This window comes from Pseudomonas sp. 21LCFQ02 (genome assembly GCF_024129895.2).
In the GTDB taxonomy this organism is placed as follows: domain Bacteria; phylum Pseudomonadota; class Gammaproteobacteria; order Pseudomonadales; family Pseudomonadaceae; genus Aquipseudomonas.
Map to the genome: position 1 here is coordinate 1,661,412 of NZ_CM178749.1, position 115,343 is coordinate 1,776,754.

Here is a 115,343-nt window from a genome sequence, read left to right on the forward strand (position 1 = left end):
GCGGCGCTGCGGCGTTTGAGTCAGCTACCTGCGGCTGACCGGTCACCGAACGCACCAGCCTGCCAATGGTCAGGCCCTGCAACAGGATCGACAGCAGCACCACGATGTAGGTGATGCTCAGCACGATGTCGCGTTCCGGCCCGAGCGGCAGCGCCAGTGCCAAGGCCACCGACACACCGCCACGCAGCCCGCCCCAGGTCAGGATGCGGATCGTGCCTTGCGGCACCTTGCGCCAGCGGCGCAGCAGCAAAATCGCCGGCGCCACGGTGATAAAGCGCGACAGCACAATAGCCACGGCCAACAGGCCGGCGGCCGCCAGGTGCAGCCAGGAGAACGGCAACAACAGCAGCTCCATGCCGATCAGCGCGAACAGCAGGGCATTGAGCATGTCGTCGAGCAACTCCCAGAAACCGTCCATATAGCGGCGGGTCATGTCGTTCATCGCCAGATTACGGCCCAGATTGCCGATGATCAGGCCGGCCACCACCATGGCAATCGGCGCCGATACGTGCAGTTCCGAAGCCAGCGCCGAACCGCCGATGACCAGTGCCAGGGTCAGCATTACCTCGATCTGGTACTGCTCGATGCTCTTGATCATCAGATACACCGCATAGCCAATCAAGCCGCCGTACAGCACCCCACCGATGGCCTCGTGGGCAAACAGGATGGCGGTCTCGGTCACGCTCGGGGTCTCGCCCAGTTGCGCGATGCCCAACAGCACGGTGAACACCACCACAGCGGTGCCGTCGTTGAACAGGCTTTCACCGACGATGGTGGTTTTCAGGGGTTTGGAGGCATTGGCGGTCCGTAGCACGCCGAGCACCGCGATCGGGTCGGTGGGCGAGATCAGCGCGCCGAACAACAGGCAATACAGGAAGCTGACGTGCCAGCCGAACATCGCGAAAATCCACCACGCCAGGCTGCCAATCACAAAGGTGGCGATCAGCACGCCGAAGGTCGCCAGCAGACCGATGGGCCAGCGATAACTCTTCAGGTCTGCGAGGTTGACGTGCAAGGCGCCGGCGAACAGCAGAAACGACAGCATCCAGTTCATCAGCAGATCGCCAAAGTCGATCTGGCCGATCAACTGTTCCACGCGCTCTTCAAGGCCGGGAAAGCCCAACAGGCTCAGGCCTTGTAGCAGCAGGGAAAAGATCAGTGCCGTGACCATCACACCAATGGTGGGTGGCAGGCCGATGAAGCGGTAATTCACGTAAGTGAGCAGGGTGGTCAGGCAGATAAACGCAGCAGCAAGTTCAAGCATCCGTAGTTCCGTATTGGCAGATCCATATTCATTTCGTATCGAGGGTCTAGCGGCCCCGGCAAGTGTCGGCGCGAAGGCGATTGACCACCGAGAAGGGCTAATAGTGCACGGTTTGAGAAATTTTTTGCCACATTAGCTGCCTTGACTGTTGGCCTGTCTGTCATGCTGGGGGCTCTCTGAGCAAGGAGTAAAGCGCGTGTTGGCGACAGCTCTGGTACTGGTGGCGGCCGTGCTGCACGCGGTGTGGAACACCCTCGTCAAGTTCAGTGCCGAGCGCTTGCTGGTGATCGCCAGCATGGACGGCGTGGCACTGCTGTGTGCATTACTGGCGGTCAGTTTCGTCAGCCCGCCGCCGGTGCAGGTCTGGCCCTGGCTGGTGGCTTCGGCGCTGTTCGAACTGCTGTATCGCGCGTTGCTGATCAAGGCTTACCGGGTGGGTGACCTGGGACTGGTGTATCCGCTGATGCGCGGACTCTCACCGCTGGTGGTGCTGGCCCTGACGCTGATCTCTGGTGGTGAGCAACTGAGTGTCCAGCAGATCATTGGCATTTTGCTGATTCCGTGCGGGATGGTCTGCCTGCTCTGGCAAGGTGGCGGCGGGGAGCGCTTGCCCTGGAGCCTGCTGCCGGTGGTCGGGCTGATTGGCCTGTGCATCGGCAGCTACACCTGGATCGACGGCCAGGCCCTCAAGCTGGGCGTGCCGGCGCTGGATTATCTGGTGTGGCTGACGCTGGTCAGTGCCTGGCCGTTTCCGGTGCTGGCAGCCTGTTACAAATATCAGGGGCTAATGACGTTCTGGCGCGAACAGTGGGCACTCGGGCTGAGTGTCGGGCTTTGCGTGTTGCTGAGCTACGCCCTGGTGTTGTGGGCCATGCAACTGGGGTCGGTGGCGGAGGCGGCGGCCTTGCGCGAGGTCAGCGTATTGCTGGTGGTGTTGATGGGCATGCGTTACCTGAAAGAACCTTTTGGCCGGCCCCGGCTCTTAGCATGTGGTCTGGTGTTGCTCGGCATGCTGGTAATGAAGTTCAAATAAGGAATCAACTTATGACAGTCGCTTTTTGGTGTGTGTTGATCGCGATTCTCCTGCCGCTGATCTGCTCGGTTATTGCCAAGGCCAGCAGCGGCAAGTTTCGATCGGGTCATAACCGTGACCCCAGGGATTTTCTGGATCGGCTGGAAGGCTTGCCACGGCGTGCCCATGCCGCGCAACTGAACGGCTTCGAAGTGCTGCCGGGCTTTGCCGCCGCAGTGATCATTGCCCACATCGCCGGCAATGCACAGCTGGTGACCATCGATGTGCTGGCGGTGCTGTTCATCACCAGCCGCTTGCTGTTCATCATTTTCTATCTGGCCGACCTGGCGGTGCTGCGCTCGATCTCTTTCCTGGTTGGCCTGGGGCTGATCATCGGCCTGTTCGTCGCCTCGGCGGTGCCAGCGGCCTGACCGGCGGAGGCGGTGATCTGGCCCCTCTCGCGAAGAGGCCAGTAAGCTCACAGCATCTGCTGCGACTGTGCCTCCGTCTTCGTCGGCAAGCCAACTCTCATCAAACAAATTACAAATCGCTGATTTACAAGGCCCTCCCGTAGGAGCAGCTTTAGCTGCGAAGCCTTTCGCAGCTAAAGCTGCTCCTACGGGGTTGCGTGTTGGCTACGCGACAGCGCGGCGCCGAGGCGGCGGGCGATCTCCCACCGAATTTGTGTCGTGCCTAAGAAGCAGGTACGGCGCCGACTCGGTGGGAGTCGGCTCAGCCGACGAATGCGGTGGTTCATTAAGTAAACAGTGTCGGCTTCAGCCGCGAATGGACTGATATCGCCGTCTCTCAGTTCTGAGTCTGGACCTTGTCCAGTTCAGCCTGGGCATCGACCAGTTCTTTGCGTGACTCGGCCAGTTTGTCTTTGCGTTTGTTGATGCGCTCCGGGTCGCCCTTGGCCATGGCTTTGTTCAGGTCGGTCTGGCGGCGGCTGACTTCGCGCTTGGCATCCAGCACCTTCTGTTCATGCTGCTTGAGCAAAGCGGTTTCGCTGCAGTTGGCGTTGACTTCGCTCAGCGCCTTTTCCAGCCCGGCCTGCTCACGTTTGTTGCCGTCAGCCTTGGCTTGCTGAATCTTGCCGTTGATTTCCTGGCTCTTGAGCAGGCAGCCCGAAGCCGGTGGTGCCTGTTCCGCGGCCAGTACCGCTGGCGACCCCAGCGCGCACGCCAGCGCCAGGATCAATGGGGAAAACAGCTTCATGTGAACTCCTTGTGCAAGCCGGGCGCAGATAACAACCCGGCATCAAAATCCCGCAACACCCAAGGCGCTCAACTGACTGCGCAGCGCCTGAACCTGCGGGTCGAGAAAAAATGCCTGTAACTGTGCAGCACGTCCCGGTCCGATCCCGGCTTCGGCCTGCCATTGCTCCAGGCTACGCGCCGCCAGGGTCTGCCAGTCATCGGCCAGGCGGGCGTTACCGGTGGGCGGCAGGCCCAGTGCCTTGAGCCAGAGGCGGAACGGTTTGTCCCGGGCGCTCTGCAGATTGGCAAACAGTGTAGCGCCGCTACGCTCACCCAGGCCGGGCATCTTAACAAGCTCGGTGGCCTCAAGGGTCATCCAGTCGAGCAAACCGTCGAGTCGCCCGGCATTGAGCAGTTTGTCCCAGGTACCCGGTCCGACTCCCGGCAAGTCCAGCCCCTGCTTGCCAGACAGCCACACCAGCCGCGCTTTGAACTGGCTTTCGCAACCGGGCGTGAGTTGCCAGCAACTGAGCGAGTGATAAGCCTGTGGGTCTGGCACATGCAGCGGCACGCGTTCGCTGTTGCGCAGCAGTACACCGTCGAAGCGCGGGATGGTCAGCCCGGCCAGGCTTAACGCCACCTGATCACCGGGGCGGACATCCAGCTTCTGCCAGCGTTGCAGCGAACCGACACTGACCGAACTTATGGTGCGGTCATCAAGGCGAATCGGCACCAGCTCCAGCATCGGCGTGATCCGCCCGCTGCGGCCGATGTTGAAGGTCACCTTGCGCACCTCGGCCAGCGCTTGCGCGTAGGGGTATTTCCACGCTGTTATCCAGTACGGCGCCTTGGCCTGCCAGCGCTCGGCCGGCGGGCGACTGCCCTGGCGCAGGACCACGCCGTCGGTGGCGAAGGGCAGCGGGTTGCGATACCAGAATTCGCGCCAGGCGCGGGCTTGTTCAATGCCTGCCAGCGGCTGGCTGTAATGGGCCATGTCGCTGAAGCCCAAGGCGGCCAGCTCATCCATGCGCGGCTGCAGTTGTTGCGGGCCGGTGGGCCAGTCCCAGACGAACAGGCCGATTTGCGCTGCCTGCTCGTCACTCAGATCATGCCGGGCCAAGGCACCGGCCACCTGGCTGCGGGCATTGAGGCTGCCGTCGGTGGCCTGCACATGGCCGTTCAGACGCCAGTACAACTCGCCTTGCAGCAGCAGGTCGCGTGGTTCGGGCAACTGACCGGGAATGGCTGCGATACGCCGCGCCTGGGTGGTCCAGTCCTGGCCTTGCTGGCCGTCGCCACGACTGATGGCCTGCACCAGACGTCCTTGCTCATAAACCAGCGTGACCGCCACGCCATCGACCTTGGGTTGAATCCACACGTCCTCGCGCCCGGCCAGCCAGCGGGCCACAGCCTTGTCATCAGCCAGCTTGCCCAGCCCGGTATGCGGCACCGGATGCAGCACCCGGCCGCGTGCGGTGAGTAACGGGTCGTCGGCGGCGCCGGCAGGCAGGTTGAAGCAACTGCGCAGTGTGGACAGACGTTGCCGGGCCTGGTCGTACAGCTCATCGGCAATCAGTGATACGCCTTGGCGATGGTAGCTGTCGTCCCACTGCAAGATCTGCTCCTGCAAGGCATGTACTTGCTGACGGGCCTTGGCCGGCTCCCAGTCCGGGCATTGCGCGGCCTGCAAGGTCGCACTGCCTGACAACAGCACAGCGGCAACCAGTAAACGAATTGTTGGCAACATCGAAGCCTCCTTGCTTGATAACGGTGCCCGACAGGCTAGCCAGACATCGCCATAGTCAGTGGCGCAGAGGGTCACAGGGTTTTGCCAGGCTTGAGCGGATGTATCGCGGCGGTACAGTCAACCCGGATAAAAGCCCTTGGCTGTGCCTTGAGCGGGCAGGGTGTGCATGCCAGATTGCAACTCGCTGCCCTGTCTTGCGGAGAATCCCCCATGGAGCTGTCCACCCTTGCCCTGTTCATCCCGGCCTGTTTCGCCCTGAACATGGCGCCCGGCCCCAACAACCTGTTGTCGGTCAGCAACGCCAGCCGCTACGGCTTCGCCCGCGCCTGCAGCGGCGGAGCAGGGCGCCTGCTGGCCTTCGCCATCATGATTGCCCTGGCGGCCGTCGGCCTGGCCGCTGTGCTGCACACCTCCGAATGGCTGTTCCACGCCATCAAAATCATCGGCGCAGGCTACCTGTTCTGGCTGGCCTTCCAGCTCTGGCGCGCCACCCCGCAAGCCGAAGGCATGGCCGCCGCCGACTCTCCGGGCATCGCCCGGCTGGCGCGTCAGGAGTTTCTGGTCGCCATCGGCAACCCCAAAGCGATCTTGCTGTTTACCGCATTCCTGCCGCAGTTCGTTGACCAGTCCCGCGACGTGACCGCGCAATTTGCCGTGCTGGGCGCGTTGTTTCTGCTGCTCGAATGCGTGGCGATTGCCCTGTACGCCTGGATGGGCGTGCATGCGCGTCGGCTGTTTGCCAGGCCGTCGAGCAAGCAGATGTTCAATCGGGTGTGTTCGGGGTTGTTGGCCAGTGCGGCGACGGCGTTATTGGTGGCGCGGCGGGGGTGAGGTTGTGGAGCAATTGCGTAGGGCGAACTGGCCAGATCCATCACGCTCTTGGCGCTACACAGCGCTCAGCCTTAGGTTTTGTACGAAAAGTCGGTACGGGTAAAATTGCCGCCATGATTGGCTGGAGGCCCGCATGGCAAAGCGTTACGAACTCTCCGACGCATCGTGGGAATTGATCAAGGATCTGGTTTCTCCAGAGCAGAAAATGGGTCGCCCACGCAGTGATGATCGTCTGGTACTCCACGCAATCCTGTGGATCCTCTGCTCGGGCGCTGCCTGGCGTGATCTGCCGGAACGCTTTGGGCCTTGGTCAACGGTGTATCAGCGTTTTCGTGACTGGCGCGACGACGGTACGTTCGACCGGATACTGGAGCGCTTGCACATCCGATTAAACCGGGAGGGACTGATTGATCTGGACACTTGGATGATCGATTCCACTGCGATACGCGCAACCCGAGCCCCTTCAGGCACCGGGAAAAAAGGGGGCCTGAAGAACCGCTAGACCATGCTCTGGGACGTAGTCGAGGCGGCCTTACTACCAAGATTCACATGATCTGTGACGCCAATGGTGTTCCATTACGCTTCATTCTTTCGCCGGGGCAAACCAGCGATATCGCTCATGCCCAGCCGTTGCTGGATCAGGTGCGAATTCCCGGTAAGCCGGGGCGTCCACGCAAACGCAGTCGCTGGTTACTGGCTGACAAAGGCTATGACGCGCAACACCTGCGCCATTACTGCGACCGCTATCGAATACAGCCGGTGATCCCGCTGCGTGCCATGCCACGCAAGCCTCGGCCTGGCCTGCCCCGACTCTTGATCGTCCAAAGTATCGGCAGCGGAACATCATTGAGCGGATGTTTGGCTGGCTGAAAGAGAACCGCAGAATAGGCACTCGCTACGACAAGCTGGCGAGAAGCTTTTCAGCCATGGTCACGCTGGCCTGCAGCCTGCGTTGCATGCGTCAGTACTTTTCGTACAAAACCTAGTGTGGTGTTTCACAAGTACCAATGAAAATATGGTCTATGCTCATTTGAAACCCACTCGTGAGAGCTGAGCATTTATATGGGCCGACCAGCGACTGTCATTGTCTTGTCTGAAGCCGAAAAAGCCGAGCTTCTACGCCGCGTTAAACAGCGTAAGGGCGCGCAGGATGCCTGCGTTCGTGCCGAAATTATCCTGGCATGCGCAGAGGGCGAATCTGGAAATGCCATTGCCCAGCGCCTCAACGTCAGCAAGGACGTAGTCTCGCGGTGGCGGACGCGCTTTTCAAAATGGGGGCTGATTGGCCTGAATGATGAGCATCGTTCGGGCCGTCCGCGCACAATCAGTGATGAACAAGTGCAGAAGGTGGTTGATCAGGTTCTGAAGAGCAAACCCGAAGACGCCAGCCATTGGAGTACCCGGCAAATGAGTCGGGAAACAGGAATATCTCCGGCTAGCGTGATGCGTATCTGGCATGCCTTCGGGATCAAACCTCACCTGGAGAAAACCTTCAAGCTTTCTACCGATCCGCTTTTCGTCGACAAAGTGCAGGACATCGTGGGCCTTTATTTGAACCCGCCTGAGAGAGCACTGGTGTTATGTGTTGATGAGAAAAGCCAGATCCAGGCGTTGAACCGCACACAACCAGGGCTGCCTTTAGCGCTTGGAAATCCTGCGACACGCACGCACGATTACAAGCGCCATGGGACGACTTCTCTGTTTGCGGCTCTGGATGTAGCAACGGGCGAAGTCATTGGTCGGTTAAAGCGCCAACATCGCAGTGTCGAATTTCTATCGTTTCTCAAAGAGGTAGATGCCTCGGTACCGAGCGATGTGCCGATCCATCTGATTATGGACAACTACGCAACGCACAAGACCGACAAGGTCAAAGCGTGGCTGGCCGCACGTCCTCGTTACAGCATCCATTTCACCCCCACGTCTGCCTCATGGATGAATCTGGTGGAGCGTTTCTTCTCAACACTGAGCGAGAAATGGATCAAGCGCCAGGCTCATGTCAGCGTGAAGGATTTAGAGGCCTCAATCGAGTACTACCTGGAAACCTACAACCAGAATCCGAAGCCATTTCGCTGGCACAAAAAAGCGAACGAGATCCTGGGTTCCGTAGCGCGTGCAGCAAAAGCATTGGGTAAGTAGTTTTTCGCCCTACTTGTGAAACACCATACTAGCACCAGCTAATCAAGCAAGAATGATGAGAAATAAAACGAAAACTTTTTATCCTCAAGATCACTCAGGTGATAACGCATTCTATCGAAGCCAGAATCCAGCTTATGAACATTCATGTGCATCAGCTGAGTTAATCCGCCACCAAAATCACGGGCCGTAAATTGACTAATATCAATGAACTTGATACTCACTACAACAGTCCCGGCCTGTTCAGAGGCCGAAATCGATAAAGATAAATCATAAGCCATCTCATCAGCATTCAACTGAATACTAATTGCATACGGGCAGTTATGAGCAACAAGCAATTCATTTAACTCTGGAAGGCTAATCATTATTGGTCCTCGTCTCTTTCCTATTGGAGCCATAGCCTGGACCATATTCATCCATTATTCGGCGTAGTCATTTTCCAGCCTTCTTGGCAACCTCTGCTGTATGCGATCCATAAACCCCACCTGCCCAACGATGGGTTGACGGTTTACTGTGGCATTTCTGGCGAGCAGTTCCACGGTAGCAGAGCTTCGTAGTCTGCTACTGACGAGGCGTGCGGCAGCCGCTCGAGTACGTGGCGCAGCCACGTATAGGGCTCTTGGCCGCTTACCTTGGCGGTCTCGACCAGGCTGTAGATCTTCGCGCTGGCACCGGCGCCGTTGACGGTGTCGCTGAACAGCCAGGCCTTGCGCCCGATGACAAACGGCTTGATCGCTCTTTCGGCCGCGTTGTTGTCGATGGGCAAGTAACCCGCTTCGACGTAGCGTTCCAGCCGACTCCAGTTATTCGTAAGCGCTCCATGAACACCACATTCAAAGCGGCCAGATGATCTTGGATGCTGTGCTCCCGATTCCCTCCGGAGCCAGCACCTCATGATGCGTCCCGACGCCAAAGTCGAAAAAGTTTATCTCTACCCCAAGCCGGTGGACTTCCGAAAATCCATCGACGGCCTCGCTGCGCTGGTCGAGCTGGATATAAAAGTGGCGGTATTCGATCCTGTGCTTTTCGTCTTTCTCAACAATTCCCGCAATCGAGTGAAGATCTTGTATTGGGAGCGCAACGGCTTCTGCCTTTGGCTCAAGCGTCTGGAGTCAGAGCGTTTCAAAACATCGCCCGACGCCACGGACGATGCGATTATCCTCAGCGTCCAGGAACTGAATTGGCTGCTCGACGGTTTGATCTGTGGCGCAACCGTCCCCATCAAGTTTTGACGCCGCGCTACGTGGCGTGACCCGGTATAATCCGGGCCATGATTTCTCTGCCCGATGACCTTCCTGATGACCCTGTCTTGCTCAAGCAACTGCTGCTTGAGGCACTCAATCGCCAGGAGGAATCGGCCCAGGCTTATCAGACCCACATCGTCGATCTGAAAGAACAGATCAAGCTATTGCGCGACCGTTTGTTTGGACGCAAGTCCGAGCAAACCGCTGAACCCAATACGCCGCAACTGGCCTTGTTCAATGAGCCTGAAAGCGAACCAATGCCGCTGGTTGGCGACGCCGATGAAGAAGTTGTAGAACCGACACCACGCCGTGGCAAACGCAAGCCGTTGTCGGCCGATCTGCCGCGTATCGAAGTCATCCACGAACTGCCCGAACACGAACTGAGCTGTGCTTGCGGTTGCCGTAAACACGCCATCGGCGAAGAGACCAGCGAGCAACTGGACATCGTGCCGATGCAGATTCGGGTCATCAAACATATCCGTAAAATCTACGGTTGCCGAGGCTGCGAAGCAGCCCCGGTTACGGCTGACAAGCCTGCGCAACTGATCGAAAAGAGCATGGCCAGCCCGAGCGTATTGGCCATGCTACTCACCACCAAGTATGTTGACGGTTTACCACTGCATCGGTTTGAAACGGTACTCAGTCGACACGGTATCGATATCCCTCGGCAAACGCTGGCTCGCTGGATCATCCAGTGCAGCGAACACTTCCAGCCGCTGCTTAATTTGATGCGTGACCGGCTGCTGGAAAGTCCAGTGATCCACTGCGATGAAACCCGCGTCCAGGTGTTGAAAGAGCCGGATCGAGACCCGACCAGCCAATCCTGGATGTGGGTGCAAGCCAGTGGCCCGCCGGATCGAAAAGTTGTGCTGTTTGATTACACGTCCAGCCGTGCGCAGGAAGTGCCGTTGCGCTTGCTGGAGAGTTACCGTGGCTATGTCATGACCGACGATTACGCGGGCTATAACGCCCTGGCGTTGCAGCCGGGTGTGGAACGTCTTGCGTGCATGGCCCATGCACGACGCAAGTTCGTGGACGCGCAGAAAGTGCAGCCCAAGGGTAAAACCGGACGGGCTGATATCGCGCTGACGATGATCAACAAACTGTACGGCATCGAGCGCGAGCTCAAGGACGTCAGCGATGAACAGCGGTTTATCGGTCGTCAGGAAAAGAGCCTGCCGATCCTGGCGCAACTGAAAAGCTGGCTGGATAAAACCCAGTCGCAGGTGACGGCACAAAGTGCACTGGGTAAGGCGGTGCATTACCTAGTGAATAACTGGAGCCGGCTGGAGCGCTACGTCGAAGCGGGTTACTTGCCCATCGACAACAATGCGGCCGAAAGAGCGATCAAGCCGTTTGTCATCGGGCGCAAGGCCTGGCTGTTCAGCGACACCGTCAACGGCGCCGGTGCCAGCGCGAAGATCTACAGCCTGGTCGAGACCGCCAAGGTCAACGGCCAAGAGCCTTATACGTGGCTGCGCCACGTACTCGAGCGGCTGCCGCACGCCTCGTCAGTAGCAGACTACGAAGCTCTGCTACCGTGGAACTGCTCGCCAGAAATGCCACAGTAAACCGTTAACCCATCGTTGGGCAGGTGGGGTTAATGGATCGCATACGGTAATGGCGTCGGTGAACGGTTTGCCGCCTTATATATTTGGCTGTACGCAGCCGAAGATTAGGGTAAGCGCGCCCCAACCCCCCCCCATTCTGTAAAAGGTGAGGTTTGGGACGCGCTTAAGATTTTCAAATTAAGTTCAAGGTTTGCTACAGATCAACGCTGCCAGCTCCTCTTTCAACCACTGCGCATGCTCATGAATAACATGCTCATAGTTCGAGTCAGAATGGTATTTATGCTCTGGCAAAGTCATCTTACCAGGAATCATCGACAGTGGAGCATCAGCAGGCCACTCCCAGATTGACCAAAACTCAGAAAGGTTTATTAATCCATACAGCGGTTCCGTGTCTAGGTTTGCTAGCAGTTTTTCCAATGCAGCCGCTCGCCATATTCTGCTGGCCCGCTGCATATCCACATTTTGAAAATCACATATTTTCTGCAACTGCGGGCACAGCTCAGATAAAGATAGATCACTATCGTTAGCTAAGCTAACAATCACGTCGAGCAAGGGGCTATCCCCAGCTACCTGTTCAAGTTCAGCGTTCGCATAATTTTCTACATAAGAAGTTGGCAGTTTTCCTAAAAGGCCAGGAATACCATAGACGCCCTGAAGCAAAACACCCCAGTCAGTCAAGGCATGTCTGGCAATTCGTTCAAAGACTTCTTGAATCATGGTTTCACCGGTATGCCGTTAACAGTTCCATTTGGTACAAACATTCTGTGCGTTACACCGCCCAACTTCGGGTCTACAATCCATTCAAATCTGCCCGCTACACCATTGTAGCTTCCTGATGCTTGGTAAAGCGATGCGCCGTTTTTGAGAGGGAATTTAGTCGCGCTGTTTGCATAGTTATCAACAATGTCCGGAAAACCGTGTGCTACCGGAGTCGATGGGAACTCCTGAGTGGCATAAGGACCCTTATAAGGTCCGTCGTACCCCTCTGGCTTCGAGTGAACAGGTATTGGCTCTCCATCAGTCCCAACAACTTGTTTATTTGGAAGTTGATCTACTTTATGTCCGCTACCTTCACCTTTCGTACCATTTCCAATACGCGCTTCGTCTAGAACATCATTGAATAGCGGCGCTCCTCCTTCTGCACCTTCGCCCCGGGCTTCACCCCGCGCAGCCGGATCACAAGGCCCTGTGTTATGCACCCAAGTCTTCAGATCACCAACATAGAACGTATGCCCCACATCGACCGTCAGGTTATACGTCGTCCCCACCGGCGCGTAAAGCTCCAGCGACTCGACCTCGGACGAGGTGTTTTCGGTCGCGCCATCAGCCAATGATTGCAGGCGATCGCCAAGCTTGAGGTCGATGACCGGTACAAAGTCTTTCTGTGCCGGGACGTAAAACGGGTGGCCCGGTGTGACCAGCAATGTTTCCCGTGTTGTTTTACCGTTCAGGTCTGACCCTTTGAGTGTCAGGCGGTAGATCGGCTGGTCGTTACGAACATGAGTGGCGGTGATTGTGGCAGCGAAGGGTTTGCCGCCTTTTTCCGGTTTACTCCAGACGATATCGCCGATCTTGAGGGTTTCGATGGCTCGGTCGCCGTCAGGTGTCGAGACTTTGGTGCCTGCGGCGAAGCAGCAGGGACCTATCTCAGGGGCTGCGTTTGCAAGCCTCTCCGGTTGTTTTGGCGGAGGGCTGTTTTCCACAAACGGCACATCCGGATCCCTGCCTGGCTTCCCGGCCTGAGCGAAGTTCTCGGTGACCTTCTCCAGCTTCACCGTGGCGGCAAGCTGTTCAAGCTTTTTGCCAGAGATGAGAATTCCCATTTCCGAAAGTGTTGCGGACTTGGTGGCTGCGCCGCCACCGCCGGTGGACACGGTACTGATGACGACGGCAGTGACCTCGCCCATCATCTTGCCCAGCATCTCGGCATTTTCGTCGCCACCGTGCTCAAGGGCCTGGTCGATTTTTTCGAGTTTCTCCCTAAGTTGGGCGTGGATGTGTTGTTTCAGCCGATCCCTGACTTCCGGGGAGTCGACAAACGCGATCACGGCGTCGATATGCGCTTGCGGATCGCGCAGCATGCTCACGGCACTGTTGAGGGTGTCGACCCCTATACCGGCCATGCCATCCTTGAAGCCCTTGGCGATTCCTACACCGGTCAGTACATCCTGATCGAGTGAGGTTTTCTCCCATTTCAGGAATACAGCTACTTTCTCCTGGGGCGTTTTAGCCTCGTTGTATTCCTTCTTGTATTGGATGACCTGTTGGGTCGCCAGCCAGTTGTTGTCCACGTTGGCGATGGCAGCGTTGGTGCTGGTAGCCGCTGCGGACGGATCAGTCATGGCCGCGATACCGGTGACCAGACTGGCGATCACATTGCGTTTGGCTTCGCGTGAGGCGTTGGACTCATCGGCACTGGTTTCGGAGAAGAAGGTTGTCAGGAAGCTGGAAGCCGCACCGCCCATCGCGCCTGCCGAGCAGCTTTGCCGGCTGGCGGCAGCGCCTGCACAGCCCAGCATGGCGTGCCAGGCGGCGTGTTCGGGACTGCCTTCTTTCAACCCCTTTTCGACCATCTTGCCGATGGCAGAAGAGCCTTCCTGCTGCACGTAGTTGACCAGCATGTTCTGCGCGAACTGGCTGGTGCCGCCCGTTACGTTCGCGGAGGCCCCAGCAGTGAGCGCAACAGTGATCTGCCGATAAGTGCCGCCAGAGCCCCAGTCATTGTCGATTTGCCGAGCCTGTTCTTTCAGGCTGTTGTAATTGGCGATGTGGGTCTCTCGCTCCTTGTCGGAGAGGGTGGGGTTTTTCAGTGCCTCCAGTTCCTCGTCGGCCTGCTTGTTCTTGGCGTCGACTTCCCTTGCCCGCTCCTCCAGATAGATGCCGGTGTTTTGTATGAAGGTGCTGGTGATCGCGAAGTTGTTCTGAATTTCTTCAGCATCGAAGATCGGCTTGAGCTTGTTGCTGCCATCGTGTTCGCTGGACACATCGGTATTGATATCCGCGATGGTTGCGGCGGCGGTTTGCCCGGTTAGTGCTTGTTGGCCCGCCTCATTGGTGATGGTGACGTTGGCCCCGCTGATGCCACTGCGGGTGGTGCTGCGGGCATCACCGCTGGCAACCAGCGCTATCGGTGCGTTGGCGCTGATGCCCTTGACATCCGCCGGCTTCTGACCGGGGGCGCCGGCTTCTATGGTGTTGTCAGGCTTGCGCGCGGTCTGATTACCCGCTCCGCCACTCAGGCCGATGCTGCTGGCGTCGTAATCAGCCTTGTTTTTGATATCGGTGGAGGTCAGGGTACCGGTGCTTAGAGTGTTGAGTCCGCGCTCTACAGCTCGATCACTGCTAGTGATGGCGCCACCGGTGAGGCCGGTGTTGCCCTTGACCTCAATCTGGAAGCCACCATCGCCCGCTTTGATACCTGACTGTTCGCTGACGCTGGCGTAGTCACTCTGCATTTTCTGCTGATTGAACGAGCCGCTTCCGCTTACGCCATAACAAAACGGTGGAATACAAATGCTGATCCCGACGCTGGCATCGGTCTGTTTGGATTTGTATTTGCTGGTGTCCTGCAGGCTCTCGATATTCAGGTCACGGCCTACGTTGGCCTGAACCTGATTGGCCGTTACGACCGCGCCTTTGAGGTTGGTGTCGTGGCCACTGCCGGTGCCGGTGGTGTTGAGCAGGGCGCCGCCGCTGGCCTCGTCAGCCAGCTGGAACAGGCCGTTCTGGCCGCTCGGCAGGCTGAAGCCGGGCAGGGTGGTGGGGTTGATCTGCTGCTGGGCCAGGTCTGGCGACTATGAGTCTCATTTCTGAGACATCACACTAGCCCGCTTACTCCTACAAGCTCAGCGCTTTGTCCATCAATTGAATACTCAGCAACAGCAATATTCCTACCGCTACCAATATTTAGCTTCGAGCGTACTTGCACCGCCCGTTCAGATAATCTTGCTAATCAATTGGCGGCGGCAGCCTGTTTTGTACGCGCCTCCTTTACCGGGTTGGTATATGGCGTGCCAGCCTCAGCATTCGGAGAGAAAGTCGAGGTGTATGGCGCCTTTCCTGTGCCCGTTCCTTTTGCCCTTATTCAACTATTCAATGCTGGTAAAGACAGCACTTCATCGTACTGTGGCCAGTCTTCCCTCGCGCGTTTGAGCACACCTTGCATAAACTCGTCCAACTCAGGGACTGGTTGCTCGGGCGGCAATTGGTCAAAGGGCGCGGCCAGCAGCGGATGATCAATCTCCTGCGGATTGGCTAAACCTTCCCACTGGCGCAGGCGCAGGATATAGATAATTTCCACCGGAACGCGCTCCAAGTGCCAGTCCTGATTGAAGTCGTAGGAATTCTTCTGGCTCTCTTTGCCGGTTTGCCAAGTGTGGCGGTCACACGCGGCCAACAGGCAGGGCATCAGGTCGTCGGGGCTGGGAGTGCGCCACATGGCCAACAAGGCTTCGTAGATGGGTTCGTCGTAAGCATAAGCAGGCCATTGATGCGAGACATCGCCCATCCAATCGGCAAACACACGCAGCATAAAGGCTTGGGCGCGGCGGTTTTGCTCTTCGTACTCAATCACTAATTGATGCCCACGGTTGAGAGCCGCATGGGTGAGATAGCCCTGATGGATGACGGCGTCCTTCCAGCCTAGGATCGCCATGGCGGCCATCATATTGCTGGCGGTTTGGATGCTGTAGTTTTGGCGGCGTCGATCATTGCCTGCCGCTTTGGCAATAATGTCGAACTGGCCCGCCCAGAAGAACAACTGCCAGATTCCTACTTGGTAATAGCGCAGCCAATGGGCCAATTCCAGAAGCCATTACGGATTATCTGGTGCGGTTGCCAATACCTTGTGGGCTCGTGTGACGGCCATCCATTCGTAGCTACTACGCGTAACGTTGTCACTATTCGGTACAGGCATTGATGGCTTCGCAAATGCATCGCCGCGTTCAACATATTCACGAATGCCATTCAACTCGTATTTATCTGAGACGTGTGGCCCCTTGGCTATGCGCCCCAGCACGCTTTTGTAGGAAGGCCATCTCGGGTTCACGCCCGAGCGTTCGCACTGAATTACTTCTTGGTCCATGGTTCCACCTTAAATTCTGCTACACCTGTTTTATTGGGGGCGGGAACACCGACTTTGACTGTTACCCCTTGAACCTTGGTTTTTGCCGAATCTAACGCCGCTTGCAAAGCATCGCGTAAAGCAGGATCAGAGTCGGCAATTGATCTGTTAGCCAGCCCCCCTCCAACCGCGTCCTTGGGTCCCCATGCGGCGTACCGGCCTTACTCACGCCATTCACCGAAGACTTCGCATCCGTCACCACCACGGTAATCGTATCGCCATTGATCGCCACCGTGCAGCCATCGCAGCCGTGGTTGCTACTGTTTTGCGAAGGTTTGAAATTGAGGCCGGTTTTCTCGTTAAGGGTTTGCAGGGCCAGTTGCTCGCCCAACACTCCATCATTTACAAGTGCAGATAGGGTGCAAAAACACCGGCGCAAGGCCGGTGTTAGATAAACAATCCTGTTGATTAGGATTGGTAATCATCAAACTCCCAGGCAAATATCTTTCCCAGATTTATCACGATAGTTTCCCAGCTATCCCCCTCGCAGCGACTTACATACTCATGAATCAATCCATTAATAGTCGAAAAATTATATTCTCGAACAATTAATAGACCTCTCCCCCAACGAGGCTCCCACATTGTCTCTTCTAACCACTTTGGAGTGCAGATGAAAAGCTCAAAATCATCTGCCCCTTGCGTACTATCAAGCCCAATTCGAATGCGAAGACTTAAAGAAAAGTTGTCTACGTTCTCAGGGATGTAGGTCTCGACATCAAAAAAATCATTAGAAATACTTTTTATAACAGCACGCATCATTCCTCCTAGTCAGCCACATTCAGATGGCCGTTACTTACTTTTACGCGCTGACCTGTTACCGGGTTGATGTTGTAAGTTTCAAAATTGGCCTGTACGCCTGTCGTTGCAAAAGATGAATCTTTGGGTGTTGGCGGCCTATATACACGAGTGCCGTCTGCGCTAATCAAACCAAGTCCGTCACTTGTTTTTGTCGCGCCATCTCCAACCCAGGTTTTACCCAACTGATTAGCTTCGGAAGATGTACCTTGACCTATAGAGAAGTTCGGATTTTTCGTTCCACTGCCGTTCACAGTCGCAGCTAATCTTGAGTCCTGAGCCGCAATAGTGCTCAGGTTTTCTTGTATCAGTTGATCCTTCAGCTTTGGATACAAGGCCGCATTTCAAAATGGTCCCTCCAGAGTTGTACTCCGTTTTTTTTATCCATGGAATATCTAGCTTGTCGATTTCCGCTGATAGGTTTTTTCTCAGTTCATCTATCATCTAGATATTCCGGGGTGTGGGTCACATTCACGCCATGGTTGCTCATAAAGGACTTGAACTGCTGACGAAGCTCTGGCTGGCCCACTGTCAGTTGCCGTAGCTTTTGCACCATCAACTATTTTCTTGCGTCAATATTTCTATAAATCTATCAAATGCCTTAGAAACAGCCCGCCCCTCTTCTGGAGAGAGCAAAATATTCATAACCTGCTCATCAATAGTACAGTCATATATATCAATGCTCACCCAACCTCTAGACCAGAACTCAACAGTCCCTAGCTTGTTAAAACCTTCCAGCTCTATCCTTTCAAGGTCACCAAAATTTCCATCAGTAAATGATGAGTACTCTAGAGAAAATCCATTCAAAAGTGGTTTTACGTTTTCATCAAACCAGGAGCTATTCATAAGATCTCTCACTTCTTGTCTAGAATCTCAATGTTCTTAATCGCCGGAAGATGCTCGCCGCCCTGCTTGTTAAGCAAGAATTGCTGAGATTTACTTGCGTCAGGGCCAATCATTTTAAACCAGCCATCTTTTCCGCCTTGCAGCAAGCTGTTAGCTGGAACATCAAACTCAACATAGACAGAGCCTTTGGATGCAGCCCCCTTAAAGTCGGCGATGCCATTAGTCGAAATAAAGGTTTGTCCTCCACCTCCTTGCACCGCTTTATTCGTGCTTTGCATCTGCGCCAGTTCATCAGGAGACATCCACCTTCCTACACGAGTCATGCTGACATCGTTGATCGTCTTGGTTTCGCCAAGTCTTAACGGAGAACTGACTGGCGCTTTTGCACCTCGGGCATTACTCCAATAAGCATACGCCTTTTCAACACCCCTGGCCTCTACGGTCGCCACAGTGCCCGTATTTCGAACCCCAGCATTCACGGCTCCCAGCGGCGCGGTGAGTACGCCGCCGACAATACCCTGGCCCTCTACAAGTGTTTGTTGTAGCTCTGCCTTGGCGGTAAACGCTCGGTCAATGAGGGTGAGTTTGTACTCACAGGCTTCTGGCGGGCAGTCCCAATCCCCTAGCGCTGCAAGGCCACCATGGATTTCACCCAATAGCGCCTTGGCCCTTGCTGGCCCAACAGTGGCAAGCGCATCTGCGAGGTTGTCCTGGCTAAGCTGGTCATACTTGATATCGCCAAAGGTGCCTTTCCAGGTGTTCTGGTAGCACTCTGGAGTGCTGCAGGCTTTCATATCCCCGACGAAATCTTCCATTTCGTAGTGATTGAGAAAGTTGTACTGAGTGGCGTTCTTGGTAATCCATGCACCCGTCTCTACAGCCTTTTCGTCGCCACCCACGCCAGCGACAGTCATCACTCCTACCAGTTGTGATGCAGCAGTGAGTAGCAGATCCCACTGCTCGGGAGCCATCTCAATAATCTTTCGCCGCAGTTGTGTAGCAACCGCTTCGTTGGCTCCCGCAGCAATCGCGCCGGTCATGAAGTCGCTGCCCGATGCTTCTGCCAGCGTGCCGCCAATAAAGGCATGCCAGGCAATTTTTCCAGGGCTACCGTCTTCGAGGTTGAGGCCTCCTACAGCATCAAAGCTGGTGGCTGCGATGGTGTTCAGTACGGAGTTGGTCAGGGCATCACTGAAACTTCCCTCCATACCTGCTGCCTTGCTAAGTGCTACATAGGTACCGCTTTGTAAGGTCTGGCTGGCGGCGAACCTTCCAATGTTCTCCATGCTTGAAAGGTCTATGCTGACCTTATTGGTCACCGGGTTGGTTTTAGTGCCTGTGATGCCGTCATACACGCCAGCAGTCAATGAGGCTGTCAAACCGTTTACTGCGTAACCCTTCATCGCGTCCGATGAGGTCACATCTTTAAAGACGGTGCCCAGATTTCCTCGGTTGTTGATAGCGCTGACTGTTGCTGTTGTGGCAGCGCTGGTGGCTATGGCCGAACCTCCAGCAGCCACTGCTGTGCCTGCACCACCCAATGCCCCCATCGCGGCCGGCCCAACGACTACCGCCATCACGATCGCAATCACCAGTTGAGAGCCGGCCCCCAACCCCGAATGGCTGTACTTGAACGAGTCGTGCAGTTCCTTCACCTGCCGCCAGTCCACATCGCCCCGGCGTTCGGCGTCCTTGAGCCAGGCCAGTTGCGGGTCGGCCTTGACCATGGCGTCGATGGCCTGGCTGACGGTTTCCTGATCGACTTGTTTCACATCGATCTGCAAGCCGTTCACGGCGCGGATCGCCAGTTCGCCCTGGGCGATCATCTGGGTCTGGCGCAGGGTTTCGTCGGTGCGGCCCTTGCCCTTCATCGAGTTCCAGGCCAGGTCGCTCTTGCTCTTTTCGTGGCTCTCCTGATGCAGGTCCTTGACGCCTTCGAAGGTGATGGCGCCGCCGCTTTCGAGGGTCAGGTTGCGGCCGCTGTTGAGCTGTGCGGCCTGATAACGTTGATCGCCGCCGCTGGTCAGCAGCAGGTCGCCGCCGGTGGTGATTTGCGTGCCGACATGGCGGATATCGGTGACTTCGTCACGCTGGGTCTGCTTCGCGCCGAAGCTGCCCTTTTTCTTCATGTCGTACAGCGAGTAGTCGCGGTTCTTTTCCGCCAGCAGATTCAGGTTATTCCCTGCATACAGATACGCCGCATCCCCGGCCTTGACCTGGCTGGCACTCACGGTCAGGTCTTGTTTGGCACTCAGCGCGACGTTGCCCTTGGCGGTCAGTGTGCTGGCGACCTGTTGGGTGTGCTCCTGCTGGTCGGTGACCTTTTTGGTTTTGCTGTAGTACTGGCTTTCGTTAGCGGCTGAAGTGATGTTGAGGTTGTTGCCAGCATTCATCACCAGGTTGCCCTGGGCTTCGACCTGGCTGGCGATGACGTTGATGTCGTTGCTGGCCTGTACGCCGATGTTCTGCCCGGCGCTGACGCTGGCGGGCAGTTGGGTGACGCTGGAGCGGGTGTGGTTGGCGCCGTTGATGCGGCCTTCCTGGGTTTGCGCTGCGACGATGTTCACATCCTGCCCGGCCTCCAGGCGCACGCCGCCCTGTGCCTGCATCACCCCGCCGATGTTGTTGACGTTCTTGCCGGCCTTGGCCTGCAGGTCGCCGGCCGATTCGATGCGGGCCGGGTTGTCGGCGAAGTCTTCGCGCCACACAGAGGCGCCCATGGCGCTCTGATGACGGGTGACGCTGCGTTCGTTGCTGACGCTGCCGTCTTTGGCCAGCAGGCTGACGTCGTGGCCGCTGATCACGCCGCCGGCGTGGTTGATCAGGTTGTTATCGGCCTCCAGAGCCAGGCGTTGTTCGGTCTGGATCAGGCCGCTGTTGAGCAGGGTGTTGCCTGCCTTGGCGCTGAGGTTGTTGCGGCTGAGCAGGGTGCCGACGTTGTTGAGGTTGTTGCCGGCGATCAGTTGCAGGTCGTTGCCCTGGATCAGCGCGCCGTTGGCGGCCAGGCGGTTGTCGGCCTGGGCCAGGTACAGCACGGGCACCAGCACGCGCTGGCCTTGTACCTGCTGTTCTTCCATCCAGACGATGTCGTGGGTGAGGGCCGCGACCTGTTCGCCGGTCAGCGACACGCCAACGCTGAGCTTGAGCGCGTCGCGGCTGGCCAGGGCGTTGTCCATCAGGTATTTGAAGGTGGCTTCGTCGCTGGTCAGGCCGGCCAGGTAGCGCTGGCCGGTGCGCGAGACCACGGCTTGCTGGACCAGCCGCTGCTCGTAGTAGCCATCGCCGAGGCGTTTCCACTGGGTGTCAGGGTTGTAGCCGAGGTTGTCGAGCAGGTAGCTGGAGCTGAGGAACTGACGCATGTCGGTCAGTGCCGGGTTGGTCTCGATCAGGTACGGGTGGCTACCGGCGCCGGTGGTGTTGAGCAGGGCGCCGCCGCTGGCCTCGTCAGCCAGCTGGAACAGGCCGTTCTGGCCGCTGGGCAGGCTGAAGCCGGGCAGGGTGGTGGGGTTGATCTGCTGCTGGGCCAGGTCCGGCGACAGCTGGCTGTCGAGACGGATGGCGGTGGCGTGGGCGGTGCCCGGCGCCTCGGTGTTGGTCCGTTCGCCGCCACTGACGTAGGTGAAGCCGCGCTGCACGGCGCGGTTGTCGAAGTTGTTGCCAGTCTCGATGGACACGTTGCCGCCGGCCTGGATCAGCGCCGCAAAGCTCTGCTGGTCAGGTGTCTGGCGGTTGATGGTGCGCAGCTCGGTGACTTCCCGTTCAGTGCTGGCGATGAAGTTGCTCATCGCCGCTTCAAGGCCGCCCAGATCGTTGGCGTTGTAACGCGCACCGCCCTGTGAATAGCGCTGGGTAAAGTCGTCAGCCAGGGCATACCAGCCGCCCGGGCTGCGGGTGCGCTCGGAGATGAAGGTGCGGCTGGTGTGGGTGGTGCTGGGCACTACGCCGATGTTGCTGAAGTTGTTGCTGAAGTTGGCGGTCAGCGCACCGCTGCTGGCCAGGGTGCTGCTGCTGTTGAGGAACTCCGTACCGCGCAGGGTGATATCGCCGCCGGCAGTGATGCTGGAGGCCTCGCTGAAGGCTGTGACTTCAAGCTTTTCCAGTTGCTGGATATTCCAGACGTGGTGTTCCTTGCCGCCGCTGCAGTCCAGGTTGCCGGTGCCGGCGGTGGTGCAGGCGATTTCGTTGATTTGCGCGCTGTAGATCCCGGCGTCGTTGACGGTCAGTAGGTCGCGGATGTTCTGGATCGAGCGGGCGGCCAGCAGCATGTCGCCGTCGCTGGTCAGGGTGCCGGAGCGGTTGATGATGCTGTTGGCGTTGGCGCCTGCGGCATCGGCGCTGATCTGCAGGTCGCCCAGGCTGTAGAGGTGGCCGCGCTGGTTGGTGAAATCGTTGACCAGCAGGCGCATGTCGCCAGCGCTGGTGATGATGCCCCGGTTGAGCACGCTCGGCGCGCTGAGCTCCAGCGTGCCGAGGCTGGTCAGCCGGCCGGCCCCCGTGTAGCTGCCGCTCAGGGAGAGGGTCAGGTCGCCGTCGGCACCGATCAGGCCGTTGTTGGTCCAGTTCTGGCCCCGCCCGGTAAAGCGCTTGGCAGCAATCAGCCGGCCGCCTTCAGTCTGGGTCAGGGTGGCGATGTCCAGGTCCAGATTGGCGGCCTGCACGTTGCTGCTGTTGGTCCAGCGCTCGCCGCTCAGGCTCAGGGTGCCGTTGCTCGACACGCGACCACCGGCGTCTTGCAACAGAGGCAGCCCCAGGCCCAGGCGGCCGCTACCGGCGTGGGCGATGACGCCCTCGTTATTGGTCAGCCGGCCGAGGCTGAAGTCCATGTGCTGATTGGCGCTTTGCAAGCGACCGCGGCTGTTGTCCAGCGTGCCGCTGATGTTCAGTTCGGTGGTGCCGGTGCTGCCCAGTGCGCCGATCTGGCCTTGGCTGTTGTCCAGGCGGGCGGCGCCCAGCGTCAGGCTGGCGCTGCTTTCGATCACGCCGTAGCTGTTGAGCAGGGCGCCGGTCAGGCCGAAGTCCAACTGGTTGCCAGCGATTTCGCCGTTGCGGTTGTCCAGACCGCTGCCGCGCAGTTGCAGCCGTCCTTTGCTGAACAGGGTGCCGTTCTGGTTATCGATGTTTTTCGCGTCGATCGACAGGCTGTTGGCGGTGATCACGCCCTTGTTGCGGTTATCCACCTGGGCGGCCATCAGGCTCAGCAAGCCCTGGCTGCTGAGCCGGCCATTGCGGTTGTCGATCTGCGCGTTGCCGCTGATCAGCAGGTCGCCGCCGCTGACCACCTTGGCGTTGCTGTTGGTCAGTTGCTGGAGCAGTTCCAGATTCACACCGCCGCTACCGACCAGGGTGCCGTTGCTGTTGTCGAAACGGCCGGTCTTGACGGTCAGGGTTTCGCGGGCAGACACCATGCCGCCGAGGTTGTCGAGGTTCTGCACGTGCAGGTTCAGTGCGCCGCCGCTGGTGACCTGGCCGTCGCTGCGGTTGGTCAGCCGGTCGTTCTGCACCGTCACCGACTTGATGGCGCTCAGGGTGCCATTGCCGTTGTCCAGGGCGCCGCCCTTGACGGTCAGGCTGTTGTCGCTGAGCAGCTTGCCGTCCTGGTTATCCAGTTGCCCGGCGCTGACGTTCAGGCTGTCCTGGCTAAGCAGCTGACCTTTGCGGTTGTCGAGGCGCGCATCGACGTTGGCGGTCAGGTCGCGGCTGGCGGTGACGCTGCCCTGGTTGGTCATGTTGCGTGCGGCCACCCGCACATCGCCGGTCTTGTTGCGGCTGTTGTCGGCGTTGACCCCGGCTTCGACCCGGCCACTGTTGTTCAACTGGTCAGCCTGCAGGCTCACGACCTGCCCGGCGGCGATGCTCTTGCGGTTGGTCAGGGTCTTGTCGGCATTGAGCTGTACTTGCCCCTCGGCATACATCGGCGCGCTGACGTCGATGTCGCGAGCCTTGGCGACGATGTTGCCGCTGGCGGCAGACTGGGCCATGGTCAACTGGCCGTTGGCGTCGATCTGGATATCGCCACCACTGGCGGCCAGGTCCCCGGCCAGCTTCACGCCGACCCCGGCTTCGGTGCCGACCAGTTTTACGGCACCGGCATACATGCCGCCCAGCGCCGAGCTGTCGATGGCCAGTTCCGGTTTGCTGCTGCCGTCATCGGCCAATGGCGTGGCCGCCAGCGTTTGTGCGTCGACGTCGTTGCGCCCGGTGATCACGTTGAGTTTGTTGGCGTGCAGTTGGGCGTTGATTCTGGCGCTGCGGGTGATGATGTCGAACTGCTCGACATTGCTGGCATTCAGGCCCGCACCTTCGATCGCCACGCTGCCGCCCTGCACATTGAAGCGCTGCAACTGGCCGTTGGCGTCGAGTACGGGTTTGCCGGTGCTCAGCGTGGCTTGCGGGGTGTTGATGAAGCCGCAGCCATTGCAGGTGATGCCGTGCGGGTTGGCGACGATGACCTTGGCTGCCTGCCCGGCGACTTCGGTGTAGCCCTTGAGCTGGCTGGGGTTGGCGCCGGTTACTTCGTTGAGAATGACCCCGGCGGCCTGGCCCTGCAGGTTTGGGTTGCCCTGGATGATGCCGCCCAGTTGGGTGGCCTGGGCGGTGTCGGTGGCGTTGTTGAGAATCAGCCCCTGGGCATCGACGTTGTACTGCTGGTACTGGTTGTGCGACAGGCCGCTGGCGTTGGGCGCGGCAATGTTGACCACCGGCACGCCGTTGCCGGCCTGACCGACCTGGGTGTTGGGGTTGCTGGCGACCACGCCTTGGGCCTGGACCAGGATCGGTTGCCAGAACAGGGCATTGGCCAGCACCAGCGCCAGGGCGCGTTGCAGGGCGCTGTGACGACGCTCGGTGTTTTGCTGGGCAATAGAAGGCTTGTCCGCCAGGCGGGCCGGAGCATTGACATCCATGTGGATACCTCGTTGAAGCGTCGTCGTTTAAAGGAAAAAATCGATCCGGAAATACACCGGGCTTTCGCGCTCAATCACCGAGGGGCGTTCCAGCGAGTGGGCGAAAGTCACCGAGGTCGCCACGTTGCGGCCGCGGGCAAAGAGCTCGAACGAGTGGCCGGACAACCGCCCGTGCTGCGCGCCGTTGTAGCGGTCATTGCTGATCACGCCCTGGTCGTAGCCGATGGCCGCGCCATATTCACTGAACGCCGGGCGCAGCCAGTCGAGGCCGACCGGGCGGGTCAGGCGCAGCTCGTTGCGCCAGTAGCCGCCGCTGTCGCCTGACAGGTATTGGTCCTTGAAACCGCGCACCGAAGACACCCCGCCCAGGCTCAAACGCTGCGGGCTGTAAAGTGCATCCTCGCTGTGTTGGCCGGTGGCCAGGCTGCTGAAGGTCAGCCGCTCGCCCCACAGCTGGAAGGGGTACAGGTAACTGACGGTGCCGGTGTACTTGCGGTAGCGGGCGGTGGGGATGCCGGGGCCTGGACGATTGCCGTTCGGGTCATGGTTACCTTGTGCATCCAGAGCGCCGATGCCCTGTTGCATGCCCAGGTCGATGTTGACGAACGAGCCGCCGACCCGCCGGCCATGGGTGATGCCGAACTGGGCCTCGGTGATGCGGTTGCTGCTGGTGCCGAGCTTTTCATCGTTGATGTAGTTGTTGGTGCGCAGGTGCGACAGGCCGGTATTGATCGAGGTCTTGCTCAGCGCATCGCGGTGGATCACCCGCTCGGCGCGCAACTGGTGGCTCTGGCTGTCGCCGCTTTGCTTGAAGTCGAAGGTGCTGGCTTGCCCCAGCGCCCGGTAGTCACTCTCGCTGTAGTAGTAACTGAAGTTCCACCAGCCCCATGGCACCTCGTAGCCCATCAGGAAGTTTTTCGAGGTCTTGCGATGGTCGCTCAGCGCGTCATGGCCGCCGCGCAGGCGCAACTGGTCGGCCAGCCCCAACGGGCTGTCCCATTCCAGGCCGGTGCTCCACTGTTGTTCACCGGTGCTGCGCTGGCCGTCGTTATGCCGCGACAGGCTGGCGCGCCAGGGTTTGTCCGGCGTGTTGTCGACCAGCACGTTGCTGCCGCCAATGGCCTGGCCGGGCGTCAGGCGGGTCTGCACCCACCGCGAGGGCAGGCGGTTGAACTGGTCGACCATCTGCTCGATGTCGCGCAGGTTAAGCACCTCGCCGGGCTTGCCGGGGAAAGTCATGGCCAGTTCACGCTCGGAGACTTTGCCCGGCCCCTCGCTGCCGAGTTTTTCAAGCTTGCCCTCGACCACCAGCACGTGCAGTACGCCCTGAGAGAGATCCTGTTGCGGCAGGTAGGCGCGGGTGGTGACCATGCCCTTGTTCAGGTAGTGGTCGGTGATGGCCTTGAGCACTTCGTTGAGCTGCGGCACGCCCAGGCATTTGCCGACCCAGGGGCTGACCAGTTTTTTGCGCTCGGCTTCGGACAGTGACTCTGCGCCCTTTAGCTCGATGCGCTGGATATCGAAGCAACGTTGTTCGGTCGCGGCCGATGGCGCGCTCGGCTCGGCCTGTTGGCCGGGCAGGGTCTTGAGTTCTTCGAGGCGACGGCGCTGTTCTTCCAGCAGGCGGTCCTGGCGGTCGCGAATCAGGTCCTGCTCGCCGGGTGTCGGCAGTGCCGCAGCGTGGGCGTAATTGGGAGGCGAGGCCAAACACCAAGGTGCACGAGGCCATCCATGTCCGGGAGAAGACTGGCATAAGCGTTCCATCGTTGATGCCGGGGTCTGGTCTGGGCGACCCCGAGGGAAGGGCGGTACGCCCTGAGGATGTCGATCAGTGTTACGAATGTTTCATGGTGTGTATCGACGCCCATACGGACAGGCTACAACTCAGAAAACTCCCACAGGTGCGCCGATTTTGTGACGCAGATCACTCGATTTTTTTCAGGCGCCGGTTTTATGACAGGCACGAAAAAGCCCCGGACACCGAGGGTGCCGGGGCTTTGGCTAATACCGGTCGGTATTACAGGCCGGCAGCGGCGCGCAGGGCGGCGGCGCGGTCGGTTTTTTCCCAGGTGAAGGCGGTGAAGGTGTCTTCGCCGACCGTCATTTCGAACGGGTTGCGACCGAAGTGGCCGTAGGCTGCGGTCTGCTTGTACATCGGGTGCAGCAGGTCGAGCATGGTGGTGATCGCGTATGGACGCAGGTCGAAGTGCTCGCGCACCAGCTGGATGATCTTGTCGTCCGACAGCTTGCCGGTGCCGAAGGTGTTCAGCGAGATCGAGGTTGGCTGGGCCACGCCGATGGCGTAGGAAACCTGGATTTCGCAGCGGTCGGCCAGACCCGCAGCCACGATGTTCTTGGCCACGTAACGACCGGCGTAGGCCGCCGAGCGGTCAACCTTCGATGGGTCCTTGCCGGAGAATGCGCCGCCGCCGTGACGGGCCATGCCGCCGTAGCTGTCGACGATGATCTTGCGGCCGGTCAGGCCGCAGTCGCCCACCGGGCCACCGATGATGAAGTTGCCGGTCGGGTTGATATGGAACTGGGTGTCTTTGTGCAGCAGGTGCGCCGGGATGGCGTGCTTGACGATCAGCTCCATCACGCCTTCACGCAGGTCTTTGTACGACACTTCCGGGTTGTGCTGGGTCGACAGTACGATAGCGTCGACGCCGACCACTTTGCCGTCTTCGTAGCGGCAGGTGACCTGTGATTTGGCGTCCGGACGCAGCCATGGCAGCAGGCCGGATTTACGCGCTTCGGCCTGGCGCTGGACCAGTTGGTGGGAGAAGGTGATCGGTGCTGGCATCAGCACGTCGGTTTCGTTGCTGGCGTAGCCGAACATCAGGCCCTGATCGCCCGCACCCTGGTCTTCAGGCTTGCTGCGGTCAACGCCCTGGGCGATGTCCACCGACTGCTTGCCGATGATGTTCATCACGCCGCAGGTAGCGCCGTCGAAGCCGACGTCGGAGCTGTTGTAGCCGATGTCGAGAATCACGTTACGGACGATGTCTTCCAGGTCGACCCAGGCCGAGGTGGTGACTTCGCCGGCGATGATTGCCACGCCGGTCTTGACCAGGGTTTCGACCGCGACACGGGCGAATTTGTCTTCCGCGATGATGGCATCCAGAACCGCATCGGAAATCTGGTCGGCGATCTTGTCCGGATGTCCTTCGGAGACGGACTCGGAGGTGAAAATTGAGTATTCGCTCATGTCTACGGGTTTCCTGAAGTAAATCGAGGGTAAGTGTCACCAGCCGGCCGCTGAAATTGGCGTACCTGGATCTGGAAACCATTGCGTAAGCCCACGTAGAGGCTCTGTTCGGGGACTAGCCCGGCAGCGACGGCCCAGCGGGCCAGGTCATCCTGTTCAAAGCCCAGCCAGAGATCGCCACAGGCCTCCCTGGCCCAGCTCTGGTCGTGGCTGCATAAATCCGTCACCAGCAGGCTACCGCCGGGTTGCAAGTGCTCTGCCAGTTGCCCAAGAGCATCGGCAGGCGCTGCGAAATGATGAAGCACCATGTTCAGAACGACGCAATCGACCTGTACTTTAGCGTCGTTCAGTGCATCGGCCAGGCGCAATTCCACGTTGTCCAGGCCCTGGCGCTCACACAGTTTGCGGGCCAGTTCGAGCATGGCCGGGCTGTTGTCCATGGCCGTGACATGGGCAAAACGCTGGGCCAGGTCGGGCAGAAAACTGCCATCACCGGGGCCGACCTCAAGCACCTTGGCCTGCGGCGCGAACACCAGTTTGTCGAGCAACGCCAGCAGGCTGTCGCGGTACTGCGCAAGGCCTGCGATCAGGTCTTGCTGGGCATTGAACTTGTCGGCAACCCGGGCAAAAAAGTCCTGGCTGGCTGCGGCGCGCTGCTGGTGCACCGCGTCGATTCGCGCCTTGACCTCGACCGGCAACGCCAGGGCATCGACTTCATCGAGCAGCGCCGCATGCAGGCGCCCGCCGGTCAGCCCGCTATGGGGCAGGGCGCGGCGGTAGAAAATGGCGTTGCCTTCGCGGCGCGTGGCAACCAGACCGGCCTGGGCCAGCACCTTGAGGTGGTGGCTCATGCCGGACTGACCGGTGGCGAAGATCTGCGCCAGTTCCAGCACCCCGAACGAGTCGTTGGCCAGGGCACGCAGCACATTAAGCCGCAACGGGTCGCCGCCAGCCTTGCACAAGGCAGACAGTTCGTCGCAATCATCATGGCGTACTGCTGGCGCGGGTAGATTCATAGGTTCGCAGTCTAGTCACGCTCTGAATAAGCTGCAAGATCAATATCAAAAAGTTTTGATATTGCCCGCGATGTCAGTAAACAGGCGTCGTCAACCCGCCGCTGCGGTCTATCCTTGAGCCGGTTAAAGGCCAATAAAGCCTGCATGGCAGGAAAAAAGCGCTCAGGTGACTATCTTTCATTGCCCCCAGCCAGAGGCTGAGGGAAAATGGACGCCTTTTTCTGCTCCCAATTCTTTACTTCCCAGGAGATCAGCGATGCCTAGCCGTCGTGAGCGTGCCAATGCCATTCGTGCCCTGAGCATGGATGCCGTGCAAAAAGCCAACAGCGGCCACCCAGGTGCCCCCATGGGTATGGCGGATATCGCCGAAGTCCTTTGGCGCGATTATCTGAAGCACAACCCGGCCAACCCGTCGTTCGCCGACCGCGACCGCTTCGTGCTGTCCAACGGCCATGGTTCGATGCTGATCTACTCGCTGCTGCACCTGACCGGCTACGACCTGTCCATCGACGACCTGAAGAACTTCCGCCAACTGCACAGCCGCACCCCGGGTCACCCCGAGTATGGCTACACCCCTGGCGTCGAAACCACCACTGGCCCGCTGGGTCAGGGTTTCGCCAACGCAGTGGGCTTCGCAATCGCGGAAAAAACCCTGGCGGCGCAGTTCAACCGCCCAGGTCATGAAATCGTCAACCACAACACCTATGTGTTCATGGGCGACGGCTGCATGATGGAAGGCATTTCCCACGAAGTCGCTTCCCTGGCCGGCACCCTGGGCCTGGGCAAGCTGATCGCCTTCTATGACGACAACGGCATCTCCATCGACGGTGAAGTCGAAGGCTGGTTCACCGATGACACGCCAAAGCGCTTCGAGTCCTACAACTGGCAGGTGATCCGCAATGTCGACGGCCATGACGCCGACGAGATCAAAACCGCCATCGACACCGCGCGCAAGAGCCCGCTGCCGACCCTGATCTGCTGCAAGACCACTATCGGCTTCGGTTCGCCGAACAAGGCCGGCAAGGAAGAATCCCACGGCGCGCCACTGGGCGCCGACGAGATCGCCCTGACCCGCGCTGCGCTGAAGTGGAACCACGGTCCGTTCGAAGTGCCGGCCGACATCTACAGCGAGTGGAACGCCAAGGAAAAAGGCCTGGCCGCCGAGGCCGAGTGGGACCAGCGCTTTGCTGCTTACTCCGCTGCCTTCCCTGAGCTGGCCAACGAGTTCGTACGCCGGGTCAGCGGTCAACTGCCAGCCGACTTCGCCGAAAAATCCGCAGCGTACGTGGCTGAAGTCAACGCCAAGGGCGAAACCATCGCCAGCCGTAAAGCCAGCCAGAACGCGCTGGGCGCTTTCGGTCCGCTGCTGCCTGAGTTCCTTGGCGGTTCGGCTGACCTGGCCGGTTCCAACCTGACCATCTGGAAAGGCTGCAAGAGCATCAGCGGTGAAGACGCCAACGGCAACTACCTGCACTACGGTGTGCGTGAGTTCGGCCAGGCGGCCATCATGAACGGTATCGCCCTGCATGGCGGCTTCGTGCCTTACGGCGCGACCTTCCTGATCTTCATGGAATATGCTCGTAACGCCGTGCGCATGGCGGCGCTGATGAAGAAGCGGGTCATTCATGTCTTCACCCACGACTCCATCGGCCTGGGCGAAGACGGCCCGACTCACCAGCCGGTCGAGCAACTGACCAGCCTGCGTACCACGCCAAACCTCGACACCTGGCGCCCGGCCGATGCCGTGGAATCGGCAGTGGCCTGGAAGTACGCCATCGAGCGCAACGACGGCCCATCGGCGCTGGTGTTCTCGCGCCAGAACCTGCCACACCAGAGCCGTGATGCCGAGCAACTGGCCAATATCGCCCGTGGCGGTTATGTGCTGCGCGACAGCGTTGGCGAACCCGAGCTGATCCTGATCGCCACCGGTTCCGAAGTCGGTCTGGCCGTGCAGGCGTTTGATGCGCTGAGCGCCAAAGGTCGCAAGGTGCGTGTGGTCTCGCTGCCAAGCACCAACGTGTTCGATGCCCAGGACGCGGCTTACAAGCAGTCGGTACTGCCGGTTCAGGTCGGCGCGCGAATCGCTATCGAAGCTGCCCATGCAGACTTCTGGTACAAGTACGTCGGCCTGGAAGGCCGTGTGATCGGTATGACCACCTTCGGTGAGTCGGCCCCGGCCGCAGCGTTGTTCGAAGAGTTCGGCTTCACCCTGGAGAACATCCTGGGCACCGCCGAAGAACTGCTCGAAGACTGATAGCCCTGCAATGTGGGAGCGAGCGGGCGGCGATCCGTCTTGCTCACGAATCCGGCTTGCCAGGCGGCAAACATGTATCGCCTGGCCCGGCCCTTTCGCGACCAAGGTCGTTCCTACCGAAATGTGAGCCACCATGCCTCAACCCCGTGTGTACAAGGTTGCCCTGAACGGCTATGGCCGTATCGGTCGCTGCGTTTTGCGTGCGCTCTGCGAGCGTGGCGCCAGCGCCGGGTTCGAGGTGGTGGCGATCAACGATCTGGCCGACATGGCCAGTCTCGAATACCTGACCCGCTTCGACTCTACCCATGGCCGCTTTCCCGGCCATGTGCGGGTCGAGGGGGACTATCTGCATATCGATGATCACCGCATCCGCGTGTTGCGCAGCCCGACGCCCGAAGGCATCGACTGGGCCAGCCTGGGCGCGGACCTGGTGCTCGAATGCTCGGGTGTCTACAACACTCGCGAAGATGGCCAGCGCTTTCTGGCGGCCGGTGCGCCGTCGGTGCTGTTCTCGCAGCCGATGGCCAGTGAGGCCGACGTCGATGCCACGATTGTCTATGGCATCAATCAGCAGACGCTTACGGGCCGCGAGTTGCTGGTCTCGGCGGCATCGTGTACCACCAACTGCAGCGTGCCTTTGCTGCGCCTGCTCGATCAAGCGCTGGGGCTGGAATACATCACCATCACCACCATCCATTCGGCGATGAACGACCAGCCGGTGATCGACGCCTATCACCACGAGGATTTGCGTCGTACGCGCTCGGCATTTCAGTCGATCATTCCGGTGTCGACGGGCCTTGCGCGAGGCATTGAACGCCTGCTTCCGGAACTTGCGGGCCGAATTCAGGCCAAAGCAGTTCGCGTACCGACGGTCAATGTCTCGTGCCTGGACATCACCTTGCAGGTGGCACGCGACACCGATGCCGCCGAAATCAATCGCATCCTGCGCGAGGCTGCCAGCAGCGGCCCGCTCAAAGGCTTGCTGGCGTATACCGAATTGCCGCATGCCAGCTGCGATTTCAATCATGACCCCCATTCGGCGATTGTCGATGCGAGTCAGACCCGCGTGTCCGGCCCCCGGCTGGTCAACCTGCTGGCCTGGTTCGATAACGAATGGGGCTTTGCCAACCGTATGCTCGACGTCGCAGGTCATTTGCTGCGCGTTGCAGACCCACAACAGTAAAGACAGGAACGCCTCATGACCGTGCTGAAGATGACCGACCTTGACCTGCAAGGTAAGCGTGTACTGATTCGCGAAGACCTCAACGTGCCGATCAAGGACGGTGCCGTCAGCAGCGACGCACGCATTCTGGCGTCCTTGCCGACCATTCGTCTGGCGCTGGAAAAAGGCGCAGCGGTCATGGTTTGCTCGCACCTGGGCCGTCCGGTCGAAGGTGAGTTCTCGGCTGAAAACAGCCTCAAGCCGGTGGCCGACTACCTGAGCAAGGCGCTGGGCCGCGAAGTTGCGCTGGTGGCCGACTACCTCGACGGTGTTGAAGTCAAAGCCGGTGACGTGGTGCTGTTCGAAAACGTGCGCTTCAACAAGGGCGAGAAAAAGAACGCTGACGAGCTGGCGCAGAAATACGCCGCGCTGTGCGATGTGTTCGTAATGGACGCGTTCGGTACTGCGCACCGCGCCGAGGGCTCGACCCACGGCGTGGCCAAGTTCGCCAAGGTTGCGGCGGCGGGCCCGTTGCTGGCGGCCGAGCTGGAAGCACTGGGCAAGGCGCTGGGTGCGCCGGCCAAGCCGATGGCTGCCATTGTCGCTGGCTCCAAGGTGTCGACCAAGCTCGACGTGCTCAACAGCCTGAGCGGTATCTGCGACCAGTTGATCGTCGGTGGCGGCATCGCTAACACCTTCCTCGCGGCGGCCGGTCATAAGGTCGGCAAGTCGCTGTACGAGCCGGACCTGCTCGATACCGCCCGTGCCATCGCCGCCAAGGTCAGCGTCCCGCTGCCGGTCGACGTGGTCGTCGCCAAGGCCTTTGCCGAAGACGCAGAAGCCACTGTCAAGCTGATCGCTGACGTTGCCGATGACGACATGATTCTGGACATCGGCCCGCAAACAGCCGAGCAGTTCGCCCAATTGTTGAAATCTTCCCGGACTATCCTGTGGAACGGCCCGGTGGGCGTGTTCGAGTTCGACCAGTTCGGCAATGGCACCAAAGTGCTGGCCAAGGCGATTGCCGAGAGCCCGGCGTTTTCCATCGCAGGCGGCGGTGACACGCTGGCGGCGATCGACAAATACGCAGTGGGCGAGCAGATTTCCTATATTTCCACCGGCGGTGGCGCGTTCCTGGAGTTCGTCGAAGGCAAAGTCTTGCCTGCGGTCGAAGTGCTGGAGCAGCGCGCCAAGGCGCAATAAGCCGAGCGGCTTGAGGATGTGGCAAATGGTCAGGGCGATGCCGGTGTTGCTGATCGTGGGGGTGCTGGCCGGGTGTGCCGGCAGCCCTGCGGCTGAGGATGCCAGGGAAGAGCAGCAAGCGGCGTTGCAGTTGAGCTGCTATCAGACTGCCTGGCAGGCCGAGACCATCCAGGTCGTCTACAAACGTGGCGGCCAGGAGGTGTGGGACCGGTATGACCCCACGCCGCAGGTCGGCAACGTCGCCTGTCGCTGATTGAGCAAGGCGCTTTCTGGCAACATCCCTGCGATATGGCGGTCATTTACAGGGTGGATCTTTCCAGAAAGGAGTTTCGCCATGAAGATCGTCGCTGTGATGCTGCTCAGTTGCATGATGCTTGCCGGTTGTAGCGGTTCCGGTAGCCGTTCCAAGGCTTGTGAAGTCTTCAGCCCGGCCTCGGTGGTAGTGCCTACCACCGAAAACAGCCAGCGGGTCGAAGCCCAGGCTACGGGCGAACCGGCTGACGATGGTAAACACGAACAACACTGCCCTTGACCTTATACGCGCCAGGGCAGTCCAGGAGAATTGATGAAAGGCCTGATTGCCCTTGCGGCGCTGGCGGTATTGAGCGGTTGCTCCAGCTTCAAGTCTGCCGCACCGGCAGACCCGTGGACCCGTTGGGTCTGTGACAGCAAGGCCGAGGTCACCTGGCGCTACGCTGACGCTGCCCGCAAGGCGGTGGATGTGCGCCTGAACCAGAGCGAGCAGGTGTTTCATCTGCAGGCCGAGCCCGGTGCCGCCGGTGAACTGTTTGGCAACGGCGTACTGTCGTTTGCCAGAAACGGTGATGAAGGCCTGGTGTACTGGTCTGCCACCAACGATTTGATCGGTCGCGGCTGCAAGGCCCGATGAGCGGTAGATAGCCCGCAGCCGATGTACCACGCGCAGTTGGGCACCTCTAAAAACGTAGGCGAGGCAGCCAGCGCAAGGCGAAAACCGGCGAGAAAGCGCAGTTTACGAGTTGTAAATGAGCATTTTGAGCCGGTTTTCAACGCAGCGATGGCAACGCAGGTAGTTTTTAGAGCTGTCCAGATTGCGCATTACTTGAACAGCAGCCGCCACTGGGGCAGGCTTGCACGATTAACGACCCGACCGGGAGAGAAACAGACAATGGCACTTATCAGCATGCGCCAGATGTTGGACCACGCCGCCGAATTCGGCTATGGCGTCCCAGCTTTCAACGTAAACAACCTGGAACAGATGCGCGCCATTATGGAAGCGGCCGACAAGACCGACTCCCCAGTGATCGTTCAGGCCTCGGCCGGTGCCCGCAAATACGCCGGTGCCCCGTTCCTGCGTCACCTGATCCTCGCGGCGATCGAAGAATTCCCGCACATCCCGGTGGTCATGCACCAGGACCACGGCACCAGCCCTGACATCTGCCAGCGCTCGATCCAGCTGGGCTTCAGCTCAGTGATGATGGACGGCTCGCTGATGGAAGACGGCAAGACGCCGGCCAGCTATGACTACAACGTTGAAGTGACCCGTCGCGTCGTCGCCTTCGCCCACGCCTGCGGCGTGTCGGTAGAGGGTGAGCTGGGCGTGCTGGGCTCGCTGGAAACCGGCATGGCCGGCGAAGAAGACGGCGTTGGCGCTGAAGGCGTGCTGGACCACAGCCAGATGCTGACCGACCCGGAAGAAGCGGCTGACTTCGTCAAGCGCACCAACGTCGACGCCCTGGCCATTGCCATCGGCACCAGCCACGGCGCCTACAAGTTCACCAAGCCGCCTACCGGCGACATCCTGGCCATCGAGCAGATCAAGGCTATCCACAAGCGCATCCCCAACACCCACCTGGTGATGCACGGTTCGTCGTCTGTTCCGCAAGAATGGCTGAAAATCATCAACGAGTACGGCGGCGACATCAAAGAGACCTACGGCGTACCGGTTGAAGAAATCGTCGAAGGCATCAAGCACGGCGTACGCAAGGTCAACATCGACACCGACCTGCGTCTGGCCTCCACCGGTGCCATCCGCGAATTCATGGCCAAGAACCCGGCCGAATTCGACCCACGCAAATACCTGGCCAAGACCGTTGTGGCCATGCGTGATGTCTGTATCGCCCGTTACGAAGCGTTCGGCACTGCCGGCAACGCCTCGAAGATCAAGCCGGTCTCCCTGGACCGCATGTTCGAGCGCTACGCCAAAGGCGAGCTGGACGCCCGGATCAACTGAGTGTTGATTCGCTGAACAAAAAACCCGCAGCGATGCGGGTTTTTTTGTGGTCGGTCAGTAGGAATAATACCTATCACTCAAGACCGGCTTAGTCCTGTGGGAGGCAGCTCTGCTGGCGAATACAGAGGTACATCTACAACAGATGTGCCGGTTTTACTGGCCCTTTCGGGGTGGTCCGGCATCCCGGCTAGCCTCCTCCCACCGGGACCGAGTTGAGCCGGATAATCGCTTGACTGATCGGCATTACCCCTACAGGTGGTGGGTGATCCGTCAGGCCTTCTTCAACAGCGCCGCACAGGCTGTTTTGTAAGCCTCGTGCTGGTATTTGTTGAGGCTGCCCGGCAGTTCAATGGCGTGTTTCTTGTGCTGAGCGGTGATGGTCTGCGGTGACAGCAGGGTCACTTCGCAGTCGGTCAGCAACTGCAATACCGTCTCGATCTTGAAGGTGGTCGGGCCACCGGCAAATTCGCCCTTTTTGCTGCGTTTCTTGATGGCGATATGGCTGATGCCGTTTTCCCGTACGAAAGCGGCAATCCGGGTAGCGAAGTCTTTGACGTTGAGCGACTCGTCGTCATCTTCCAGCGCCAGCTTGCGTGTCGCCAATGGCAGGTGGCTGAGGGTCGCGTTCTGACCGGTGGCCAGGGCGAAGATGGCTTCGCTGCCCTTGATTTCTACACCGCAAATGATCATGAAATTCCCTGTGCCCTGCATGACAAATACACAGGGTAGCGCATTGGTCACCTCTAACAACCACCCAGATTGCCAGCACTCACGTTTTCAGACGCAGCCGTTGGCCGGATTATTCCTGCACCAGTGACTCGATGTATTCCGAACGTTCGTCGCTCATCCGCGCAATACAGTCATTTTCGCTGATTTTGTACGCCTTGCTGCCCGCCGCCGACGGGAACACTTCCACGGCGCAATCGGCATCACGCAGTTTCTCCCAGGCCTGCTGGGCGCTTCTGAGCTTGTTGGTGAAGTCGTTGTACTGGGTTTTGTTGGCGACAAATTGCGACTGCACCCGGTTGAGCAGGTTTTGGAAGTTTTCCTTGAGCAGCTCCTCGGCAGTGGTGCGGCTGTAAATGGAGCATTCCAGGGTCTGGTTGTCGCTGTCGACCCCGTCGCACGGGGTCGAATCGGAATCTTGTGCAGCATAGGCGTTACCGGCTATGGCGGCTGTCAGGGCCAGCCCCAGGAAAAATGTTTTCATCGATTCACTCCGAGCCATTAATGCTCAGGATTCTGGCTCAAGCGCATGACAAAGAACAGGTTTGGCTGGCGCCTCTGCGCAGATGAGGGACGCTTTGTCGCAGCTTGACGCTTTCGGCAATTCCCCTGTCGTTTTTACATCCGGCTCCCCTGAGCCTCAGGCATATGCTGGCCCCATAACGCGCCGACAACCGATTCGGTGCGCAAGAGTCTTATAAAGGGGACCGCCTGATGAGCCCAGCAGAACTTCACGCCGACAGCATCGTTATCGACGGTCTGATCATCGCCAAGTGGAATCGCGAGCTGTTTGAAGACATGCGCAAAGGCGGTTTGACCATGGCCAACTGTACCGTGTCGGTGTGGGAAGGCTTCCAGGCGACTGTCAACAGCATCACCTCCAGCATGAAACTGATGCGCGAAAACAGCGATCTGGTCATGCCGGTCAACACCACCGCCGACATCTACAAGGCCAAAGAGCTGGGCAAAACCGGCATCCTGTTCGGCTTTCAGAACGCCCATGCCTATGAAGACCAGATCGGCTATGTCGAGATCTTCAAAAAGCTCGGGGTTGGCATCGTGCAGATGTGCTACAACACCCAGAACCTGGTGGGCACCGGTTGTTATGAGCGCGACGGCGGTCTGTCGGGCTTCGGTCGCGAGATCGTTGCCGAGATGAACCGTGTCGGCGTCATGTGCGACCTGTCCCACGTAGGCTCCAAGACCAGCGAGGAAGTCATCCTCGAATCCAAGAAGCCGGTCTGCTATTCCCACTGCCTGCCTTCAGGCCTGAAAGAGCACCCGCGCAACAAGTCCGATGAAGAACTCAAATTCATCGCCGATCACGGCGGTTTCGTGGGCGTCACCATGTTTGCGCCGTTCCTGGCCAAAGGCATCGACTCGACCATCGACGATTACGCCGAAGCCATCGAATACACCATGAACATCGTTGGCGAAGACGCCATCGGCATCGGCACCGACTTCACCCAGGGCCATGGCAAGGAATTCTTCGAATACCTGACCCATGACAAGGGCTACGCCCGTCGCCTGACCAACTTCGGCAAGATCATCAACCCGCTGGGCATCCGCACCGTGGGCGAGTTCCCGAACCTGACCGAGACGCTGCTCAAGCGCGGCCATTCCGAGCAGGTGGTACGCAAGATCATGGGCGAGAACTGGGTGCGCGTCCTCAAGGATGTCTGGGGCGAGTAACGCCGCTAGCCACACCCCGCTCAATTCCGGCAAGCCTGAAGGCTTGCCCAATCACAAGAATTTTTCTGGAGTTAAGTTTCCATGGCCAAAATCGCCCCGCAATTGCCAATCGAAGTCGACAGCGAAACCGGCGTCTGGACGTCCGACGCCCTGCCGATGCTGTACGTACCTCGTCATTTCTTCGTCAACAACCACATCGGCATCGAAGAAGTGCTGGGCGCCGAAGCTTATGCCGAAGTGCTCTACAAGGCCGGCTACAAGTCTGCCTGGCACTGGTGCGAGAAAGAAGCCGAGTGCCATGGTCTGGAAGGCGTTGCGGTCTACGAGCACTACATGAAGCGTCTGTCGCAGCGTGGCTGGGGCCTGTTCAAGATTCAGGACATCGACCTGGACAAAGGCACCGCCAGTATCACGCTTGAGCACTCGGCGTTCGTGTATGTGTACGGCAAGGTCGGTCGCAAGGTCGACTACATGTTCACCGGCTGGTTCGCTGGCGCCATGGATCAGATCCTGGCTGCCCGTGGCAGCTCGATCCGCACCGTGGCCGAGCAGGTCTACGGAGGCTCCGAAGAGGGCCACGATGACGGTCTGTTTGTCGTCAAACCACTTTAAATAGCGCCGTCAGAAAACAGCGCGAGTGAAGCTCTGGCAAGGCGTGGCCGGCAAGTCTGGCTACGCAACAAGCGACCGAGCGCAGCAGCCTGTTTTCGCCTTGAGGAGTTTTGGAAATGGCTTTTGAAGCGATGTTCCAGCCGATTCAGATCGGCAAACTGACCATCCGTAACCGTGTTCTGAGTACTGCACACGCAGAGGTGTATGCCACCGACGGCGGTATGACCACTGAGCGTTACGTGAAGTATTACGAAGAGAAAGCCAAGGGCGGTATCGGCCTGGCGATCTGTGGCGGTTCGTCTGTGGTGGCTATTGATAGCCCGCAGAGCTGGTGGAAGTCGGTCAACCTGGCGACTGACCGGATCATTCCGCATTTCCAGAACCTCGCTGACGCCATGCACAAGCATGGCGCCAAGATCATGATCCAGATTACCCACATGGGTCGTCGTTCCCGTTGGGACGGTGATCACTGGCCGACCCTGATGTCTCCGTCGGGTATCCGCGAGCCGGTGCACCGTGCGACCTGCAAGACCATCGAGCCGGAAGAAATCTGGCGGATCATCGGTAACTACGCCCAGGCTGCGCGCCGAGCCAAAGAAGGCGGCCTCGATGGCGTCGAACTGTCGGCGGTGCACCAGCACATGATCGACCAGTTCTGGAGCCCGCGGGTCAACAAGCGTACTGACGAGTGGGGCGGCAGCTTCGAAAACCGCATGCGCTTCGGCATGGAAGTGCTTAAAGCCGTACGTGCCGAAGTCGGCCGTGACTTCTGCGTGGGCATGCGTATCTGTGGTGATGAATTCCACCCCGATGGCCTGTCGCATGACGACATGAAGCAGATCGCCAAGTATTACGACGATACCGGCCTGCTGGACTTCTTCGGCGTGATCGGCTCGGGTTGTGACACTCACAACACCCTGGCCAACGTCATTCCGAACATGAGTTATCCACCGGAGCCGTTCCTGCACCTGGCCGCCGGCATCAAGGAAGTGGTCAAGGCGCCGGTGCTGCACGCGCAAAACATCAAGGACCCGAACCAGGCCACGCGCATTCTGGAAGGCGGTTACGTCGACATGGTCGGCATGACCCGTGCACACATCGCCGACCCGCACCTGATCGCCAAGATCAAGATGGGCCAGGTCGACCAGATCAAGCAGTGCGTCGGTGCCAACTACTGCATCGACCGTCAGTATCAGGGCCTGGATGTACTGTGCATTCAGAACGCCGCGACGTCCCGTGAGTACATGGGCGTGCCGCACATCATCGAGAAGTCCACCGGGCCGAAACGCAAGGTGGTCATCGTCGGCGCCGGCCCGGCCGGTATGGAAGCGGCGCGGGTGTCTGCCGAGCGCGGCCACGACGTGACCCTGTTCGAGAAAAAAGACGCGATTGGCGGCCAGATCACCACTGCCTCCAAGGCGCCGCAACGTGACCAGATTGCCGGTATCACCCGTTGGTATCAACTGGAGCTGGCGCGTCTGAAAGTTGACCTGCGGCTGGGCACTGCGGCCGATGCCGCGACCATCATGGACCTGCGTCCGGACATCGTGGTGCTGGCCGTCGGCGGCCATCCATTCATGGAGCAGAACGAACACTGGGGCGCGGCTGAGGGCCTGGTGGTCAGCAGCTGGGATGTGCTGGACGGCAAGGTTGCACCGGGCAAGAACGTGCTGGTCTACGACACCATCTGTGAATTCACCGGTATGTCGGTGGCCGACTTCCTGGCCGACAAGGGCTCGCAGGTCGAGATTGTCACCGACGATATCAAGCCGGGCGTCGCGATGGGCGGTACGACCTTCCCGACCTACTACCGCAGCATGTATCCGAAAGAAGTCATCATGACTGGCGACATGATGCTGGAGAAAGTCTACCGCGAAGGCGACAAGCTGATTGCCGTGCTGGAGAACGAGTACACCGGTGCCAAGGAAGAGCGGGTCGTCGACCAGGTGGTGGTGGAAAACGGCGTGCGTCCTGACGAAGAGATCTACTACGCGCTGAAGGAAGGATCGCGCAACAAGGGCCAGATCGACATCGAAGCCCTGTTCGCCATCGCTCCCCAGCCAGAGTTGAGCCAGCCGGGCGACGGTTACCTGCTGTACCGGATCGGCGACTGCGTGGCGCAGCGTAACACCCATGCGGCGATCTACGACGGTCTTCGACTCTGCAAAGACTTCTGACAGCCATGGTGTAGGAGCGGCTTCAGCCGCGAATGCGGGCGCTGCATTGGTGACGCCTGGCAAATTTTCGCGGCTCAAGCCGCTCCTACGCACTTCGCTGCGTTTCGATGAGTTCGCCAGGAGCCATCATGCTGAATACTATTCTCCCCATCCTGCTGTTTGCCGCCCTGGGCCTTGCGGTCCTGGGCGCCTTGCGGCGGGTCAAAATGTGGCGTAACGGCCGGGCCTCGAAAGTCGATCTGATCGGCGGCCTGTTCGCCATGCCCAAACGCTACATGGTCGACTTGCACCATGTGGTCGCACGCGACAAATACATCGCCAACACTCACGTTGCGACTGCCGGTGGTGCGGTGGCTTCGATTGTGCTGGCGATTCTGGTGCATGGTTTCGGCCTGCATAACAAGATTCTCGGTTACGCGCTGCTGTTGATGACGGCGGTGATGTTCGTCGGCGCAATCTTCGTGTTCCGTCGTCGCCTGAACCCGCCTTCGCGCCTGTCCAAAGGCCCGTGGATGCGCCTGCCCAAAAGCCTGCTGGCGTTCTCGGCGAGCTTCTTCCTGCTCACCCTGCCGGTGGCAGGCATCCTGCCGGCCGACTTCGGTGGCTGGCTGCTGGCCGGGGTTCTGGCCCTGGGCGTGCTGTGGGGTGTGAGTGAGCTGTTCTTCGGCATGACCTGGGGCGGGCCGATGAAGCACGCCTTCGCCGGTGCCCTGCACCTGGCCTGGCACCGCCGCGCCGAACGTTTCGGTGGTGGTCGCTCCACAGGTTTGAAACCGCTGGATCTGGAAGACCCGCAAGCGCCACTGGGCGTCGAAAAGCCCAAAGACTTCACCTGGAATCAGCTGCTGGGTTTCGATGCCTGCGTGCAGTGCGGCAAGTGCGAGGCGATGTGCCCTGCATTTGCTGCCGGCCAGCCGCTGAACCCCAAGAAACTGATCCAGGACATGGTCGTCGGCCTGGCCGGCGGCAGCGATGCCAAATTTGCCGGTAGCCCTTACCCTGGCAAACCGGTCGGTGAGCACAGCGGTAATCCGCACCAGCCGATCGTCAATGGCCTGGTGGACGCCGAAACGCTGTGGTCGTGCACCACCTGCCGTGCGTGCGTCGAGGAATGCCCGATGATGATCGAGCACGTCGACGCCATCGTCGACATGCGTCGTCACCTGACGCTGGAAAAAGGCGCGACCCCGAACAAGGGCGCCGAGGTGCTCGACAACCTGATCGCGACCGATAACCCGGGTGGTTTCAACCCTGGTGGTCGTCTGAACTGGGCGGCGGACCTCAACCTCAACCTGCTCAGCGACAAGAAGTCGGCCGATGTGCTGTTCTGGGTCGGTGATGGTGCCTTCGACATGCGTAACCAGCGCACCCTGCGGGCCTTCGTCAAGGTCCTCAAGGCTGCTGGCGTGGACTTCGCGGTGCTGGGGCTGGAAGAGCGTGACAGCGGTGACGTGGCCCGTCGTCTGGGGGATGAAGCAACGTTCCAGAGCCTGGCCAAACGCAATATCCAGACCCTGTCGCGCTACAAGTTTGCCCGTATCGTGACCTGCGACCCGCACAGCTTCCATGTGTTGAAAAACGAATACGGCGCCTTTGGTGGCGAGTATCAGGTCCAGCATCACAGCACCTTCATTGCCGAACTGGTCCAGGCCGGCGCGCTGAACCTCGACCAGCACAAAGGTGGCAGCGTGACGTATCACGACCCTTGCTACCTGGGCCGCTACAACGGCGAGTACCAGGCACCGCGTGATGTACTGCGGGCGCTGGGCATCGAGGTCAAGGAAATGGAACGCTCGGGCTTCCGTTCACGTTGCTGCGGCGGTGGCGGCGGTGCGCCGATCACTGACATCCCGGGCAAGCAGCGGATTCCTGACATGCGCATGCAAGACATCCGCGAGACGGGCGCTGAAGTGGTGGCGGTGGGCTGCCCACAATGTACCGCGATGCTCGAAGGCGTGGTCGAGCCACGGCCGTTGATCAAGGACATTGCCGAGCTGGTGGCTGACGCGCTGCTCGAAAACGACGCTGCTGCCCCGGCCCGTCAGGCAGCCCCGGCCAAACGTGAACCTGCGGAGGTGCACTGATGAGCGACATTATCCGCCGCGACCCGCGCGCCGAGTGGATCGCCCGTAACCGCCTGCACCCGCTGCACGCGGCCATGCAGCCGGTCCAGGATCGCTGGATGGGCCCCCACGGGCTGATCCGCAAGAACGTGCACGGCATCGGCTTCATCGGCCCCAACGGCATCAAACGGATTGACCGCACCGGTGCCCAGCAGGGCGGTTCGGCCAAGCGCAGCGCTGCCGTGGAAGTCCAACTGCCGTTGCATGTCGTTGCCGCGCCAGCGTTCTACATCACCGTGGTGCCGGACATGGTCGGTGGCCGCCTGAGCAGCCACGACCGTGACCTGCTGGGGCTGGCTCGCCAGTTGGCCGGTCAGGAAGGTGCGGTACTGGCCGTGGTGTTTGGTGAGCACAAGGAAAGCGCATTCGACACCGCTGGCGTGGACCGCCTGCTGGTCATTGAAGGCGACGCTTTTGCAGGGTACTCGCCAGAGCAACGGGTCCAGGGCCTGCGGGCTGTGGATAACCAGTTCGACCCACGTCACTGGCTGCTGCCTGACAGCCGCACCGGTGGTGGTGAACTGGGCCGGCGCTTTGCTGCAAGCCTGGGCGAGCGCCCGGCCACGCGGGTCTGGCAGATCAAGGACGGGCAGTGCAGCGGGCGCGCCGGTGCTGGCCGCGAAGATCTGGTGCGGCCACTGGCGCGGCTGATTCTGGCTGCCGCCGAATGTGCCGACCCGGTCAGCGAAACCCGTCACGAAGCGACCCCGGTGCAGTTGTCCACAGAGGTGGTACGCAGCCTGGCACGTATCGAAGACCTGGGTTCGGTGGCGGTCGACCCCGGCGCCATTCCGATGGCCGAGTCGGAGTTCATCTTCTCCGGCGGCAACGGGGTACAGGACTGGGATCTGTTCCACAAAACTGCCGCTGTGCTGGGCGCCACCGAAGGCGCCTCGCGGGTGGCTGTGGATAACGGCTTCATGGCCCGTGACCGTCAGGTCGGTGCAACCGGTACCTGGGTCACGGCACGGGTCTATGTGGCGGTCGGTATCTCCGGAGCGATCCAGCATTTGCAGGGTATTGGCGCTTGCGACAAGGTCGTGGCGATCAACATGGACCCTGGCTGCGACATGATCAAGCGTGCCGACCTGTCGGTGATTGGCGACAGCACCGAAGTGTTCAAAGCCCTCATCGAGGCCGTCGAAGCCTGGCGCAACGGAGGTAAACGCGATGCAGCCTAAGCCTGTGAATAACCCGGCGCTGCAGGTCCTGAGCCTGGTCTCGGTGGGTTCGCACCCGACTTCCGGCCGCGCACGGCGTGCCGAGCAAGACGCCCGGGCAGTCGAGCTGGGCCTCAAGCTGGTTGGGGATAACTTGCAGTTGCTGCACGCCGGTAACCCCGAAGAACCTGCGCTGCGTGCCTATCTGGGCATGGGCCTGGATGAAATACAGATTCTTGAACAACCGGCCGGCGCCGATGCGCTGCCGGCCCTGACGGAATATATCCGCGACTGCAATGTACAGATCGTGCTGACTGGCACTCAGGCCGAAACCGGCGAAGGGTCGGGCATGCTGCCGTTCCTGTTGGCCGAACGGCTGGGCTGGCCGCTGGTGGTGGGCCTGGCTGAGGTCGAGTCGCTGGATAACGGCGTGGCCATCGTCCTGCAAGCCCTGCCACGTGGTCAGCGGCGGCGCCTGAAAGTGCGCCTGCCGTTTCTCGCCACTGTGGATAACGCAGGCCCCACGCCACGCCAGACGGCTTTCGGACCGGCCCGACGCGGTGTGCTGGGTGTCGATCAGGTCGAGGTGGTCAGTGATGAGGTGCTCGGCAGCGACAGCCTGCAACCGGCCAAGCCACGACCCAAGCGCTTGAAGGTCATCAAGGCCAAAAGCGGCGCTGACCGTATGAAAGCGGCGACCGCCAAGGCCAGCGGTGGCGGCGGTAAAGTACTCAAAGGCGTCAGCGCCCAGGAAGGCGCCGAGGCGATTCTCAAGCTTCTGGTGGAGGAAGGGGTGCTGCGTTAAGCCCCGTTTTATCCACCGCACAGGTTGTCCTCTTTCGCGGCTAAAGCTGTTCTTGCACAGGACCGGAGATCCAGGTGCAAGGAGGGCTTTAGCCGCGAATCTTTTTATCCCCAGGCATTGTAAAGGTCCTGATCTGAGCGGCCCTGTAGGAGCAGCTTTAGCTGCGAAGACCGCATTCCAGCTGCGAAGACCACATTCCAGCTGCGAAGACCGCATTCCGGGCGCGGCCCCCGCTTACGCACAATCTCTGTGCGCGGGCCTGTGAATAAGTTGTTCGCTACTGCCTGAGATGACCGATTTTAAAGGCGTGTAGAGCTTTGTTCAATTTTTGAACAGTTAAGGGTTTGATTTTTCAGATTTCTCCAGTGTGGATAAAACTCCCCAAGAGGTCAGCTTGCCTACAGTTGCCCACAATCTCTGTTAGCGCCTCTGTGGACAAGTTGTTCGCTTTCAATTTATTTTCTTTAAAATCATAAAGTTAGAAGTATTGGTTAAAAAACAAACGATTTCCATGACATGGCCCTTCAACCTTGTTATGGATGCGCTAGTCGCGCAGCTCAGCGCTTCCCGATGTTACGCACATTCCCTGTGTGCCTGGCTGTGGATAATATGTTTGTTTATCTCTGTAGCCCTTGTATTTAAAGGGATACAAGCCGAAGGTCAAATAATGATCAGGTCAGCTGGCTGACATTGGGAGCCTCTTGCAGGGTACGGTTCCTGGATCGTAGCAGCACAATTCAAATTGTTGTGCACAATCTCTGTTGGCGGGCCTGTGGACAAGTTGTTTGCTCTTGGCTCCAGGCCACGTCACGTATGCTTTACCGGTGGGTGCTCAATAATTGATCAGTTCGGCATCGCTGAGCACCCCGCGCCCCTCACCCATTACCATTCGGGGTAAACCCAAAGAAAGTCCGATCTGGGTGATAACCTGTCCTGGCTGTCCACTGCATGTACATGATAACGACCGGCAACACTGTCTGGATGGTCATAGGCCAGTGAAGTGCCAGTGACTTCTCCGATTTGCTTGAAGTAATGGAATACCCTGTATTTAACCGCGTTTGAGCTCGGATTCCAGCGCAGCCGCAGATGCTGCTGTTGTTGTTGCTGCTCCAGCCGAAGGTCTGTAGGTGCCGCAGGCGCGCCGGGGTCGGGCGGTGGGTCGGGCTGCGGCTCAGGTTCGGGCTGCTGCTCAGGCTCGGCCTTGGGTTGGAAGTCACCGTAAGAAATCTTGCCATCCAGATTGCCTCCACCACCAATGACTTTTACATCTGCATTTTCATAGCTGCTGGCGAAGCTGCCGATCGTAACAGGGGTCAGGATGTTGCGTTTGACGGTCACGCTTGCCTGCCCTTGGTCAGGACTGCCGTTCGGGTTGCCCATCACCCTGAAGGTCGAGCCCTTGCCAGCTTTGATGATTTTGGCCGAACGAATCTCGTCGTTATCGCAGCCGTAGGGGTTATTGCCGCTGCCCATTTTGAATGCACGGTAAGTATCGAAGGGAACCGAACAGACAATATTCTGGCTGCCATTATTGCCTTCGTGGAAGACGATCAGTGCATCGCTTATATCATTATCGGCTGGCGTCGTGCGGACCCTGATACGTGAGACCTTGCCATCAAGCCCGTTGTTATGGGCCGCGAGTTTGCGGTAGTAGAACGTTTCTGCAGAGCCTTCCAGTGAATTAATGCGCACTCGCTGACCCATGGGTATCGACTGTTTTACATCAATCAGCGTGAAATCATCCTGCCGGTCAGCATCGGGACTGTCATACAGTTCCAGTCGGGTTCCGGCACGAATTCCATCCAGTTCCAAGGAGCGGATTTCGTCGTTCTCACAACCATTGGCGGCCAGCCGCAAATTGTATTGGACGCCATCACTGCCACTTGGCTGATTACCTGGTAATGCACAGGTGCTGTCGCCATCCCGGTTGCCGGCATTGTGTTCATAAAAATAGTAGCCGCCTTGTGACAGCGCGGCGGCGTAAGGAAAGGCATCACCCACCTGATTGAAATCTATGGTCAAAAAATTCGGGTTGCGCCCGTTGGTCGGTCCTGAGCAATAGCGCTCCACCCGCCGTTGCAGCCAGGTGAGATTGTTGTCCATGTCACCGGCGTGCGCTGTGCTACTGCCAAATGAATGGAATTGATTGAGCACGAACAGTTTGTTCAGGCCACTGCTGGTAGTGAAGGGGCCAAACCCTGCGCCGTAGCGAGACTTACACTCCCAGTTATGAATGAGTACCGTGTCGCCAAGGTTATAAGTGTTTTCGATCTGATGATCGGAGGCGCGATAAATGGTGATGTTTTTGTTGCCAACCTGATAGGTACCTGGCAGGGATCTGTCGGAGTAGATTAGCAAGCGTTTATTGGTGCTGATTAGTTGGCGCAATGTGGGCCATTGCAGTTCGTTGTCGCCGTGAGCATAGCTGTAATTGGCAAGGTCCGGGACTTGCTCAAACACCCGCTTGATATCGTCCTGTGACACATAGGCCTCCAGCAGCAGGGCGATGACGGCGTTGGGGTTCTGTCGCAGGTAAGGCAGGAATGTGTTCGAGAACGCATCGTGCAATGAAGGATCGCTGGTTGAACACTTGTCCTGCGGGCCTGGCTTATGGCACATGCGCACGGTGTTTTGTGAGTCGAGGCGCAAGTCCAGCATGAAGCCTCTTACACCCCGATCAAGTTGTGGCGTCAGCGCGTCCAGATAAGCATTATGCGCGGTTACCCAAGTGTATTTATCGTAGCCTCTGTCGAGGTCGTTGATCGTCGGCGCGGTGCGGGTTTGCGGGTTCAGGTAGGACCAGTAAGTGTTACTCACGGCCGAAGTCGGGTAATGCCAGTAGTTGGCTGAAGGTGTACCGGTGACCCGGGAGGTGAAAAACAGATTGTATTCTTTATACCAGTGTACAGCGCCTGGCCAGGTCGGCTCGTTCCACGTTTTTGGATCTTGCCATGTACCGGCATGCAATCCTTTGTAAGTCCAGTTAGCGTCACTGACTTCACGGGTCGGGTAATACCAGTTATGAGCGGACGGCCGACCGGACTGCCGGGCCTGAAAGAACAGGGTTTTATAACCATATTCGTAACGATGAATATCACCCGGCACGCTGTAGTCATTCCAGTCCTTGGGGTCGCTAAACGTTCCGATGTGCCGGGAGTAGAACGTCCAGTGCTCATTGTCGGATGCTGACGTGGGGTAGTGCCAATTATAGTCGGAGGGTCGTCCCTCACGCTTGGCCTGAAATAACAAGCGCTGACCGCCGTATTCGTAGACATTTATATCACCGACCCGAGAGTAATCAGACCAGGTATTGGGGCGTTCGACTGTTCCTTGGGTAACCGATATGTCAGAAGTCGCGGCTTGCTCATCACCGGCATATTCATCGCCAGCCTGGCTTTGCGATGCCGACTCTTCGCGCGGTTCAAGTGACTCGGTCGGCGGAGCAGTATTGCTTTCAGCGTTTGGTTGAGGGGCGGCTGACATGCCAGGTCCGTTTTCGGCGTACGCAGTGCCGACCGACAGGGCTGCGTACGGGCTTGCGAGCAGAATGGCGGGCAAGATGAGGTGCGCAATGGCTTTCATGAGGCGTCTCTGGTTCCTTGAGGGGATGGCCATTTCTGTTGAGCAGATGACATGGCCAACATCAGTCTAGGAATCATCAACGTGCGCAGTTACTGGCAGAACTGATAGAGGCCGTTGAGGCAATCCTCATCGGCCACAAAAAAGCCCGCCTCCGGTTACAGAGGCGGGCTTGTCAGGCCAGGCGCTGGTCAGTTGCTCTGGATCTTCACTTCTTTCAGGTAAGGCGCAGGCTCGGCACCCAGGTTGGCCAGCATGCGGGCGCTGTACCAGTCGATGAAGTTGACCACGCCGAACTCGTAGGTTTTGGAGTATGGGCCTGGCTGGTAGGCGATAGAGTTGATGCCGCGCTGGTTCTCTTCGGCCAGGCGACGGTCCTGATCGTTGGTGGCGTCCCAGACTTCGCGCAGGCGTGCCACGTCGTAGTCGACACCTTCCACAGCGTCCTTGTGCACCAGCCACTTGGTGGTGACCATGGTTTCCTGAGCGCTGATCGGCCACACGGTGAAGACGATGATGTGATCGCCCATGCAGTGGTTCCAGGAGTGCGGCAGGTGCAGGATGCGCATCGAGCCCAGGTCAGGGTTCTGGATGCGGCCCATCAGCTTCTTGCTGCCTTGCTTGCCGTCCATGGTCATGGACACGGTGCCCTTGAGCAGCGGCATGCGCACGATACGGTTACGCAAGCCGAAACCGGCGTGCAGGTAAGGGATCTTCTCGGCTTCCCACTTGGCAGCGGACTCTGCCACGTGGTCCTTGAATTCCTGGCTGGCGCGCGGGTCGTTGGTGTCATCCCATTCCAGCAGGGTGTTGAGCAGTTCAGGGTGCGAGCCGCTGCAGTGGTAGCACTCGCGGTTATTTTCCAGAACCAGCTTCCAGTTGGCTTTTTCCATCAAGGTGGTCTGCACCGCCACCTTGGTGTTTTCCATGTCGTACGGTTCCATGTAGTGGTGCAGTGTGGCCAGGAACTCGTCGATGGCTGGCGGGTTTTCTGCCAGGCTGATGAAGATGTAGCCGCCGGCGGTTTTGACCTTGATCGGCTTGAGGCTGAATTTCTTCATGTCGAAGTCATCGCCCATCTCGCTGCCAGCGTACAGCAGGCGACCGTCCAGCTCGTAGGTCCACTGGTGGTAAGGGCAGACCAGCTTGGCGACCTTGCCTTTTTCACCGGTGCACAGGCGCGAGCCACGGTGACGGCAGACGTTGAAGAACGCATTGATGGTGTCGTCAGGACCGCGCACGACCAGCACCGGGTTTTTACCGACCTGCAGGGTCAGGTAGTTGCCCTTTTTCGGAATCTCGCAGGTCATGCCGGCGATCAGCCATTCCTTCTGGAAGATCTCCTGCATGTCGATTTCGAACAGGCGCTCATCGTTGTAGAACGGTTGCGGCAGAGAATAGGTGCGTTCGCGGGTCTGCAGCATCTCGGCAGTTGCCTTGCGTGCGGCTTCAAGCGGGTCGCCCAGGCTCAGGTTTGCAGTGACGTCCATCGTGTGGTTCCTCATGACCGCCTCGGGCGGCCGCGAAAATAATGTGGCTAATACGGTTCTTGTTGGCACGCAGGGCGGGTTTTTCAGGCGCCCGTTTTGGTTCGTTTTGGCTTACGAGCATCGCGTAACGATTTAGCGGCGAGTGTGGAGATACACGAGGCTTGATCCTTATCCATGCACGACATGGCCGAATCCGTTCCCGACTGGCAACCCCATGCCCTATGGGGCTGGTCGCGGTAAGTACGTCAATGTCGCTGATAGGTAAATGGCCGGACGGGGGCTTGCGCAGAATCCGTTCCATAAGAAGGCCGACAGTCGGCCGTGGAGATCGAGCATGTCCCAAAACTTCCTTAACCCGGTCAACACCCAGACATGGGCCAACGGTCGTCACCTTGTGCGCGTCGTCAAGGTCATTCAGGAAACCTGGGATGTCCGTACGTTCTGCTTCATGGCCGACCAGCCGATCATGTTCTTTTTCAAGCCGGGGCAGTTCGTCACGCTTGAGCTGGAGATCGAAGGCCAGCCGGTGATGCGCTCGTACACCATCTCCAGTGCCCCCTCAGTGCCTTACAGCTTCTCGATTACCGTCAAGCGGGTGCCTGGCGGCAAGGTCTCCAACTTTCTGCATGACACACTGCATGAAGGCCAGGAACTGGCGGTGCATGGCCCGGTCGGGCTGTTCAACGCCATCGATTTCCCTAACCCCAAGATTCTTTACCTCAGCGGCGGTGTAGGGATCACCCCGGTCATGTCCATGGCGCGCTGGTACTACGACACCAACGCCAACGTCGACATGGTGTTCGTGCACAGCGCCCGCTCGCCGAAAGACATTATCTATCATCGTGAGCTGGAACACATGGCGGCGCGGATCGAGAACTTCGACCTGCACCTGATCTGTGAAAAATATGGCCTGGGCGAGCCATGGGCCGGCTATCGCGGCTACCTGAACATCAAAATGCTGGAAATGATGGCGCCGGACTTCCGCGACCGCGAGGTGTTCTGCTGCGGCCCGACGCCTTATATGAGTGCGGTCAAGCGCATGCTGCAGGACAATGGCTTCAACATGGCCCAGTACCATGAAGAGTCGTTTGGTGCGACGCCGCCCGAAGCCAAGGCTGACGCGGTCGAAAACGCCGAGCACGCGGCTGAAGCGGCTGATGTGGACACCGCTGACCTGCATCAGGTGGAGTTCACCGACACCGGCAAGAGCATCCGCATTGCCCCGGGCGAAACCGTCCATGCGGCGGCTTCCAAGCTGGGCCTGATGATCCCCAAAGCCTGCGGCATGGGCATCTGCGGAACCTGCAAGGTGATGAAGCTGAGCGGCGAAGTGGAGATGGAGCACAACGGCGGCATCACCGAAGACGACGAAGCCGAAGGTTACATCCTGTCGTGCTGCAGCATTCCGAAAACCGACGTGCGCATCGAATACTGATTGCGCCTTGCGCGCAGGCCGACGTAGGAGCGGCTTCAGCCGCGAAAGCCGCGATGCTCTTCGCGGCTAAAGCCGCTCCTACGGGGTAATGCCGATCAGTTAAGGGCTACGCGGTCTGGTGGGAGTGGCCGGCCGGCGCTCCGGGCAGCACAACTCAGGCCAAGCCACCATTGGCGCGCAATACCTGCCCATTGACCCATCCCGAGTCCGGCCCGGCCAGAAAGGCCACCACACTGGCGATATCCTCTGGCTGGCCGAGCCGTTGCAGCGGCGGCAGGCTGGCGAAATGCTGAATCTGTTCCTCTGTCTTGCCGGCCAGAAACAGCTCGGTAGCCACCGGGCCGGGAGCGACGCTGTTGACCGTAATGTTGCGTCCGCGCAGCTCCTTGGCAAACACTGGCGTCATGGCTTCCACGGCAGCCTTGCTGGCGTTGTAGATGGCGTAACCCGGCAGGTTCAGGGCCAGGGCGGTGGTCGAAAAATTGATGATCCGTCCACCGTCGTTCAGGCGCTTGCTGGCTTCACGCAGGGTGTTGAACACGCCACGGGTATTGATGGCGAAGGTCTGTTCAAACAGTTCGTCACTGGTTTCGGCCAAGGCCATCGTCTTGAGGATACCGGCATTGTTGATCAGCACATCGACCTTGCCCAAATGGTGTTCAGTGGCGTCGAACAACCGCCGCACATCGCTGACGCTGGACACATCGGCCTTGATCGCGATGGCGTCACGGCCTTCGCCGATCAGTTGTTCCACCAGGGTATCGGCTTCATCGGCGCTGCTGGCGTAGTTGATCACCACGGCAAAGCCATCGGCCGCCAGGCGCCGGGCGATTTCGGCGCCGATGCCGCGTGATGCACCGGTGATGATCGCGACTTTTCGAGAGCGGGTCATGGGGCAGGTCTCCTTTGGCAAACTAAGAAACATCAACCCATCTTAGGCGGTTTAAGTGCTCTCTCGTTCTATCAGTTGGCAATCGAGCAGGTTCAACCGCTGGATATCCCCGCTCACCGGCAACACCCCCAGGCTTTGTAAAACCCGTTGCGCGGCCAGTACGCCGATCTCCAGCGCCGGGGGCTTGATGGTGCTCAGGCTGGGCAGCAGCATCTCGGCGAACGCATAGTCGCCAAAGCCCATCACCGCGCAGTCTTGTGGAATTCTCAGGCCGGCCCGTTGCCCGGCCAGCAGCCCGCCGGCGGCCAGGTTGTCGTTGGCAAACACGATCGCATCAGGGCGGGTGGGGCTGTTCATCAGAGCGTGCATGGCCTGTTTGCCGGCTTCGAACGGGGTCAGCCCCGCTTGCGGGGTGAACACCCAGGGCTCCAGGCCCAGGGCCTGTAACGTTGCGGCGTAACCGTCGCGGCGCTCCAGTGCGCTGAAGTCGCCGGCCATGCTGTTGAGCACGAAGGCGATGCGCCGGTAGCCCTTGGCGTGCAGATGGCGGGTAGCGCTGACGCCCACTTGGTAATGGGAAAATCCGATCTGCATCGGGCCGCGCTCCGGGCGGTAGTCCCAGGTCTCGATCACCGGCATGTCGGCCTGCTCGATCATCTTCTCGGTGGCCGGGGTATGGAAATGACTGGTCAATACCAATGCTGCCGGTGACCAGCCGAGAAACGCGCGCACGGCGCTTTCTTCCTGCTCGGCAGAGAAGTAACTGGACGCCAACAGCAGTTGAAAACCGTGCTGGCTCAGGGTGTCGCTGAAGCCCTGAATGGTATTGGCAAAGATCGGCCCGGAGATATTGGGGATAACCATCGCGACCACTTTACTGCGCGCCGAGGCCAGGCCGCCGGCGACCAGATTGGGTACATAGCCCAGCTCGTTGACCACGGCGGCGATGCGCTCGCGCAGGTCTGGCGAGACTTGCTCGGGCTGGTTGAAGTAGCGCGAGATGGTAATCGCTGAAACCCCGACCTGTTTGGCCACCGTACTCAGGGTCACCCGGCCGGCGTTACGGCGCTTGCGTGTTGCGCTGGATTTTTCCGTCATGCTCGAAGGCTTATAAAACTTAACGATATATAAAAGTAATTTTTCAGTATTGGACGCTCTATGTGCCAATTTCTGATACTTGCGATGTTAGCGCTAACGTCATGGTTTGTCTGCTACTCGCTGCCGCGAATGCCGAATCAAGTTAGCAGACAATCAGCGGTCGATGCGTGGGGCATTGGCGAGGTTCGGCACATTTAAAGCAGGCACACAGATGCAGACAACACTTGGGGGCGGTACGCAACACACTCTTCTGGCGCAGGCCATTCATCATGCTGGCGCTCAGCCGAATAGCCGACGTGCAGGCCGTTGCGCCTGGTTGCTGCTGGGCCTGGCGAGCCTGCCACTGGCGCCCGGTGCGGCCCTGGCCGAGACTGGCCAGAATGCCAGCGATGCACCGGTGCTCAACGCCGTGACGGTCACCGCCACGCGCCGTGAAGAGTCGCTGCAGAAAGTCCCGGTGGCGGTCTCGGTGGTCGAGGGCGAGCAACTGGAGCGCGATAACCGCAATGGTGTGGCCAGCCTGGTGCAACAGGTGCCGACCCTGAATTTCCGGACCGGTGCTTCGAACAAGGACACCTCGTTGTTCATTCGTGGCGTGGGCACCATCTCCACCTCGCCGGGTGTCGAGCCGACCGTGGCCACGGTGATCGACGGTGTGGTGCTTGGCCGTCCGGGTCAGGCGACCCTGGACCTGCTCGACCTGGAGCGCATCGAAGTGCTGCGCGGCCCGCAGGGTACGCTGTTTGGCAAGAACGCTTCGGCCGGTGTACTGAACGTGGTGAGCAAGGCGCCGAGCGCCGAGACCCATGGCTACATCGACCAGTCGTGGTACACCGGCAATGAAAGCCGGACCCGCTTCGGGATTGGCGGCAGCCTGATTCCCGACACCCTCAAAGGCTCGCTGACCACCCTGTTCGGCAGCTATGACGGCAATGTGGATAACAAACTCAACGGCCAGGAAGTCAACGGCTACAACCGTAAAGGCATTCGCGGCAAGCTGGAGTTCACCCCTAACGACGACATCACGTTCACCCTGATCGGTGATTACCAGCAGGCCCATGACGACGCGCCCAACGGGGTGGTCAGCAAAGCGCTGACCCCGGCGTTTGGCGCGGCGCTGGCGCCGGTACGTGCCGACAGCGACAACCGTGATGTGCTCAGCGATTACCGCAGCCATGTCGATGATGTGAACAAGGGTTTGTCTGGCCAGCTGGACTGGCAACTGGGCGACTTCACCCTGACATCGATCACCGCCTGGCGCGGCTGGGATAACACCCAGTACCAGGACGGCGACCGCCTCGGGGCGATCACCAGCGCCTTTGCCGGCACTGAAGACAAAGGTCAGCTCGACTACAACCAGTACTCTCAGGAGCTGCGTCTTGCTTCGCGCAAAGGCGAGTTCGTCGAATACGTCGGCGGTCTGTTCTACATGTACGGCAAGAGTGACGAAACCTACCAGCGCACACTGATCACCCCGACCAGCCGCGACCGTGGTATCGCCGACTACAGCACTACCAACCAGAGTTATTCGGTGTTCGGTGAAAGCACCTTCAATCTGACCCCGGATCTGCGCGCCATTGCCGGTCTGCGCTGGACCCACGACAAGCTCGAATACGATCACCGGCGGGTTTCGACCTCGGCGGTCACGGTCAGCGGTATCCAGCCGGCCACCAGCAGTTCGGGTAGCGTGGACGAAGACGGCAAATCTGGCCGCCTGGGCCTGCAGTACGACCTGAGCGATACGGTGACCAGCTACGTGACCTACTCGCGTGGCTACAAAGGCCCGGCGTACAACGTGTTCTTCAACATGCAGCCACGTGACACTGACGCGCTCAAGCCGGAGACCTCCAACACTTGGGAAGTGGGCATCAAGGCCAGCGCCTGGAATAACCGCCTGACCACCAACCTGGCGGTGTTCCACAGCGACTACGACAACTATCAGGCGAACTTCTTCGACAGCGTCGCCGGCCAGGTGGTGACCCGGCTGATCAACGCCGGTAGCGTGAAGACTGAGGGCGTCGAACTCGACTATGCGCTGCAGGTGACCTCGCAGTTCAAACTCTCCGGTGCCCTGGCCTACACCAAGGCGCGCATCGACACCTTTGCCTGCCCGGCCGGCGCCGCCGCCTCGTGCAATGTCGATGGCAAGACCCTGCCGTACAGCCCGGACTGGAAAAGCTATGTCCGTGCCGACTACAGCATCCCGCTGGACAACGGCCTGGATATCGAGCTGAGCACCGATTACGCCTGGCAGAGCGAAGTGCAGTACGACATCAGCCAGAACATCGACACCAAGCAGGGCGCCTACGGCATCTGGAACGCCAGCGTGGCCCTGGCCGACTACAACGCTGGCTGGCGCGTAGCGCTGCTGGGCAAAAACCTGGCCGACAAGTCGTATTCGCCGATGCTGGCCACCGGCGGCAACTACATCTACCGCGCCGTTCCGCGTGACGATGAGCGCTACTTTGGCGTGCAACTGCGTAAAGACTTCTGACAGTGCTGCACGGTTTTCTGTAGGAGCCGCTTTAGCGGCGAAGACTCGAGGCTAAAGCTTCGCGGCTGAAGCCGCTCCTACGGGCCTTGTGTTCGCAGCCTGTGTTTACCTCTACAACCCTACTGCGTGCGACAACCCTCAAAACCAAGGAGTCGTATAGATGAACAAGCCTGCCCGCCAACTGAAACTGGGCGCATTCCTGATGGCTACCGGGCACCACGTTGCGGCCTGGCGTCACCCGGATGTCCCCGCCAACGCGGGGCTGGATATCAAGCACTACCGGCATCTGGCCCAGGTGGCCGAGGCGGCACGTTTCGATGCGCTGTTCGTGGCCGACAGCGTGGCAGCAGCGACCGGCGATATCGCCAGCCGCATGGCACGCTCGGATCACTTCGAGCCGCTGACCCTGCTGTCGGCGCTCAGCGCGGTGACCGAGCATATCGGCCTGATCGCCACGGCGACCACCACCTATAACGAGCCGTACCACGTGGCGCGCAAGTTTGCCTCGCTCGATCACCTGTCCGGCGGGCGTGCCGGCTGGAATCTGGTGACCTCCGACGCGGCGGCCGAAGCGCAGAACTTCGGTCTGGATGAGCATGTCGGTCACGCCGACCGCTACAGCCGGGCACAGGAGTTTCACCAGGTGGTGACCGGCTTGTGGGACAGTTGGGGCGACGATGCGTTTACCCGCAACAAGGCCAGCGGTGAGTACTACGACCCGGCCAGGCTGCATGTGCTGGATCACCAGGGCGAGCACTTCCGGGTCAAGGGGCCGCTGAACGTGGCGCGTTCACCACAGGGGCAGCCGGTGGTGGTACAGGCCGGCTCTTCGGAAGTGGGCCGTGACCTGGCGGCGCGCACCGCTGAAGTGGTGTTCACCGCGCAAACTTCGCTGGCCAGTGCTCAAGCCTTCTATGCCGACCTCAAGGGGCGGCTGGCAGCGTATGGGCGCAGTCAGGATTCGCTGAAGATCATGCCCGGTGTGCTGATTGTAGTGGCCGAGACTGAGCAAGCCGCCAAGGCAAAGTTCGAGTCGTTTCAGGAACTGGTCGAGCCGCAGGTGGGCGTGGCGTTATTGGGCCGCATGCTGGGTAATTTCGATCTGTCCGGTTATCCACTGGACGGGCCACTGCCGGAACTGCCGCTGACCGACAGCGGTCAGCGCAGCCGCCAGCAATTGCTGACTGAGCTGGCTGCCCGGGAAAACCTGAACCTGGCGCAACTGGGGCGACGGATTGCCGGTGGCCGTGGGCATTACAGCCTGATCGGCACACCTGAACAGATTGCCGATGAGCTGCAGAACTGGTTTGAAAACGGTGCGGCCGATGGCTTCAACGTGCTGGTGCCGCATCTGCCCGGCGGGCTGGAAGATGTTGCCCGGCTGCTGGTGCCGGAGCTGCAACGCCGTGGCCTGTTCCGCACCGAATATGAAGGCACCACCCTGCGCGAAAATCTGGGGCTGCAACGGCCCGCCAACCGATTTGAATGAGGTCTATTACCGATGAAACCACTGGCATTGCTCAGCGCCGCTCTGGCCTTTTGCGGCTTGATCAATATGGCCGTTGCCGCTGACCCGGAGACGTTGCGGATCGGCTTTCAGAAAGGCTCGATTCCGCTGGTCCTGGCCAAAGAGCATCAACTGCTGGAGAAGCGCTTTGCCAAGACGCAGGTCAAGTGGGTCGAGTTTCCGGCCGGGCCGCAGATGCTTGAAGCGTTGAACGTCGGCAGTCTGGACATCGCCTCCACGGGTGATATTCCGCCGATCTTCGCCCAGGTTGCCGGGGCTGATCTGGTGTATGTCGGCGCCGAGCCGGCCAAGCCCCAAGCTGAGGTGATTCTGGTACGCAAGGACAGCGCCTTGCAGAAAGTCGAGGACCTCAAGGGCCGCAAGGTCGCCTTGCAGAAAGGCTCCAGCGCCAACAATCTGGTGCTGCGCGCCTTGCTCAAGGTCGGGTTGACGTTCAAGGATATCCAGCCGATCTATCTGAGCCCGGCTGATGCCCGGGCGGCCTTTGAAAATGGCAGCGTCGATGCCTGGGCGATCTGGGACCCGTACTACTCCATCGCGCTGGTTGAAGGGCATAGCCGGCTATTGGCCGATGGTACGGGGCTGGGCTTGTCCGGTCCGGTCTACACTGCCCGACGTGGGTTTGCTCAGGAACATCCGGCGTTTGTCCAGCAGGTGCTGGATGAGCTGACGGCTGCCGATGACCTGACCCGCAGCCAGCGCGAGCAGAGCATCGAGATCCTGACCCGCAGCATGGGCCTGCCGGCCGAGGTGATCGCTCTGTACATCGACCACCGTCCGGTCTCGCCGAGCCTGCCGATTACCCCTGAGATCATCAAGGCGCAGCAGGTGACTGCGGACCTGTTCTACGATAACCGTCTGCTGCCCAGGAAAATCGATGTCAGCAAGGCGGTCTGGCACAGCCATTGATCCCGTAGGAGCTGCTTTAGCAGCGAAGGCTTCCCGGCTAAAGCGGGCCACCGCCCGGCCGGGCTTACGGCGACGAAAACACCGAATTATTCAAGGAAATCCGCATGACCTATATCGCTGCCGAAAACCGCTACAACGACATGCTCTATCGTCGCACCGGGCGCAGTGGCTTGTTGCTGCCGGCGCTGTCGCTGGGGCTGTGGCACAACTTCGGTGACGCCACGCCGATCGATACCCAGCGCGCCATGCTGCGCACTGCCTTCGACCTGGGCATTACCCACTTCGACCTGGCCAATAATTACGGCCCGCCCTATGGCAGCGCCGAGGTCAATTTCGGCCGTTTGCTGCGTGAAGACTTCAAGGCTTATCGCGACGAGCTGATTATCTCCACCAAGGCCGGTTGGGACATGTGGCCAGGTCCTTATGGTCAGGGCGGCGGGTCGCGCAAGTACGTGCTGGCCAGCCTCGATCAAAGCCTGCAACGGCTGGGTGTCGATTATGTCGACATCTTCTATTCGCACCGCTTCGACCCCGACACGCCGCTGGAAGAAACCGCTGGCGCACTGGCCACCGCCGTGCAGCAAGGCAAGGCGCTGTACATCGGCATCTCGTCTTACTCGGGCAGTAAAACCCGGGAAATCGCCGCGCTGCTCAAACAGTGGAATGTGCCGCTGCTGATTCATCAGCCGGCTTATAACCTGCTCAATCGCTGGGTGGAGAAAGACCTGCTTGATGCCACCGATGAGCTGGGCGCGGGCGTGATTGTCTTTACTGCGCTGGCCCAGGGCCTGCTGTCGGACAAGTACCTCAATGGCGTGCCGCAAGATGCCCGGGTCAATCGTCCCGGCGGTGGTTCATTGAAGGCCGAGCATCTGTCGGAGCAGAACCTTGAGCATGTACGCAAACTCAACGCGATCGCCCGGCAGCGTGGTCAGAGCCTGGCACAGATGGCGCTGGCCTGGACCCTGCGTGACCCACGGGTGACCTCGGCGTTGATCGGCGCCAGCCGGCCCGAGCAGATCGTCGAAAACGTTGCCGCCTTGAACAACCTGGCGTTCAGTGCCGAGGAACTGGCCGAGATTGATCGCTTTGCCGTGGAGGGCGGTATCAATTTGTGGGCCAGGCCTTCTTTGGCGCAGTAACGTTGGCGAGCCTCAGTGAGCCGATCCGCAGCGGCGGGGCGCTGTCATGGTAGTGCGGATAGCACGCCTGAAAGTCCAGGGCCGCCTGGATAAGCCTGGCGTCCGACAGGTGCGGGCCGCAGAACGCTGCATTGATGCTGGCACCGCTGCTGCTCTGGCCGATGGGGAAAGTGACCATCGGCCAGCCCGGCACATGGGGTAGCCTGTCAGGCCCGGACGATGCTGAGGACATCACCAGCATGAAGTCCAGGCGTTGATCGCGCAGGTTGCTTTCCCAGCCTCGCGGCGGGCATGGCGGTGCATCGGGAAGTTCGATCAATCGCGCTCCCAGGCGCGCCAGTTGCTCGCGAAACCGCTCCAGGACCTGCCAGCTTTGCGGCGCGTCCGCTGCCCTCGGCGGCGTTACGCCAATGCGGGTACTGAGCAGCGGTCTGTAGCCTGACCGGGCTGTCACCGGCCATCGCACGGGCGCGGTTTGCGCTGCACCGGCTTCACTGAGCGCTGCCAGCACCAGCGCTGCATCGCGCACGCTGCGTGCGACAGTGCCGGGCACGTCCCAGCCCATGGCCAGGCCCAGCGACGGTTTGATGCCGCTGGCCGCATGAGCGGCACTGGGCATCATGAAGGCGTCATCGGCGGTTTGCGCCAGCGCCGCAGCGCACAGCCTGGCGACCGGGGCGATGGCGCTCAACCCGCTCTGCGTGCCACCGGGGCATATCGAGCCGCGCAGCGGGCCGAGTAAAATCGCGCCCTGGTCATACAGCCGGGCAACCAGCGGCGAGTCTTCAAGTTTCCAGGGCCGGCCATTACGCGCCACGGCCACCAGTGACTCGCTGATGCCCAGCACGATGCCGCACAGCAGCGGCGCAGGGCCGCGAGGGTCATCGGCGTTGCTCAGCCATTGATCGGCCAGGCGCGCGCGGGTCAGCGCCTGCTGCGCATCGATATGCACCGAAAGGCTGTTGTCGCCATAGCCTTTGAGCGATTCTTCGAACCGGTAAAGGCGTGCCAGGCTGGCAATGGTCAACTGTTCGGCAGTCAGTTCGCCGCTGCGCAGCAGCACCGCCATTTCAGCGAGCTGATAGTCGACGATGCGGTTAGGGCAGCCAATGGATGACCGTGACGGCAGGCCGCACAGCGGCGGGCGGTTGCCAGTAAGAGGGCGTGGGTCCATCGCGATAAGCTCCTTCTGGCCTTGCCATGCAAGGCCGTTTTCCGGAGCTAATCAGCGAACGGCAGGGTCGTAAACTGATAGAAATGACAGCAGGCCGTGCAGCCCTTGGCGGGCGGGCCTGCCCTTTCGTCAGTTGTCTTCGGCCTCGTCTTCGTCGCCGCCATCAACCTTCATGCCCAGTTCCTTGATCTTGCGCGTCAGGGTATTGCGACCCCAACCGAGCAGCACGGCGGCGTCACGACGGCGACCAGCGGTGTGCTTGAGGGCGGTTTCGATCATGATCCGTTCAAAGGATGGCACCGCGCTGTCGAGCAGGCTCGACTGGCCACGCGACAACGCCTGGTCGGCCCACTGGCGCAGCGCCTGTTCCCAGTTGGTGATCGGGCCTGCATCCTGCGGCACGCTAAGCAGTTCAGGCGGCAGGTCGCTGATGTGCACCTCACGGCCAGACGCCATGACGGTGATCCAGCGGCAGGTATTCTCCAGTTGCCGCACGTTACCCTGCCACGGCAGATGCTTGAGGTATTCCTCGGTCTCGGCCTTGAGCAGCTTGGGCTCTACCGCCAGCTCCTGGGCGGCGCGGCTGAGGAAATGGCGGGCCAGGGTCGGGATGTCTTCGCGACGGTCCGACAGCCGTGGGATGTGAATGCGGATCACGTTCAGGCGGTGGAACAAGTCTTCGCGGAACTTGCCGGCATGCACCAGACCTTCAAGGTTCTGGTGGGTCGCAGCGATGATCCGTACATCGACCTTGACCGGGGTGTGGCCACCGACCCGGTAGAACTCGCCGTCGGCCAGTACGCGCAACAGGCGGGTCTGGGTGTCGGCCGGCATGTCGCCGATCTCGTCGAGAAACAAGGTACCGCCATCGGCTTGTTCGAAGCGTCCGCGGCGCAGGTTGGCGGCGCCGGTAAACGCGCCTTTTTCATGGCCGAACAGCTCCGATTCCATCAAGTCCTTGGGGATCGCCGCCATGTTCAGCGCAATGAACGGCGCGACGGCACGTGGGCTGTGACGATGCAGGGCATGCGCGACCAGCTCTTTACCGGTACCGGACTCACCGTTGATCAACACGGTGATATTGGAGTGGCTCAGACGACCGATGGCGCGAAACACCTCTTGCATCGCCGGCGCTTCGCCGATGATTTCCGGGGTGCGGGCCATGACCGGCGGAGCTTCCAGGCCTTGCTGTTCCTGGGCGTGCTGGTTGGCACGCTTGACCAGTGATACGGCTTCATCGACATCGAACGGCTTGGGCAGGTATTCGAACGCGCCGCCCTGATAGGACGCCACGGCGCTGTCGAGGTCCGAATGCGCGGTCATGATGATGACCGGCAGGCGCGGGTTCTGTTCACGAATCCGCGCCAACAGGTCCAGGCCACTGGTACCGGGCATGCGAATATCGGAAATGATCACGTCCGGCTGCTGGCGGGCCAGGCGGCTGATCACGCCATCGGCGCTGTCGAAGCTCTGCGTGGTCATGCCTTCCTGTTGCAGGGCCTTTTCCAGTACCCAGCGGATGGAACGATCGTCATCTACGATCCAGACAGTTTCGCTACGGCTCACGAGGCGGCTCCTTGTTCCAGCGGCAGAAAGATCGAGAAGGTGGTATGGCCGGGATGGCTTTCACACTCGATCAGGCCCTGGTGCTGGCTAATGATGGTCTGGGTAATGGCCAGGCCCAGCCCGGTACCGTCGGGGCGGCCACTGACCATTGGATAGAAAATGGTTTCCTGGAGTTCGGCCGGAATGCCCGGACCGTTGTCGGTGATCTCGACCTTGCTCACCAGGCGGTGACGTACATGGCCGATGGTGAACTGGCGGATGGTCCGGCTGCGCAAGGTGATACGCCCAAGGCGCAGCTCGTTCTGGCTGCCAATTGCCTGCATGGCGTTACGCACGATATTGAGCACTGCCTGGATCATCTGCTCGCGGTCGATCAGTACATCGGGAATGCTCGGGTCATAGTCACGCACCAAAGTGATGCGCCCCTGACTTTCGGCTTCGACCAGGCTGCAGACACGCTCCAGCACTTCATGGATATTGGTCGAGGCCAGCGCCGGCAACTTGTTGGAACCGAGCATGCGGTCGACCAGATTACGCAGCCGGTCGGCCTCTTCGATGATGACGTTGGTGTAGTCCTTGAGGCTTTCTTCAGGCAGTTCGCGGGCCAGCAACTGCGCCGCACCGCGGATGCCGCCCAACGGATTCTTGATCTCGTGAGCCAGGCCGCGCACCAGCATTTTGGTGGTTTCCTGCTTGGACAACTGGGCTTCTTCCTTGGTGATGCGCAGTAGCCGGTCGCGAGGGTGAACCTCCAGCAGCAGCAGGGTCTGGCCGTTGTTGAGGATCGGCGTCACGGCATAGTCGACGGTCAGGGTCTGGCCGGTCAGTGCGGTGAGCATGGCTTCGCGTTTGGTGAACGGGTGCGCCTGTTCCACCGCCTGGCGCAGCGAGCTCAGGGCCTCGGCAGACTCGGTGAACAGCTCGCTGATGAACTGCCCATGGTTGCGCTGGCCGCTGATCGCCAACAGCATTTCTGCGGCGGGGTTCATGTACTCAAGGCGCAGTTCGGCGTTGAGCAGGATGGTCGCAGTGGTCAGATTGTCCAGTAACAATCGGTGCAGCGCGTCGCTGATAGTCATGAATCCTGATGACCTCTTTTGCCACTTTGCATTCGCGGGCCATGGCGCCGGGATAATTGGCCAGTGCGTGCCCGACGATGGGACACGGCTGACCGTGTGCTATGCCGGCTAAGGTTGCAAGAACCAAACCAAGGCTCCGAAAAGAAGCGTCAGCCCCCTTAAAACCGGGCATTTATTGTGCTTCGGTTGTCGGGCAGCGACATGTCAGACGCAAAGTTGACCCGAATCGGGGCTTTAGGGCGCTGATGCAAGTCTTTACTGCACCAGTTTAGTGCATGGCGGGAGGTTTTAAAGGAAAGGAATCCAACTGGATTTTTGCTGAGGCTTGTCTTTGAGGGGGCACTCCGGGCGTACCCCGTAATCGGCGCTCTGGCAGGGCTTGGCCAGGCGTTTCTGGTTCAGCGAAATGCGCTGTACATGAAAAGGCTGGTTGGCGGTCTTTTCCACGAGCCGGCCCAATTCGTCATAGATTTCCACGGACAGCTGATGAGTGCCGCGATCGATATTGCTCAAGGCAAATACCGGGCTGCGCCCTGGTGCTGCGACGGGCTGGTTGTCGAGCAACAGTACGTAGCGATGCCCCTCTTGCAGCGCCGGCTCGTTGGTCACCGTAACGATCAGGTTGCCTTCCATGCTGCGCAGCGCTGCGTCGGGTTCTGGGGCGAGGATGCGCAGCAACTGGTAGCGGAACATCGCCTTGGGCTTGGGCTGGACAGGGCTGGCTTTGACGTCGCGGGTGCGGGGTGTGCTGCTCATATTGTTGGTGGGGGTGATATCGACCCGCTTGGCGTTCTTGTGCGGCTGATCGGTGAACACCCGATTGCCTTCGGCATCGACATAGGTATAGATCTGCGCCTGGGCAAGCGTTGCCAGCCCGCACAGAACAGCGCACCACAGGATGCGCAACGCGCCCATCTCAGGGCCTGCCCGCAGCGGCGCGCAATACGGTCAGGGTCACGGTGGGGCTCTGCTGGATGATGCGCCTGGCGTCGTGCACCAGCACGGCGAAGCTGTGCTCGCCGCGATCAATATTGACGACCTGCAGGCGCGGTACGTTGGTGGGTTGACCGTACGGTTTGCCATCGACCAGCAGTTGCAAGCGATGGTCCGGCTGCAGCCTGGGCTTGATCCGTACGCCAATGTAAAAGGTGCCGTCGTTGGCACGCAGCGCGGCATCGTTGGGCAGGTCGGTCAGTTCCAGTTGCTCGTAGGCCACAGGGGCCGGCGCTGACTGAGTGGCTGGCGCAGGGCTGGCTGGCGCAGCAGCGGGGCGCGGCTCGATACTGTTGAGCGGCTTGAGCTCGACCGGCTCGGCGCGTGCACCGTCAGGCGGCTGATTGCTGTAGGCCGTATTGCCATTGGCGTCGGTGTACTTGTAGATCTGTGCCATGGCGGGCAGGCAGACCAACAACAGCAGGCAGACAAGACTGTGACGCATGGCATTCTCGACAGCAACGGGAGCGATGAGGGCTCAGCATAATGCAGATTCGTGCGATGTGCGTGGCTGGCCAGCATTAGTCTTGCAAGCATGGCCGAGGCCTGCATAAACGAAAAAGGCCACCCGAAGGTGGCCTCTCGATACGCCGGCGAGGCCGGCGTACAAGGAATCAGCAGCTGTAGTACAGCTCGTATTCCAGAGGGTGTACGAAGGTACGGACTTTGACTTCTTCAGCCGATTTCAGCTCGATGTAGGCATCGATGAAGTCGTCGGAGAACACGCCGCCTTTGGTCAGGAACGCGCGGCCTTTGTCCAGTTCTTCCAGGGCCTCTTTCAGGCTGCCGCACACTTGCGGGATTTCCTTGGCTTCTTCTGGTGGCAGGTCGTACAGGTTCTTGTCGGCTGCATCGCCTGGGTGGATCTTGTTCTGGATACCGTCCAGACCGGCCATCAGCAGGGCAGCGAAGGCCAGGTACGGGTTGGCAGCCGGATCCGGGAAGCGGGCTTCGATACGACGTGCACGTGGGCTGGAAACGTAAGGAATACGGATCGAAGCCGAACGGTTACGCGCCGAGTAGGCCAGCATTACCGGCGCTTCAAAGCCTGGGACCAGACGCTTGTAGGAGTTGGTCGACGGGTTGGTGAAGCCGTTCAGGGCCTTACCGTGCTTGATGATACCGCCGATGAAGTACAGAGCGGTGTCGGACAGACCGGCATAGCCTTCGCCGGCAAAGGTGTTCTTGCCGTCTTTGGCGATGGACATGTGGACGTGCATGCCCGAGCCGTTGTCGCCGTACAGCGGCTTCGGCATGAAGGTCGCGGTGCGGCCGTAGGCGTCGGCAACGTTGTGGACAACGTACTTGAGGGTCTGAACTTCGTCAGCCTTCTTCACCAGGGTGTTGAACTGCACGCCGATTTCGTTCTGGCCAGCAGTTGCCACTTCGTGGTGGTGAACTTCAACGACCTGACCCATTTCTTCCAGTGCGTTGCACATGGCGGTACGGATTTCGTGGTCGTGGTCGACCGGTGGAACCGGGAAGTAGCCGCCTTTGATGCCTGGACGGTGGCCTTTGTTGCCGCCTTCGACGTCCTGGTCGGTCATCCACGAGCCTTGCTCGGAGAAGATCTTGAACATAGAGCCGGAGATGTCGGACTTGTATTTGACCGAGTCAAAGATGAAGAACTCAGGCTCTGGACCGACGAACACGGTGTCACCGATACCGGTGGACTTCAGGTATTCCTCGGCGCGGTGCGCGATGGCGCGCGGGTCGCGGTCGTAGCCTTGCATGGTCGACGGCTCGATGATGTCGCAGACCAGGATCAGGGTAGGCTCTTCGGTGAACGGGTCCAGCACGGCGGAGTCGTCGTCCGGCAGCAGGATCATGTCGGAGGCTTCGATACCTTTCCAGCCTTCGATGGAGGAACCGTCGAACATCTTGCCGACTTCGAAGAACTCTTCGTCCAGCGCGTCGCGTGCCGGCATGGTGACGTGTTGCTGCTTGCCTTTGGTGTCAGTGAAGCGCAGATCAATCCATTTAACGTCATGATCTTTGATGAGTTGAACCGACTTCGACATGGTGTCCTCCGGGTGGGTTGGGACCGTTGCTATTGTTTGGCCCCTGAATTTGGGTAGTGCCGGCGCAGAATACTCTGCCAAGGCAACCTGCCTCACAAGGGAGCAAATTGCATGCCAGTGCCCCGAGTTGGGCGCGATGCCCGATTCTGCGCATGTTGCTGAGGTCAATGTCGTTTTTTTGTACATTTCATGCACTGTTATGTTGCCGAACTGATCGATTGTGATCCTTTTTGGTGCGTCGACATTCGGGTGTACGATAGTTGGTTAAACCTTGAGCAATTTCCGCTATAATCCGCGCCCCTCTTTTTTCAGCCGGATCCTTACGTAGCGTTTTCATGAAGCTCATCGTCAAAGTTTTCCCAGAAATCACCATCAAAAGCCCACCGGTGCGCAAGAAGTTCATTCGCCAGCTGGGCAAGAACATCCGTACCGTGCTGCGCGAGCTGGACGAAAATATCGTCGTGGGTGGTGTATGGGACAACCTTGAGGTCGAGACCCGGCTGACCGATCCGAAGATCCTTCAGGGCATCACTGAGCGGCTGTGCTGCATGCCAGGTATCGCCAATTTCCTGCAGGTGGCTGAATACCCGCTGGGCGATATGGACGACATCGTCGCCAAGTGCAGAGAGCACTACGCCGATCTGTTGCCGGGCAAGGTCTTTGCGGTGCGTTGCAAGCGCGCCGGCAAGCATGCATTCAGCTCGATGGACGTCGAACGTTATGTCGGCAGCCAGTTGCGCCAGCAATGTGGCGCCGCCGGCATCGACCTGAAAAAACCCGAACTGCTGGTGCGCATGGAGATTCGCGACGAACGGTTGTTCGTCATCCACAGCCAGCACCAGGGCCTTGGCGGTTATCCGCTGGGCGCACTGGAGCAGACCCTGGTGTTGATGTCCGGTGGTTTCGACTCGACCGTAGCCGCCTATCAGATGATGCGCCGCGGCCTGGTCACCCATTTCTGCTTCTTCAACCTGGGCGGGCGTGCCCACGAACTGGGCGTGATGGAAGTTGCGCACTACATCTGGAAGAAATTCGGCAGCTCGCAACGCGTACTGTTCATCAGCGTACCGTTCGAGGAAGTGCTGGGCGAAATCCTGCAGAAAGTCGACGACGGTCATATGGGTGTAGTGTTGAAGCGTATGATGTTACGCGCAGCATCGGCCATGGCTGACCGCCTGGACATCGACGTGCTGGTAACCGGCGAGGCGATTTCCCAGGTGTCGAGCCAGACCTTGCCGAACCTGTCGATCATCGACTCGGCCACCGACAAGCTGGTGTTGCGCCCGCTGGTGGCGACCGACAAACAGGACATCGTCAACCTGGCGACCAAAATCGGCACCGCCGAGTTCGCCCGGCACATGCCTGAATATTGCGGGGTGATTTCGGTCAACCCGAAAACCAATGCCAAGCGTTATCGCGTCGAACACGAAGAAACCCGTTTCGACATGGCAGCCCTCGATCGCGCGCTTGAGCGCGCCCGGCTGGTGACCATCGATCAGGTAATCGATGACCTGGGCCAGGATGTCGAGGTAGAAGAAGTCAGCCAGGCCCTGGCCGGCCAGGTCATCATCGATATCCGTCATCCGGATGCCCAGGAAGACCAGCCGCTGGAAGTGCCTGGCGTGGAAGTACAAGCCGTGCCGTTCTATGCATTGAACAGCCGCTTCAAGGAACTGGATTACACCCGCCAGTACCTGCTGTATTGCGACAAAGGCGTCATGAGCCGCCTGCATGCTCATCACCTGCTCAGTGAGGGGCATGCCAATGTGCGCGTATATCGACCGAGCTAAACGCCCGGGGCTGTTTGCCTGTGGCTTGCGTCACCGGCCCCCCGACGCCTTTATGGCCTCGGCCGACGTCTAACGCTTCAAACGCTAATCGCTGCTCCAGTGGCAGCAAACCGAATCCTCTGATCGAGATACACAAGTGATCGAAAATCTACGTAACATCGCCATCATCGCGCACGTTGACCACGGTAAAACCACCCTGGTAGACAAACTGCTGCGTCAGTCCGGCACTCTGGAGCGCAATGAGCTCAACGACGAGCGCGTGATGGACTCCAACGACCAGGAAAAAGAGCGCGGCATTACCATCCTGGCGAAGAACACCGCCATTCGCTGGAACGACTACCGCATCAACATCGTCGACACCCCGGGCCACGCCGACTTCGGTGGCGAAGTAGAGCGCGTGATGTCGATGGTTGACTCGGTACTGCTGCTGGTCGACGCCCAGGACGGCCCTATGCCGCAAACCCGCTTCGTGACCAAGAAGGCGTTCGAAGCCGGTCTGAAGCCAATCGTGGTGATCAACAAGGTTGACCGTCCGGGCGCGCGTCCTGACTGGGTTCTGGACCAGATCTTCGACCTGTTCGACAACCTGGGCGCCACCGAAGACCAGCTGGACTTCCAGGTCGTCTACGCCTCGGCCCTGAACGGCATCGCCGGTCTGGACCACACCGCCATGGGCGAAGACATGACCGCGTTGTACCAGGCCATCGTCGACCACGTCCCGGCGCCAAGCGTTGACGTTGACGGTCCGTTCCAGATGCAAATCTCGGCACTGGACTACAACAGCTTCCTGGGCATCATCGGTGTGGGCCGTATCGCCCGTGGCCGCGTCAAGCCAAACACTCCGGTTGTCGCTATCGACACCGAAGGCAAGAAGCGTAACGGCCGTATCCTCAAGCTGATGGGTCACCACGGTCTGCACCGTGTAGACGTCGAAGAAGCCACCGCGGGCGACATCGTCTGCATCAGCGGCTTCGAAGAGCTGTTCATCTCCGACACCCTGTGCGACCTGAACAACGTCGAGGCCATGAAGCCGCTGACCGTTGACGAGCCAACCGTTTCGATGACCTTCCAGGTCAACGACTCGCCGTTCTGCGGTAAAGAAGGCAAGTTCGTCACCAGCCGTAACATCAAAGAGCGTCTGGACAAAGAGCTGCTGTACAACGTTGCCCTGCGCGTTGAAGAAGGCGACTCGGCTGACAAGTTCAAGGTTTCCGGCCGTGGTGAGCTGCACCTGTCGGTGCTGATCGAAACCATGCGTCGCGAAGGCTTCGAAATGGCCGTAGGCCGTCCGGAAGTTATCATCCGTGAAGTCGACGGCGTGAAGCAGGAACCGTTCGAAAACGTCACCATCGACATCCCTGAAGAATCCCAGGGCAAGGTGATGGAAGAGATGGGTCTGCGTAAGGGCGACCTGACCAACATGGTGCCGGATGGTAAAGGCCGTGTGCGTCTGGAATACAACGTCCCGGCGCGTGGTCTGATCGGTTTCCGTAACCAGTTCCTGACCCTGACCAACGGTGCAGGCATCCTGACCTCGATCTTCGATCGTTACGACACCATGAAGCCAGGCCAGATGTCCGGCCGCCTGAACGGCGTACTGGTTTCGGTCGAAACCGGCAAGGCACTGACCTACTCGTTGGAAACCCTGCAGGCTCGCGGCAAGCTGTTCATCGAGCACGGCCAGGACATCTACAACGGTCAGATCATCGGTCTGAACAGCCGTGACAACGACCTGGGCGTTAACCCGACCAAAGGCAAGAAGCTCGACAACATGCGTGCTTCGGGCAAGGACGAAGTCATCGCCCTGGTTCCGCCGGTTCGCCACACGCTGGAACAGGCTCTGGAATTCATCCAGGACGACGAGCTGTGCGAAGTGACGCCGAAGTCGATCCGTCTGCGCAAGAAGATCCTCGACGAAGGCGAGCGTACCCGCGCTGCCAAGAAAGCCAAGAACTGAGTAATCGGTTAACCGGCTGAAAACAAAAAGCCCCCGGTCGCAAGACCGGGGGCTTTTTGTTTGCTTTGTGAAAGTTCGCCCGGCAAACCCTGAACTCTGGAGCCGCTTTAGCCACGAAGTATTGCGGCTAAAGCCAATACTGTTCACTCAAGCACTGTATGCCCCGGTGGGAGCAACCTTGGTCGCGAAGAGGCCAGTAAAAACACTACATCTGTTGTGGATGTGCCGCCGTCTTCGCGACCAAGGTCGCTCCTACAGTAGCTGGCGGCGCTTGAGTGAACGGGATTGCGGCTGACGCGGATTGCTGGGTCGGTTTGCTTAGAAGTCCAGCGAAAACCGTGTTGGCGGCTGAGGCGCCGTGCTGCGTGGCTGTTTCTCGGCAGGCTTGGGCTTGTAGGCGCAATAACCGGGGCGCGGGCCGACTTTCGGATGGTTGCGGCAGGTGTCCGGACGCTTGTCGTAGATCGTGCACAACCGGCTCTTGCGATCCAGATACAGGCAATCGTTATTGCTCATGCGCTGTATCGTGAAAATCCCCGATTTCTGGTTGAAGCGCTCGATGATGCCTTCCTTGAGCAGGCGCTTGGCAATGTTCTTCGGCGGCTCGCCCTGTTCGAAGGCATCCACCACACCGATGCGGATCAGGTCCTTGATCTTCACTTCCACCGGCAGCGTGCAGCAACTGGACATGCAGCCTCCGCACATGTGGCTCGAATATTTGGCCCAGGTCTCCAGGCGGTCGATTTCAGCGGCGGCAATCAGGGTGGGTTTCATTGTATTTTCTGGTGGTGGTCATCACGGGCGCGCGATGATACCGGGCTGCCAGCCTTTGCGGTAGGAGCGCGTTTGCTCGCGAGCTGCTTGGCGACGAGAGGTGAGATAGCTTCGTCGCTGAAGCAGCTACACCGCCAGCAGCAGTTGCGCCAGTTCTTCGCGGGTATCCTGCCGCTCTGCCTGATTCAGCTTCGCGTGGGGGTTCAGTGCTGACCATTGCGGGTGTGCCCGCGCCTTGCGCAGCGGGGCGGGCAGTTTGCCTTCGCGCCATTGCGTGTCTTGCGGGGCGCTGAGTTCAATGCTTTGCATCGCTGCATGACCCCGGCTGCCGAGTGCTTGCAGCAGTTGCCGTTGTCGCAAGGCCAGCAGGCGCAGCACGGCATCGTCCACGGTCAGCTCGCGTTGGCCCTTGAGTTTGCCGAGCAGGCGATTGCCGTAACTGCGAGCAGTCAGCAGCGCGCCCCCGGCAATGGCGCCTGCCAGCGCCGCAGCACCCAGCGTGATGCCGCCGACCAGCAAATCTACACCGGCCCCGGCGGCGGCACCGGCCGCGACGCCGCCGCCGACTCGCACGCCCAGCAGGCGCAGGGTTTCCGGGTTGAACAGATCGTCACCCCAGCGGCCGTCGAGCAACGGCAGATCGGCGGCTGAAGCATCCTGAGGGCGGAACGCATAGAGCTTGAGCAAGGCTTCGACGCATTGCTGTTCGCGTTGCCGGATGGCCTGGTGCAAGGCTTCGATGGCCTCTCGCTCCGGATCGGCACTGGCCTGGACGCTGCGTCGGCAGGCAGCGCAGTCAATCAACAGCTCGGCAATCAGTAATGCGGCACTGTGACGGCGGGCAACGCGCTGCGTCTCGATATCGTCAATCAGCCGCTCAAGGCGCGGTCGCGCGGTTTCCAGCAATAACGCCAGGCTCTCGTACAGGCGCCGCTCACCGTCTTCTGGTGGGGCAACGCTGTCGAAGCGTACCAGCGCATGCAGGCCCAATCGCGATAACGCTTCGCGCCAGTCGCCTTCACGGGCTTGCGCGCTGCTGACGAAATTGAGCACCGGTAACAAGGGTTTGCCGCAACTGGCCAGTACCGCCAACTCGTCACGGTACTTGGCCAGTACCGGTTCGCGGGCATCAATCACGTACAAGCCGGCATCGCAGCTCAATAACTGGCGCAACACCTTGGCTTCCTGCTCGAAGCGCTGGCGGGCTTCGCTACCATCGAGAAAACGCGCCAGACGTGCCGGGCCATCGAGACGTTCGCCGCTGGCCAGTCGCTCCAGATAGTCGAGCAGGTCGATGGCATCTTCCAGGCCGGGCGTGTCGTACAGCTCCAGCAGCGGCTTGCCGTCTACCGAAAGCCGGGCACCTTCCACGTGCCGGGTGGTGCTGGGCCGATGCGAGACTTCACCGAAGCTGACATCGCGAGTCAGGGTACGTAACAGCGAGGTCTTGCCAACATTGGTGTGGCCGACCACAGCCAGTTTCAATACATGAGTGGTTTCAGTCATGGCCGGACTCCAGCCAGGTCATGGCGGGTTGCTCAGTGTAAGGCAGTTGCAGCGCATTCAGCGCCTCGTGCCAGTCGCCAAGCCGCTCGGGATCAAGGCTTTGCCCTGCGGGTGCCGGCAGCAGCCACAGGCGGGTTTGGCCGGCATTGCGCGCCAGCTCGGCGAGCAGCGCCAGGCTGCCGCGATCCGGTGAGCGGCGTGGATCACAGGCAATCAGCAAGCGTGCCGGTGGCGTACCGGTCAGTTGCTCCAGCAGGCGATGGCGGGATTCGCGGCTGTCGAGAATGCCTGCGTCGAGTACGTGCGGTGCGTGCCGGGGCGGCCAGTCGTGCTGGTTGTCCAGTTCGAGGGCGACCAGCACCGCGCCGTCGCTACTGAGTGCAGCACTAGGTGTGCCCACCTCATGCAGCCGCTCGGGGGCTGCATCGTTGATGCCGAGCCGCTCGCTGCTCGGCATCAGTCGCTCGCGCAGCGGTTGCCAAGCCGGATCGTCGAGGTTCAGGGCCAGTGCGTCACGACCGCGCCGCCAGCGCCACAGGCACAGCAGGGTCAACAGCAGACGTGGCAGGATGCCGTAGATCAGCAACACCCCGATCAGCCAGGCCGCCCAGGTTTGCCTGGCCTGTTCCAGCCCGTTGATGCTGTTGCCACTGGCGCGGATGGTCTCGGCATCCGGTACGCTGAAGCCGAGCAGGGCTGGCAGGCGGCCCAGCGCCTGGGTGAGGCTGACGAAGGTGTCGCTGCCCAGAATGGTGGTTTCCCAGACAAACCCGTAACGCCGGGTGGCGAGCATTGCCAGCAGAGTGATCAACGCACTCAACAGCGCCACCAGCCACAGCGCATTGCTTAACAAACCCAGCACCCAGCGCTCCAGGCGCTGGCGTTGCAGCATCACCAGCAAGGCGGGCGCCAGTTGCACGGCTTGCGCATCGCGGGCCAGCCGGTTGCTCAGCCACAGCCACAATTGGCCCAGGCCGGCGCCGGTATGCCGGCTCAGTAGCATGCCCAGCGCCCAGCCCAGCAACAGCAGCAGGTTGAGCCCCAGCAAGCTGCCCAGTGCCCGGAACACGTTGATCGAGCCGGGTGTATCCCCGAGCGCGGCGAACGCCAGCCCGGCGCCGCTGATGACCGCGACCAGCAGCAACGCCAGTAATGCCAGGCGGGCGCCCTGCTTCCAGCGCCGCAATGCAGCCGTCATGCCGTCGCGTTCAGCCAGCCACAGGGCGCGCTGTTGAATACGGGCCTGCAGGTCGCCACCGGCGCTGCGCGCCTGGCGGTTGGCCTGCTGGTCATCAAGCAGGCCGGCCTGGGCTTCGCGCAGGCGTACGGCTTCAGTCAGCCAGAGGGTGTCTAGAGGAGTCGGGGCAGTCACACAACATCTCTTGAAAGATTACAGATAGCGAGCATAACCGCTGGGAGAGCTATTGAGGGCTAACAGTTCCCTGTATTCTTGGGCGCATGAAAAAGCATCTTCCTCTCAGCCTGATCGCCGCCATGGCCGAAAACCGGGTGATCGGCATCGACAACTCCATGCCCTGGCATCTGCCGGGGGACTTTAAATACTTCAAGGCCACGACCCTGGGCAAGCCAGTCATCATGGGGCGCAAGACCTGGGATTCGCTGGGGCGACCCTTGCCTGGCCGGTTGAACCTGGTGGTCAGCCGCCAGCGCGACCTGCACCTCGATGGTGCCGAGGTGTTCAGCTCGCTGGAGGCCGCAGTGGAGCGTGCCGAGCAATGGGCGCAAGAGCAGGGCGTAACCGAGGTGATGCTCATCGGCGGCCAGCAGTTATATGCGCAGGGCTTGCCCCACGCAGACCGTCTGTACCTGACTCGCATTGAACTCAGCATTGAGGGCGATGCCTGGTTCCCTGAGTTCGACACCGCACAATGGCAGGTGGTGTCGACCCAGCCCAATGCGGCAGAGGGCGACAAGCCGGCTTACCACTTCGATGTCTGGGAACGCCGGGGCGCCTAAGTCATCTTTGTGTCATAAAAGTGTCGCTTTCGTGGTCGGTTGTCGCGCATGGCAAAGAGTCTGGCGTGATCGGAATCGAAGCGGTCGCAGCGATGCGCTAGCTGCAATGCAATTTTGTTACGGTCGGCCTCATCTACCACGAAGGGGCACCACGATGAACTTTGCACCACGACTGTTAGCGGCCGCACTTTGCATGGGGTTGGGCCTGGGGCTAAGCCTGCAGGCATCGGCCACGGAACTCAAACACTGGCCAGAACCCGCCGCCAAGGCGCTGGACGCGATGATTGCGGCCAACGCCAACAAAGGCAATTACGCGGTGTTCGACATGGACAACACCAGCTATCGCTTCGACCTCGAAGAGTCACTGCTGCCGTACATGGAAAGCAAAGGCCTGATCACCCGTGACAAGCTCGACCCCTCGCTGAAACTCATCCCCTTCAAAGACACCGCCGAACATAAAGAAAGCCTGTTCAGTTACTACTACCGCCTGTGCGAACTGGACGATATGGTCTGCTACCCGTGGGTGGCCCAGGTGTTCTCAGGCTTTACCCTCAAGGAACTCAAAGGCTACGTCGATGAGCTGATGGCCCTCGACAAGCCGATCCCGGCCACTTACTACGATGGCGACACGGTCAAGACCCTTGAAGTCCAGCGGCCGAAAATCTTTACCGGGCAGACCGAGCTGTACAACAAGCTGATGGAGAACGGCATCGAGGTCTATGTGATGACCGCCGCTTCCGAAGAACTGGTGCGCATGGTCGCCTCCGATCCGAAGTACGGCTACAACGTCAAACCGGAAAACGTCATCGGCGTGACCATGATGCTCAAGGATCGCAAAACCCAGCAACTGACCACCGCGCGCAAACAGATCACCGACAAGCAATATGACCCCAAAGCCAACCTGGATCTGGAATTGACCCCCTACCTGTGGACCCCGGCCACCTGGATGGCGGGCAAACAGGCGGCGATCCTGACCTATATCGACCAGTGGAAAAAACCGGTACTGGTGGCTGGCGATACACCGACCAGCGACGGCTACATGCTGTTTCACGGGGTAGACGTCAACAAGGGCGGCGTACACCTGTGGATCAACCGCAAGGACAAGTACATGACCCAGCTTAACGGCATGATCAAGGCCAATGCCGAAGCTCAGGCCAAAGAAGGGCTGCCGGTAACGGCGGACAAGAACTGGGTGATCGTCAAGCCGGAGGAGATTCAGTAAAAGATTACCCGCTGCCTCGGCGCCGCGCTGCCGCACAGCAAACACGGAGCCTCGTAGGAGCCGCTTTAGCGGCGAAGATTTCGCGGCTGAAGCCGCTCCTACCCTCGGCAGCATAAAAAAACCGGCGCAATGCGCCGGTTTTTTATTTACCGCATCAACTCAGAGACCGTCGAGCAGCGCCTTGTTACGCACCGCACCCTTGTCGGCGCTGGTGGCCAGCAGGGCGTAGGCTTTCAGGGCGGTGGTCACCTTGCGTGGGCGGACTTCGACCGGCTTCCAGCCTTTCTTGTCTTGCTCGACGCGGCGGGCAGCCAGTTCTTCGTCGCTGACCAGCAGGTTGATCGAGCGGTTGGGGATGTCGATCAGGACCTTGTCGCCGTCACGCACCAGGCCGATGGCACCGCCGGATGCTGCTTCAGGCGAAGCGTGGCCGATCGACAGGCCCGAAGTACCGCCCGAGAAGCGGCCGTCGGTGAGCAGGGCGCAGGCTTTGCCCAGACCCTTGGATTTCAGGTAGGAGGTCGGGTAGAGCATTTCTTGCATGCCCGGGCCGCCTTTCGGACCTTCGTAGCGAATGATCACGATATCGCCGGCTTTCACTTCGTCAGCGAGGATGCCGCGCACCGCGCTGTCCTGGCTTTCGAAGATCTTGGCGTTGCCTTCGAAGACATGGATCGACTCGTCCACGCCGGCGGTTTTCACCACGCAGCCGTCCAGGGCGATGTTGCCGTACAGCACGGCCAGGCCGCCTTCTTTGGAGTAGGCGTGCTCGAAGCTGCGGATGCAGCCGTTCTCACGGTCGTCGTCCAGGCTTTCCCAGCGGGTCGACTGGCTGAACGCGGTCTGGGTCGGGATGCCGGCCGGGCCTGCCTTGAAGAAATGATGCACCGCTTCATCGGTGGTCTGGGTGATGTCCCACTTGGCGATGGCTTCTTCCATCGAGCGGCTGTGCACCGTCGGCAGGTCGGTGTGCAGCAGGCCGCCACGGGCCAGCGAACCGAGGATGCTGAAGATGCCGCCGGCGCGGTGCACGTCTTCCATGTGGTACTTCTGGATGTTCGGTGCCACCTTGCACAGCTGCGGCACCACGCGCGACAGGCGATCAATGTCGCGCAGGTCGAAGGCGATCTCGGCTTCCTGAGCCGCTGCCAGCAGGTGCAGGATGGTGTTGGTCGAACCGCCCATGGCGATGTCGAGCATCATCGCGTTCTCGAACGCCTTGAAGTTGGCGATGTTGCGCGGCAATACCGACTCGTCGTTCTCGCCGTAGTAGCGCTTGCACAGCTCGACGATGGTGCGCCCGGCCTGCAGGAACAGCTGCTCGCGGTCGCTGTGGGTCGCCAGGGTCGAACCGTTGCCCGGCAGGGCCAGGCCCAGGGCTTCGGTCAGGCAGTTCATCGAGTTGGCGGTGAACATGCCGGAGCACGAACCGCAGGTCGGACAGGCGCTGCGCTCGTACTCGGCGACTTTTTCGTCACTGGCGGTCGAGTCGGCGGCGATGACCATGGCATCGACCAGGTCCAGACCGTGGCTGGCCAGTTTGGTCTTGCCGGCTTCCATCGGACCGCCGGAAACGAAGATCACCGGGATGTTCAGGCGCAGGGCGGCCATCAGCATGCCGGGGGTGATCTTGTCGCAGTTGGAAATGCACACGATGGCATCGGCGCAGTGCGCGTTGACCATGTACTCGACGGCGTCGGCGATGATCTCGCGGCTCGGCAGCGAGTACAGCATGCCGTCGTGGCCCATGGCGATTCCGTCGTCCACGGCGATGGTGTTGAACTCTTTGGCCACGCCACCGGCGCGTTCGATTTCACGGGCGACCAGTTGGCCCAGGTCCTTGAGGTGCACATGGCCCGGTACGAACTGGGTGAAGGAGTTGGCGATGGCGATGATCGGCTTTTTGAAGTCGTCATCTTTCATGCCGGTGGCACGCCACAGGGCACGGGCACCGGCCATGTTACGGCCATGGGTGGAAGTCTTGGAACGATAATCAGGCATTGGGGGACTCCGGCAAATCAGGCTAATCAGTCGGACACCTCTAAAAACGGCCTGCGTTGTCATTGCTGCGTTGAAACCGGACTCGGAATGCTCATGTGCTTCAGCACACTGCGCTTCCTTGCCTGTTTCGCCTTGCGCTGACTGCCTCGCCTACGTTTTCAGAGGTGCCCATCAAGGGGAGTGAGCTTCTAGTGATCCACATGCAAGACGGCATTGATCGCATGCAGGGAAATAACCGAAAGCTACGGGATCACCGTGCACTCGGCCTGAGCTCATAAACCCGCCGGGGGATGACTGGCGATGAATAGCGCCGATTCTACACCGCTCGGGCGTGCTTGGCATGGCGTCTGATCGTCGTGCGGTAAATCATCCTGCGACAAAGCAGTTTTGTTTGTAGGGATTTTCTGAAGTTGCTGTCGAGGGTTTTTCCCTCGTTTATCGTCCCGATAGGATGCCCGCACTGAATGGATCTCGCTGGCGTCGGTCGGCTCAAGTGATGAGGTGAAGAGGTGGGCAGCAAGTTTGTCGCTGTGGTGGGGCTCAAGGTGACGTGTGGCGAATGTCAGAAGCAATTTGTACCTGGCTATAAACAGCAAATCAGGATTTTTGCTCTGGAGCCTATTGCGTGTCCTTCCTGCTGTGCTGAGCAGGTTGCCACTGAAGCGCAGTGCGATGCGATTCGTGCACTGGGAAATCTGATAAGTTCTTTCAGGCTTGTCTTGGCCATTATGGGCATTCTTGGTGGGGGCTTCTTCGCCATGGTGCTTTATCGCCTTTCTACGGACGATCCCATACCGGATGGCGTGGTGATGCTAGGGTTTGTCATTGCGTTGGGTGTTCAGCTGGCTGTCGGTGCGTCCTTCAGGAAAGCTACGGAGGGTTTGAGCATGGACCTGCAGGGCGTAGCGGCTATGGAGTCAAGCGGGGAGAATGCCCCGGATCCTGAAAAAGACCCGGGTAACTGAAGCTGCGTTGTGTATCAGCTGTTAGGCAGCAACCGGCAGGTGATGCTCTTGATGTAGCGCGTCTCGTGAATCGCCGGGTGCACCGGATGGTCCGGGCCCTGGCCGCCGCGCTCAAGGATTTGCATGTTGCGATCCAGATGGCGGGCGCTGGTCAGCAGGATGTTGTGCAGGTCATCTTCAGGCAGGTGCATCGAGCACGAGGCGCTGACCAGGATGCCGTCCTTGCTGAGCAGGCGCATGGCCTGTTCATTCAGGCGACGGTAGGCGCCTTCGCCGTTCTTCAGGTCTTTCTTGCGCTTGATGAAGGCTGGCGGGTCGGCGACGATCACGTCGAAACGCTCTTCGGCGGCCTTGAGTTCTTTCAAGGCTTCGAACACGTCACCTTCGATGCAGGTGACCTTTTCCGCGAAGCCGTTCAGCGCCGCGTTACGCTCTACGCCGTCCAGGGCAAAGGCCGAGGCGTCGACGCAGAATACTTCGCTGGCGCCGAACGCACCGGCCTGGATGCCCCAGCCACCGATGTAGCTGTACAGGTCCAGTACGCGCTTGCCTTTGACGTAGGGTGCCAGGCGCGCGCGGTTCATGCGGTGGTCGTAGAACCAGCCGGTCTTCTGGCCGTCAAGCACCGGTGCTTCGAACTTCACGCCGTTTTCTTCCAGCGCGACCCAGTCAGGTACGGCGCCGTAGACGGTTTCGACGTAGCGGTTCAGCCCTTCGGCGTCGCGGGCGCTGGAATCGTTCTTGAACAGAATGCCGCTGGGCTTGAGCACCTGGACCAGCGCGGCGATCACGTCGTCCTTGTGCTGTTCCATGGTGGCGGAGGCCAGTTGCACGACCAGAATGTGATCGAAGCGGTCTACCACCAGGCCTGGCAGCAAGTCTGAGTCGCCGTAGACCAGACGGTAGAAGGGTTTGTCGAACAGCCGTTCACGCAGCGACAGGGCAACGTTGAGGCGGTGCACCAGCAGCGACTTGTCCAGCGGCAGCTTGATGTCGCGCGACAACAGGCGGGCGCAGATCAGGTTGTTCGGGCTCATGGCCACGATGCCCAGCGGTTTGCCGCTGGCGGCTTCCAGGACGGCCTGGTCACCTGCCGAAAACCTGTTCAGGGGCGTGGCGGCAACGTCGATCTCGTTGCTGTAGACCCACAGGTGACCGGCCCGCAGGCGGCGGTCGGCGTTGGCTTTGAGGCGCAGGCTGGGCAGAGACATCACGTCGCTCCGGAAAAAAGAGCGGGATTATAGCGCGTCACCCCGGTTACCGGCCGGGATGACGTGAATTAATCGACGATCAGGACAAGGCTTTGAGCAACGCCTCGTTGAAGGCCGGGATGTCATTGGGGTCGCGGCTGCTGATCAGGTTGCCGTCGATGACCACCGGTTCATCGACCCAGTCGGCACCGGCATTGTCCAGGTCATCCTTGAGTGTCTTGTAGCTGGTCAGCTTCTTGCCGCGCACCAGGTCAGCGCTGATCAGCAGCCAGCTACCGTGGCAGATCACGGCCAATGGCCTGTTCTGGCCGTTGATCAGGCGTACGATGTGCTGAGCGTCGGGGTCAATGCGGATGGTATCGGAGTTCTGTACTCCGCCCGGCAACACGACGGCGTCGTAGTTTTGTTCGGCGGCCTGTTTGAAGGTGCGGTCGACCTTGAAATCATCGGCCGGCTGGTCATGGTTCCAGCCTTTGACCTGGCCTGACTGGCTGGACAGAATCTCGGTGGCCGCGCCAGCGGCTTCCAGAGCCTGTTGCGGGCCGGTCAGCTCGACCTGTTCGAAACCATCGGTTACCAAAAATGCGACGCGTTTACCCTGCAGGGATGTGGACATGAGGCTCTCCTGAATCGGTGTGCAGACTTGGGGCAGGCCTTGTCAGGCGGGCGGTCGAGGCCGCTCGCTGGCTGCCGGTGTCTTTAGTTCCGAAGCATGGCTGGCGGCAAAGTTCAGAATAAATCACCCGTTTTGGTGATGGACCGTTATTGATTAAGGGGGCAAAATCCGATCATGGCCTCGAGTACGTACCTATGCCCCAAGAGCTGACCCCCGAACTGACCCCCGAGCAGATTCAGCAAGCCCTGCAAGGTATCAGCGTGCCTGCGCAGCCGCAGATCCTTGTCGATTTGCAGATGGAGCAGTACATGCCCGATCCTGATCTGGGCACCATCGCCAAACTGATTTCCCAAGACCCGGGGCTTTCCGGGGCTTTGCTTAAAATCGTCAATTCGGCGCATTTCGGGCTGACCAACAAAATTGCGTCCATCGACCGTGCGGTCAACCTGCTCGGCAGTCGTACGGTGATCAACCTCATCAACGCCCAGTCGATCAAGGGCGAGATGAGCGACGAGACCATCGTGACCCTCAACCGCTTCTGGGACACAGCCCAGGACGTGGCGATGACCAGCCTGACCCTGTCCAAGCGCATCGGCTCGCAGACGGTCGACGAGTCCTATGCCCTGGGGCTGTTTCACGATTGCGGCGTGCCGCTGATGCTCAAGCGTTTCCCCGACTACATGCAAGTGCTGGAAAACGCCTACGCCAACGCCAACGAGAGCCACCGGGTGGTGGACACCGAAAACGCCGCGTTCGATACCAACCATGCGGTGGTCGGTTACTACACGGCCAGATCATGGCGGTTGCCCGAACACCTGTGTGCGGCCATCGCCAACCACCACAATGCCCTGGCGATCTTCCAGGACGAATCGAGCCGCAATGCCCCGCTGAAAAACCTGCTGGGGCCGCTGAAGATGGCCGAGCACATCTGCCAGTCCTTCCAGGTGCTGGGCAATCAGGAGGCCGACCACGAGTGGGAAGTGGTCGGCCCGCTGGTCCTCGATTATGTCGGTTTGTCCGAATACGATTTCGAGTACCTCAAAGAAAGCATCCGCGAACTGAGCGGACACTGATGCCTGAATTGCCAGAGGTCGAAACCACCCGCCGCGGTATCGCGCCACATCTGCAAGGTCAGCGGGTCAGCCGGGTGATCGTGCGCGATCACCGCCTGCGCTGGCCGGTGCCGGAAGACCTGGATGTGCGGCTCTCGGGGCAACGCATTGTCGAGGTCGGGCGACGCGCCAAATACCTGTTGATCCAGGCCGAAGTCGGTACGCTGATCAGCCATCTGGGCATGTCCGGTAACCTGCGCCTGGTCGAGGCGGGTCTGCCGGCGCTCAAGCACGAACATGTGGATATCGAGCTGGAGTCGGGGCTGGCGCTGCGCTACACCGACCCAAGGCGCTTTGGCGCCATGCTCTGGAGCCAGGACCCGCATAATCACGAGTTGCTGGTGCGCCTGGGGCCGGAGCCGCTGACCGATCTGTTCGATGGCCTGCGCCTGTACGAGAAGTCGCGGGGCAAGTCCATCGCGGTCAAGCCGTTCATCATGGACAACGCGGTGGTGGTCGGGGTCGGCAATATCTACGCCACCGAGGCTTTGTTCGCTGCCGGTATCGACCCGCGCCGTGAGGCGGGCAGCATTTCCAGAGCGCGTTATGTAAAGCTGGCCGTCGAAATCAAGCGCATCCTGGCCTATGCCATCGAGCGTGGCGGCACCACCTTGCGTGATTTCATCGGTGGTGATGGCAAGCCCGGCTATTTCCAGCAGGAGCTGTTCGCCTATGGCCGGGGTGGGCTGCCGTGCAAGGTGTGCGGCAGTCTGTTGCGGGAAATCAAACTGGGTCAGCGCGCCACGGTCTTTTGTCCGAAGTGTCAGCGCTGAGCCTGATCTGTTACCGGCCGGAGATTTGTTGCATGACCTTGGGCCTTGCGTAACCGCAGTCGCTGTTTATAGTTAGGCGCATTGCACTTACCCAGCCCAAGGATCCAGCATGAGCCCGTTTCGCATTCTCGCTGCCACTCTGGCCTTGTCCATCGGTCTGCAGGCCATGCCGGCCATGGCCGCTTTTGATCGCCCGGATGCCAGTGGCGATCCGGTCTATGAAATCCAGAACCCGCCGGCTTTTGCCATGATCGGTGACCTGCTGATCGCCCGACCGCTACTGATTGCCGCCACCGTGGCCGGTGCCGGCCTGTTTGTCATCTCCCTGCCATTCACCGCCACCGGCGGCGGCATCGGTCGTGCAGGCAAGGCACTGGTGGTCGATCCGGGCAAGGCTGCCTTCGTGCGCTGTCTGGGCTGCACCGGAGATGGTTACAACAGGCAGGAATGACGTCTGTCGAAACCGGTAGGAGCGGCTTCAGCCGCGAAGGCGTCCCGGCTGCTCCACAAGGCCCGTCTTTGCTGCAAGACAGCGTGAAGATCAATCAAAGACCCTCGCAACTCCCACGCCACGTGGGTCACTGGCCGCCTCAACGCTGCGTTTTTGCTTGTCCCACAACAGCACCTGCTGGTTGCCGAAGGTGTCGGCGGTCTGCTTGAGGCTGTAGCCGCGGCTCTTTAGCTGTGCCTGGATCTGCGCGCTCAGCGCTCCCGGTTCGAATTCCACCACGTCCGGCAGATATTGGTGGTGATAGCGGGGCAGTGCTGGCCAGGCCGGGACTGGCTGGCCGTCCAGGTACTGCAGCATGGCCAGCAGTACCATGCTCGGAATACGGCTGCCACCCGGTGTGCCGAACGCAGTGAAGGCCTGGGGGCTTTCGATGAAGCTGGGGCTCATGCTCGACAATGGTCGCTTGCCCGCCGCAATCGAATTGGCCTGGCTGCCCGCCAGCCCGTAAGCATTACTGCCTTGCGGGTCGGCGGCAAAGTCATCCATCTCGTCGTTGAGCACCACACCGGTGCCGGGCACGCTAAAGGCTGCGCCGAATGGCAGATTGATCGACAGAGTCGCCGACACCGCATTGCCGGCGCGGTCGAGCACGGCGAAATGGGTGGTGTGATCGCCTTCGCGCCAGGCGGGCGAGGGCGGTAACTCGGCACTTGGGGTCGCACGCTGTGGATCGATGCTGGCGGCCAGGGTTTTCAGGTACTGACGGTCCAGCAACTGCGGGATCGGATTGCTGACGAAATCCGGGTCGCCCAACTGGCCACGGTCACGGTAGGCGCGGCGCAGCACCTCCAGCACGTAATGGATGCGCTGGCTGCCCTGGGCTTCACGCCATGGCAGGTGTTCAAGCATGGTCAGGCTCTGGGCCAGCGCCACGCCGCCGGCGGAGGGCGGCGGGGCGCTGATCAACTCGCGTTGTTGTGCCAGTGGCCAGCGCAGCGGCTGGCGAGTGGCGACCTGGTATTGCTGCAAGTCCTGATGGGTCCAGATACCGCCTGCAGCCTGGACACCGGCGATCAACTGGTGCGCGGTCTCACCGCCATAAAAACCTTCGCGGCCATCGCGGCCCAGGCGCTCCAGGGTCACGGCCAGTTCCGGTTGGCGGATCAGGGTGCCGATACTTGGGATATCACCGTTGTCGAGAAACAGCCGTGCGCTTTCCGGGTCGTCGCGCAAGGCTGACAGGCGCATGCGGGCGCGCTTCTGGTAGATGGGGTCTACTGCAAAACCGCTGTTGGCCAAGGCGATGGCCGGTGCCAATGAGGTCTTGAGCGGCAACTGGCCATAGTGCTCGGCCAGTTCCACCAGTGCAGCGGGCAAACCCGGAATCGCAGCGGCCAGTGCACCGTTGAGCGACAGCTGGGCCTGCACCTTGCCGTCGCGCTGATACAGATCGTAAGTGGCTTGGAGTGGTGCCTTTTCCCGTGCATCGATAAACCGATACTGCGGCTGATCACCCCCGTCGCGCAGCAGGAAGAAGCCGCCGCCGCCAAGACCGGAGCCATACGGCTCGACGACCGCCAGGGCGGCACTGACTGCCACGGCGGCATCGAAGGCATTGCCGCCTGCCGCCAGAATTCGCTGACCGGCCTCGGTCGCTTGGGCGTGAGGGCTGGCGATGGCCGCCTGGTCTGGCAGCGGCGCGGCCTGAGCCAGTGGCGCAAGCAGAACGCAGAACGCGAACAGAGCGCCGAACAGGCCGGAATGTCTTCGATCAGGATTCAACAACAGGCATTCCTTGCCAAGCAATGATGGTCAGGCTTTACCGGTGATGAGCCGGTATTTGGTCATCAGCTCGTCTTTACTTTCGACCCGGTTTTCATCCAGCGGGATGCAATCGACCGGGCAGACTTGCTGGCATTGCGGCTCGTCGTAGTGGCCCACGCACTCGGTGCACAGGTTGGGGTCGATCACGTAGATTTCTTCGCCCTGGGAAATCGCTTCGTTCGGGCACTCTGGTTCGCAGACGTCGCAGTTGATGCAATCGTCAGTGATGATAAGGGACATGAAACACTCCTGCCGCGGGTCGCATCCGGGCATATGAAAGCCAATGCGGCGAATTGTGCCGCATTAGGCTCCAGGATGCACCTTGAGGTTTCTAGGGTTATTACCTGAAAGTGCTGCAGCAGGCTGTCGCTTTCAATTGCTCTTGAACCGCTCGGTCAGCGCATTGGCCACGGCCGGGTGGACGAACTTGGTGATATCGCCACCCAAAGCCGCGATTTCCCGGACCAGGGTCGAAGAGATGAACGAGTAACGCTCCGACGGAGTCAGGAACAGGCTTTCCACGTCCGGGGCCAGTTGTCGGTTCATGTTGGCCAGCTGGAATTCGTACTCGAAGTCTGACACCGCACGCAGGCCGCGCAGCAGAATATTGGCATTCTGCTCCTTGGCCAGTTGCGCCAGCAGGGTCGAGAAGCCGATGACTTCGACATTGGGCAGATGGGCGGTTACTTCCCTGGCCAGCTCAACCCGTTGCTCGAGCGGGAACAAGGGGTTCTTCTTGGGGCTGGCCGCCACGGCAATGATCACATGATCGAACAGGCGCGAGGCGCGTTCGACCAGATCGCCGTGGCCCTTGGTAATCGGGTCGAAGGTGCCTGGATACAACACTCGGTTCATCGCGTCGTCCTGTCAGGAGTCCGTTGAGGGACTGGGATGGTATCGCAGCCGCGCCCATCGGGCCAAGTCGGCAGCCTTGCGACATCAGTCGTAAAGGGCCGATTATCGGACATTGGCGCCGATCGGCCAACGTTGCGCTGTCAGCGAATAAACAGCCACTGGATCAGCCGCTGCAGGGTTTTGCCGTACGGCGGGTAAATGAGCCGTGCGGTGTTCAGGCGCGGCTTGATCAGCACGCTCTTGGCTTTGCTGAAGGTCAGAAAACCTTCGCGGCCATGGTAATGGCCCATCCCCGAAGGGCCGATGCCGCCGAACGGCAGGTCGTCCACCGCGACATGTTGCAAGGTGTCGTTGATGCACACCCCGCCTGAGTGGGTGCGCTCCAGCACCTGTCGCTGCTCGTGTTTGTCGTAGCCAAAGAAATACAGGGCCAGTGGCCGTGGGCGCTGGTTGATCCAGCCCAGCGCCTGTTCCAGGGTGTCGTAAGGCAATACCGGCAACAGCGGCCCGAAGATCTCTTCCTGCATTACCTGCATGCTGTCGTCGACATCCAGCAGCAGTGTCAACGGCATTTGGCCGTCCTGACCCTGCGGTTGCAGGACGATTGCCTGGGCGCCTTTGCCGATGGCGTCATCCACATAATGCTGCAGGCGACGGCGCTGGCGTTGATTGATGATGTGCGTGCTGTCGCGGTTGCGGGTCGGCTGCGGGTAGAAGCCTTGGACTGTGTGGCGCAAGGCTTCGACCAGGCCGTCGAGGCGTTCCCGGGGCACCAGCACGTAATCCGGGGCCACACAGGTTTGCCCGGCGTTGAGGGTCTTGCCGAAGGCCAGCCGTTGCGCGGCATCCGCTAGCGGCACGTCACGAGACACAATGGCCGGCGACTTGCCGCCCAGTTCCAGGGTCACCGGGGTCAGGTGCTCGGCAGCGGCCCGCATCACCTGCTTGCCTATGCCGGTTGCGCCGGTGAACAGCAAGTGGTCGAACGGCAGTCGGGAAAACGCCATGCCGACCTCGACTTCACCCAGCACCACGCACACCAGGTCTTGCGGGAAAATCTGCGCCAGCATCTGCTTGAGCAACTGACCGGTGGCGGGGGTCGACTCGCTGAGTTTGAGCATCACCCGGTTGCCGGCTGCCAGGGCTCCGGTCAGCGGGCCGATAGCCAGAAACAACGGGTAGTTCCACGGCACGATGATGCCAACCACCCCCAGCGGCTGGTACATAACCTTCGCCGATGCCGGCTGGAAGGCCAGCCCGACGTGGCGTCGCGAGGGTTTCATCCAGCCCTTCAGGCGCCGCCTTGCATCGCGGATGCCCATCAGGCTGGGCAGCAGTTCGGCCAGCAGGGTTTCATCGGCACTGCGATGGCCGAAATCGGTACTGATTGCCGTCACCAGTGCCTGGCGCTGCGCCTTGAGCTGCTGCGCCAACTCACGCAACCACGCCTGGCGCTGCGCAACTGATGGCATCGGGTTGGCCGCAAAGGCCTGGCGCTGGAGAGAAAAGGCGGCGTCCAGCCGTTGCTGCGTGTCGCTCATGGTAGATCCTTGGGGTATGAACCGGGGCCACTCTACAATGCCTGCCGATCAACTGCATAAGCGGCATGTCTACCAAAGGCCAGTCGACGGCGTGCCTGCTCACGGCCTATGCTCGACAAATAGATGTCGCCTGATTATTCGATTGTCTGTCTGCAGGAGTTCGTTTTATGCCTCTCGCGCAACTGATCAGCCCCCGGGAACTGGCCGCCAGGCTGGAGGAGCCAGGGCTGGTGATTCTCGATTGCCGTTTTGCTCTGGAAGATGCCGACTACGGGCAGCGCAGCTATGCCCAGGGCCATATCGAGCGCTCTTGGTTCGCCGATCTGGAGCGCGACCTCAGTGGCCCGGTGAGCAAGGGCAAGACCGGCCGTCATCCACTGCCCGAGCCCCGCGCACTGGTCGAGCGGTTGCGCAGTTGGGGCATCAACAACGACAGCACGGTGGTGCTTTACGATGACGGCCCCGGCGCTTTTGCCGCCAGAGCCTGGTGGCTGCTGGCCTGGCTGGGCAAGCGCGACGGCGTGTATTTGCTCGATGGTGGCCTCAAGGCCTGGCATGCGGCAGGCCTGCCACTGAGCCTTGATCCGGCCGGTAACGAGCCAGGTCATTTCAATGGCGAACCGGACAATTCACTGGTGTTGAGCGCCGAACGCCTGCAAAAGCGTCTCGGGCGGCCAACCCTGAGCCTGATCGATGCACGTGCCGAACCGCGCTTTCGTGGTGAAGTCGAGCCGATTGATCCGGTGGCAGGGCACATCCCCGGCGCGCAATGCCTGGCATTTACCGAGAACCTTGGCGCCGATGGCTGCTTTTTGCCGGCCGAAAAGCTGCGCGAGCGCTTTGCCGCCGCCCTGCAGGACCGCCCTCCCAGTGAGCTGGTGGCCTACTGCGGCTCAGGCGTGACGGCCTGTCATAACCTGTTTGCCATGGCGCTGGCCGGTTACCCGTTGGGCGCCCTGTATGCCGGCTCGTGGAGTGAGTGGATTACCGACCCCAAGCGCGAAATCGCCACCGGCGGCTGAGGCCGGGTCAGGCGTTGTCAGGTCGCGGGATAGGGATTGTCCCGCTCGTGGGCAATGCCCAGCCACAGTGGGATACGCCGCTCCAGGTAGTATTCGGGGCGGCGCAACGAACCCTCGACAAAGCCCACATGGCCGCCCTTGGCCTGTAGCTCGAATTCGATGCACGAGGCCAGTTCATCCGGCGCAGGCAGGCTGTGGGCGAACACGAACGGGTCATCGATGGACTGGATGATCAGCGTCGGGGTGCGCACCTGGCCAAGAAAATAGCGGCTTGAAGCCCGTCGGTAATAGTCCTCGGCGTCGGTAAAGCCGTGCAGCGGCGCGGTGACCCGGCCGTCGAAATCCCAGAAGGTGCGCATGTTTTCCAGCGAGCCGAGCGCGGCCAGTTCGGCCAGCCCTTCGCTGAGCCCCTCGTGTTGAAAACGGCGCTGTTTGTCACGGATGTAGCCGAGCATTTCGCGCATGAAGTGGCGTTGATAGATACGCGAAAACCCCTGGCCGATACGGTTGGCGCATTGATCCAGACGAAACGGCACCGAGACGGCCACCGCACCGAGCAACTGGCTGTGTTCGCCGGACTCGCCCAGGTACTTGAGCAGTACATTACCGCCCAGCGAGTAACCCACCGCATACAACGGCGCCAGTGGTCGCAAGGCGCGCAAGTGGGCGACCACTGCGGCCAGGTCCTCACTGGCCCCGGAATGATAGCTGCGTGAGCGCAGGTTCGGCTCACCGGAGCAGCCGCGCCAGTTCAGCGCCACGCTGGCCCAGCCCTGCGCTTGCATGGCCCGTTGCAGGCCCACCACATAAGGCGAGTTCGACGAGCCGGTCAGGCCGTGCAGGACCAGCACCAGCGGTGCATCCGGGCAATGCGGGCCGTTCCAGTCCAGGTCGAGAAAATCACCGTCATCCAGCCACATGCGCTCGCGCTTTCGCTCAATCGGCAAGCCGCGCCGCAACAGCGGACCCCAGAGGGTTTGCAGATGCGGGTTACCCAGCCCGATGGCCGGGGCAAAGGGGCTGACATGGGCAGGATGAAACGAAGGTGCAGGCATGGCGGCAGTCATCGTTAAGCTGGCGGGTCAGCGCCTACGTTGCCACTAAGTGGTGCGCGATGTAAGGGGGGCAGGGCCAGCGGCCCGCCCCGCGATACCGGCGTAGCAGCCTGTTAACCGCGTTGCCAGAGCGCGTAATAGACCTGACCTGCCTTTTTCTCACGGTGCAGACGCCAGTTGCCTGGCAGCCCGGTGGTCGAAGGCGGTGTCTCGCTTTCGGTGTAGATCCACGCCCGTTCGCTCAGCCAGGCGTTGTTTTCCAGCAGGGTGCAGGCGTTGGCCAGCAGCTCCTGATGAAACGGCGGGTCGAGAAACACCACATCGAAGGTTTCTGCGGGGCAGGTCTCCAGGTGGCGCAGGGCATCACTTTGCTGAACCTGGCCGTTCTCGCATTTGAGCAGCGCCAGGTTCTGCCGCAGGCTGGCGATGGCCGCCGGGTTGGTGTCCAGCGCCAGCCCTGCCTTGGCACCGCGCGACAGCGCCTCGAAGTACAGCGCGCCGCTGCCACTGAACAGGTCCAGCACCCGCGCGCCGATGATGTATGGCGCCAGCCAGTTGAACAGCGTTTCACGCACCCGGTCAGGGGTCGGGCGCAGGCCGGGACCGTCGGGGAAGCTCAGTTTGCGGCTGCCCCATTCGCCACCGATGATGCGCAGTTGACCTTGGCCGTTATGCGCTTTTGCTCGTGGATTGGCCATCAATGCTCCGGAACGCCGACAGGTTGCCGGGCAGGTTTGTCAGTGGGGGGTGGCAGCGGTTTTTGCTCCACGGTCGGGCCGACGGTAACGATGACCATCTGGTCGGCGCTGAGGTGTTTGTTCATCGCGGCCTTGACCTGCTCGACCGTCACCGCCTGGGCTTCGGTCAGGTAGTCTTCCAGGAAGGTCAGCGGCAAATCATAGAAGCCAATCGCGCCCAACTGCGCGGCAATCGATGAGTTGCTGGCCGCCGACAGCGGGAAGCTGCCCGACAGTTCGCGTTTCACGTCGTCGATTTCTTTCTGGGTCGGGCCTTTGTCGAGGAACTCGCGCACCTGATCCTGGACCAGCTTGAGCGTGTTTTCGCTCAGTTCGGCGCGGGTTTGCAGGCCGATGGTGAACGGACCGGGCACGCGCATGCCGGTGAAGCCGGACGACACACCGTAAGTCAGGCCGCGCTTTTCGCGCACTTCGGTCATCAGGCGGCTGCCGAAGCCACCGCCGCCCAGTACCGAGTTGCCGACCATCAGCGCGGCGTAGTCCGGGTCGTTGCGGCTGATGCCCAGTTGCGCCAGCAGCAGGTGGGTCTGGTTGGACGGGAACTCGATATGTGTCACGCCGGCCTTGGGTTCGGCAGGCTCCGGCATTTTCGCCAGGGCCGGGCCTTTGGGCAGCGAGGCAGAGACTTGCGCGGCGATGGTCTGAGCCTCGTCGCGCGACAGGTCGCCAACCAGCGCGATGACCGCATTGCCGGAGGCATAGGCCTTGGCGTGGAAAGCCTTGAGCTGGGCCTGGGTCAGGGCGCCGATGCTTTTCGGGTTGCCGTCGCTGGGGTGGGCGTACGGATGGTTGCCGTAGAGTTTCTCGAACAGCGCCTTGCTGCCGATCACTCCGGGGTTCTGCTTCTGGTACTCGAAGCTGGCCAGCATCTGGTTCTTGATCCGCGCCAGCGAGTCGGCCGGGAAGGTAGGCTTGCCAATCACCTCGTTGAACAGCTTCAAGGCAGGTTCGCGTTTGTCCTGGCCACTGAGGCTACGCAGCGAGACCATGGCCATGTCGCGGTAGGAGCCGTTGCCAAAATCGGCGCCCAGGCCCTCGAAGCCTTGCGCGATGGCGGTGACGTCCTTGCCTTTGACGCCTTCGTTGAGCATGGCGTTGGTCATCAGCGCCAGGCCTGGAGCGTTCTGCGGGTCCTGGCTGCTGCCGGCGGCAAAGATCAGGCGCAGGTCGAACATCGGCAGTTCGCGCGATTCGACGAACAGCACCTTGGCGCCTTCGGCGGTGGTCCAGCTCTGGATGTTCATTTCCCGGCGTGCCGGGGCTTTGCCGTCCAGCTCTTTGAGCGATTGCAGGTTTTGCCCCAGTGGCGCGTCGCCACGCGGCGCATCAGGGGCTACGGCATTATTGGCAGCAGCGGGCAGGGCGACCAGCGCACTGAGCGAGGCGGCCAGTAACAGGCCGGGCAGCGAATGTTTGCGCATGATCATTTGGCCTTCTTCTCCTCAGGCAGCACGTGCGCAACGCTGAGGCGCTCACGGGTGAAATAGGTCTTGGCGGCGTTCTGGATGTCGGCCGGGGTCACGCCTTGCAGCGCAGCCAGCTCTTCGTCGATCAACTTCCAGGACAGGCCGACGGTTTCCAGTTGGCCGATAGTTGTGGCCTGGCTGGTGATCGAGTCGCGCTCATAGACCAGGCCGGCGATGACCTGGGCCCGGACCCGCTCCAGTTCTTCGCTGGACGGCGCCTTGGTCTTGAGTTCGTCGAGCAGGCGCCAGATACCGGCTTCGGTGTCGGCCAGGGTTTTCTTCTTCTGCACGTTGGGCGTGGCGCTGATCAGGAACAGGCTGTCACCGCGGGCAAAGGCGTCGTATTGCGACGAAGCACCGGCTACCAGCTCTTCACCACGCTCCAGGCGGGTCGGAATACGCGCGCTGTAGCCGCCGTCGAGCAAGGCGGCGATCAGGCGCAGGGCATGCACCGAGCGCGGGTCTTCGGCGGTCGACAGGCTCGGCACATTGAAGCCGTAGATCAGGCTCGGCAACTGGGTCTTCAAATGCAGGGTGATCTGCCGCTGGCCAGGCTCGGCCAGTTCCAGCGGTTTCTTGGCGGGCGGCACGTCGCGGCGCGGGATCGAGCCGAAGAAACGCTCGGCCAGGGCTTTCACTTCATCGGGCTTGACGTCGCCGACCACCACCAGCGTGGCGTTGTTAGGGGTGTACCACTGTTGATACCAGTGGCGCAGGTCCTCGACCGTCATGCGATTGAGGTCGGCCATCCAGCCGATGGTCGGGGTGTGATAGCCGCTGGCCGGATAGGCCATGGCCTTGAAACGCTCATAGGCCTTGCTGACCGGTTTGTCATCGGTACGCAGGCGGCGTTCTTCCTTGATGACCTCTATCTCGCGGCTGAACTCGTCGGCCGGAATTTTCAGCGTCGCCATGCGATCGGCTTCCAGCTCCAGCGCTACGCTCAGGCGGTCGCGGGCCAGCACCTGGTAATAAGCGGTGTAGTCGTCGCTGGTGAAGGCGTTCTCTTCGGCGCCCAGATCGCGCAGGATCAGCGAAGCTTCGCCGGGACCGGTCTTGCTGCTGCCCTTGAACATCATGTGTTCAAGAGCGTGAGACAGCCCGGTGTGGCCGGGGGTCTCGTAGCTGGAGCCGACCTTGTACCAGACCTGGGAGACCACCACCGGTGCGCGGTGGTCTTCACGCACGATGACTTTCAGGCCGTTGTCGAGGGTGAATTCATGAGTCGGTTGCGGATCGGCTGCCAAGGCAGCCAGCGGCAGGCAGAGAGTGCTGAGCAACAGGCCTGCGGCGCGGCGGGCTAAAGCGTTCATTGGTCATTTGAACCTGTAAGACGGGCCGCCAGGACTTAGCGTCTGCGGGCACGGGGGTGTTAGGATACTGATCCGTTTGCGGCGCGAACAACCCTCAAGGGCCCGCGGCCCATGAAACTTGTTTCAGGCAAGGGTGAATCGGGTGCCGCTTAACGAGGGGGGTGTTTATAAAATAGGCGAGCGAAGGCAAGACAAGGCGAGATTGGCCGAAAAAGCGCAGTGTACATTTTGTACATGAGCTTTTTGAGGTCAATTTCAACGCAGTATTGCCGAGTGCAGCCATTTTGTAGACGCACTCTGAACAAGCGGCCCTGATCGCAGTCTGTTGGCATGTCGCCTTTTTTCCGGAACGCCTGTGGGCGTTTCGCTACTTTGAGATAGCCGTCCTCCATGTTTGGTTCCAACGACGACAAGAAGACCCCAGCCGAGGCTGGAGAAAAGAAAGGCCTGTTCGGATGGTTTCGCAAGAAAGCCCCGGAGCCTGCTCCGGCGCCCCAGGAAACACCCGCAGTCCAGCCTGACGCGCAACCCGAGCCTGCTCCGGCTGCTGAAGTGCAGCATGTGGCTGCGGCTGCCTTTGCCCCTGTTGAGCCTGTGGTTGTACCGCCAGCCGTCGAGCCTGCGGCCCCGGTTGTGCCGGTGCAAGCCGAGCCGACGCCTGCGCCTGTAGAGCCTGTGGTTGTCGCTCCTGTCAGTACGCCTGCGCCAGTTGTTGTCGCGCCTGAACCGGCTGCCTCTGCTCCTGCACCGGTCGTAGAGCCGGTTGTTGTGCCAGCCCCTGTTGTTGTCGCCCCGGAGCCAGTGATTCCTGCGCCTGCACCGGTGATTGAACCAGCACCGGTTGCCGAGACCGCCCTGGTGCCTGCTGCCCCCGCGCCTGCCGCAGAACCTGCGAAAACCGGCTTCTTTGCCCGTCTCAAGCAAGGCCTGTCAAAGACCAGCGCCAGCATTGGCGAAGGGATGGCCAGTCTGTTTCTGGGCCGCAAGGCGATTGACGATGACTTGCTCGAAGAGATCGAAACCCGTCTGCTGACCGCCGACGTGGGTGTCGAGGCAACCTCGGTGATCATCCAGAACCTGACCCAGAAGGTTGCCCGCAAGCAACTGACCGACGCCGAAGCCCTGTACCAGTCGCTGCAGGCCGAGCTGGCTGCCATGCTCAAACCGGTCGAGCAGCCGCTGCTGATCGACACCACGCACAAGCCTTATGTGATTCTGGTAGTGGGCGTGAACGGTGCCGGCAAGACCACCACGATCGGCAAACTGGCCAAGAAGCTGCAGCTTGAAGGCAAGAAGGTCATGCTGGCCGCTGGCGACACCTTCCGTGCCGCTGCCGTGGAACAGCTGCAGGTCTGGGGTGAACGTAACCAGATCCCGGTGATCGCCCAGCACACTGGCGCCGACTCGGCGTCGGTGATCTTCGATGCCGTGCAGGCGGCCAAGGCCCGTGGTGTCGATGTGCTGATCGCCGATACGGCCGGGCGTCTGCACACCAAAGACAATCTGATGGAAGAACTCAAGAAGGTTCGCCGGGTGATCGGCAAGCTCGATGAGCACGCGCCTCATGAGGTCTTGCTGGTGCTCGACGCCGGTACTGGCCAGAACGCCATCAACCAGGCCAGGCAATTCAACCAGACCGTGTCGTTGACCGGCCTGGCCCTGACCAAACTCGACGGTACGGCCAAAGGCGGGGTGATTTTCGCCCTGGCCAAGCAGTTTGGCCTGCCGATTCGTTACATCGGCGTAGGCGAGGGCATCGACGACCTGCGCACTTTCGAGGCCGAACCTTTCGTTCAGGCCCTGTTCGCGGAGCGGGAGCGCACATGATTCGATTCGAGCAGGTCGGTAAGCGTTATCCGAACGGTCACGTCGGGTTGCATGAGCTGAGCTTTCGAGTGCGTCGCGGTGAGTTTCTGTTTGTCACCGGCCACTCCGGGGCCGGTAAAAGTACCCTGTTGCGCCTGTTGCTGGCCATGGAGCGCCCGACCTCGGGCAAGCTGCTGCTGGCCGGTCAGGACCTGGGGCAGATCAGTACGGCGCAGATTCCCTTCCTGCGCCGCCAGATCGGCGTAGTGTTCCAGAACCACCAGTTGCTGTTCGACCGTACGGTGTTCAACAACGTCGCCCTGCCATTGCAGATTCTCGGGCTGTCCAAGCCCGAGATCGCCAAGCGTGTCGACTCGGCGCTGGAGCGTGTTGCGCTGGCCGACAAGGCCACGCTGTATCCGGGCGACCTGTCCACCGGCCAGCAGCAGCGGGTCGGTATCGCACGCGCCATTGTCCATCGCCCGGCACTGTTGCTGGCCGATGAGCCGACCGGCAACCTCGATCCCCGGCTGGCGGCGGAAATCATGGGTGTATTTGAAGATATCAACCGGCTTGGCACCAGTGTGCTGATTGCCAGCCACGACCTGGCACTGATTGCGCGCATGCGCCATCGCATGTTGACCTTGCAGCGTGGGCGTCTGATCGGTGACGGGGAAGCCGGCGTATGAGCAACTCGTCACGCAGCAATGCAAAAATTTCCGACCGCGCCGCGGCCCGTGCGGCAGACCAGGAGCCGCCCAAGAAAAAACGTGGCGCGCACGATGATGACGGGCCGGATTTTTCCACCTTGCTGGCCGCCTGGGTCGAGAGCCATCGCAGCAGCCTGCTCGACAGCCTGCGGCGGCTGGGCAAGCAGCCGATCGGCAGTTTTTTTACCTGTCTGGTGATGGCAGTGGCCTTGAGCCTGCCGATGGGCTTGTCGCTGTTGTTGAGTAACGTCGAGCGTCTGGGCGGGTCCTGGCAGCGTGCGGCGCAGATCTCGGTGTATCTGAATATCGACGCCGGTCAGGCTGACGGCAATCGCCTGCGCGAACAGATCAAGGCCATGCCCGGTGTGGCTGAGGCCGAATATGTCAGCAGCGAACAGGCACTCAAGGAGTTCCAGAAGGACTCCGGTCTGGGCGAGGCGCTCAAGGAGCTGCCCAGCAACCCGTTGCCGGGCGTCGTGGTGGTAACTCCCGAAGAGGTCGACAAACCGGCGCTGGAAGCCTTGCGCACCCGTTTGTCTGAATTGCCCAAGGTGCAACAGGCGCAACTGGACCTGGTATGGGTTGAGCGGCTGGCGGCAATTCTCAAGCTCGGTGACCGCTTCGTCTTCGGCCTGACCGTGCTGCTGGTGGCGGCGCTGTTGCTGGTGATCGGCAACACCATTCGTCTGCATATCGAAAACCGGCGTACCGAGATTGAGGTCATCAAGCTGGTGGGCGGTACCGACAGCTATGTGCGCAGGCCGTTCCTGTACATGGGGGCGCTGTATGGCATTGGTGCCGGGCTGCTGTCATGGGGGGTGCTGGCATTTGGCCTGGACTGGCTGAACGAGTCGGTCATCGACCTTGCCGGGCTCTATGGCAGTGACTTTGCCTTGGCCGGTGTTCCTGTTGCAGATGGTTTCTCGCTCTTGCTTGGAGCAGTGTTCTTGGGTTATATCGGTGCATGGATCGCGGTGGCTCGTCATTTGAGTGAGCTCGCCCCCCGGTAAATCAGCATCGGGGTTGATCGTTTTTTAATCAATTGACTTCTTGTTCAGGGAACTTGTCTAGCGGTTCCCGGTCAATTTCGCAGTGCTGAACTGCACGAGTCATGTGAGTCGGAGGTTTCTTTCGTATGACCAATTCCTTGCAACCTGCCTATGCTCTGGTCCCGGGTGCCAACCTGGAGGCTTACGTGCATGCGGTCAACAGCATCCCGATGCTGACGCCCGAGCAGGAGCGCGAACTGGCAGACAGTCTCTACTACGAGCAAAATCTGGAATCCGCCCGCCAGATGGTTCTGGCGCACCTGCGCTTCGTGGTGCATATCGCGCGCAGCTATTCCGGTTATGGTCTGGCCCAGTCCGACCTGATCCAGGAAGGCAACGTCGGCTTGATGAAGGCAGTAAAACGCTTCAACCCGGAAATGGGCGTGCGTCTGGTGTCGTTCGCCGTGCACTGGATCAAGGCTGAAATTCACGAGTTCATCCTGCGCAACTGGCGGATCGTCAAAGTGGCGACCACCAAGGCGCAGCGCAAGCTGTTCTTCAACCTGCGCAGCCAGAAAAAGCGTCTGGCCTGGCTGAACAACGACGAAGTGCATCGTGTGGCCGAGAGCCTGGGTGTCGAGCCGCGTGAAGTGCGCGAGATGGAAAGCCGTCTTAGCGGCCAGGACATGGCCTTCGACCCGGCCTCCGAGGCTGATGACGACAGCGCGTTCCAGTCGCCGGCCAACTACCTCGAAGACCACCGCTACGACCCGGCTCGCCAGTTGGAAGACGCCGACTGGAGCGACAACTCAACCGCCAACCTGCATCAGGCGCTGGAAGTGCTCGACGAGCGCAGCCGGGACATTCTCTACCAGCGCTGGCTGGCCGAAGAAAAGGCCACGCTGCATGACCTGGCCGAGAAATACAACGTCTCTGCCGAGCGTATTCGCCAGCTTGAAAAGAACGCGATGAACAAGCTCAAGACGTCCATAGCGGCCTGATCTGAGCACTGTGCAAAACGCCCCGACTTGTCGGGGCGTTTTTGTTTATGGCCAATGCCCATACCATGTGTTTGAAGGCCCGAATCCCGTTGGGAGCTTGCTTGCTGGCGAAAGCGTCGGCACATTCGCAACAGATGCTGTGACTTTACTGGCCTCTGCGTCGGAATGCCGCCCAGACCAAGGTCGCTCCCACCGAGGGCATACAGTACCTAAGTGAATGTGGCTCTAGCCGCGAAAGGCTTCGCAGCTAAAGCCGCTCCTACGGCGCTCCGTGTTCGCCGCCCAGCCGTTATGGTTTTCCCTCCAGCGCTGTCAGGTAGCTGTCGCCGCCCAGCTGACGCATCTGCTGGCGGATCCAGCCGGCGCGGCGTGCAATGTAGCTGCCGGGACTGCTGGCGCTCCAGCGGCGCGGGTTGGGCAGCACCGCGGCCAGGTAGCTGGCCTGCTGGGTGCTCAGGTTCGCGGCGCTGGTGTTGAAGTGATGCCGGGCAGCCGCTTGGGCGCCGAACACGCCATCGTCCCATTCCACGCTGTTGAGATACACCTCAAGAATGCGCTGTTTGGACCACAGCAACTCGATCAATGCGGTGAACCAGGCCTCCAGCCCTTTGCGCAGGTAGCTGCGACCCGACCACAGAAACAGGTTCTTGGCCACTTGCTGGGAGAGGGTACTGGCGCCGCGAAGCGAGCCGCCGCGTTCGTTATGGGCAATTGCCGCCTGGATGGCTGCCACGTCAAAGCCCCAGTGTTCAGCGAACTTCTGGTCTTCACCGGCGACCACCGCGACTTTCAGGGGCGATGCGATTTGCTCCCAGGCCACCCAATCGCGCTGCAGGTCAATGGGCTGACCATCAATCCATGATTCAATCTTGCGCTCGACCATCAATGCCGTAGCCGGTGGCGGCACCCAGCGCAATACGAGTACCAGCACAAAGCTGCCTGCAGCAAACCACAGCAGCGCTTTTGCTAGACGACGGAAAAGGATACGCAGCATAGAGATCGCTTGGCCGAACCGATTGAGCGGGCCATTATACAGACCACAGATGATTGAACGATTTTTGCCTGGAGCTGCAGATGTTTCGTGGTTTTTTAATGATGGCGGCGTTTTTCGGCTTCACCGGTGTAGCGCTTGGCGCTTTTGCCGCGCACGGCCTCAAGGGGCGTCTGAGTGCCGAGTATCTGGCGATTTTCCAGACTGGGGTGCTGTATCAGTTGGTCCATGCCCTGGCGCTGTTCGGGGTCGCTCTGCTGGCGATGCATATGCCTGGCCGTCTGGTGAACTGGGCCGGTTACGCCTTCGCCGCCGGCATCGTGCTGTTCTCCGGCAGCCTGTATCTGTTGACCCTGAGCAGTATCGGCAAGCTGGGTATCATCACCCCCTTCGGCGGGCTGTGCTTCTTGTTCGGCTGGTCGATCCTCGGGGTGCTGGCCTGGCGGGTGGGCAGCGCCTGAGACGAATGGTGCGGCTGCAGCTTGGTCAGACCGGCTGGCCGGGCTAGAATGCTGGCCCCCTAACAATGATGGCTGCTGTCGCGCATGCACATTCAGTTGAACGGTGAAACCTTTGAATTGCCTGACGGCGAGACCGTCGCCGCATTGCTGGCCCGTCTGGACCTTGCCGGGCGGCGCGTCGCTGTGGAATTGAACCTGGACATCGTGCCGCGTAGCCAGCATGACACCACTGCCCTGCGCGAAGGCGATCAGGTTGAAGTGGTTCATGCCATCGGCGGCGGCTGAGTCAGATGGCGTTACGTTCTCAACGCGTCTGAGTAAAGGTCAAAACGTATCTCTAGAGGAATCACGATGAGCAATGTTCGCAGCGACAAGCCGTTCGTCCTGGCGGGTCGCACTTTCGAGTCGCGCCTGCTGGTCGGCACCGGCAAGTACGTGGATATGAACCAGACCCGCGAGGCCATCGAGGCTTCGGGTGCCGAGATCGTCACGGTTGCCGTGCGCCGCACCAATCTGGGCCAGAACCCAGGTGAGCCAAACCTGCTCGACGTGCTGCCGCCGGATCGCTACACCATTTTGCCCAATACCGCTGGCTGCTTCGATGCCGCCGAAGCGGTGCGCACTTGCCGCCTGGCCCGTGAGCTGCTCGACGGGCGCAATCTGGTCAAGCTCGAAGTGCTGGCCGACCAGAAGACCCTGTTTCCCAATGTCATCGAGACCCTCAAGGCCGCCGAAGTGCTGGTCAAGGATGGTTTTGACGTCATGGTCTACACCAGCGATGACCCTATCGTCGCCCGTCAACTGGCGGAAATCGGCTGTATTGCGATCATGCCGCTGGCCGGGCTGATCGGCAGTGGCCTGGGGATCTGCAACCCGTACAACCTGCAGATCATCCTGGAAGAAACCAAAGTACCGGTGCTGGTCGATGCCGGTGTCGGTACGGCTTCGGATGCCACCATCGCCATGGAGTTGGGGTGCGAAGCGGTACTGATGAACTCGGCTATCGCCCATGCCCAGCATCCGGTACAGATGGCTGAAGCCATGAAACACGCGGTGATCGCTGGCCGCCTGGCCTATCTGGCCGGCCGCATGCCCCGCAAACTCTACGCCAGCGCGTCTTCGCCGCTGGATGGCCTGATCAAGTAAGAGCCCGTTGATGACTGATCCACACGTTCCACATCCAGAGTCACCTGCTGACGAAGCCGCTGATGCGCGTCCGCACCGCCGTATCAAAAGCTTTGTGATGCGCGCCGGGCGCATGACTGAAGGCCAGCAGCGCGGCCTGGACCAGGGCTTGCCTCAATTCGGTCTGCAACTGAGCGATGCGCCGGTGGACTTCGACCAGGTGTTCGGTCGCGCTGCGCCGCGCACGCTGGAGATCGGTTTTGGCATGGGTCATTCGCTGCTGGAGATGGCCGCTGCTGCGCCAGAGCATGACTTCATTGGTGTCGAGGTGCATTCACCGGGTGTGGGTGCGCTGCTCAACGGTGTGCTGACTCAGGGGTTGAGTAACGTGCGGGTCTACGATTGCGATGCGATCGAAGTGCTCAACCGCTGCGTGGCCGATAATAGCCTTGATCGGCTGATGCTGTTTTTCCCGGACCCCTGGCACAAGAGCCGCCATCACAAGCGGCGTATCGTGCAGCCCGAGTTTGCTGAACTGGTGCGCAGCAAGCTCAAGCCAGGTGGTGTGTTCCATATGGCCACCGACTGGGAACCGTATGCCGAGTACATGCTTGAGGTGATGAGTGTGGCGCCGGGTTATCGTAACCAGGCTGCCGATGGCCAGTATGTACCGCGCCCGGAAGAGCGCCCGATCACCAAGTTCGAGCGTCGCGGTGAGCGCCTTGGCCACGGTGTGTGGGATCTGAAGTTCGAAAAGATCGCCTGAAGCTGCTCGATCCGCCTTACTGGTTGCGGGCGGCCTTCAGGTCCGCCTCGCGCCAGATCAGTCGGCTGGTGTCGTAGCCTTGTTGGCGAGCCTTGCTGAGCATTTCCTGTTTGACCCATTCCGGTACGCTGGGCGTGCGAGACAGCAACCACAGGTACTTGCGATTGGGGTTACCGACCACTGCGGTCTTGTAGTGGTCGTCGACGTACAGGACCCAGTAATCGCCCTTGCCAACCCATGGCAGCAGGCGCGAGAACCAATTATCGAATACCACCCACAGCTTGTCGGTCTTGCCCTCAACCTGCGGCGAAGCCGTGCCTTTGGCTTCTTGCCATTCGCCGTCATGGTTCTGGCAGCGATTGGTGACCGCTACGTTGCCATCATCCTTGAGCAGATAGCGTGCCTCTGAGCGGGCGCAGTCGCGCTGGAAGTGCATGGGCAGGCGCGCCAGTTCATACCAGGTGCCCTGGTAGCGTTTAAGGTCGATATTGCCGGCCGTTTTAGGGTCCAGGTTCTCTGCCGAGTGGGCAAAGCCAATGGCCAGAAAACCGGCCAGAACGACGAGGGCAAAGCGCAGCAGTCGGATCGCCATAACTCAATTCAGGCCCTGGCCAGAGAACATCAGCACCTTGTCACCGGCGTACTGCACGCTGATAAAGGTTTTCTCGTTACCCCAGGTGCAACTGGACATGCCCAGTGCGCCAGAGCATTCGGTCGGCTTGCCAAGCAGGTCTTCGACCTGGGCTTTTTGCATGCCTGACGACAGTTTCGAGTAGTTTTCCTGATTGATCTTGTTGCACGCGCCAAGAAAGACCAGCGATGCCAGCAAGGCAATGTAACGCAGAGGCATGAACGAGAGCTCCTGAAAAATGTGGGCCGGTATTCGAGCGATACCGTGCCACGAACTTTGATGAGCGAAATGCTCTCAGGTTCCCGACCATTGAAACGATTTGTGACGCAGGTTTACATTTAGAAACTTGAACCCGATGTCTTCAGGAAGGCGATTTCCTCAGCGGTGCTGGTCCGGCCAAGCACGGCATTGCGATGCGGGAAGCGACCAAAGCGCTCAACGATCCGCTGATGGCGCTCGGCGTAGTCCAGGCTCTGGCGCAAATAGGCGCGGTCGGCATCGGATGCCGTCTGCAACAGGCTGGTAAAGCAAGCTACCGCCTGATTCTGGTCGTCAAGGTTTTCGCTGTGCTCCAGCACCAGGTAGGCGAAGCTGCGGTGCACGGGGGACAGCTTAAGGTCATGGCCTTGCCTGAGACCTTCATGCAAAAGTGCCTGGGCGCGGGCATCGCCGCTCCAGGCACGAGGGGTGTCGCGGTAGATCATGCGCGGCAACTGGTCGAGCAGCAGGATCGTGCCCAGCCAACCCTGCGGGTCATTGAGCCAGTGTTCCTGGCCACCCTCGAGGGCCTGTTGCACCAGATCACCGAAGCGCTCGTGCGCCTCGGTGTCGTTAGCCTTGCGTTTACCGAACCACAGCGTGTTCCTGGCGCTGGCGGTCTCGCCGGCCGATTCGAAATCGCCGAACCACCAGTCCAGCAACGCCTGCCAAGGAGCTGGCATGGCTTATTGCTGGTGGTAACCGGTAACGCGCGCCACTTCCTCTTTGGAACCGAGGAATACCGCAACGCGCTCGTGCAGGCCTTCAGGCTGAATGTCGAGGATCCGTTGCTTGCCGTTGGTCGAAGCGCCGCCGGCCTGTTCGATGAGGAACGACATCGGGTTGGCTTCGTACATCAGGCGCAATTTGCCCGGCTTGGATGGCTCGCGCGAATCACGCGGGTACATGAACAGGCCGCCACGGGTCAGAATGCGGTGTACATCGGCAACCATCGCCGCGACCCAGCGCATGTTGTAGTTCTTTTGCAGCGGGCCTTCTTCGCCAGCCAGCAGCTCGTCCACGTAGCGTTTTACCGGGGCTTCCCAGTGGCGCTGGTTGGACATGTTGATGGCAAATTCCTGGGTTGACTCAGGAATGCTGATGTCTTCGTGAGTCAGCACGAAGCTGCCCATCTCGCGGTCCAGCGTGAAGCCCTTGACGCCGTCGCCCAAGGTCAGGACCAGCATGGTCTGTGGGCCGTAGATCGCGTAACCGGCGGCAACCTGCTGCGAACCTGGCTGCAGGAAGGCTTTTTCGTTCAGTGCTTCGTTCTGGCTCAGGTATTCGTTAGGGCAGCGCAGAACCGAGAAAATGGTGCCGACCGGGGCATTGATGTCGATGTTCGACGAGCCGTCCAGCGGGTCGAAAACCAGCAGGTAGGCGCCTTTGGGGTATTTGCCGGGGATCTGGTAGGCGTTGTCCATTTCTTCGGAGGCCATGCCGGCCAGGTGACCGCCCCATTCGTTGGCTTCAAGCAGGATCTCGTTGGAGATCACGTCGAGCTTCTTCTGGACCTCGCCTTGCACGTTTTCGGTGCCTTCACTGCCCAGCACGCCGCCCAGGGCGCCTTTGGACACCGCGTGGCTGATCTCTTTGCACGCACGCGCCACCACTTCGATCAGGAAACGCAGATCGGCAGGAGTGTTGTTGCTGCGGGTCTGCTCAATCAGATAGCGACTCAGGGTAACGCGGGACATGGATAGCTCCGAAACAGGGGGGAGTAAAAAACCCGCGCAGTTTAGCGCGAGTCGCAAGGTAATACTGCCCTGTCAGACCGGATCTGCAGGGGCTGGTTCATGTGTGGGCAAAGCGTAGCCGCAAAAACGGCTGCCAGAGGCGCCGCATATCAGGGTCTGGAGCGCATGGCGCGCAGCGTGCTCCAGGCCATCCAGGCGAGGATGAGTGCACCGAGCAGCAGAACGCCCCACAGGCCCAGACGTTTGTAGTCAGGGCCGGGCGCCGCTACAGGCAGTGGCGCGCTCAGGTCGGGCACCTTGGCGGCTACCGGCGCGGCCTTGCCCAGAGTGGCCAGGGTCTGCGGGTTGAGTTCAGGAATCAGTGTGGTCAGCGGCAGGTTGGCCGCGGTGGCGGTCGGGTTGCCGATGGCCAGGGTGAACGGGCCTTTGTCGCGGGCCAGAAACACCACTTGGGTCGCCTGCATTGCAAAGCGCAGTTTCGGCACCTGGTCGCCCAGGCCACCGCCGCGTTCGTCCACGTCCAGTTTCAATTGCCGCACCGTCTGGCCGTCGAGCTGGATTTCGTTTTGCACGACGTCCTGGCCGTTCTGGGTCAGGCGATACAGCAGGCTGCTGCCGAGCAGTTGCCAAGGCTGGCTGGCATCCAGGCGGCCATACAAGGTGCCCGGCGCCAGGCTGTTGGGCTGCTCGATGTCGATGCTGACCCGCTGCAACGGCAGGCTGACCGGTAATTGCCAGAGGTATTGGCCCGGCTGGGCCAGGCTGCCGCCAACCGGTGGCGACCAGCTCAGCGGCAGTGCCGGGCTTTCCGGGCGGGCGCTGACCACATGGGCGGCGGTCAGGGTCGGGGCGTTCTGGGCCGATGACCAGAGCAGGCGCAAATAGCGGGCGTTCAGGCCGGGCAAGCCGACCTCGCGTTGCTCGACCACCTCATCTGCGAACGACAGGCGCGCCACCCGGCCTTCGCCCCACGGCTGCCAGCTTTGCAGGTCGTCACTGGCCTCAATGCTGAATTGCTGAAAACCTTCGCGCTCGGTGCTCCAGTCAATGATCAACTGCTCCAGCGGTGCCTGGACGGTGCTGGTATCGAGCAACCAGCCACGCAGCACCTCTTCGCCCGCTTCAATGGCACCCAGCGGCTGGACTTCGATCAGGGCGCCGGTGCTGGAGCGTTCGATACGAATCCCCGGTGCGCTGTCGCTGGCTTCTGCGGTGCTGTACAGCGGAAACCATTTCACTGCAATCGGCTCTGCTTCAGTTTCGATCACCGCAGCGTCGCGAGTGAAGGCATAGGCCATGGCCTGACCCTGCGCATTGAATACCCGCAGATCGCCCAGATTGGCCTGGCGGGCATTGAGCTGTACGGCCAGTGGTAATTGCAGCTTGTACCACGGGCCTTCGCCGCTCACGGTCAGCGGCGTCTGGCTGGCGAAATCGGCCAGTTTGTCCTGGGCGTGGGCGTTGATCGCCGCGCACCAGACCATGCCCAGTGCGGCGATTTTCATCATCAGCGGACGGCTCAAGCAGTGTTCCTCACGGTTTTGCCGGGTCTTGCAGGGGGTGATGACCGGGCTCGTCGCCGATTTTTATGACAGAAGATTTCGGCGGTAGTGGTGCGAAATATCCCACTACCAATAGCAATATGCCAACACCTATGAACGAAACAATCCGCTCCAGCGAGCCGCGATCGCTCAGTTCGACAAAGAATAGCTTGATCACCACCAGGCCAATCAGCGCTGCGCCGGCCAGCCATACCTCGCGGCGTGCCTTGAGGTGTCCGCCGATCATCAAGGCCAGGGCCATCAGGGTCCAGACGATCGACAGGCCTGCCTGCACACGCATGGAATCCAGCAAGGCAGCGGTATCCCAGGCCACATCGCTCCAGTGGTGGCCGGTGCGCATCACCATCGCCGTGAGCAGGGCGAATAACGAGCTGCCAGCGACCAGTGCTGCCAATTGGCTCGACCTGGCCGGGGCGATGCCAAACGCCGGCAGGTGTCTGTGCAGCCACAGCACGATGCCGCCGCAGGCCAGTAACAGACCGATCTCCAGCGGGTTGAGTAGCGGAATGTATGGCAGGGGCGCGGCGCTGCCATCACTGAGCGCATTGGCCAGCCAGAACCACAGCAGCATCAGCGCTGCCAATGGCGCGCCAGCCCATTGACGGTAGGCGCGCGGCCGCTCGGCCACAGGCCACGGCCAGTTGCGCTGCGCCGCCATGGCCCAGAGATACAGGCTCGGCAACAGCGCCCAGCCCAGCCAGCGCCAGGCATTGCGTTGCTCGGCCAGTTGCAGCAGCAGGTAGCGCAGTTCCATGGCCAATACGCCCAATATCACCCAACAGCCCAAGGCATGGGCGCCATCCTGTACCCAGTCGGGCAACTGATCGGCCAGACGACGCAGGCTCAGCAGGTGCACGGCAATGACCACGAGCCAGGCGAACCAGCCACCATGGTCGGCCGGATGGTAGTCATTGGCCAACGCGCCGAGCAGCAGCAGGGCGCTGACCGGCATCAAGGCGCAGCACAGCAAGGCCAGCCCCGGCCAGCGCAGGCGGGCAGACACTAGCGTCCAGAGCAGCACGCTGACGGCTGCGGCCAGCAGCAGCCAGGTCAGTTGCCAGGTTTGGGGGGCAAAACGCAGCACCGCCGTGCCCAGTGAACACGCCCACCAAGCGCCGCTCCAGGTCAGCAATACAATGCCCAGGGTCAGCGGGTCGATCCGCAACGCAGTGCGCAGATGCCAGGCGCACCTGGCACTGCTCAAGCCGGCCAGGGCGAGCAGCATCGGGGTCCAGAAATCCAGGCTGGCCGCCGCTTGCAGCAGGTAGCTGTCACTGAGTTGGGCGCTGAACACCAGGCCGGCGGCCAGTTGCAGCAACAAACCAAAGCCGCGGGCCAGCAACCGCTGCTGGCGCAGGCCCAGCCAGAATACTGCCGCGCCTTCGATTGCCCAGGCGGCGGTCGTCCATTGCGCATCCAGGCCCAGCGGGATCGCCAGCGTGGCAAACACCACGCCCAGGGCCAGGCAGGCTTCCAGCAACAACCGGGTTTGCCCGGTGGCGCGACTGGCCAGCAGGCGGGCGATGCCCATGTACACCAGACCCAGCACCAGCGCGCTGAAGGCTGCGCCGAACTGCAGGTGTTCAACGATTGCGTATTGCAGGCCAAAGCCGACCAGCGGTGTGCCGAACAGCAGGCTGCCATCGACGTAGTCACTTTGCCGGGCAGCCCAGCGCAGCTGTGCTGCGGAGCTGTCATGCGCAGTTGGCTGCGGCGCTTGTAACAGTTTGCGTCGGGCAAATAGCAAGCCGATGGCCAGGTACATCAAGAAGAACAGCACCAGGAACGGCTCGGTGCTCCAGAACAGGGCAGGGGTGTATGTGTTGAGCCCCCAGGCAAATCCGATGCCGAAGGTGCCGATGAAGCCGATCAGGTTCAGCAGTCGCCAGGCCTTGAACCAGGCAATGGCAAAAATACCGGTATTGAGCAGGGCAAAGTAACTGAACAGCGCCACATGGCTGCCTTGCCCGGTTGATGCCAGCAAGGGCGCGGCAAAACCGCCGAGGGTTGCGGCGCAGGCCAGCGCCAGCGAGTCCTGGGCCACCGCCAGAATCGCCGAGCAGGCCATGATGATTACCAGCAGGGCGAACCCTAGGGTCGGGTCCAGCAGCGGATGCAGTTTCATTGCTGCGAACACCGTCAGGTACAACACGGCGACCCCGGTGCCTTGCAGCATCAGGGCAAATCCCGGATTACGGCCGCGCAGCCACCAGCCCAGGCCCAGCAAGGCCAGGGCGCTGCCCGCGACCCCGGCATAGCGCGCCTCGATCGGCACCACCATGCCTTCGGTGGCATAGCGCAACAGAAAGGCCAGGCCAAGAAACAACAGCACCACCCCGACCCGCAACACGGTATTGCCGCCAAGCAGCCAGTCGCGCGCTGCGCCCAAAGCCCGTTCGAACAGGTTTGGAGCATGCTGGCCAGGCTGCCAGGCATCGGCTTGCGGGGTGGTTTGCGCCGCCATGGGCGGTAGTTCCCAGACCAGCTCGGGTTCTGGCTGGGGATCGGCTTGTGGCGGCGGGCTCGGAACAGGGGTGGCAGCAGCCTGGCCGCTCAGGCCGGCAGCCGCGCTCTGCTCCAGCCGCTGCTGCAGCGTTTGCAGGTCCTTTTGCACCGTATTGAGCAGCTGGGCCTGGGCATCGGTTTGCCGGCCCAGTTCACGCAAGCGCAAACCTTGCCAGACCAGCCAGCCAAGCAGTGCACCGAAGGCCGTGCCGGCTTCAGAGTCTGGATAACTGAGGAGGTAGCCCAGCGCCGCTGCGCCGAAGACCAGAACGAACCATGGCACGTGATGACATCCTTTTCGGCCGGTTTAACAGCAACAAGGGTAAGTATATTGGCCGGTTGGACACATCAAGAAAGGAAAAATTTCGGGGGCGCTGCAAGTGGCCGTGGGGGCGGGCGCCCCCACGGCAAACGGTCAGTCCAGTGCCTTCCAGATCTCGGTGGCGTATTCACGAATGGTCCGGTCCGAAGAGAACCAGCCCATGCGTGCGGTGTTGAGCACCGCCGAGCGCCACCACTTCTTCGAGTCGTGCCAGGTTTCTTCGACCTTGAGCTGGGCATTCCAGTAAGAGTCGAAGTCGGCGCAGACCAGGAAGCGGTCATAGGCCAGCAGTTGATCGACCAGGCCGACGTAGCGGTTCGGGTCATCGGGTGAGAAGACTCCGCCGCGAATCGCTTGCAGCACATCACCCAGGCGTGGCGAGGCTGTCACGTCAGGATGGGCACTGAAGTCGCCGCTGCGCTTGCGTGATTCAACCTGCTGCGAACTCATGCCGAAAATGAACATGTGCTCCAGGCCGACCTGTTCGCTCATCTCCACGTTGGCGCCGTCCAGGGTGCCGATGGTCAGTGCGCCGTTGAGGCCGAATTTCATGTTGCTGGTGCCCGAAGCTTCCAGGCCGGCGGTGGAGATCTGCTCCGACAGGTCGGCCGCCGGGATGATGCTTTCGGCCAGGCTGACGTTGTAGTTGGGCAGGAACACCACCTTGAGCAGACCGCGCACGGTCGGGTCGTTGTTCACAGTACGGGCGATGTCGTTGGTCAGCTTGATGATCAGCTTGGCCGAGTGATAGCTGGCCGCTGCCTTGCCGGCGAAGATCTTTACCCGCGGTACCCAGTCAGTACCGGGTTCGGCGCGGATTGCCTGGTACAGCGCCACGGTGTGGAACAGGTTGAGCAATTGGCGCTTGTACTCGTGGATCCGTTTGACCTGAACGTCGAACATCGCCGCCGGGTTGACGGCAATGCCCAGCCGATCCTGGATGATCGCCGCCAGGGCGCGTTTGTTATGCAGGCGCTGGTCAGCGAACTGCTTGCGCAGCGAGCTTTTCTCGGCAAACGGCTCAAGGTCGATCAGCCGGGTTTCAGCGTTGTCCAGCACGTCCTCGCCCAGGGTCTCGACCAGAATCCGGGTCAGGCGTGGGTTGGACTGGAACAGCCAGCGGCGGAAGGTGATGCCGTTGGTTTTGTTGTTGATGCGCTCGGGGTACAGCTTGTGCAAGTCGGCGAACACGGTTTTGCGCATCAATTGGGTGTGCAACGCCGAAACGCCGTTGATGCTGTGCGAGCCGAGGAACGCCAGGTTGCCCATGCGTACCCGGCGGCCATTGTCTTCTTCGATCAACGAGACGGCGCGCAGCACGTCGAAATCATGGATGCCTTTGGCGCGCAGGTCGTCGATGTGCTGGGCGTTGATCAGGTAGATGATCTGCATGTGGCGCGGCAGCATGCGCTCCATCAGGCCTACTGACCAGGTTTCCAGTGCTTCAGGCAGCAAGGTGTGGTTGGTGTAGGACAGGGTGTTGACGGTGATCTTCCAGGCCTGGTCCCAGGCGATGCCGTGGGTGTCGATCAACTGGCGCATCAGCTCGGCCACCGCGATGGACGGGTGGGTGTCGTTCATCTGGATCGACGCATGATCGGCCAGGTCGGTCAGCGTGGCGTGCATGTTCAGGTGGCGGCGCAGCAGGTCTTGCAGCGACGCCGAAACGAAGAAGTACTCCTGACGCAGGCGCAATTCCTGGCCCGCTTCAGTGGCATCGTTCGGGTACAGCACGCGGGAAATACTCTCGGCACGCACCACCTCGGCTACCGCGCCAAAGTGATCGCCGGCATTGAAACGCTCCAGGTGCAGGTCTTCCATGGCCCGGGCGCGCCACAGGCGCAAGGTGTTGACGCTGGCGCCGCGCCAGCCGACCACCGGGGTGTCGTAGGCAATCGCGCGCACGGTTTCGCCGGGCCGCCAGACCTGATGGGTTTCACCATCCTCGCCCGGTACGGTTTCGACGTAGCCGCCGAAGCCGACAGGGTAGACCACTTCAGGGCGCTCGAACTCCCAGGGGTTACCGAAGTCCAGCCAGTTTTCGGTCTGCTCCTGTTGCCAGCCATCGACCACGGCCTGACGGAACAGGCCGTGTTCGTAGCGGATGCCGTAGCCATGCCCGGCAATGCCGAGGGTCGACATGCTCTCCATGAAGCAGGCGGCCAAACGGCCCAGGCCGCCATTGCCCAGCGCGGCATCCGGTTCGAGCAGACGAATACGCTCGATGTCCACACCCAGTTCGGTCAGCGCCTCGCGGGCCACTTCCAGCAGACCCAGATTGCTCAGGCTGTCGTAAAGCAGGCGGCCGATCAGGAACTCCAGCGACAGGTAATACACCCGTTTCTGAACCTTGCGGTAGATCTGCCGGGTATGGTCCATCCAGTGTTCGACCATATGGTCGCGGGCAGCCAGGGCTACCGCTTCGAACCAGTCATGCTCAAACGCATGGTCAGGGTCCTTGCCCACTGCATAGGTGAGTTTGGCGAGAACAGCGGCGCGGAATGCGGCCACTTCAGCGTCGCGAACAAGTGGTTCCTGAGACATCTTTACGACCTCAAGCTATCAGACGAGTGAAGGTTCAACGGCCCCGCTAAGAACGGCCTGCGTTGCCATCGCTGCGTTAAAAACAGGCTCACACTGCTCATTTACACCCCGTAAACTCCGCTTGCTCGCCTGTTTTTGCCTTGCGCTGGCTGTCTCGCTCACGTTTTTAGAGACGCCCTCAAGTTATTTGACTGTAGGCGTGTCGCCGGTTATTTCCTGAAAAAATCGCAATCAATAAAAAACCGCATGGGGTCTCTGACCGGAGCTGCGCGCTCTGGTTCGCACGCTTGGCGTTCAGAAACGGACGATCATCAACGTGCAGCATGCTGATGACTCGTTTCGGGTTTATGATGACCTCGGCAGTATTGATGACGCCCTCGAACCGGAACATGGAGCCGCTATGCAGACTTTGTACCCACAGATCAAACCTTACGCCCGGCATGATCTGGCCGTGGAAGATCCGCATGTGCTCTATGTCGATGAAAGTGGTTCGCCCGAGGGGCTGCCGGTGGTGTTCATTCATGGCGGGCCGGGGGCTGGCTGCGATGCGGCAAGCCGCTGTTATTTCGACCCGACCCTGTACCGCATTATCACTTTTGACCAGCGCGGCTGTGGCCGCTCGACGCCGCACGCGAGCCTGGAAAACAACACCACCGCGCATCTGATCGAAGACCTGGAGCGCATTCGCCTGCATTTGGGGATCGAAAAATGGGTGCTGTTCGGCGGCTCATGGGGCTCGACCCTGGCCCTGGCCTATGCCCAGGCGCACCCCGAAAGCGTGCACGCGTTGATCCTGCGTGGCATATTTTTGTGCCGCCCGCAGGAGATTCAGTGGTTTTACCAGTCCGGTGCCAGCCGGCTGTTCCCCGACTACTGGCAGGATTACCTGGCCCCGATCCCGGTCGAAGAGCGGCATGACCTGTTGGGCGCCTATTACAAACGCCTGACCGGCAGCGACCAGATCGCCCAGATGCACGCGGCCAAGGCCTGGTCTGGCTGGGAAGGACGCACCGCCACCTTGCGGCCCAATCCGCAGGTGGTCGAGCGCTTCTGCGAGCCGCAGCGGGCGCTGTCGATTGCCCGCATCGAGTCGCACTATTTCGTTAACAATGCGTTTCTGGAAGATAACCAGTTGCTGCGCGACATGCACAAGATTGCCCATCTGCCGGGGATCATCATTCATGGCCGCTACGATGTGATTTGTCCGCTGGACAACGCCTGGGACCTGCATCAGGCCTGGCCGGGCAGTGAACTGCAAATCATCCGCGAGGCCGGCCACGCCGCCGCCGAGCCGGGTATCACTGATGCACTGGTACGGGCCGCGGCGCAGATCGCCCGCCAGTTGCTGGATCTGGCGCCTGAAGAGGCCTGATCTGTCTGGCCGGCCCGGTGTCTGCGGCTCGGCCATCCTCTCTCTGTGTTAAGGATGCTTGATGAAAGGCTTGCTACAGCGCGTGCGTGGCGCGCGTGTTGAAGTAGAGGGTGAAGTGGTCGGGGCTATCGACCAGGGCCTGCTGGTTCTGGTGGGGGTAGAGCCGCAAGACACGCCGGCCAGTGCCGACAAGATGATCCACAAGCTGCTGAACTACCGGGTATTCAGCGATGCCAACGGCAAGATGAACCTGTCTCTGCGCGACGTGCAGGGCGGTCTGTTGCTGGTTTCCCAGTTCACTCTGGCGGCTGATACCCGCAGCGGTTTGCGTCCGGGTTTCTCCAAAGCAGCGCCGCCGGCTCTCGGGGCCGAACTTTTCGACTATCTTCTGCAACAGGCAAAAACGGTTCATCCAAGAGCCGAGTCCGGGCGTTTCGGAGCTGACATGCAAGTTCACCTGACCAACGACGGTCCTGTGACTTTCCTGTTCGAGACCTGAAAAAAGCGCTCAAACGCTGCGTCCTGTATCGATTGGGTAACCAGGCAATAAAAACTTTGTCACACCTGATGCGTTGTGGCGCGCGCTACAGGATAATCGCGCGCTAAGTGGCCATCATTGGTGGCCTGTCGGACGGTCGGGCAAATAAACCTTCGGCAGCGATTTGGGGAATCATTGGCCCCTTTCGCAGTCGGAACAATGCTCGCCAACCGGCACTGGATAGCTGGCCGTTGGTTTTTTCATCTGTTTTCGGCGAGGGTTGCTCGTGATCGTTAGTCCCTGTAATGCTCCAAAAAAACCTGTAACGCGGCTGCGTGGCGCGTTGATGGCTGGCACTGCCATGCTTTGCCTGCTTGGCTCAGGCCAGCTATGGGCATTCAATCTTGATGATGTGGCGGTAAAGGCCAAGGAATTGGCCGGGCAGAAGTTTGAAGCTCCGAAGAGCAACCTGCCGGGCGAGTTCCGTGAGATGAAATTCGCGGACTACCAGAAAATCCGTTTCCGCGAAGACAAGGCCGAGTGGGCGGGCGAAAAGATTCCGTTCAAGCTGTCGTTCTATCATCAGGGCATGCATTTCGACACGCCGGTGAAGATCAACGAAGTCACCGCTACCACGGTCGAGGAGATCAAGTACGATCCTTCGCGGTTCGATTTCGGCGAACTGAAGTTCGACCCCAAGGCGACCGAGAAACTCGGCTACGCCGGTTTTCGCGTGCTGTATCCGATCAACAAGGATGACAAGCTCGACGAAATCATGACCATGCTGGGCGCCAGCTACTTCCGCGTGATCGGCAAGGACCAGGTCTATGGCCTGTCGGCCCGTGGTCTGGCCATCGATACTGCCGTATCGTCCGGCGAAGAATTCCCTCGCTTCAAGGAATACTGGATCGAAAAGCCGGGTGCAGACGACAACCACCTGGTGATCTACGCGCTGCTCGACTCGCCGCGTGCCACCGGTGCCTATCAGTTCATCCTGCGTCCTGGCAGCGGCAGCCGCGTCGACGTCCGCTCGCGGGTGTTCCTGCGCGACAAGGTCACCAAGCTTGGTGTGGCGCCGTTGACCAGCATGTTCCTGTTCGGCACCCATCAGCCGCCGCGCATGTCCAACTACCGTCGTGAGCTGCACGACTCCAGCGGTCTGTCGATCCAGGCAGCCAATGGTGAGTGGGTATGGCGTCCGTTGAATAATCCCAAACACCTCGCTGTGAGCAGTTTCTCGGTGGAAAACCCGCGTGGTTTCGGCCTGCTGCAACGCGGTCGTGACTTCAGCCAGTACGAAGACCTCGACGATCGCTACGACAAGCGTCCAAGTGCCTGGATCGAACCGCGTGGCGACTGGGGCAAGGGCGTGGTCGAGCTGATCGAGATCCCGACTGCCGACGAGACCAACGACAACATTGTGGCGTTCTGGAAGCCTGACACTTTGCCGGCTCCGGGTGAGCCGATGGAGTTCAACTACCGGATCCACTGGACCAAGGATGAAAACGCCATCCACTCGCCAGATCTGGGCTGGGTCAAGCAGACCCTGCGTTCTCTGGGTGATGTGCGTCAGGCCAATCTGATTCGCCAGCCTGACGGCAGCATTGCCTTCCAGGTCGACTTTGTCGGTCCTGTATTGGCTGCGCAGCCAGAAGACAAGACCATTCGCAGCCAGGTGACCACCGATGAAAACACCGAGCTGGTCGAAAACACCCTGCGTTACAACCCGGTCACCAAAGGCTACCGCCTGAGCCTGAGGATCAAGGTCAAGGACGCCAGCCGTCCGGTCGAGATGCGTGCCTACCTGCTGCGTGAAGTTCCAGCAGAGCCAGGCAAGGAGCCAGCGGTGCTGGTGGCCAATGAAGAGAAGAAGGCTGCTGCCAAGTCGCCTGCCAAAGACGCGGTCAAAGACGACAAAGCGGTGGTCAAGGCTGAAGCGGTCAAAGCGGCCGAAGTCGCCAAGGCCGATGCAGGCAAACCTGAAGCGGCCAAGCCTGAAGCAGGCAAGGCCGAGGCCGCCAAGCCTGAGGCTGGCAAGCCTGAAGTGGCCAAGGCTGAAGCAGGTAAAGATGCCGATGCCACCAACAAAGACGCCCAGCAGCCTGCTGCCGAGGCTGCGCCCACCCTTCCAGAACCGGCCAAGACTCTGCAAGTCCTGACCGAGACCTGGAGCTACCAGTTGCCTAGCGATGAGTAATTCCGTTCCAGTGCCAGAGTCGCTCAACGAGTACCTGGCACACCTGCCAATGAGTGACGAGCAGCGCGCCGAACTGGCCGGCTGCACGTCTTTCTCCGAACTGCACCGGCGCCTGTCGGCGCAGCCTGGCAGTGCATCCGACGAGGCCGCCCAGGCCTCGGTGGGCACCCGCCTGGCGTTGTCGACTGCTGACGAACTGCGCGAAGCCGAACTGCTCGATGTCGATGCCAACGGCCGGATCCGCCTCAAGGTGGCGCCGCCGATCAAGCGTACCCGGGTCGTGCCGGAGCCATGGCGCACCAATATTCTGGTGCGTGGCTGGCGGCGGCTGACTGGCAAGACCAATCCGCCCAAGCCGGACTACAGCGATCTGCCGCGGGACTTGCCCAAGTCGCGCTGGCGTACCGTAGGCTCGATTCGTCGCTATATCCTGCTGCTGCTGATGCTCGGCCAGACTGCCGTGGCGGGCTGGTACATGAAGGGCATCCTGCCGTACCAGGGCTGGTCACTGGTGTCGCTGGACGAGATCACCCGCCAGACCTTCGTGCAGACCGCCATGCAGGTGCTGCCGTATGCCTTGCAGACCACCATCCTGCTGATGTTCGGCATTCTGTTCTGCTGGGTGTCGGCCGGTTTCTGGACCGCTCTGATGGGCTTTCTGGAACTGCTGACCGGGCGCGACAAGTACCGGATCTCCGGAGCCAGTGCGGGTAACGAGCCGATTGAACCCGGTGCCCGCACCGCGCTGGTGATGCCGATCTGTAACGAAGACGTACCACGGGTGTTTGCCGGCCTGCGTGCGACCTTCGAGTCGGTGGCTGCCACCGGCGACCTGGATCGCTTCGATTTCTTCGTCCTCAGCGATACCAACGACACCGACATCGCCGTGGCCGAGCAACAGGCCTGGCTTGACGTGTGCCGCGAAACCAATGGCTTCGGCAAGATCTTCTATCGCCGTCGCCGTCGCCGCGTGAAACGCAAGAGCGGTAACCTGGACGACTTCTGCCGCCGTTGGGGCAGCGACTACCGCTACATGGTAGTGCTCGACGCCGACAGCGTGATGAGTGGCGAGTGTCTGACCAGCCTGGTGCGCCTGATGGAAGCCACGCCGGACGCCGGGATTATCCAGACCGCGCCGAAGGCGTCGGGCATGGACACGCTGTACGCGCGTCTGCAACAGTTCGCCACCCGCGTCTACGGCCCGCTGTTCACCGCCGGCCTGCACTTCTGGCAACTGGGTGAATCCCATTACTGGGGACACAATGCGATCATTCGCATGAAGCCGTTCATCGAGCACTGCGCCCTGGCGCCATTGCCCGGTAA

The 115,343-nt window shown here is 60.5% G+C and carries 94 protein-coding genes and 5 pseudogenes (2 of these 99 cut by a window edge); 46 read left to right on the top strand and 53 right to left on the bottom strand.

Features of this window, described 5'->3' with window-relative positions:
* Positions 1-1,264: the 5' portion of a cation:proton antiporter gene (locus tag NJC40_RS07765; RefSeq protein WP_253112077.1), read on the bottom strand. Its footprint begins 14 nt before the window's first position; 1,264 of the gene's 1,278 nt are visible here — the first part of the coding sequence; the start codon lies at positions 1,262-1,264; its stop codon lies beyond the left edge, outside the window.
* Between the two features lie 196 nt (positions 1,265-1,460).
* Here NJC40_RS07765 and NJC40_RS07770 point away from each other — a divergent pair, with 196 nt between their 5' ends.
* Together NJC40_RS07770 and NJC40_RS07775 are read left to right on the top strand one after the other, a co-directional pair.
* Complete coding sequence (locus NJC40_RS07770) at positions 1,461-2,297, top strand: EamA family transporter (RefSeq protein WP_253142920.1); 837 nt, start codon at positions 1,461-1,463, stop codon at positions 2,295-2,297.
* 11 nt (positions 2,298-2,308) lie between these two features.
* The gene (locus NJC40_RS07775; protein ID WP_045486221.1) at positions 2,309-2,707 is read left to right on the top strand and encodes an MAPEG family protein; all 399 of its coding nucleotides are present in this window, start codon (positions 2,309-2,311) and stop codon (positions 2,705-2,707) included.
* A 376-nt stretch (positions 2,708-3,083) separates the two neighbouring features.
* Here the strand turns inward: NJC40_RS07775 and NJC40_RS07780 are convergent, their stop codons facing one another.
* Positions 3,084-3,494: a DUF1090 domain-containing protein gene (locus NJC40_RS07780; protein WP_045486223.1), complete on the bottom strand. Its 411-nt coding sequence runs from the start codon at positions 3,492-3,494 to the stop codon at positions 3,084-3,086.
* A gap of 42 nt (positions 3,495-3,536) precedes the next feature.
* Positions 3,537-5,222 carry an NAD-dependent DNA ligase LigB gene (gene ligB, locus NJC40_RS07785; protein WP_253142919.1) on the bottom strand — a complete coding sequence of 562 codons (1,686 nt, stop codon included), beginning with the start codon at positions 5,220-5,222 and terminating at the stop codon, positions 3,537-3,539.
* Positions 5,223-5,432: 210 nt separating this feature from the next.
* Here ligB and NJC40_RS07790 point away from each other — a divergent pair, with 210 nt between their 5' ends.
* The 3 genes and pseudogenes from NJC40_RS07790 (at position 5,433) to NJC40_RS07800 (ending at position 8,189) form a co-directional block, all read left to right on the top strand.
* Positions 5,433-6,053 (top strand): LysE family translocator, encoded by a 621-nt coding sequence (locus NJC40_RS07790; RefSeq protein WP_253142918.1) that lies wholly within the window; start codon positions 5,433-5,435, stop codon positions 6,051-6,053.
* Positions 6,054-6,186: 133 nt separating this feature from the next.
* Positions 6,187-7,039: pseudogene (locus NJC40_RS07795) on the top strand (IS5 family transposase).
* A gap of 76 nt (positions 7,040-7,115) precedes the next feature.
* Positions 7,116-8,189: pseudogene (locus NJC40_RS07800) on the top strand (IS630 family transposase).
* Positions 8,190-8,227: 38 nt separating this feature from the next.
* Here the strand turns inward: NJC40_RS07800 and NJC40_RS07805 are convergent.
* Together NJC40_RS07805 and NJC40_RS07810 are read right to left on the bottom strand one after the other, a co-directional pair.
* Positions 8,228-8,551 carry a hypothetical protein gene (locus NJC40_RS07805; RefSeq protein WP_253143062.1) on the bottom strand — a complete coding sequence of 108 codons (324 nt, stop codon included), beginning with the start codon at positions 8,549-8,551 and terminating at the stop codon, positions 8,228-8,230.
* A gap of 143 nt (positions 8,552-8,694) precedes the next feature.
* A pseudogene (locus tag NJC40_RS07810) lies at positions 8,695-9,000 on the bottom strand (transposase domain-containing protein); the annotation flags it as partial.
* 79 nt (positions 9,001-9,079) lie between these two features.
* Here NJC40_RS07810 and tnpB point away from each other — a divergent pair.
* Together tnpB and tnpC are read left to right on the top strand one after the other, a co-directional pair.
* The gene (gene tnpB / locus NJC40_RS07815; protein WP_253143063.1) at positions 9,080-9,418 is read left to right on the top strand and encodes an IS66 family insertion sequence element accessory protein TnpB; all 339 of its coding nucleotides are present in this window, start codon (positions 9,080-9,082) and stop codon (positions 9,416-9,418) included.
* Positions 9,419-9,456: 38 nt separating this feature from the next.
* Positions 9,457-11,001: an IS66 family transposase gene (gene tnpC, locus NJC40_RS07820; RefSeq protein ID WP_492180515.1), complete on the top strand. Its 1,545-nt coding sequence runs from the start codon at positions 9,457-9,459 to the stop codon at positions 10,999-11,001.
* Between the two features lie 183 nt (positions 11,002-11,184).
* Here tnpC and NJC40_RS07825 read toward each other — a convergent pair whose 3' ends face one another.
* The 14 genes and pseudogenes from NJC40_RS07825 to NJC40_RS07890 all read right to left on the bottom strand — a co-directional run bounded on the left by NJC40_RS07825 (position 11,185) and on the right by NJC40_RS07890 (position 28,890).
* On the bottom strand, positions 11,185-11,718 hold the full coding sequence (locus NJC40_RS07825) for a DUF2247 family protein (RefSeq protein WP_045486241.1): 534 nt from the start codon (positions 11,716-11,718) through the stop codon (positions 11,185-11,187).
* Positions 11,715-14,456, bottom strand: coding sequence for a polymorphic toxin-type HINT domain-containing protein (locus tag NJC40_RS07830; protein WP_253140230.1), 2,742 nt, complete (start codon positions 14,454-14,456; stop codon positions 11,715-11,717). Before NJC40_RS07830 ends, NJC40_RS07825 begins: the two co-directional genes overlap by 4 nt.
* Positions 14,457-14,594: 138 nt before the next feature.
* A pseudogene (locus tag NJC40_RS07835) lies at positions 14,595-14,720 on the bottom strand (hemagglutinin repeat-containing protein); the annotation flags it as partial.
* A pseudogene (locus tag NJC40_RS07840) lies at positions 14,706-14,789 on the bottom strand (hypothetical protein); the annotation flags it as partial. The pseudogenes NJC40_RS07835 and NJC40_RS07840, both read right to left, overlap by 15 nt.
* Before the next feature lie 296 nt (positions 14,790-15,085).
* Positions 15,086-15,802 (bottom strand): hypothetical protein, encoded by a 717-nt coding sequence (locus NJC40_RS07845; protein ID WP_253140232.1) that lies wholly within the window; start codon positions 15,800-15,802, stop codon positions 15,086-15,088.
* 12 nt (positions 15,803-15,814) lie between these two features.
* Complete coding sequence (locus tag NJC40_RS07850) at positions 15,815-16,084, bottom strand: hypothetical protein (protein WP_253140233.1); 270 nt, start codon at positions 16,082-16,084, stop codon at positions 15,815-15,817.
* A 91-nt stretch (positions 16,085-16,175) separates the two neighbouring features.
* Positions 16,176-16,454, bottom strand: a complete 279-nt coding sequence (locus NJC40_RS07855) for a hypothetical protein (protein WP_253140234.1) — start codon at positions 16,452-16,454, stop codon at positions 16,176-16,178.
* Between the two features lie 77 nt (positions 16,455-16,531).
* The gene (locus tag NJC40_RS07860) at positions 16,532-16,879 is read right to left on the bottom strand and encodes an immunity 8 family protein (protein WP_253140235.1); all 348 of its coding nucleotides are present in this window, start codon (positions 16,877-16,879) and stop codon (positions 16,532-16,534) included.
* 8 nt (positions 16,880-16,887) lie between these two features.
* Complete coding sequence (locus tag NJC40_RS07865) at positions 16,888-17,253, bottom strand: hypothetical protein (RefSeq protein WP_253140236.1); 366 nt, start codon at positions 17,251-17,253, stop codon at positions 16,888-16,890.
* 220 nt (positions 17,254-17,473) lie between these two features.
* Positions 17,474-17,764 carry a hypothetical protein gene (locus NJC40_RS07870; RefSeq protein WP_253140237.1) on the bottom strand — a complete coding sequence of 97 codons (291 nt, stop codon included), beginning with the start codon at positions 17,762-17,764 and terminating at the stop codon, positions 17,474-17,476.
* Between the two features lie 8 nt (positions 17,765-17,772).
* Positions 17,773-24,666 (bottom strand): two-partner secretion domain-containing protein, encoded by a 6,894-nt coding sequence (locus tag NJC40_RS07875; RefSeq protein ID WP_253140238.1) that lies wholly within the window; start codon positions 24,664-24,666, stop codon positions 17,773-17,775.
* A 27-nt stretch (positions 24,667-24,693) separates the two neighbouring features.
* Positions 24,694-26,430 (bottom strand): ShlB/FhaC/HecB family hemolysin secretion/activation protein, encoded by a 1,737-nt coding sequence (locus NJC40_RS07880; RefSeq protein ID WP_253140239.1) that lies wholly within the window; start codon positions 26,428-26,430, stop codon positions 24,694-24,696.
* Positions 26,431-26,683: 253 nt separating this feature from the next.
* Positions 26,684-27,874, bottom strand: coding sequence for a methionine adenosyltransferase (metK, locus tag NJC40_RS07885; RefSeq protein ID WP_045486244.1), 1,191 nt, complete (start codon positions 27,872-27,874; stop codon positions 26,684-26,686).
* Positions 27,875-27,876: 2 nt separating this feature from the next.
* A complete protein-coding gene (locus NJC40_RS07890; RefSeq protein WP_045486247.1) occupies positions 27,877-28,890 on the bottom strand; it encodes an ArsR/SmtB family transcription factor in 1,014 nt (337 codons plus the stop codon).
* 256 nt (positions 28,891-29,146) lie between these two features.
* Here NJC40_RS07890 and tkt point away from each other — a divergent pair, with 256 nt between their 5' ends.
* The 7 genes from tkt (at position 29,147) to fba (ending at position 35,721) form a co-directional block, all read left to right on the top strand.
* On the top strand, positions 29,147-31,144 hold the full coding sequence (gene tkt, locus NJC40_RS07895; RefSeq protein ID WP_045486250.1) for a transketolase: 1,998 nt from the start codon (positions 29,147-29,149) through the stop codon (positions 31,142-31,144).
* 133 nt (positions 31,145-31,277) lie between these two features.
* A complete protein-coding gene (gene epd / locus NJC40_RS07900; protein WP_045486253.1) occupies positions 31,278-32,327 on the top strand; it encodes an erythrose-4-phosphate dehydrogenase in 1,050 nt (349 codons plus the stop codon).
* Positions 32,328-32,342: 15 nt separating this feature from the next.
* Positions 32,343-33,509, top strand: a complete 1,167-nt coding sequence (locus tag NJC40_RS07905; RefSeq protein ID WP_045486255.1) for a phosphoglycerate kinase — start codon at positions 32,343-32,345, stop codon at positions 33,507-33,509.
* 25 nt (positions 33,510-33,534) lie between these two features.
* Positions 33,535-33,762 (top strand): putative periplasmic lipoprotein, encoded by a 228-nt coding sequence (locus NJC40_RS07910; protein ID WP_045486257.1) that lies wholly within the window; start codon positions 33,535-33,537, stop codon positions 33,760-33,762.
* A gap of 81 nt (positions 33,763-33,843) precedes the next feature.
* Complete coding sequence (locus NJC40_RS07915) at positions 33,844-34,041, top strand: hypothetical protein (RefSeq protein ID WP_045486259.1); 198 nt, start codon at positions 33,844-33,846, stop codon at positions 34,039-34,041.
* 33 nt (positions 34,042-34,074) lie between these two features.
* A complete protein-coding gene (locus tag NJC40_RS07920) occupies positions 34,075-34,398 on the top strand; it encodes an MliC family protein (RefSeq protein WP_045486262.1) in 324 nt (107 codons plus the stop codon).
* A gap of 258 nt (positions 34,399-34,656) precedes the next feature.
* Positions 34,657-35,721 (top strand): class II fructose-bisphosphate aldolase, encoded by a 1,065-nt coding sequence (fba, locus tag NJC40_RS07925; RefSeq protein WP_045486265.1) that lies wholly within the window; start codon positions 34,657-34,659, stop codon positions 35,719-35,721.
* A 270-nt stretch (positions 35,722-35,991) separates the two neighbouring features.
* Here the strand turns inward: fba and NJC40_RS07930 are convergent, their stop codons facing one another.
* Positions 35,992-36,411, bottom strand: coding sequence for a DUF3010 family protein (locus NJC40_RS07930; RefSeq protein WP_045486268.1), 420 nt, complete (start codon positions 36,409-36,411; stop codon positions 35,992-35,994).
* Between the two features lie 109 nt (positions 36,412-36,520).
* Positions 36,521-36,931 carry a lysozyme inhibitor LprI family protein gene (locus NJC40_RS07935; protein ID WP_045486271.1) on the bottom strand — a complete coding sequence of 137 codons (411 nt, stop codon included), beginning with the start codon at positions 36,929-36,931 and terminating at the stop codon, positions 36,521-36,523.
* Positions 36,932-37,161: 230 nt separating this feature from the next.
* Between NJC40_RS07935 and NJC40_RS07940 the strand changes: the two genes are divergently transcribed.
* The 6 genes from NJC40_RS07940 to etfB all read left to right on the top strand — a co-directional run bounded on the left by NJC40_RS07940 (position 37,162) and on the right by etfB (position 45,016).
* Positions 37,162-38,139: a dipeptidase gene (locus tag NJC40_RS07940; RefSeq protein WP_045486274.1), complete on the top strand. Its 978-nt coding sequence runs from the start codon at positions 37,162-37,164 to the stop codon at positions 38,137-38,139.
* Between the two features lie 81 nt (positions 38,140-38,220).
* Entirely contained in the window at positions 38,221-38,751 is a 531-nt protein-coding gene (locus NJC40_RS07945) for a 4-vinyl reductase (protein ID WP_045486277.1), read from the top strand.
* Between the two features lie 116 nt (positions 38,752-38,867).
* On the top strand, positions 38,868-40,928 hold the full coding sequence (dgcA, locus tag NJC40_RS07950; protein ID WP_045486280.1) for a dimethylglycine demethylation protein DgcA: 2,061 nt from the start codon (positions 38,868-38,870) through the stop codon (positions 40,926-40,928).
* A 128-nt stretch (positions 40,929-41,056) separates the two neighbouring features.
* The gene (dgcB, locus tag NJC40_RS07955) at positions 41,057-43,012 is read left to right on the top strand and encodes a dimethylglycine demethylation protein DgcB (RefSeq protein WP_253140240.1); all 1,956 of its coding nucleotides are present in this window, start codon (positions 41,057-41,059) and stop codon (positions 43,010-43,012) included.
* Positions 43,012-44,232: an electron transfer flavoprotein subunit alpha gene (etfA, locus tag NJC40_RS07960; RefSeq protein WP_253140241.1), complete on the top strand. Its 1,221-nt coding sequence runs from the start codon at positions 43,012-43,014 to the stop codon at positions 44,230-44,232. The genes dgcB and etfA overlap by 1 nt, the downstream gene beginning before the upstream one ends.
* Positions 44,222-45,016: an electron transfer flavoprotein subunit beta gene (gene etfB, locus NJC40_RS07965; protein ID WP_253140242.1), complete on the top strand. Its 795-nt coding sequence runs from the start codon at positions 44,222-44,224 to the stop codon at positions 45,014-45,016. Before etfA ends, etfB begins: the two co-directional genes overlap by 11 nt.
* Positions 45,017-45,898: 882 nt before the next feature.
* On the opposite strand, the gene NJC40_RS07970 is transcribed toward etfB, so the two are convergent.
* Together NJC40_RS07970 and gbca are read right to left on the bottom strand one after the other, a co-directional pair.
* Complete coding sequence (locus NJC40_RS07970) at positions 45,899-48,598, bottom strand: phosphoinositide-specific phospholipase C-related protein (RefSeq protein WP_253140243.1); 2,700 nt, start codon at positions 48,596-48,598, stop codon at positions 45,899-45,901.
* Between the two features lie 188 nt (positions 48,599-48,786).
* Positions 48,787-50,085, bottom strand: coding sequence for a glycine betaine monooxygenase oxygenase subunit (gene gbca, locus NJC40_RS07975; protein ID WP_045486291.1), 1,299 nt, complete (start codon positions 50,083-50,085; stop codon positions 48,787-48,789).
* 334 nt (positions 50,086-50,419) lie between these two features.
* Between gbca and gbcB the strand changes: the two genes are divergently transcribed.
* A complete protein-coding gene (gbcB, locus tag NJC40_RS07980; protein ID WP_045486294.1) occupies positions 50,420-51,520 on the top strand; it encodes a glycine betaine monooxygenase reductase subunit in 1,101 nt (366 codons plus the stop codon).
* Positions 51,521-51,674: 154 nt separating this feature from the next.
* Here the strand turns inward: gbcB and NJC40_RS07985 are convergent, their stop codons facing one another.
* Entirely contained in the window at positions 51,675-52,412 is a 738-nt protein-coding gene (locus NJC40_RS07985) for an SDR family oxidoreductase (protein ID WP_253112123.1), read from the bottom strand.
* Between the two features lie 51 nt (positions 52,413-52,463).
* On the bottom strand, positions 52,464-53,510 hold the full coding sequence (locus tag NJC40_RS07990) for a LacI family DNA-binding transcriptional regulator (RefSeq protein ID WP_045486300.1): 1,047 nt from the start codon (positions 53,508-53,510) through the stop codon (positions 52,464-52,466).
* Positions 53,511-53,673: 163 nt separating this feature from the next.
* Between NJC40_RS07990 and NJC40_RS07995 the strand changes: the two genes are divergently transcribed.
* The 4 genes from NJC40_RS07995 (at position 53,674) to mgrA (ending at position 59,583) form a co-directional block, all read left to right on the top strand.
* Positions 53,674-56,004, top strand: coding sequence for a TonB-dependent receptor (locus NJC40_RS07995; RefSeq protein ID WP_253140244.1), 2,331 nt, complete (start codon positions 53,674-53,676; stop codon positions 56,002-56,004).
* Positions 56,005-56,164: 160 nt separating this feature from the next.
* On the top strand, positions 56,165-57,493 hold the full coding sequence (locus tag NJC40_RS08000; protein ID WP_253140245.1) for an LLM class flavin-dependent oxidoreductase: 1,329 nt from the start codon (positions 56,165-56,167) through the stop codon (positions 57,491-57,493).
* Positions 57,494-57,505: 12 nt separating this feature from the next.
* Positions 57,506-58,441, top strand: coding sequence for a sulfonate ABC transporter substrate-binding protein (locus NJC40_RS08005; RefSeq protein WP_253140246.1), 936 nt, complete (start codon positions 57,506-57,508; stop codon positions 58,439-58,441).
* A 104-nt stretch (positions 58,442-58,545) separates the two neighbouring features.
* Complete coding sequence (gene mgrA, locus NJC40_RS08010; RefSeq protein WP_045486311.1) at positions 58,546-59,583, top strand: L-glyceraldehyde 3-phosphate reductase; 1,038 nt, start codon at positions 58,546-58,548, stop codon at positions 59,581-59,583.
* Here mgrA and NJC40_RS08015 read toward each other — a convergent pair.
* The 6 genes from NJC40_RS08015 to glnA all read right to left on the bottom strand — a co-directional run bounded on the left by NJC40_RS08015 (position 59,549) and on the right by glnA (position 66,416).
* Positions 59,549-60,757 (bottom strand): amidase family protein, encoded by a 1,209-nt coding sequence (locus NJC40_RS08015; RefSeq protein WP_253140247.1) that lies wholly within the window; start codon positions 60,755-60,757, stop codon positions 59,549-59,551. The two genes, mgrA and NJC40_RS08015, sit on opposite strands and share 35 nt — an antisense overlap.
* 129 nt (positions 60,758-60,886) lie before the next feature.
* The gene (gene ntrC, locus NJC40_RS08020; RefSeq protein WP_045486313.1) at positions 60,887-62,323 is read right to left on the bottom strand and encodes a nitrogen regulation protein NR(I); all 1,437 of its coding nucleotides are present in this window, start codon (positions 62,321-62,323) and stop codon (positions 60,887-60,889) included.
* Complete coding sequence (gene glnL, locus NJC40_RS08025) at positions 62,320-63,402, bottom strand: nitrogen regulation protein NR(II) (protein WP_045486316.1); 1,083 nt, start codon at positions 63,400-63,402, stop codon at positions 62,320-62,322. Before glnL ends, ntrC begins: the two co-directional genes overlap by 4 nt.
* A gap of 288 nt (positions 63,403-63,690) precedes the next feature.
* Positions 63,691-64,317 carry a DUF4124 domain-containing protein gene (locus NJC40_RS08030; RefSeq protein ID WP_045486319.1) on the bottom strand — a complete coding sequence of 209 codons (627 nt, stop codon included), beginning with the start codon at positions 64,315-64,317 and terminating at the stop codon, positions 63,691-63,693.
* A gap of 1 nt (position 64,318) precedes the next feature.
* On the bottom strand, positions 64,319-64,840 hold the full coding sequence (locus tag NJC40_RS08035; protein WP_253140248.1) for a DUF4124 domain-containing protein: 522 nt from the start codon (positions 64,838-64,840) through the stop codon (positions 64,319-64,321).
* 169 nt (positions 64,841-65,009) lie between these two features.
* Entirely contained in the window at positions 65,010-66,416 is a 1,407-nt protein-coding gene (gene glnA, locus NJC40_RS08040; RefSeq protein ID WP_045486325.1) for a glutamate--ammonia ligase, read from the bottom strand.
* A 335-nt stretch (positions 66,417-66,751) separates the two neighbouring features.
* On the opposite strand from glnA, the gene thiI reads away from it, so the two are divergent.
* On the top strand, positions 66,752-68,206 hold the full coding sequence (gene thiI, locus NJC40_RS08045; protein WP_253140249.1) for a tRNA uracil 4-sulfurtransferase ThiI: 1,455 nt from the start codon (positions 66,752-66,754) through the stop codon (positions 68,204-68,206).
* A 136-nt stretch (positions 68,207-68,342) separates the two neighbouring features.
* On the top strand, positions 68,343-70,163 hold the full coding sequence (gene typA, locus NJC40_RS08050; RefSeq protein ID WP_253140250.1) for a translational GTPase TypA: 1,821 nt from the start codon (positions 68,343-68,345) through the stop codon (positions 70,161-70,163).
* Between the two features lie 318 nt (positions 70,164-70,481).
* Here the strand turns inward: typA and NJC40_RS08055 are convergent, their stop codons facing one another.
* The 3 genes from NJC40_RS08055 to NJC40_RS08065 all read right to left on the bottom strand — a co-directional run bounded on the left by NJC40_RS08055 (position 70,482) and on the right by NJC40_RS08065 (position 73,815).
* Positions 70,482-70,937, bottom strand: coding sequence for a YkgJ family cysteine cluster protein (locus tag NJC40_RS08055; protein WP_045486333.1), 456 nt, complete (start codon positions 70,935-70,937; stop codon positions 70,482-70,484).
* Between the two features lie 126 nt (positions 70,938-71,063).
* Positions 71,064-72,443 (bottom strand): GTPase/DUF3482 domain-containing protein, encoded by a 1,380-nt coding sequence (locus NJC40_RS08060; RefSeq protein ID WP_253140251.1) that lies wholly within the window; start codon positions 72,441-72,443, stop codon positions 71,064-71,066.
* Positions 72,436-73,815: a DUF2868 domain-containing protein gene (locus NJC40_RS08065; RefSeq protein WP_253140252.1), complete on the bottom strand. Its 1,380-nt coding sequence runs from the start codon at positions 73,813-73,815 to the stop codon at positions 72,436-72,438. Before NJC40_RS08065 ends, NJC40_RS08060 begins: the two co-directional genes overlap by 8 nt.
* A gap of 86 nt (positions 73,816-73,901) precedes the next feature.
* On the opposite strand from NJC40_RS08065, the gene NJC40_RS08070 reads away from it, so the two are divergent.
* Positions 73,902-74,420, top strand: coding sequence for a dihydrofolate reductase (locus tag NJC40_RS08070; RefSeq protein WP_253140253.1), 519 nt, complete (start codon positions 73,902-73,904; stop codon positions 74,418-74,420).
* Between the two features lie 154 nt (positions 74,421-74,574).
* Complete coding sequence (locus tag NJC40_RS08075; RefSeq protein WP_045486345.1) at positions 74,575-75,642, top strand: HAD family hydrolase; 1,068 nt, start codon at positions 74,575-74,577, stop codon at positions 75,640-75,642.
* A 159-nt stretch (positions 75,643-75,801) separates the two neighbouring features.
* Here NJC40_RS08075 and ilvD read toward each other — a convergent pair whose 3' ends face one another.
* Positions 75,802-77,643 (bottom strand): dihydroxy-acid dehydratase, encoded by a 1,842-nt coding sequence (gene ilvD / locus NJC40_RS08080; protein WP_045486348.1) that lies wholly within the window; start codon positions 77,641-77,643, stop codon positions 75,802-75,804.
* Positions 77,644-78,152: 509 nt separating this feature from the next.
* On the opposite strand from ilvD, the gene NJC40_RS08085 reads away from it, so the two are divergent.
* Positions 78,153-78,608 carry a hypothetical protein gene (locus tag NJC40_RS08085; protein ID WP_253140254.1) on the top strand — a complete coding sequence of 152 codons (456 nt, stop codon included), beginning with the start codon at positions 78,153-78,155 and terminating at the stop codon, positions 78,606-78,608.
* Positions 78,609-78,622: 14 nt separating this feature from the next.
* On the opposite strand, the gene NJC40_RS08090 is transcribed toward NJC40_RS08085, so the two are convergent.
* Both NJC40_RS08090 and NJC40_RS08095 read right to left on the bottom strand, forming a co-directional pair.
* Positions 78,623-79,819, bottom strand: a complete 1,197-nt coding sequence (locus NJC40_RS08090) for a class I SAM-dependent rRNA methyltransferase (protein WP_045486352.1) — start codon at positions 79,817-79,819, stop codon at positions 78,623-78,625.
* 79 nt (positions 79,820-79,898) lie between these two features.
* The gene (locus NJC40_RS08095; RefSeq protein WP_045486355.1) at positions 79,899-80,435 is read right to left on the bottom strand and encodes a type 1 glutamine amidotransferase domain-containing protein; all 537 of its coding nucleotides are present in this window, start codon (positions 80,433-80,435) and stop codon (positions 79,899-79,901) included.
* A gap of 260 nt (positions 80,436-80,695) precedes the next feature.
* Here NJC40_RS08095 and NJC40_RS08100 point away from each other — a divergent pair, with 260 nt between their 5' ends.
* The 3 genes from NJC40_RS08100 to NJC40_RS08110 all read left to right on the top strand — a co-directional run bounded on the left by NJC40_RS08100 (position 80,696) and on the right by NJC40_RS08110 (position 82,771).
* A complete protein-coding gene (locus tag NJC40_RS08100) occupies positions 80,696-81,508 on the top strand; it encodes an HDOD domain-containing protein (RefSeq protein WP_162484349.1) in 813 nt (270 codons plus the stop codon).
* The gene (mutM, locus tag NJC40_RS08105) at positions 81,508-82,320 is read left to right on the top strand and encodes a bifunctional DNA-formamidopyrimidine glycosylase/DNA-(apurinic or apyrimidinic site) lyase (protein WP_045486357.1); all 813 of its coding nucleotides are present in this window, start codon (positions 81,508-81,510) and stop codon (positions 82,318-82,320) included. Before NJC40_RS08100 ends, mutM begins: the two co-directional genes overlap by 1 nt.
* 109 nt (positions 82,321-82,429) lie before the next feature.
* On the top strand, positions 82,430-82,771 hold the full coding sequence (locus NJC40_RS08110; protein ID WP_045486360.1) for a hypothetical protein: 342 nt from the start codon (positions 82,430-82,432) through the stop codon (positions 82,769-82,771).
* A 90-nt stretch (positions 82,772-82,861) separates the two neighbouring features.
* On the opposite strand, the gene ggt is transcribed toward NJC40_RS08110, so the two are convergent.
* The 4 genes from ggt to NJC40_RS08130 all read right to left on the bottom strand — a co-directional run bounded on the left by ggt (position 82,862) and on the right by NJC40_RS08130 (position 86,991).
* Complete coding sequence (gene ggt / locus NJC40_RS08115) at positions 82,862-84,514, bottom strand: gamma-glutamyltransferase (RefSeq protein WP_253140334.1); 1,653 nt, start codon at positions 84,512-84,514, stop codon at positions 82,862-82,864.
* 69 nt (positions 84,515-84,583) lie between these two features.
* Positions 84,584-84,835 (bottom strand): YfhL family 4Fe-4S dicluster ferredoxin, encoded by a 252-nt coding sequence (locus NJC40_RS08120; RefSeq protein WP_045486363.1) that lies wholly within the window; start codon positions 84,833-84,835, stop codon positions 84,584-84,586.
* A 132-nt stretch (positions 84,836-84,967) separates the two neighbouring features.
* Positions 84,968-85,450 (bottom strand): pantetheine-phosphate adenylyltransferase, encoded by a 483-nt coding sequence (gene coaD, locus NJC40_RS08125; protein ID WP_045486366.1) that lies wholly within the window; start codon positions 85,448-85,450, stop codon positions 84,968-84,970.
* Positions 85,451-85,590: 140 nt separating this feature from the next.
* Complete coding sequence (locus NJC40_RS08130) at positions 85,591-86,991, bottom strand: coniferyl aldehyde dehydrogenase (RefSeq protein WP_253140255.1); 1,401 nt, start codon at positions 86,989-86,991, stop codon at positions 85,591-85,593.
* Between the two features lie 167 nt (positions 86,992-87,158).
* Here NJC40_RS08130 and NJC40_RS08135 point away from each other — a divergent pair, with 167 nt between their 5' ends.
* Complete coding sequence (locus tag NJC40_RS08135; RefSeq protein WP_253140256.1) at positions 87,159-88,013, top strand: sulfurtransferase; 855 nt, start codon at positions 87,159-87,161, stop codon at positions 88,011-88,013.
* 17 nt (positions 88,014-88,030) lie between these two features.
* Here NJC40_RS08135 and NJC40_RS08140 read toward each other — a convergent pair whose 3' ends face one another.
* The 4 genes from NJC40_RS08140 to NJC40_RS08155 form a co-directional block, all read right to left on the bottom strand.
* Positions 88,031-89,068 (bottom strand): hydrolase, encoded by a 1,038-nt coding sequence (locus NJC40_RS08140; RefSeq protein ID WP_253112170.1) that lies wholly within the window; start codon positions 89,066-89,068, stop codon positions 88,031-88,033.
* A 113-nt stretch (positions 89,069-89,181) separates the two neighbouring features.
* Entirely contained in the window at positions 89,182-89,766 is a 585-nt protein-coding gene (gene rsmD, locus NJC40_RS08145; RefSeq protein WP_045486378.1) for a 16S rRNA (guanine(966)-N(2))-methyltransferase RsmD, read from the bottom strand.
* Positions 89,766-91,253: a M16 family metallopeptidase gene (locus tag NJC40_RS08150; protein ID WP_045486381.1), complete on the bottom strand. Its 1,488-nt coding sequence runs from the start codon at positions 91,251-91,253 to the stop codon at positions 89,766-89,768. Before NJC40_RS08150 ends, rsmD begins: the two co-directional genes overlap by 1 nt.
* Positions 91,250-92,605 (bottom strand): M16 family metallopeptidase, encoded by a 1,356-nt coding sequence (locus NJC40_RS08155; protein WP_253140257.1) that lies wholly within the window; start codon positions 92,603-92,605, stop codon positions 91,250-91,252. The genes NJC40_RS08150 and NJC40_RS08155 overlap by 4 nt, the downstream gene beginning before the upstream one ends.
* A gap of 390 nt (positions 92,606-92,995) precedes the next feature.
* Between NJC40_RS08155 and ftsY the strand changes: the two genes are divergently transcribed.
* The 4 genes from ftsY (at position 92,996) to rpoH (ending at position 97,111) form a co-directional block, all read left to right on the top strand.
* The gene (gene ftsY / locus NJC40_RS08160; protein ID WP_253140258.1) at positions 92,996-94,432 is read left to right on the top strand and encodes a signal recognition particle-docking protein FtsY; all 1,437 of its coding nucleotides are present in this window, start codon (positions 92,996-92,998) and stop codon (positions 94,430-94,432) included.
* Positions 94,429-95,100: a cell division ATP-binding protein FtsE gene (gene ftsE / locus NJC40_RS08165; protein ID WP_045486392.1), complete on the top strand. Its 672-nt coding sequence runs from the start codon at positions 94,429-94,431 to the stop codon at positions 95,098-95,100. The genes ftsY and ftsE overlap by 4 nt, the downstream gene beginning before the upstream one ends.
* Positions 95,097-96,131 (top strand): permease-like cell division protein FtsX, encoded by a 1,035-nt coding sequence (ftsX, locus tag NJC40_RS08170; protein ID WP_045486396.1) that lies wholly within the window; start codon positions 95,097-95,099, stop codon positions 96,129-96,131. The genes ftsE and ftsX overlap by 4 nt, the downstream gene beginning before the upstream one ends.
* Before the next feature lie 125 nt (positions 96,132-96,256).
* Positions 96,257-97,111, top strand: coding sequence for an RNA polymerase sigma factor RpoH (gene rpoH / locus NJC40_RS08175; protein WP_045486399.1), 855 nt, complete (start codon positions 96,257-96,259; stop codon positions 97,109-97,111).
* Between the two features lie 289 nt (positions 97,112-97,400).
* Here rpoH and mtgA read toward each other — a convergent pair whose 3' ends face one another.
* A complete protein-coding gene (gene mtgA / locus NJC40_RS08180; protein ID WP_253140259.1) occupies positions 97,401-98,105 on the bottom strand; it encodes a monofunctional biosynthetic peptidoglycan transglycosylase in 705 nt (234 codons plus the stop codon).
* An 80-nt stretch (positions 98,106-98,185) separates the two neighbouring features.
* On the opposite strand from mtgA, the gene NJC40_RS08185 reads away from it, so the two are divergent.
* From NJC40_RS08185 to trmB, 4 genes are all read left to right on the top strand, one after another.
* On the top strand, positions 98,186-98,563 hold the full coding sequence (locus NJC40_RS08185; protein ID WP_045486404.1) for a DUF423 domain-containing protein: 378 nt from the start codon (positions 98,186-98,188) through the stop codon (positions 98,561-98,563).
* 84 nt (positions 98,564-98,647) lie between these two features.
* A complete protein-coding gene (gene thiS, locus NJC40_RS08190) occupies positions 98,648-98,848 on the top strand; it encodes a sulfur carrier protein ThiS (protein ID WP_045486405.1) in 201 nt (66 codons plus the stop codon).
* Between the two features lie 66 nt (positions 98,849-98,914).
* The gene (locus NJC40_RS08195; protein WP_045486407.1) at positions 98,915-99,709 is read left to right on the top strand and encodes a thiazole synthase; all 795 of its coding nucleotides are present in this window, start codon (positions 98,915-98,917) and stop codon (positions 99,707-99,709) included.
* A 97-nt stretch (positions 99,710-99,806) separates the two neighbouring features.
* A complete protein-coding gene (gene trmB / locus NJC40_RS08200; protein WP_231906578.1) occupies positions 99,807-100,454 on the top strand; it encodes a tRNA (guanosine(46)-N7)-methyltransferase TrmB in 648 nt (215 codons plus the stop codon).
* 16 nt (positions 100,455-100,470) lie between these two features.
* Here the strand turns inward: trmB and NJC40_RS08205 are convergent, their stop codons facing one another.
* The 7 genes from NJC40_RS08205 to NJC40_RS08235 all read right to left on the bottom strand — a co-directional run bounded on the left by NJC40_RS08205 (position 100,471) and on the right by NJC40_RS08235 (position 109,973).
* On the bottom strand, positions 100,471-101,046 hold the full coding sequence (locus tag NJC40_RS08205; protein WP_045486413.1) for a lipocalin family protein: 576 nt from the start codon (positions 101,044-101,046) through the stop codon (positions 100,471-100,473).
* Between the two features lie 3 nt (positions 101,047-101,049).
* Entirely contained in the window at positions 101,050-101,304 is a 255-nt protein-coding gene (gene bamE / locus NJC40_RS08210) for an outer membrane protein assembly factor BamE domain-containing protein (RefSeq protein ID WP_045486415.1), read from the bottom strand.
* A 119-nt stretch (positions 101,305-101,423) separates the two neighbouring features.
* Positions 101,424-102,026, bottom strand: coding sequence for a DUF924 family protein (locus NJC40_RS08215; protein WP_045486416.1), 603 nt, complete (start codon positions 102,024-102,026; stop codon positions 101,424-101,426).
* 3 nt (positions 102,027-102,029) lie between these two features.
* Positions 102,030-103,040, bottom strand: a complete 1,011-nt coding sequence (locus NJC40_RS08220; protein WP_045486418.1) for a class 1 fructose-bisphosphatase — start codon at positions 103,038-103,040, stop codon at positions 102,030-102,032.
* A 149-nt stretch (positions 103,041-103,189) separates the two neighbouring features.
* A complete protein-coding gene (locus NJC40_RS08225) occupies positions 103,190-104,545 on the bottom strand; it encodes a DUF3999 domain-containing protein (protein WP_045494135.1) in 1,356 nt (451 codons plus the stop codon).
* A gap of 28 nt (positions 104,546-104,573) precedes the next feature.
* Positions 104,574-107,390 (bottom strand): DUF2339 domain-containing protein, encoded by a 2,817-nt coding sequence (locus NJC40_RS08230; protein ID WP_253140260.1) that lies wholly within the window; start codon positions 107,388-107,390, stop codon positions 104,574-104,576.
* Positions 107,391-107,522: 132 nt separating this feature from the next.
* Entirely contained in the window at positions 107,523-109,973 is a 2,451-nt protein-coding gene (locus NJC40_RS08235) for a glycogen/starch/alpha-glucan phosphorylase (RefSeq protein WP_045486423.1), read from the bottom strand.
* Positions 109,974-110,373: 400 nt separating this feature from the next.
* On the opposite strand from NJC40_RS08235, the gene pip reads away from it, so the two are divergent.
* The 4 genes from pip to mdoH all read left to right on the top strand — a co-directional run.
* Positions 110,374-111,345, top strand: a complete 972-nt coding sequence (gene pip, locus NJC40_RS08240) for a prolyl aminopeptidase (RefSeq protein ID WP_253140261.1) — start codon at positions 110,374-110,376, stop codon at positions 111,343-111,345.
* 61 nt (positions 111,346-111,406) lie between these two features.
* Positions 111,407-111,844 carry a D-aminoacyl-tRNA deacylase gene (gene dtd / locus NJC40_RS08245; RefSeq protein ID WP_253140262.1) on the top strand — a complete coding sequence of 146 codons (438 nt, stop codon included), beginning with the start codon at positions 111,407-111,409 and terminating at the stop codon, positions 111,842-111,844.
* 259 nt (positions 111,845-112,103) lie between these two features.
* On the top strand, positions 112,104-114,020 hold the full coding sequence (locus NJC40_RS08250) for a glucan biosynthesis protein G (RefSeq protein WP_269451205.1): 1,917 nt from the start codon (positions 112,104-112,106) through the stop codon (positions 114,018-114,020).
* Positions 114,013-115,343 carry the 5' portion of a glucans biosynthesis glucosyltransferase MdoH gene (gene mdoH, locus NJC40_RS08255; RefSeq protein ID WP_045486435.1) on the top strand. The gene runs 1,252 nt beyond the window's last position, so 1,331 of the gene's 2,583 nt are visible here — the first part of the coding sequence; its start codon is at positions 114,013-114,015; its stop codon lies beyond the right edge, outside the window. Before NJC40_RS08250 ends, mdoH begins: the two co-directional genes overlap by 8 nt.

Excerpts from the sequence above, each read along its gene's own strand:
- tkt (WP_045486250.1), top strand. The coding sequence starts at position 29,147 with ATGCCTAGCCGTCGTGAGCGTGCCAATGCCATTCGTGCCCTGAGCATG.
- NJC40_RS08015 (WP_253140247.1), bottom strand. The coding sequence starts at position 60,757 with ATGGACCCACGCCCTCTTACTGGCAACCGCCCGCCGCTGTGCGGCCTG.
- NJC40_RS07825 (WP_045486241.1), bottom strand. The coding sequence starts at position 11,718 with ATGATTCAAGAAGTCTTTGAACGAATTGCCAGACATGCCTTGACTGAC.
- NJC40_RS08055 (WP_045486333.1), bottom strand. The coding sequence starts at position 70,937 with ATGAAACCCACCCTGATTGCCGCCGCTGAAATCGACCGCCTGGAGACC.
- dtd (WP_253140262.1), top strand. The coding sequence starts at position 111,407 with ATGAAAGGCTTGCTACAGCGCGTGCGTGGCGCGCGTGTTGAAGTAGAG.
- NJC40_RS07910 (WP_045486257.1), top strand. The coding sequence starts at position 33,535 with ATGGTCAGGGCGATGCCGGTGTTGCTGATCGTGGGGGTGCTGGCCGGG.
- glnA (WP_045486325.1), bottom strand. The coding sequence starts at position 66,416 with ATGTCGAAGTCGGTTCAACTCATCAAAGATCATGACGTTAAATGGATT.
- NJC40_RS08070 (WP_253140253.1), top strand. The coding sequence starts at position 73,902 with ATGAAAAAGCATCTTCCTCTCAGCCTGATCGCCGCCATGGCCGAAAAC.
- NJC40_RS08195 (WP_045486407.1), top strand. The coding sequence starts at position 98,915 with ATGAGCAATGTTCGCAGCGACAAGCCGTTCGTCCTGGCGGGTCGCACT.
- NJC40_RS07935 (WP_045486271.1), bottom strand. The coding sequence starts at position 36,931 with ATGAAAACATTTTTCCTGGGGCTGGCCCTGACAGCCGCCATAGCCGGT.
- NJC40_RS07775 (WP_045486221.1), top strand. The coding sequence starts at position 2,309 with ATGACAGTCGCTTTTTGGTGTGTGTTGATCGCGATTCTCCTGCCGCTG.
- pip (WP_253140261.1), top strand. The coding sequence starts at position 110,374 with ATGCAGACTTTGTACCCACAGATCAAACCTTACGCCCGGCATGATCTG.
- ftsY (WP_253140258.1), top strand. The coding sequence starts at position 92,996 with ATGTTTGGTTCCAACGACGACAAGAAGACCCCAGCCGAGGCTGGAGAA.
- NJC40_RS08130 (WP_253140255.1), bottom strand. The coding sequence starts at position 86,991 with ATGAGCGACACGCAGCAACGGCTGGACGCCGCCTTTTCTCTCCAGCGC.
- NJC40_RS08215 (WP_045486416.1), bottom strand. The coding sequence starts at position 102,026 with ATGCCAGCTCCTTGGCAGGCGTTGCTGGACTGGTGGTTCGGCGATTTC.
- NJC40_RS07830 (WP_253140230.1), bottom strand. The coding sequence starts at position 14,456 with ATGCAGAGTGACTACGCCAGCGTCAGCGAACAGTCAGGTATCAAAGCG.
- NJC40_RS07945 (WP_045486277.1), top strand. The coding sequence starts at position 38,221 with ATGGCCAAAATCGCCCCGCAATTGCCAATCGAAGTCGACAGCGAAACC.
- NJC40_RS07880 (WP_253140239.1), bottom strand. The coding sequence starts at position 26,430 with ATGGAACGCTTATGCCAGTCTTCTCCCGGACATGGATGGCCTCGTGCA.
- NJC40_RS08235 (WP_045486423.1), bottom strand. The coding sequence starts at position 109,973 with ATGTCTCAGGAACCACTTGTTCGCGACGCTGAAGTGGCCGCATTCCGC.
- NJC40_RS07780 (WP_045486223.1), bottom strand. The coding sequence starts at position 3,494 with ATGAAGCTGTTTTCCCCATTGATCCTGGCGCTGGCGTGCGCGCTGGGG.
- mgrA (WP_045486311.1), top strand. The coding sequence starts at position 58,546 with ATGACCTATATCGCTGCCGAAAACCGCTACAACGACATGCTCTATCGT.
- ftsX (WP_045486396.1), top strand. The coding sequence starts at position 95,097 with ATGAGCAACTCGTCACGCAGCAATGCAAAAATTTCCGACCGCGCCGCG.
- NJC40_RS07940 (WP_045486274.1), top strand. The coding sequence starts at position 37,162 with ATGAGCCCAGCAGAACTTCACGCCGACAGCATCGTTATCGACGGTCTG.
- rpoH (WP_045486399.1), top strand. The coding sequence starts at position 96,257 with ATGACCAATTCCTTGCAACCTGCCTATGCTCTGGTCCCGGGTGCCAAC.
- dgcA (WP_045486280.1), top strand. The coding sequence starts at position 38,868 with ATGGCTTTTGAAGCGATGTTCCAGCCGATTCAGATCGGCAAACTGACC.
- NJC40_RS08060 (WP_253140251.1), bottom strand. The coding sequence starts at position 72,443 with ATGACTGAAACCACTCATGTATTGAAACTGGCTGTGGTCGGCCACACC.
- NJC40_RS08135 (WP_253140256.1), top strand. The coding sequence starts at position 87,159 with ATGCCTCTCGCGCAACTGATCAGCCCCCGGGAACTGGCCGCCAGGCTG.
- NJC40_RS08095 (WP_045486355.1), bottom strand. The coding sequence starts at position 80,435 with ATGTCCACATCCCTGCAGGGTAAACGCGTCGCATTTTTGGTAACCGAT.
- NJC40_RS07850 (WP_253140233.1), bottom strand. The coding sequence starts at position 16,084 with ATGGACCAAGAAGTAATTCAGTGCGAACGCTCGGGCGTGAACCCGAGA.
- etfB (WP_253140242.1), top strand. The coding sequence starts at position 44,222 with ATGCAGCCTAAGCCTGTGAATAACCCGGCGCTGCAGGTCCTGAGCCTG.
- fba (WP_045486265.1), top strand. The coding sequence starts at position 34,657 with ATGGCACTTATCAGCATGCGCCAGATGTTGGACCACGCCGCCGAATTC.
- NJC40_RS08005 (WP_253140246.1), top strand. The coding sequence starts at position 57,506 with ATGAAACCACTGGCATTGCTCAGCGCCGCTCTGGCCTTTTGCGGCTTG.
- mutM (WP_045486357.1), top strand. The coding sequence starts at position 81,508 with ATGCCTGAATTGCCAGAGGTCGAAACCACCCGCCGCGGTATCGCGCCA.
- ilvD (WP_045486348.1), bottom strand. The coding sequence starts at position 77,643 with ATGCCTGATTATCGTTCCAAGACTTCCACCCATGGCCGTAACATGGCC.
- NJC40_RS08035 (WP_253140248.1), bottom strand. The coding sequence starts at position 64,840 with ATGCGTCACAGTCTTGTCTGCCTGCTGTTGTTGGTCTGCCTGCCCGCC.
- NJC40_RS08155 (WP_253140257.1), bottom strand. The coding sequence starts at position 92,605 with ATGAACGCTTTAGCCCGCCGCGCCGCAGGCCTGTTGCTCAGCACTCTC.
- trmB (WP_231906578.1), top strand. The coding sequence starts at position 99,807 with ATGCGCGCCGGGCGCATGACTGAAGGCCAGCAGCGCGGCCTGGACCAG.
- NJC40_RS07995 (WP_253140244.1), top strand. The coding sequence starts at position 53,674 with ATGCGTGGGGCATTGGCGAGGTTCGGCACATTTAAAGCAGGCACACAG.
- mtgA (WP_253140259.1), bottom strand. The coding sequence starts at position 98,105 with ATGCTGCGTATCCTTTTCCGTCGTCTAGCAAAAGCGCTGCTGTGGTTT.
- gbcB (WP_045486294.1), top strand. The coding sequence starts at position 50,420 with ATGTCCCAAAACTTCCTTAACCCGGTCAACACCCAGACATGGGCCAAC.
- NJC40_RS07985 (WP_253112123.1), bottom strand. The coding sequence starts at position 52,412 with ATGACCCGCTCTCGAAAAGTCGCGATCATCACCGGTGCATCACGCGGC.
- NJC40_RS08140 (WP_253112170.1), bottom strand. The coding sequence starts at position 89,068 with ATGCCTGCACCTTCGTTTCATCCTGCCCATGTCAGCCCCTTTGCCCCG.
- NJC40_RS07905 (WP_045486255.1), top strand. The coding sequence starts at position 32,343 with ATGACCGTGCTGAAGATGACCGACCTTGACCTGCAAGGTAAGCGTGTA.
- NJC40_RS07970 (WP_253140243.1), bottom strand. The coding sequence starts at position 48,598 with ATGAAAGCCATTGCGCACCTCATCTTGCCCGCCATTCTGCTCGCAAGC.
- NJC40_RS08150 (WP_045486381.1), bottom strand. The coding sequence starts at position 91,253 with ATGATCATGCGCAAACATTCGCTGCCCGGCCTGTTACTGGCCGCCTCG.
- NJC40_RS07920 (WP_045486262.1), top strand. The coding sequence starts at position 34,075 with ATGAAAGGCCTGATTGCCCTTGCGGCGCTGGCGGTATTGAGCGGTTGC.
- epd (WP_045486253.1), top strand. The coding sequence starts at position 31,278 with ATGCCTCAACCCCGTGTGTACAAGGTTGCCCTGAACGGCTATGGCCGT.
- gbca (WP_045486291.1), bottom strand. The coding sequence starts at position 50,085 with ATGGACGTCACTGCAAACCTGAGCCTGGGCGACCCGCTTGAAGCCGCA.
- NJC40_RS08185 (WP_045486404.1), top strand. The coding sequence starts at position 98,186 with ATGTTTCGTGGTTTTTTAATGATGGCGGCGTTTTTCGGCTTCACCGGT.
- NJC40_RS07805 (WP_253143062.1), bottom strand. The coding sequence starts at position 8,551 with ATGATTAGCCTTCCAGAGTTAAATGAATTGCTTGTTGCTCATAACTGC.
- NJC40_RS07875 (WP_253140238.1), bottom strand. The coding sequence starts at position 24,666 with ATGGATGTCAATGCTCCGGCCCGCCTGGCGGACAAGCCTTCTATTGCC.
- bamE (WP_045486415.1), bottom strand. The coding sequence starts at position 101,304 with ATGCCTCTGCGTTACATTGCCTTGCTGGCATCGCTGGTCTTTCTTGGC.
- NJC40_RS07790 (WP_253142918.1), top strand. The coding sequence starts at position 5,433 with ATGGAGCTGTCCACCCTTGCCCTGTTCATCCCGGCCTGTTTCGCCCTG.
- NJC40_RS07915 (WP_045486259.1), top strand. The coding sequence starts at position 33,844 with ATGAAGATCGTCGCTGTGATGCTGCTCAGTTGCATGATGCTTGCCGGT.
- NJC40_RS07860 (WP_253140235.1), bottom strand. The coding sequence starts at position 16,879 with ATGCGTGCTGTTATAAAAAGTATTTCTAATGATTTTTTTGATGTCGAG.
- tnpB (WP_253143063.1), top strand. The coding sequence starts at position 9,080 with ATGATGCGTCCCGACGCCAAAGTCGAAAAAGTTTATCTCTACCCCAAG.
- NJC40_RS07990 (WP_045486300.1), bottom strand. The coding sequence starts at position 53,510 with ATGACGGAAAAATCCAGCGCAACACGCAAGCGCCGTAACGCCGGCCGG.
- NJC40_RS07930 (WP_045486268.1), bottom strand. The coding sequence starts at position 36,411 with ATGATCATTTGCGGTGTAGAAATCAAGGGCAGCGAAGCCATCTTCGCC.
- ftsE (WP_045486392.1), top strand. The coding sequence starts at position 94,429 with ATGATTCGATTCGAGCAGGTCGGTAAGCGTTATCCGAACGGTCACGTC.
- NJC40_RS08090 (WP_045486352.1), bottom strand. The coding sequence starts at position 79,819 with ATGTCTCTGCCCAGCCTGCGCCTCAAAGCCAACGCCGACCGCCGCCTG.
- NJC40_RS08225 (WP_045494135.1), bottom strand. The coding sequence starts at position 104,545 with ATGAAAATCGCCGCACTGGGCATGGTCTGGTGCGCGGCGATCAACGCC.
- tnpC (WP_492180515.1), top strand. The coding sequence starts at position 9,457 with ATGATTTCTCTGCCCGATGACCTTCCTGATGACCCTGTCTTGCTCAAG.
- NJC40_RS08030 (WP_045486319.1), bottom strand. The coding sequence starts at position 64,317 with ATGGGCGCGTTGCGCATCCTGTGGTGCGCTGTTCTGTGCGGGCTGGCA.
- rsmD (WP_045486378.1), bottom strand. The coding sequence starts at position 89,766 with ATGGCCAATCCACGAGCAAAAGCGCATAACGGCCAAGGTCAACTGCGC.
- NJC40_RS07890 (WP_045486247.1), bottom strand. The coding sequence starts at position 28,890 with ATGAATCTACCCGCGCCAGCAGTACGCCATGATGATTGCGACGAACTG.
- glnL (WP_045486316.1), bottom strand. The coding sequence starts at position 63,402 with ATGACTATCAGCGACGCGCTGCACCGATTGTTACTGGACAATCTGACC.
- NJC40_RS07870 (WP_253140237.1), bottom strand. The coding sequence starts at position 17,764 with ATGAATAGCTCCTGGTTTGATGAAAACGTAAAACCACTTTTGAATGGA.
- thiS (WP_045486405.1), top strand. The coding sequence starts at position 98,648 with ATGCACATTCAGTTGAACGGTGAAACCTTTGAATTGCCTGACGGCGAG.
- NJC40_RS08205 (WP_045486413.1), bottom strand. The coding sequence starts at position 101,046 with ATGGCGATCCGACTGCTGCGCTTTGCCCTCGTCGTTCTGGCCGGTTTT.
- NJC40_RS08000 (WP_253140245.1), top strand. The coding sequence starts at position 56,165 with ATGAACAAGCCTGCCCGCCAACTGAAACTGGGCGCATTCCTGATGGCT.
- metK (WP_045486244.1), bottom strand. The coding sequence starts at position 27,874 with ATGAGCGAATACTCAATTTTCACCTCCGAGTCCGTCTCCGAAGGACAT.
- coaD (WP_045486366.1), bottom strand. The coding sequence starts at position 85,450 with ATGAACCGAGTGTTGTATCCAGGCACCTTCGACCCGATTACCAAGGGC.
- NJC40_RS08120 (WP_045486363.1), bottom strand. The coding sequence starts at position 84,835 with ATGTCCCTTATCATCACTGACGATTGCATCAACTGCGACGTCTGCGAA.
- NJC40_RS08220 (WP_045486418.1), bottom strand. The coding sequence starts at position 103,040 with ATGTCCCGCGTTACCCTGAGTCGCTATCTGATTGAGCAGACCCGCAGC.
- NJC40_RS08110 (WP_045486360.1), top strand. The coding sequence starts at position 82,430 with ATGAGCCCGTTTCGCATTCTCGCTGCCACTCTGGCCTTGTCCATCGGT.
- dgcB (WP_253140240.1), top strand. The coding sequence starts at position 41,057 with ATGCTGAATACTATTCTCCCCATCCTGCTGTTTGCCGCCCTGGGCCTT.
- ligB (WP_253142919.1), bottom strand. The coding sequence starts at position 5,222 with ATGTTGCCAACAATTCGTTTACTGGTTGCCGCTGTGCTGTTGTCAGGC.
- etfA (WP_253140241.1), top strand. The coding sequence starts at position 43,012 with ATGAGCGACATTATCCGCCGCGACCCGCGCGCCGAGTGGATCGCCCGT.
- thiI (WP_253140249.1), top strand. The coding sequence starts at position 66,752 with ATGAAGCTCATCGTCAAAGTTTTCCCAGAAATCACCATCAAAAGCCCA.
- NJC40_RS08075 (WP_045486345.1), top strand. The coding sequence starts at position 74,575 with ATGAACTTTGCACCACGACTGTTAGCGGCCGCACTTTGCATGGGGTTG.